Raw genomic sequence first — 111,879 nt, forward strand, 5'->3', positions numbered from 1 at the left:
CAGGTGGCGGCGACGGCGCGGGCCTCCGGGTCGGGGAACCCCGGTTCGCCGGGGAACCCGACCGTGACGTCGGCCAGCCCGACCCGGGACAGCACGGCCACGCCGTTCCACCGTCCGTCGCTGTGGCTGGCCACGGTGTAACCGAGTTCGCCCACCTCGGCGACGGGGAACGCGCCGTCGGGGCACTTGGTCTCCTGAAGGCAGACCACGTCCGGCCCGGTGCCGGCCAGCCAGTCCAGCAGTCGGGGCAGGCGGGCCTTCACCGAGTTGACGTTCCAGGTCGCCAGGCGCATGGTGCCAGCCTGCCGTATCCCGGCCCGGCCTGCCCGGTGTCGCCCGAGCCCGGCGGGTCGCGACGGGCGGTGTGCGGTGGCGATCTGTTAGGAGGGGACCCCTGCTATGCACGAGGCGTTAATAAGGTGCCCTTCCTTACACCTCCGGCGGGCGGGTCTGCTCGGCGAGGAAGCGTTCCAGTTCGGCGCCGAGTTCCTCCGCCGTGGGCAGCGGACCGTTCTCGGCGGCCAGCAGGTTCCGCTCACCCTTGCCCCGGGCGTACGCGTCGTACTGCTCCTCCAGGGCCTGCACCAACGCACTGGCCTCGTCGTTCTGCGCGACCTGCCGGTCGATCTCGACCCGGACCACCTCGGCGGCCGAGTGCAGCCCGTCGCGGGGCAGCAGCAGCCCGGTGCTGCGCGACACCGACGCCAGCAGCACCTCGGCGGCGGCCGGGTACTCGGCCTGTGCCACGTAGTGCGGCACGTGGGCGGCGAAGCCCAGCGCGTCGCGGCCCGCCTCACCGAGGCGGAACTCCAGCAGGTGCCCCACACTGCCGGGAACCTGCACCCGTTGCAGCCAGGGCTCGTAGCCGGCGATCAGGTCACGCCGGGTGGCGTGTGCGGTCACGCCGGTCGGACGGGTGTGCGGCACCGCCATCGGGATCGCGTTGAGACCGACGGTGAGCCGGACGTCCAGCCGCTCGCCCAGGCCCGCCACGGCGGCCACGAACCGCTCCCACTGCAGGTCCGGCTCGGGGCCGGTGAGCAGGAGGAACGGGGTCTCGTCGTCGTCGCGCAGCAGGTGCAGCTCCAACGCTGGGGCGTCGTAGCTCTCCCAGTGGTCCTCGACGAAGGTCATCACCGGGCGGCGGGAGCGGTAGTCGAACATCTGGTCGAGGTCGAACCGGGCGATCGGGCGGGCGTCCAGCGAGGTGAGCAACTGCTCGCGGGCCAGCCGGCTCGCGTTACCGGCGTCGACGAAGCCGGTGAGGGCCTGGATCAGGACCGGTTGACCGAGGTCGGGCAGATCGTCGGTGAGTTCGTAGAGCTCGTGTGGGTCGAGCACCGGTGCGGCCTCCCTGGTGTGCGCGTCACGGGTCGCCGGGTTGGCGGCGTCCCGATCGCCAGAACGTACCCGTCATCCTGATGCATTCCTGTTGCGGCGGGCCGCTCGGCCCGGCATCGGTGTAGCAACAACCGGCGGGGGTACCGCGTTGCCGTCACGAGGTACACATGGATGAAAGTCACCGAAGGGAGAGCGATGAGCGATTCCGTCCCCGCCGACGGTCAGCCCGTCACCCCGGCGCCAGCCGGGCCGGCGTCCGCGGGCGAGGCCGTCGAAGCCCCGCCGGCCACGCTCTGGGACCGCATGCGCCAGGATCCGCAGTACGCGCCGGAGCACCTCGCCATCGAGGCGGTGCGCCGGCTCGGGCCGGAGGCGGCGCGGTGGGCCCGGCAGGCCCGCGCCGACCATCCGCGCCTCACCGAGGAGGCCCTGGCAGAGAAGGCAGTACGCCGATTCGTCAACCGGGCGCGGCTCTCCGGTGCGGTCTCCGGCGCTGCCGGGCTGCCCGGCGCGGTGATCGACGTGGGGGTGCTGGCCTGGACCCAGGCGCGGATGGTGCTGCACATCGCCGCCGCGTACGGGGTGGACCCGACACATCCCGACCGTGCCGCCGACCTGCTGGTGCTGCAGAAGGTGCACAAGGTGGCGGCGAGTGCCCGGCTGGCACTGGGAGTGGCGGCCGGACGGGAACGGGCCGGTGCGTTGTTCGGCGGTGGTGGCGGGCAGCAGGCCCTGAGCCGGGTGATGCTGCGGCTGGGCGTACGGCTGGCCCAGATGGCCGGCGTACGTGCCGCGAAACGGCTCTTCGCCAAGGTGGTGCCCGGCGCTGCGGTCGTCCTCGGCACCTGGGCCAACTCCTCGGCCACCAAGGGGCTCGCCGAACGCTCGCGGGCCCTCTACCGCCGACCCGACGGCCCGCCCATCCCGGCACCCCGTATCTCTCCCGAGTAGTCCGGCGGGCGAGCCGCCGACGGTCAGTCCGCGTAGCCGGAGGAACGCCACGTCACCTCGGCGAGGCGGGACTGGCCGTCGGTGTCGGGGTGGAAGTAGTCCAACCGGTTGACCAGATCCAGGTCGAAGCGGACCCGGTGCACCGCCCCACCGTCGTGGCGGCACCGGGAGCCGTACGCCCGGCAGGCCGCGCGGAGTTGGCTGTTGTAGGCGTCGATCCGCTCCCGGAACTCCGCCCGGCGGGCCCGGTCGGCGGGGGCGTCCGAGGTCGCGTCGGCCAGCAGCGCCGGGCAGACACCCCGCCGCCAGGCGCGGGCCGCCCGTGAGTCGTCGTGGCCGACCTCCCAGAGGCGGTACAGGTCCGGGATGCTGACGACCAGCACCCGCGCTTTCGGGCGGCCCTCGCGCAGCACCCGCAGCCCCCGGTCCACCTCGGCCCGGAACTCGGTCACCGGGGTCATCGCGTCGATCGTGCCCCGGCAGGCGTCGTTGGCGCCGATCAGCACCGTCACGTAGTCGGCGCGGTCGCGTACCGCCCGCTCGGCCTGCCCGGCCAGTGCGGCGGCCCGGGCGCCCGGACGGGCGTGGTTGTGGCCGCGCAGCCCGGGGTTGCGGTCCACCAGCCTGCGGAAGTGGCTCTCCACCCGCAGGCCGTCCCCGGTCGACCAGGAGTTGCGCTCGCATGAGGTCAGGACCAGGCAGGAGCCGAACCCGGTGGTGATCGAGTCGCCGAGCGCCGCGACGACCTTGGGTGAACCGGCCCGGGGTGTGCCGTCGCTCGGGCGTGGTGTCGGTTCCGCGCCGCCCTCGCAGGCGAGCGCGACCAGTGCGAGCAGGCTGACCACGGCGGTGGTCCAGCGTTTAGGCATGAGTTCCCCAGCCTCACAGCACAGAGCGACAGCAGGGTGACTCTACGCGTGGGGCCGGTGGTGCTCCCGTGTCGGTGTCGGAGATGCGGCAGAGAACTGTCGTGGACGAGGGTCGCGTGCTATGCCCGCCACGGGGCGCGGTGGCCGTGCAGCCACCAGTGCAGCGCCCGGGTGATCCGGGGCAGCACCAGATAGGTCATCAGCGGGGTCAGGGTGAGCGTCATGACCAGCACCCGGGCCGCGACCGGAAGGTCCGGCAGGAGATGTCCGGTGAGCAGCGTCGCCGACAGGCTGAGCGGGAAGAACGCCAGCCAGATGGTGATCGCCTGCTTCCAGCGGGGCGGCGAGGCGGGCACCGTCGGCGCCGCGTCGAGCACCTCCACGGTCTCCTCGCGGGGCGGGTCGAACCAGCCCTCGATGCCGGTCCGCCGCTCGACCCGGGTGTGCTCGACGATGCCCTGCGCCGAGGTCAACCACCAGTGCCGCTGCGGCGACTCCTCCCAGCGGCTCAGCGTGTCCGGATCGGCGAAGCGATAGAGCATGTGCCACTCGCCCGAGCCGGGTGCGCTGCGCACCCAACCGGCGCCGAGGAAACCCGGGAACACCTCGGCCAGCGCCGTCCCGGCCCGCATCCACGCCACCATCTCGTCGGTGCGGGCGGGGTCGGCACGTCGGGCCACGGCGACGGTCACCGGCGCGGCAGGGATCACGGTCATGTCCTCCATGTTCCTCGCGCCGACCCGGACCGGCCCCTCGACGGGCGGTCGATGTAACGCAACGCACCACCGGGCCCCGGCGACGACGGTTAGCCCCGGCACCGCCGGGTAGGTGGGGGCGATGACCAGATCACAGCCCCGACGCGCCCGAGGCACGGTCGGCCACGCGAACAGCGCGCTGAACCTGAGGCTCGTACTGGCGGGCTTCGGGCTCGTCTCCATGGTCGTCTTCGCGGTGCTGGCGTTCCGTGCCGATGTGGCCTGGTTGGGTGTCGTCTGCGTCGTTCTCGCGGTGATCGCCGTCGTCGACCTGGCCGTCATCCAACGTCGTCGTGCCGCCCGCCGTCGCGAGGAGCCCGGCGTACGGCACTCGCTCTTCGAGTGACGGGAGAAGCCCTGATGTCCATCGCCACCACCGACCCCCGGACCGGACAGGTGCTCAAGACGTACGAGGCGATGTCCGACGCGCAGGTCGACGCGGCGATCGAGCGGACCGACCTGGCGTACCGGGACCTGCGGTCCACCACGATCGCGCAGCGCGGGCGGTGGCTGGAGGCCGCGGCCGACCTGCTGGAGGCGGAGCGCGACGAGATCGCCCGGCTGATGACCACCGAGATGGGCAAGACCTTCGCCTCGTCGAAGGCCGAGGTCACCAAGTGCGCCAGCGCCTGCCGGTTCTACGCCCGGCACGCCGCCGAGTTCCTGGCCGACCGCCCGGCCGACGCGTCGGCGGTCTCCGCGACCCGGGCGTTCGTCCGTTACCAGCCGATCGGGCCGGTGCTGGCGGTCATGCCGTGGAACTTCCCGCTCTGGCAGGTCGTCCGGTTCGCCGCACCGGCGTTGATGGCGGGCAACACCGGACTGCTCAAGCACGCCTCCAACGTGCCGCAGACCGCGCTGCTGCTGGAGAGCGTGTTCCGGCGGGCCGGTTTCCCCGAAGGAGCCTTCACCACACTGCTGGTCGGCTCCGACGCCGTCGACCGGATCCTGAGCGACCCCCGGGTCCGGGCCGCCACGCTCACCGGCAGCGAGCCCGCCGGCCGCTCGATCGCCCAGATCGCCGGCCGGGAACTCAAGAAGACCGTGCTCGAACTGGGTGGCAGTGACCCGTTCGTGGTGATGCCCTCGGCCGACGTGGAACTCGCCGCCGAGGTGGCCACCACCGCCCGCTGCCAGAACAACGGCCAGTCCTGCATCGCGGCCAAGCGGTTCATCGTGCACGCCGACGTGTACGACGCGTTCGCCGAGGCGTTCGCCCACCGGATGTCGGCCCTGCGGGTCGGCGACCCGATGGACGACGACACCGACGTCGGACCACTCGCCTCGGCACGGGGGCGCGACGAGGTCGACGCCCAGGTACGCGACGCCGTCGACAAGGGAGCCACCGTGCTCTGCGGCGGCGAGAAGCCGGCCGGTGACGGCTGGTTCTATCCGCCGACCGTGGTCACCGACCTGCGGCCGGACATGCGGATGTGGAGCGAGGAGGTGTTCGGGCCGGTCGCCGGGCTGTACCGGGTCGCGTCGTACGACGAGGCGATCGAGGTGGCCAACGGCACCGCGTACGGGCTCGGGTCGAACGCCTGGACCCGTGACCCGCAGGAGCAGGAGCGCTTCGCCACCGACCTGGAGGCGGGAGCCGTCTTCGTCAACGGCATGACCACGTCGTACCCGGAGTTGCCCTTCGGTGGGGTGAAGAACTCCGGCTACGGACGGGAGTTGTCGGCGCAGGGCATGCACGAGTTCTGCAACGTCAAGACCGTCTGGGTGGGCGAGGGCGCGGCCACCGCCGGTGCGGGCGCCCACGCCGAGTAGTCGCCGGGCTCGCCGGGATGTAAGCAGGGGTCCCCTGCTATGCACCAGGCGTTAGCAGGGGACCCCTGCTTACATCCCGGCGAGCGTGGGTAGGGAAGGCCGGCATGACGGCGATCGGCTTCCACGCCTCCCACGAGCAGATTCACCCGCGCGCGCTGCTGGAAGCGGTGATCCATGCCGAGCAGGTCGGCTTCGACGCGGCCATGTGCTCCGACCACTTCGCGCCGTGGAGCGAGCGGCAGGGCCACTCCGGGTTCGCCTGGTCCTGGCTCGGCTCCGCGCTCCAGGCCACCGACCTCTCCTTCGGGGTCGTCAACGCGCCCGGGCAGCGCTACCACCCGGCGATCATCGCCCAGGCGATCGGCACCCTCGGCGCGATGTACCCGGGGCGGTTCTGGGCCGCCCTCGGTTCCGGCGAGGCCGCCAACGAACACATCACCGGCGAGGTCTGGCCGCGCAAGGACGTGCGTAACGCCCGGCTGCGCGAGTGCGTCGACGTCATCCGCGCACTGCTCGCCGGTGAGGAGGTCAGCCACGACGGCCTGGTACGCGTCGACCGCGCCCGACTGTGGAGCCGTCCCGAGCAGCCGCCGGCCCTGGTCGGCGCGGCGGTCAGCGTGGAGACCGCCCGCTGGTGCGCCGAGTGGGCGGACGGGCTGATCACCGTCAACGCCGCGCCCGAGTACCTGCGTCGCATGGTCGACGCGTACCGGGAGGCCGGCGGGCGCGGGCCGGTGCATCTCCAGGTACACCTGAGCTGGGCGCCGGACCAGGCCGACGCCGAGGCGATCGCGTACGACCAGTGGCGCAGCAACGTCTTCGCGCCACCGGTCTGCTGGGACCTGGCCACCCCGGAACACTTCGACGTGGTCTCCGCCGAGGTGCCGATGAGCCGCCTCGCCGAGGTGGTCAACATCTCCGCCGACCTGGGTCGGCACGTGGGCTGGCTGGAGGAGTACATCGAGCTCGGGTTCGACCAGATCGCGCTGCACCACGTCGGGCAGGAGCAGCGTCCGTTCCTCGACGCGTTCGGTGAGCAGGTGCTGCCGAAGCTGCGCGGCCGGAGCGGCTGACCAGCACTGTCCGCAGCCGGTCGGCCGTGGGGCCCGACCGGGACCTGACCTGACCCGGTCCGGACCCCGGGGACCCCGGGCCCGGCGGCGGCTCAGTCGAGGCGGCGGGCCAGCACCTGTCCCGGCCACCGCGCGCCGTCCGGTCGGGGCACCGTGAACGGGTCGGTGGCGGTGAAACCCTGCCGCTCGTACCAGCGGACCAACGCGCCGTCGTCGCCCGCGTAGCAGTCCACCCGCAGCAGGTCCACGCCACGTTCCCGGGCCAGCTCGGCGGCGTGCGCCAGCAGCCGGCCACCGATCCCGGCCCCGGCGTACGCCCGGTCGGTGACCAGCAGGTTCACGTACAGCTCCGGCTCGGTGGCGGGTGGTACGTACTCGGTGGCGGCGCCCACCACCAGCGCGCCGACCGGTTGTCCGGTGATCTCGGCCAGCCACAGTCCGCCACTGCCGGCCCATCCGTCGGCCTGGGCGATCCGGCGCGGGTCGGACGAGGCCGGCGCGGTACCCCACTGCCCGGTACGCCCCCGTTCCGCCAACCACGCGATGGCCACGTCGAGCAGCCGCAACACGCTGTCCCGATCCGCCACCCCGCCCCGCCGCACCACGATCTCCGTCATACCGGCCATGCTGCCACGCGACGATCAAGAAGTTCGGGTCCCGATCCAGCGTGGATCGGGACCCGAACTTCTTGATCAACGAGGCGAGGCGGGCGAGGCGGGCGAGACGAGAGGGGGCCGGGTGGGGGGCCGGTCGCCGACGGCCCCCCACCCGGGGTTCAGGAGACGGTGCAGGGAGAGCCGTTGACGGTGACCAGGCCGGGGTTGGGGTTGGCCCCCGGGCCGGTGGTGGCGTTGAAGCCGAAGGTCACCGTGCCACCCGGGTTGATCCGGGCGTTGTACGACTCGTTCTTGGCGGTCACCGTGGCGCCGGCCTGCGTCACCTTCGCCGTCCAGGCCTCCCGGACCTTGGCGTCGCCGGTGAAGGCGAAGCGGGCGGTCCAGCCGTTCACCGCGCTGGTGCCGGTGTTGCGGATGGCCACCTGGCCGGTGAAGCCGGTGCCGCCCTGCCAGGAGCCGTAGTTGGTGTACGACACCGAGCACGTCGGCGCCGGTACGGCCGAGGCGTCACCCTGGTCGGCCAGGAACGAGGAGATCCAGGTCAGCGCCGAGTTCCAGTTGATGGCGACCTCGTTGGTGGAGTACGAGGCGATGTCGTCGACGAAGCAGAACATCGGCGCGCACCCGGCCAGCAGTTGCTCCACGAACGGGTCCTGGAGGGCGGCGTTCGGGCCGCCGGCCAGCGAACCGACCGGGGGCTTGGGCATGGACGGGTCCAACTGGTGGCCGAAGATGCGGCTGTGCTGGTTCTCCGCCGCGTGCTCGCCCCACCCGGTCACGTACGAGATGTTCAGCGCGTTGCGGCCGAAGATGTAGTCCATCGCCTGCACCGCACCGTCGCGGTACTTCGCCTCGCGGGTCAGGTCGAACGCGGTGGCCAGCACGACCGCGTTGTTGATCACGTTGCCGTTGCCGCCCCAGAAGTAGCTGCCGGCGTCACCGGGCATGGGCAGCCCGTACGCCTGCCGCTGGATCTCGGCGAGGTAGCCGTCGGCGGCGGTGGTGACCGAGGCGCGAACCCGGGCCAGGTCGGCGGCGGGCAGCCCGTTCGGCACGGTGGCCAGGTCGAGGCGACCCAGCGCGGCGACGCTCTGCCAGCCGAAGCCCCGGACGTCGAAGACGTCACCGGTGTGGTGCGCAGACGCGGTCAGGTCGGTCAGGTACGCCCGCTCGCCGGTGGTCAGGTACAGCTCGGCGGCGGCCCAGTAGAACTCGTCGGTGACGTTGCTGTCGTCGTACGCGCCGCCGCCGTTGCCGTCGGTCGGGCTGGCGTACCGGGTCGGGTTGGCCTTGGCCGCCGCGTACGCGGTCTTGGCGGCGGTGCCGCAGCGCTGGGCGAACGTCGCGTCGTACGGGGCGAACAGTCGGGCGCACTGCGCGGCCACGGCGGCCAGGTTGAGCGTGGCGGCGGTGGACGGCGGGTGCAGTTCACGCGGCTCCGGGTCGTCCTCGGGCTGCAACGGCAGGCCGGTCCAGTTCCGGTCGTGGATCTTGTGGTGGACCATCCCGGCCAGCGGCTTACCGGCCGGCACCTGCATCCGCAGCAGGAACTCCAGCTCCCAGCGGGCCTCGTCGAGGATGTCGGGCACCCCGTTGTCGCGCTCCGGCACCCGCAGCGTGCTGTCGCCGAGGGCGGCACCGAAACCGGCGGTGGCGGCGTTCTTGGTCCGCTCGAAGGTGCTGAGCAACTGGTAGGTGGCGATGCCGCCGTTCACGACGTACTTGCCGTGGTCACCGGCGTCGTACCAGCCGCCGCGCACGTCGAGCCGGTAGTCGCAGACACCGGCCTGACACGGCACGTCGGTGTCGCCCTGGTTCGGGGCGACGCCCAGGTGACCGGCCGGCCGGGCGTACTCCTCGCCGACCAGATCGCCGTCGATGGCGATGCCGCTGCGCTGGATGTAGAAGAACTGCAACGCGTCGGAGCGCAGTCGCTCGTAGAGCGCGCCGGAGATGTCGAACGGGTGGCTCACCTCGCCGTCCACGGCGAGCGTCAGGCCCTGCCCGGGGGTGCGGTAGCCGGAGAAGTCGACGGAGTGCACGTTCTGGTCCGACGCCGCGTCGACACCGCGCGGGGTGGTGGTGCCGCTGGCGACCACACTGCCGGAGGCGGCACGCAACTGCCAGGGCAGGGCCTCGGTGGCGTCGGTGACGACCGTGGCGTTCTTGGGGCCGCCGGGCAGGTAGCCGACCTGGTTGACGCGGACCCGGGGGCCGGTGTCCGGCACGTACGGCTCGGGCGGGTTGCCGCCGCGCAGCGAGACGTTGTCCAGGCAGACGGTCTGGCCCTCGGCGGCGCCGCCGACCTGGAAGATGAGCTGGGCGCGCTCGTCGTCCTCGGGCGCCACGAAGGTCCGCTCGACCCGCTGCTGGGTGGGGGTGGCGGCGGCGGTGACCGAGTAGTAGCCGGTGTAGGGGGCGTTGCCCAGTTGCAGCACGGCGGTCACGGCGCTGCCGGGGGTGGCGGTGACGTCGAAGCCGAGGGTGTACTCGGTGCCGGCGACCAGCGCCACCGCGTCCTGGCCGATGCCGGCGTCCCAGGGGTTGGCCAGCCCACCGGCGACGGTGGTGCAGAGTTGGCCGTCGGTCACGCCGAGCGGACCGGTGCCGAAGGAGAACCACGGCGACACGCCGGTGCTGAAATCGCCGTTCGTGATCTGTTCGGGGGCCTCGGCCGGGGGATCGGCGTGGGCGGTGCCGGCGCTCACAGCGGCCAGCGCCACGGTGGTCGCCGCGGCGAGCGCCGCGAGGCGACGTCGGGATGGCGTCACGGATATTCCTTCCGACGAACGGGACGGAATGGTGGTGTGCGTATGCGGGAAACCTGGGAGCGCTCCCAGGTATCGGGCATGTTTCCAGGGTGGACGGGGCGATGTCAATCGATCCTGTCCGATGGGCTCGGAGGTCGTCGGCCAGTGAGATTCGCCGCGCCACGCCCGGCCGTCCTGATCTCCTAGAGACAACGGAGGCCTTCTCCTGGCAGGCTGCGTCCCATGACCCTGAAGCTGCGTTCCGCGGGGGCGAGCGACCGTGGGCTGATCCGCAGCGGCAACCAGGACGCGTTGCACGCCGGGACCTGGCTGGTGGCCGTCGCCGACGGCATGGGCGGGATGGCTGCGGGCGACCTGGCCAGCGCCATCGCCATCGAGGCGGTGGCGCCGCTGGACGTGGAGATACCCGAGCACGCGCTCGTCGCCGCGTTGCAGGACGGCATCCAGTCGGCCACCACCCGGATCCGGCAGGCGGTGGCCGAGGACCCGCAACGGCAGGGGATGGGTACGACGCTGACCGCGCTGCTCTTCGCGCGTACCGGGAGCTGCCTGGCGCTGGCCCACGTGGGCGACTCCCGGGCGTACCTGTTCCGCGACGGCGTGCTCAAGCAGATCACCCGGGACGACACGTTCGTGCAGATGCTCGTCGACCAGGGGGTGATAACACCGGACCAGGCCGGCAGCCATCCCCGTCGGGCCGTGGTCACCCAGGCCCTGCAGGGCGACGAGGTCTCCCCGACCTACGCCACGATGCTGCCCCGACACGGCGACCGCTGGCTGCTGTGCAGCGACGGACTGTCCAACGTCGTCCGTGCCGAGACCCTGGCCGAGGTGCTCCCGGCCCACCCGGACCGGGAGGTGTGCGCCCGCAAGCTCATCGACCTGGCGTTGCGCGCCGGCGGCCCGGACAACATCACCGTGGTCATCGCGGACATCGTCGACGAGCCCTGACGCGCAGCCGCACCCCGACCCGTCGCCGCGTCCAGCCGACGGGTGGGCGCGGCGTTTGCCGGGTGGGCGCGGCGTTTGCCGGGTGTTAGGAAGGGTCCCCTGCTATGCACCAGGCGTTAGCAGGGGACCCTTCCTTTCACGTCAGCCGCGTCCGACGCGGCGGGTGGGTGCGGCCGTGGTCGGGTCCTCCGGCCAGGGATGCCGGGGATACCGCCCGCGCAGTTCGGCGCGCACCTGCCGGTAGCCGGTGCGCCAGAACGAGGCCAGGTCGGCGGTGACCGCCACCGGCCGGCCCGCCGGTGAGAGCAGGTGCAGCAGCACCGGCACCCGACCGCCGCCGACGCGAGGTGCCTGCGCCCAGCCGAAGGTCTCCTGGAGCCGGACCGCCAGCACCGGCGCGGCCGGGTCGGCGTAGTCCACCCGGATCCGGGAGCCGCTCGGCACGGCGATCCGCTCGGGTGCCAGCTCGTCCAACCGTCCCGCGAGTGACCAGGGCAGCAGCCGGCGCAGCGCACCGGCCACCTCGATCCGGGCCAGGTCGGCCCGGCGCCGGGCACCGGCCAGCTCGGGCCCCAGCCAGTTCGACGCGCCGGCCAGCAGCGCCTCGTCGGTGACGTCCGGCCACTCGTCGCCGAGCGCGTGTCGGCAGAACGCCATCCGGTCGCGCAGCGTCCGCGCCGCCGGCGTCCAGGTCAGCAGGTCGAGGCCGACGTCCCGCAACCCGGCCAGCAGGGCGGCGGCGACCTCCGCCGGTCCGGGCCGGGACAGCGGCCGGTCGACCAGCTCGATGGCGCCCAGGCGGACCACCTCCCGGGCCACCACGTCCCCGCCCGACCAGCCGACCTCCCGGTCGGTCCGCAGCAGCACCGCACCGACCTCGCGGGCGGTCGCCTCGTCCAGCACCGCCGCCCGCCGGATTCGCGCGGCCGGAGCACCGGGCGCCCGGTCCGCCACCGCGACGGCCAGCCAGCCGGCGCCGGCCAGCGACGACCCCGGTGCCAGCTCCGCCGCGGTCCCGCCACTCATCAGGTACGCCGAGCCGCCCGCCCGGCGTACCCGGCCCAACCGTTCCGGGTACGCCAACCCGACCAGCAACCCGGCGGCCAGATCGTCGGGCAGGGCCTTCCCGGCGGGGTCCTCGGCGGTGCCGGCCGGCAGGGCGGTACGCAGTCGGCGTACCTCGGTCCGCCAGCGGGCGGTGGCACCCGGCTCGACGCCGTCGCGCAGTCGACGCCAGGCGGCAGCGAGGTCGTCCCCGGCACCGGCGACGGACTCCTCGGCGAGCAGTGCGACCACCTCGGCGGCGCGCCGGGCGCCCACCCGGGCGGCACCGTCGAGCAGGGCCCGGGCCAGCCGGGGATGCGCCCCGGTGGCGGCGATCGCGCGTCCCCGCGCGGTGATCCGGCCGTCCGGGTCGAGGGCCCCGAGCGTGCCCAGCGTCTCCCGGGCCACCGTCATCGCCGCCACCGGGGGCGGATCCGGCAGCGCGAGTCCGGTGCCGTCCGGTGTGCCCCAGGCGGCCAGGTCGAGGGCGAAGCCGGTGAGGTCGGCGGTGGCGATCTCCGGTTCCGGTTGGGCCGCCAGCCGCTCGTGGGTCGCCGGTGACCAGCAGCGGTAGACGTGCCCCGGTGCCTCGCGACCGGCCCGTCCGGCCCGCTGGGTGGCCCCGGCCCGGGACACCGGCACGGTGACCAGCGCGCCCAGTCCCCGGGCCAGATCCAGCCGGGCGACCCGGGACAGGCCGGCGTCCACCACGGTCCGCACCCCCGGCACGGTCAGGCTGCTCTCGGCCACGGCGGTGGCCAGCACCACCCGTCGTCGCGGTCCCGGACGCAGCGCCGCGTCCTGTTCGGCGCCGTCCTGGCGGCCGTGCAACCGGAGCACGTCGACCTGGTCGCGCAGGGCGGCCAACCGGCCCGCGACGGCCGCTATCTCGCCCACACCGGGCAGGAAGACGAGCAGGTCGCCGTCCTGTTCGTCGAGTGCCCGCCGGACGGTGGCGGCGACGTGGTCGAGCAGCGCCCGGTCGACCGGCCCGGCGCCGGGCGGCGGTACCGGCCGGACCGGCGGCGCCCAGACCCGGGTCACCGGGTGCAGCGCCGAGGCGGCCCGCACCACCGGCGCGGGCGTGGCACCGCCGAGCAGGGCGGCGAAGCGGTCCGCCTCCGGCGTGGCCGACATCGCCAGCAGCCACAGGTCCGGTCGCAGCGCGGCCCGGGACTCCACGCTGAAGGCGAGCGCGAGATCGGCGTCGAGCTGTCGTTCGTGGACCTCGTCGAGCAGCACCGCACCGACGCCGGCCAGCTCCGGGTCGTGCTGCAACCGGCGGACCAGCAGCCCGGTGGTGACCACCTCGACCCGGGTCCGTGGACCGACGCGGCGGTCGCCGCGCACGGCGTAGCCGACCCGGTCGCCGACCCGCTCGCCGAGCAGCGTCGCCATCCGCCGGGCGGCAGCGCGGGCGGCCACCCGCCGGGGCTGGGCGACGATCACGCGGCCGGCGACCGCCTCGGCCACCGCGAGCGGGGCGAGCGTGGTCTTGCCGGTGCCCGGCGGGGCGACCAGGATCGCGGTCCCCGCCGCGCGCAGCGCCGACACCAGCGCCGGCAACGCCGGACGGACCGGCAGGTCGAGGGGTACGTCGGAGAGCACGGCCCAGTCTCGCACCGGCTCTCGGCCCATGGCCGACGTGTCTGTTCCGTGCTCGGCCGAAGGGGCGGTGGACTCAGCCGGTGCGGACCGCGTCGACGCCGGTGACGAAGGCGTGCCAGGCCGCCGACGGGAAGGTCAGCACGGGGCCGGGGCGGTCCTTGCTGTCCCGTACCGCCACCCGACCGTCGACGACGGCGACCTCGACGCAGTTGCCGTTTCCCACGCTGCGCGTACTGGTGCGCCAGTTAGCCCGGGACAGGTCGAGCGCGGTCATCGCGATCCCTTCGTCGATACCGACTGTGACCGCGCCGAACGGTCACGTAAAGTAACGAGAAGCTTCCTTCAGGCGCACCAAAGACGCCGCTGGATCAAGCGCCAGACGTCGCAGCCTCTCGTGCACAAGGCTATACGAGCGCACCTGCGCGACCTCTTCCAGTGCCAGGCCTGTCGAGAGGTTTTCCAGGTAAACCACGGCTGCGTCGGCCGCGTCGGCAAACGTGAGGATCACGTACGGCGAGTTCATCGCCGGGTGGCCGCCGGCCGCGAATGGAAGTACCTGGATGGTGACGTTCGGTAGCTGTGCGGTGGTTTCCAGGTGGGCGAGTTGCGCCGCCATCACGGCCCGTTCGCTCACGGGGCGTAGCAGTGCCGCCTCGTTCAGCACCACCGACAACTCGGCCGGCTCGTCGCTGCGCAGTACGTCCTGTCGGCGCAGTCGGGCGGCCACCTTGCGGTCGATGTCGTCCTCGCCCGCGGTGAGCCGATAGACCTCCCGGGCGTACGCCTCGGTCTGCAGTAGCCCCGGCACCGCCTCCGCCTCGTACGTGCGCAGGGTGGCCGCCTCGGCCTCCAGTCCGACGTAGAACTCGAACCACTCCGGCAGCACGTCGCTGTAGTGCTGCCACCAGCCCCGTTGCTGGGCGCCCCGGGCGATCTCGATGAGCGCCTCGGCGTCGTTCCCGGTCACCTGGTACAGCGCCAGTGCGGCCCGGACGTCTCGCGGCTTGATGCCGATCTGGGCGTTCTCGATGCGGGACAGGTTGCTCTTGGACATGTCCAGTTGCCGGGCGGCGACGTCCAGGGTCATGCCGGCGCGTTCGCGCAACTGGCGGAGTTCCCGGGCGATGCGGCGGCGGCGAACGGTGGGGCTCGCGGTCACCCTCCGAGTCTGTCACGGGAAAATTCGCAGGTCGCGCCAGCACGGAGTGCAACTGCCGAAAACGGGAGTTGCGTTGCAGTTGCGCTCGGTGCATTCTTGCCTGCGGTTAGCGATCACTATGGACGGCCGGCCAGGGGGGACGAGTGCTCATCGCCGACGAGTTCTTCCTGATCGCCCACAACGACACCCGGGGCAAGGCCAAGCTGCATCCGGCCGCCACCAGCCTCGGCCTGGCCGCCGGCCTGCTCGGCGAGTTGGTCCTCTATGGACACGTGACGGTCGCGGCCGGACAGGTCACCGTGGTCGACCGGCGTCCACCGGCCGACGCGCTGGCGCACACCGTGCTCGACCAGTTGATCGGCGAGCAACAGCACCAGGCGGTGCGGACCTGGCTCAGTTTCCTCGCCCAGACGGCGGTGACCTCGGTGGGGGAGCGGCTGGCGCGGGCCGGGGTGCTGCGCCGCCAGGAGACGCGTCGACTGCTGCGGACCAGCGTCACGTACGTGCCGACGGACCTCAACGTCGCGGCCTGGCCCGCCACCCGGCTGCGCGCCGCGCTGGAACGCGCGGACCCGCCCCACGTGCCCGACGCGCTGCTGCTCGGGCTGGTCGCGGCCGCCGGGCTGACCCGTGAGGTGTTGTGGAGCGCCGGTCCGCGCGCCCACCACCGGCTCAACCTGATCATTCCGGCCCTGCCGGCTCCGCTGAAGGAACTCGTCGGACAGACCGAGGCCGCCGTGGGTGCGGCCGTGCTGCGCGGTCTCCCCTGAGGCGGTAACACCCCTTCCCCTCCCTGACATCCGGAGCAGTCATGTCCTCGACAGTGACACCCCCACGATCGAGCAACGTCTCCGAGGCACTGGCCCGTGGCCGCCTCGGAGTGCCCTCGGTGATCTTCTTCGTGCTCTCCGCCGCGGCGCCGCTGACCGTGGTGGCCGGTGTGGTCACCACCGGCTACGGCGTCGTCGGGGTGCTCGGCATCCCGCTGGCCTTCCTGGCGGTCGCCGCCGTGCTGGCGCTCTTCTCCGCCGGCTACGTGGCGATGGCCCGCCGGACGGCCAACGCCGGCGCCTTCTACGCGTACGTGGCCCGGGGGCTGGGCCGACCGGCCGGGGTGGGCGCGGCCTGGGTGGCGCTGATCGCGTACAACGCCCTCCAGGTCGGGCTCTACGGCACCATCGGCGCGGCGGCGGCACCGGTGCTGGACCGGCTGTTCGGCGTGACGCCACAGTGGTGGATCGTGGCGCTGCTGGCCTGGGCGCTGGTCGGCCTGCTCGGGCTGCTGCGGGTGGACATCAACGGCATGGTGCTGGCCGCGCTGCTCTGCGCCGAGATCGCCGTCATCGTGCTGTTCGACCTCGGCCAGTTGGGCAACCCGGCGGGCGGCAGCGTCAGCTTCGCGGCGTTCTCGCCGGACAACTTCTTCGTACCCGGCCTGGGCGCGGTGCTGGTGCTGGCCATCCTCGGCTTCGTCGGCTTCGAGGCGGCGGTGGTGTTCAGCGAGGAGAGCAAGGACCCACAGCGGACCGTACCGATGGCCACCTACCTGTCGGTGGCGATCATCGCGGTCATCTACGCCCTCTCGTCGTGGAGCATGACGGTGGCCGTCGGCCCGGACCGGATCGTCGAGGAGGCCAACGCCCAGAGCGTCGAGCTGATCTTCAACCTGGCCGGCGCGCACCTGGGGGACACCGTCCTCACCATTGGCCAGGCACTCTTCCTGACCTCGGTGCTGGCCGCGATGATCTCGTTCCACAACACCACCGCGCGGTACGCCTTCGCGCTGGGCCGTGAGCGGGTGCTGCCGGCGGTGTTCGGGCGTACCTCGCCGACGACCGGCGCGCCGCAGGCCGCCTCGCTGGCGCAGAGCGCGCTCGGACTGGTGGTGATCCTGCTGTACGCGTTCAACGGCTGGGACCCGGTCCTGCAACTGTTCTTCTGGCTGGGCACCAGCGGCGGCTTCGGTGTGCTGCTGCTGATCGCGACCACCGCCGTCGCCATCATCGTCTACTTCGCCCGCAACGCCGAGCAGGAGACGCTCTGGCGGCGGCTGGTCGCACCCGGGATCGCGGCGATCGCGCTGACCGTCATCATCGTGCTGGCGGTGCAGAACTTCGCGAACCTGCTCGGCGTCGAGCCCGACTCCCCGCTGCGCTGGGCCTTCCCGGCGGTGTACCCGGTGGCCGCGCTGCTCGGCGCGCTGTGGGGGATGACGTTGCGCAGCAGCCGACCCGACACGTACGCCCGGATCGGCCTGGGCGCGGAGAGCGCCGCCGCGGTGGCGGTCCCGCCGTCGCGGGTCGAGGCGGAGGTGCGGCGATGAGCGTGACGACCGTCTCGCGCCTCGGGGAGGCCGACACCCGCTGGGTGGCCGAGCGCATCGCCGAGTCCTTCCTGGTCCTGGACGCCACCCGGTGGCTGGTCCCGGACGAGGCCAAGCGGGAGGCGGTGCTGGCCGGGAATTTCGAGATCATCGTGGCGCACGCCATGCGGCACGGGCTGGTGTTCGGCACGGCGGACCGCGCCGGTGTGGCGGTCTGGCTGCCGTCGGTCGGTGAGCCGCTGCCGCCGCCGGAGGACTACGACGCCCGGCTGGTCGCCGCCTGCGGGGAGTGGACGCCGCGCTTCGTGCACCTGGACGAGTTGTTCGCCACCCACCACCCGCATCGGGACCACCATCACCTGGCGCTGCTGGCCGTCCGGCCGGATCGCCAGGGACAGGGGGTGGGGTCGACGCTGCTGCGGCACCATCACGCGTGGCTGGACGCCAACGGGGTGCCGGCCTATCTGGAGGCGAGCAGCGAGATCGGCCGTGACCTCTATGCGCGGCACGGTTACCGGGTGTCGGAGCCGTTCCGGCTGCCCGACGAGACGCCGTTCTGGCCGATGTGGCGGGAGCCGTCCGTCACCTGAGTCGTCCGCCGCCACCGGATCGACGACGCGGGCGCCGGCCCGCGAGGGCCGACGGGCCGAGACGGTGGCGGCGGACACGACGGTGGCCGGGTCCTCGCAGGCCCGGCCACCGTCGCCACCCCCTCTTAGTACGTGCCGTCGAGCTGCCCCCGCAGCTTCGTCAGCGCCCGGGCCAGCAGCCGGGACACGTGCATCTGCGAGACGCCGATCTGCTCGGCGATCTGCGACTGGGTGAGGTTGCCGTAGAAGCGCAGCGTGAGGATCTTCTGCTCGCGCTCGTCCAGAGTGGCCAGCGCCGGCCCGAGGGCCACCCGCAGCTCGGCCAGCTCGAACTCGCTGTCCTCGCCGCCGAGCATGTCGCCCAGCTCGGTCGCCCGGTCGCCGTCACCGGTCGGGGTGGACAGCGACACCGCGTTGTAGGCGCGGGCACCCTCCAGGCCCTCCAGGACCTCTTCCTCGGTGAGCTTGAGGTGGCTGGCGATGTCGGCCACCGTCGGCGAGCGACCCAGGGTCTGCAACAGCGAGCTGTTGGCGTCGGAGATGGCCAGCCGCAGTTCCTGGAGCCGCCGGGGGACGCGGATGTCCCAGGTGCGGTCGCGGAAGTGCCGCTTGAGCTCGCCGATGATCGTGGGGATCGCGTAGCCGGCGAAGTCGACGCCCCGGGTCGGGTCGAACTTGTCGATGGCCTTGATGAGGCCGACGGCGGCGGTCTGGGCCAGGTCGTCGGTGGGCTCCCCGCGTCCGCTGTAGCGGTGCGCGAGGTGGTTCGCCAGCGGCAGCCAGGCCTCGATCGCCCGGTCGCGCAGCGCGGCCCGGGACGGGTGCCCGGCCGGCAGCGCGGCCATCGCGTTGAGTAGGTCGGTGGCGCTGTCGGAGAGCGAACGCGGGTCGAGCTTCGGTGCCGTGGGCGCCGGGGCAGTCGCCGTTTCGGTGAGCGCGGTCATGGTGGTCCTCCCTGCACCTCGTCCGCGGATAAAGACGTGACGCTTTGGTTTAGAGCTTGCTAGTCCGTTCGGGAGTCACCTTAGCCTGATGGTGCCGCAGAAATCTAGCCGAACGGACGATGTACTTAAGTTACTTCTAGCCATGAAACGGTCTCAACCGGCCATTCGTCTATGAAGTGCCACCGGATCCGAAGGCGATCCGTGATCTCGACCGGCCGGTTCGGCTGATCCCTGATCGGTCGTCCCCCGTCCCGGCATGAACGGGCGGAGGTCCGACGTCGCCGATCGGGGGAGACGCCGACGGGTCGGGCCGACGACTGTCGCCTATCCGTCCTTGTCCCGTCCGTGGGACCCGGCATAGCGTCGCGGGGGACTGTCGACCGGAGGTGTTGTGCTCGACCCCGCGGTGCCCCAACTCGTCGTGAACTGCCGGACGCTGTACTTCAGCTGGCTGCCGGCGGATCCGGGCGCGGTGGCGGCACTCGTCCCGACCGGGCTGCGACCGCATCCCGGTGGCCAGGTCTTCATGAACCAGTACGTGGTGGACGACGCGAGCCAGACCTCCGGCTTCGGCTCGTACTCGCTGACCTATCTCGGGGTGACCCTGGCCGGCGTGGACGCCCCCGACGGGGTGACCCCGGGTGGCTGGTGGACCCACTACGTGACCTCCAGCGAACTGGTCCGCCGGTACGCCCTCGGTCGGGGTGCTCCCGCGTCGGCCGGTGACACCTCCATCGCCGCGAACGGCCACGAACTGGTGACCGAGACCACCATCGACGGCGCGCCGGTGATCCGGGCCCGGGTGCGTGCCGGCGAGACCGGACACGCCGTGCACAACGGCCACCACCGGTACGTCACGTCACTGCACGGTCGGCTGGTCAGCAGCATCTATCCGGTCGTCGCCGAGCCCACCACCTCCTTCGAGATCGAGTCGGTGGAATTCCTGGACCCCGACCACCCGGTCTACGCGCTGCGGCCGGAGAACCCGCTCACCATCGGCTGGGGCTACTACTCCCCACGGGCGTCGTTCGCGTACCCGGGCGGTCTGACCGTGCTCGATGCTCCGGGGTCCGGGGTGACGGACGTGCCCCACGCGGAACGCCCCCTGCCCGCGCTCGGCTGAGCGTCCGTCGTGCCGTCCATCGGCTGAGAATCCGGGTCTTCTTCGGGTTTCCTCTGGTCCAGGTGGGTAAGCCAGTTGCGGGTCGGTACGCCCCGGTGCGCCGGGGAATCGTCGTGCGCGTCGACGTGCCGCCCGGAGGCCGTCCCGGCCTCACCATCCCGGATCGGGTTCGCTCCGCCGGCCGTCGGTGCCGCAGGCGTGCGCCCGGTCCCGGTCCGAGCAGCGAGGAGGCCGCACCATGTCCGGCGAGACGACGAACTCCGTGACCGAGCACCGTGAGCAGGCGGTGGAGAGCGAGCGGGGGGCGCTGGTGGCCGTGCTGGTGATGGTCCTGCTGGGCGTGGCCGGCATCTTCGCCGTCTCCTGACCCGGTCGGCGCGTCGCCCGCCGGAGCGGGATCAGTCGGTGGCGAGGCGGGCGTGCAGGTGCTCGTCGTGGCGGCGGCCGTCGCCGTAGCGGTGTGACTGGCGCAGCGTGCCCTCGAACGGATACCCGGCGCGTTCGGCGACCCGGCAGGAGGCCGGGTTGGCCACCGCGTGACACAGCTCGATGCGGTGCAGGCCCAGATCGCGGAAGGCCCACTCGGTGAGCCGGCTGACCGCCGCCGAGGCGAGGCCCCGCCGGCGGGCGGCGGCGACGGTCCAGTAGCCGATCGAGGCGTCACCGCCGTGGATGCGGTGCAGCGACACCGAACCCAGCATGATCTCCGGCCGGGTCGGGTCGGCCACCGCCAACGAGACGTGGGTGCCCTGCGACCAGTCCGCCCGCCATCGCACCCACTGGCGGGCGGCGTCGAGGTCGAACGCGTCGCCCTGCGGGTTCCACAGGGCGATCGCCGGGTCGTGCCACGCGGCCAGCACGGCGGGCGCGTCCGTGGTGTTCCAGGGGCGCAGCAGCAGGCCGGAGGCGGTCAGTTCCACGACGCGAAAGTCTCGCACAACCGCACGGGTCTGCCCCCACGATCTTGGACTTGTGGTAGCGATACAAGGCACACAAGCGCCCAAAAACCTCGCCACTACTCCATGATCGGCGAGGTCCTCCGCAGGGTCGATTCAAAACTTGACCACCTCTTCCGCCAGTGCGGCGTGATGCAAGTGGCGCTGCTCGGGCGTGATTGTTCAAATTTTGAGTACGTGCTACCGTGGCGCCATGACCGAGAGCCTGAGCGAGGTGCGACTCGTCGCCTGGCGGGCGTACATCGAGGCCAGTCAGCGGTTGTTCACCCGGCTGGAGGACGACCTGCGGGCCGCCAGCGAGCTGAGCTTCGCCGACTACCACGTGCTGGTGCTGCTCGCCGAGGCCCCGGGGCAGCGGCTGCGGATGGGCGAGCTCGCCGGTCGACTGGTCTTCTCGCCCAGCCGACTGACCTACCAGGTCTCGTCCATGCAGCGACGCGGCCTGGTCACCCGGCAACCCTGTCCGGACGACGGGCGCGGCAGCGAGGCGGTGCTCACCGCCGCCGGGCTGTTGGCGCTGCGCGAGGCCGCCCCGCACCACCTGCGCTCGGTCCGTACCCACCTGATGGACGACCTCGACGACGCCGAGATCGCCTGCCTGACCACGGTCTTCACCCGACTCGGCCAGCGGCTGCAGGGCACCGCCGGCGCCGCCCCCCGCGAGAGCTGAAGGAGCTTCCGATGCCCGCCATCACCGTCGACAACGTCCTCGTCCTGCCCCGCCTGCCGAAGCTCGACGAGTCCACCACCGTCATCCGACCGGTCCGCCGGCTGACCACCGCGCCCAGCGGCTTCGAGGGCGAGGGCTTCCCGGTGCGGCGGGCCTTCGCCGGGGTACCCACCACCGAGCTGGACCCGTTCCTTCACCTCGACCAGATGGGCGAGGTGGAGTACGCGCCGGGCGAGCCGAAGGGGACCAGTTGGCACCCGCACCGCGGCTTCGAGACCGTCACGTACATCATCGACGGGATCTTCGACCACCAGGACAGCCACGGTGGCGGCGGCACCATCACCAACGGCGACACCCAGTGGATGACGGCGGGCAGTGGCCTGCTGCACATCGAGGCGCCGCCGGAGCACCTGGTGGTCAGCGGTGGGCTGTTCCACGGCACGCAGCTCTGGGTCAACCTGCCCAAGGTGGCCAAGATGAGCCCACCGAAATACCAGGACATCCGGGGCAACCAGGCGGCACTGGTCACCACGCCGGACGGCGGCGCGCTGGTCCGGGTGATCGCCGGTGAGATCGCCGGGCACCAGGGGCCCGGGTCGACGTACACGCCGATCACCGTCGCCCACGTGACGGTGGAGCCCGGCGCGCAGGTCGACCTGCCCTGGCGGCCGGACTTCAACGCCCTGGTGTACGTCCTGGGCGGCCGGGGCACGGTCGGCGCGAACGGACGTGGCGTCCGCACCGGGCAACTCGCGGTGCACGGGCCGGGCGACGCGTTGCGGTTCAAGGCCAACGCCCGGCAGGACAGCCGCACCCCGACGCTGGACCTCTACATCATGGGCGGGCAGCCGATCCGGGAGCCGGTGGCCCAGTACGGCCCGTTCGTGATGAACAGCCGGGACGAGCTGATCCAGGCGTTCGAGGACTACCAGGCCGGTCGGCTCGGGGTCGTCCCGGCGGAGCGGGTGCCGCACACCGGCGGCCAGGGCGACCGGCCCTGACCAATCTGTACGGGCAGCGCCCGTCCCGGTCCGCGGCCGGGGAACGGCCGCGGACTCCGGGGCGGGCGGTCCTGTTCGGACCGCCGGCTGGACCTCGCCGCGACACCGCCAACGTTCCCGGGCATCGCACCAGGTGCGCGGTGGACCTGCTCCCGCAGCGTGGTCGGTTGGGCTTGCCACCACCGGAGACTCGGTCCGCCGCTTTCCCGCGTTCGAATCGCGGCCCGCTTTGCGCGGTATTGCTTGGCAGCGAGCAGGTGGGGAGATTTGTTGTCGCTCCAGCGACAACAAATCTCCCCACCTGCCGCCGATGCGTGCGGTCTTCGAGGCGTCCGCTCACTCGCGCGGCTGGTCCGCCGCTGTAGCGCGCCAGCAGGCGGATACAGAGTCTCGCGGATCAGGGGCTGGCCCACGGGCGGGAGAGTTCCCGCCCGTGGGCCACGTGCAGGTCAGGTCGCCGGCTGTGCCGCGCGACCGCCCAGGTGCAGCCGGCCCACGAGCTGTCGGGCCGGTTCGGCCATGTCCGCCTCGACGGTGACCGCGTACTGGTTGGCCCGCAGCGAGCTGGCCGAGGTGAAGTCTCGCTTGCCGCCGGTCATGGCATGCGCGACCCCACCGAACACGGCACCCCAGACGGCACCGATGACCAGGCCGACGAGGAGCACGGCCAGCCAGTTGCCGACCGTGAAGATGCCGAACAGCAGGCCGATGAAGAGCCCGAGCCAGGCGCCGGTGCCGGCGCCGATGAGCGCAGCCCGGGCCGTGGTCAGCCGGCCGAGCACCGTCTCCACCAGGGTGAGGTCGGTGCCGACGATGGCGGTCCGTTCGACCGGGAAGCGGTTGTCGGCCAGATAGTCCACGACGCGCTGTGCGGACGGATAGTCCGGATACGCGCCGAGCGTCACGGTCGGCGGGCCGGCCTGCGGGCCGTGCCCGTCGCCAGCGGGTGCCGCGGTGCGGCCTCCGGGACCGGAAGGGAGGGTGCCGCCGCCGGTCACGCCGGGTTGCCACGCCGAGGGGTTCGATCGTGTGGTCATGGGTCTCCTCCTTCGTCTCCGGTCGCGTTCCCGCCGGAGGCGAGCGGTAACGCCCGAGGCGGATCCGGTACCGACCGAGCCCGGGCAGGCGACCGGGCCCCCGGCCACCGCTGCTGCGGTGCTGGCCGGAGGCCCGGTGCTGGTGGTGGAGCCCGAAGGCCCGGTGCGGGTACGGGGGGCGCCCGATCAGGCGCAGGTGCCGCCGTTCAGGGTGAAGGGGCCGGGCGTCGGCAGGCTGCTGCCGCTGAAGGTGCCCTGGAAGCCCACGCTGATCGTGCCGCCGACGGGCACGTTGCCGTTGTACGCGACGTTGCGGACCTCGATGCGGTCACCGGACTGGCTCCAGGTGCCGTTCCAGCCGTTGCTCAGCCGTACGCCGGAGCCGGCGTTGAAGGCGAGCGTCCAGCCGGTGAGCGCCACGCTGCGGTTGGTGACCCGGATCTCGGCGGTGAAGCCGCCGGCCCACGTGTTCGGGGTGAACGTCACCGCGCAGCTGCCGGCGGGCGGGTTGGACGGGGGCGGCGTGGTCGGCGGCGTGGTGGTGGGGGGAGTGGTGGTCGGCGGGGTCGTCGTCGGCGGGGTGGTGGTCGGCGGGGGGCCGGCCGCGACCGCCAGGTCGTACGCCCGCTGGGGCACGAACTGTCCGGCGGCGGCGATACAGCCGTCGGCCTCGCCGGGCAGCTTCACCCAGAGGAAGGCGTCGATCGCCGAGTCGCCGGTGGCGGTGGTGCTCGGCGTGCCGATCGCCCGCCCCGGCGGGTCGCACCACTCCGAGCCGGCCGGGCCGTTGCCGTTGCGGCTGGTGTCGATGACCGCCTTGAGGCGGGAGTTGCCGGTGGCCTGGATGATCTGCTTGGCGTACGAGACCTCGTCGGCGGTGCGGCGGTAGTTCGACACGTTGACCGAGATGCCGTCGGCGCTGTTGGCGACGTCCGCCGCGTTCAGTCGAGCGGCTGCCTCGCTGGGCGCGAGCCATCCGCCGTGGCCGATGTCGAAGTAGACCTTCGCCGCTGACGAGCCGGCCTTGAGCGCCTTGCCGGCGTACGCCATGGAGGCCCGGACCTCGGCCTGCTGACTGGCGTTCATGCAGCTCGTCATGATCGGGAGCACGTCGGGCTCCAGGATGATCGTGGCGGGCCGACCGCCGAGCCCGGCGGCGACCTGGTCCACCCACTGCCGGTAGGCGGAGTGGTTGGGCGCGCCGCCGCCGCTGTGGTTGCTGCAGTCGCGGTTGGGGATGTTGTAGACCACCAGGATCGGGATCTTGCCGGCGTTGGCGGCGGCGTTGACGAAGGAGCTGACCTCCGCGCGTACGGTCGAGGTGTTGGTGGTGGTGTACCAGCGCGGCTGCGGGACGCTGGCGATCCGGTCCCGGATCACGGCGGCCTTGGAGTCGTTCGGGTTGGCGGCCACCCAGCGCGCGGCGCTGGTGTCCGGGTCGACGTAGAACACGGAGTCGGCGGCGGCTGCGGGCGCGGGACGCAATGCGCCCACGCCGACGGTGGCGACCACGGTCAGTGCCGTCGCGACGGCGCCGACCACGGCATACGTGCCTCTGGTTCTCATGTACTGCTCCTCGGATGCATCGAAGACAGTGCGTGGAAGCGCTCCCACATGTCCGCCAAGGTACGGGCCGGTTGCGAACTTGTGAAGACCTTCCGGAAGTATCGGGAGGATCGACGGGCACCGCTCGATAGCCGCCAGGAGGGCCGGCTCGCGAATACGATCACCGGATGGGTCTGGATCGTGCGGGTGTCGTGGTGGTCGGAGCGGGGATCGCGGGCGTCGCCTGCGCCGGGGAACTGGCGCGTGCCGGGGTGCCGGTGGAGATCCGCGAACGCGGTCGGGTGGCCGGCGGACGGATGGCCAGCAAACGCTTCGACGGCCGCCCCGCCGACCTGGGCGCCGCCTACCTGACGGTGAGTGATCCCGACTTCGCCGAGGTGGTCCGCGAGTGGGAGGACGCCGGCCTGGCCCGCGAGTGGACCGACACCTTCGTCTCCTACGACCGCACGGGTCGACGGCAGGTCACCGGGCCGCCGCGCTGGGCCGCCCCCCGGGGACTGCGGTCACTCGTCGAGCACCTGGCCCGCGACCTGCCCGTGGTGGTGAACCGGCTGGTGCTCGGCGTCGAGGCCGGTCCGTCCGTCGACGGCACCGCGTGCGCGGCGGTGGTCCTGGCGATGCCGGGCCCGCAGGCGGCGCTGCTGCTCGACCCGGCCCTGGCCGACGCCACCGAGGCCGCCGGACGACAGCGTTGGGCACCGACACTCTCCGCCGTGCTGCGCTTCCCGACCCGACGCTGGGCGGACTTCCGGGGCGCCTTCGTCAACGACCATCCGCTGCTCAGTCTGGTCTGCGACGACGGCGACCGGCGCGGTGACGGCGCGCCGGTGCTGGTGGCGCACACCACGCCGGAGTTCGCCGCCGGTCATCTCGCCCAACCCACCGGCGCCGCGTCGGCCGTCGAGGCGGCCGTCCGCGACCTGCTCGCGCTCTCCGACCGGGCCGAGCACGTGCACGTGCACCGCTGGACGTACGCCAAGCCCATCTCCGGGGCCGACGCCGGGTTCCACCTCGACGGCGACGGGATCGGGCTGGCCGGGGACGCCTTCGGCGAGTCCCGGGTGCAGACCGCCTGGCGTTCCGGCCGCGACCTCGGTCGCGCCCTGGTCCAGCGTCTGACCTGACGGGCAGGCCGGTGGGTCTGCCCCGGAGGGCGGGGCGGTCAGTCGGGCGGGAGGAGGATCTCGAACCAGACGGTCGAGCCGCGCACGGTGGGGTCGGTGCCCCAGGCGTCGGTCAGCTCCTCGATCAGGCCCAACCCCCGGCCACGGCTGCTCAGCGTGTCGGTGCGGGCCCGGGTCACCGTGCCCCGGGATCCGGAGTCGGCCACCGAGACGAGCAGGCGCTCCGGGCTGAGGTCGATCTCGACCAGGGCCTCGGTGCCGGCGTGCAGCAGGGCGTTGGTGGTCAGCTCGCTGGTGCAGAGCACCGCCGCGCCGATCACCGACTCGGCCACCCGCCACTCGGTGAGCAGCGCGGTCATCCAGTGCCGGACCCGGCTCGGCGCGGTCGGCTCGGCCGGCACCTCCATCCGCGCCGACCGGCTCGGCCGCAGCGCGTACTCGACGGCCAGGACGGCGACGTCGTCCTCGGTGGCACCGGGGACCGAGGCGGTGGCGGCGGCGCACAACGCCCTCGGGTCACCGCTGGGTGCGGCGGCCACCGACTCCGCCAGGCGGGCGAGACCGTGCGACAACCCCTGCCGTCGCCGTTCCACCACGCCATCGCTGAACAGCAGCAGGGTGTCGCCGGGGGAGAACGCGACGGTGCCGGTGGCGGGGCGGTAGCCGATGCCTAGCGGCGCGCCGGTCGGCACGTCCACGTAGACGGCCCGTGCCTTGCCCCCCGGCGCGCAGCGGCGCACCAGCGGTGCCGGGTGGCCGGCGCTGGCCAGGGTGAGCTGCTCCCGTGCCACGTCGATCACACCGAACGCCACGGTCACGAACAGCTCGTACGTGCCGGTCTCGGACCCGAGGCTGCTGACCAGGCGGTCGAGCCCGGCGAGCACCTGGTCCGGACGCGGGTCGTTGAGCGCCAGCGCCCGCAGCGCGGCGCGGACCTGCCCCATCCGGGCGGCGGCCTGCACGTCGTGCCCGGCCACGTCGCCGAGCACCACCCCCAGGTCGCCGGTGGGCAACACGAACGCGTCGTAGAAGTCGCCACCGGCGGCGTTGCCGTCGACGCCCGGGTCGTAGCGGGCGGCGATCCGCAGCAGCGGCAGGCTGGGCAGGTTCTCCGGCAACATGCTGCGCTGGAGTAGCTGGGCGGTGCCGTGCTGGGTCTCGAAGCGGCGGGCACGCTCGGTCGCCTGCCCGACCAGCTCGGCCGACGCGGCCAGCAACGCCTGTTCCGGCGCGGTCCAGGCGTGCGGGGTGCGGTAGCCGACGGTGAGCGCGCCGCGTACCCCGGACGCCCGCAGCGGTATCGCCGCCAGGGCACGGACCCGCTGGTCGTGCCGGTCGGCGGCGGTGTCGCGCAGCGGCTCGCCGTCGTCGACGAAGTGGGATTGGCCGGTACGCGCGCTGAGTGCCGCCGGTGCCGGCCAGTCCGCCGGTCCGCGCCGCCACAGCGGGGGCAGCCGTTCGTCCGCCTCGTCCACCAGCTCGCCCCGGACCCGGCGGACCAGCCGCCAGCCGCCTCCACCGCCCCCGTCGTCGACGGCGAACGAGACCCGGTCGGCGTCGAACGAGGCGAGCGCGTACCGCAGCGCGACCCGGGCCACGTCGTCGAGGGTCAGCGTGCCGGAGAGCGCCGCCGCGAACTCGCTGAGCCCCTGCAACTGGCGGGTCGCCGGGCTGGTCTCGGCAACCACCGACAGCACCCCGGCGATGCGGCCCCGGCTGTCGCGGACGGTCGAGCAGGCCCAGATGTAGACGGACGGGTCGAGTCCGTCGGAGCGCAGCGGGAGGGGTGCCTCCTTCTCCAGGAAGGGCTCACCGGTGCGGTAGGTGTGCTCGACGACGTCTCCGACACCGGGCAGCCGCCACACCTCGTCGAAGACCTCGGCCGCCGGCCGCCCCACGGCCTGCGGGTGCCGGTCGCCGATCAGCTCGGCGTACGCGTCGTTGTAGAGCAGCAGCAACTCGTCGCCGAGGTAGAGCGCCATCGGTGCGGGTGAGCCGAGCACCACCTCCACGGCGGCGCGGACCGCCGGGTCCCAGGACTCGCGGGTGCCCAGCACCGTGGCACCCCACTCGTGGTGGCCGACGACGGTCGCGGCGCGCGGCACCGGCGCGCGGGGCGCCTGGCCTGCTGGCGTGGGGACTCGCCCGACCGTTCCTGGCATGCCCGCAGCCTAGCCCGCCCCCTCGACCCGTGTTTCCGATCATGCGCCCGGTGCTTCGGGCCGGTACATCAGGGCAGGTCAGGGCCGTTCTGTCGGGATGTGTCGGGAAAAAGCAGGTGACCTGCCCGGCGTGCAGTCCCGACGTTGGGGTAAGCGCGCGGGGCAGTCCATGCGACAGGAGGGACATCATGCCGGAAACCCTGGCGGCCAGGCAGGTCAACATCGGTGACGCTGTGGCCGACATGTGGAGGTCGGTGCTGCTGTTCGTACCGAGGGCCATCGCGTTCATCGCGATCCTGGTGGTCGGATGGCTCATCGCCAGAGCCGTGCTCAAGATCGTTGATACGGTCCTGGAACGGGTGGGGTTCGATCGCGCGGTCGAACGGGGCGGTATCAAGCGCGCGCTCGAACGGACCAGGTACGACGCCAGTGACATCCTGGCCCGCCTGGCGTACTACGCCGTACTGCTGTTCACGCTTCAGTTCGCCTTCGGCGTCTGGGGTCCGAACGCGATCAGCAACCTGATCGGCGGTGTGGTGGCCTGGCTGCCCCGAGCCTTCGTGGCGATCGTGATCGTGGTGATCGCCGCGGCGATCGCGAACGCGGTACGGGACCTCGTCAGCGGGGCGCTGGGCGGTCTGTCGTACGGGCGGGTGCTGGCCGACCTGACGGCGGTCTTCATCATCGCGCTCGGCGTCATCGCGGCCCTGAACCAGGTGGGTATCGCCACCACCGTCACCACTCCGGTCCTGATCGCGGTGCTCGCCACGGTGGCCGGCATCCTGATCGTCGGCGTGGGCGGTGGTCTGGTCAAGCCCATGCAGAACCGCTGGGACGGCTGGCTCCACCGGATCGCGGAGGAGTCGCGGGCCGTCCGCGAACAGCGGCAGGGCGCCCAGGCCGGACGCAGCGACATGCAGCGGCAGATGGCCGACCGGTCGGGCCAGCGTACCCAGCCGACGTCGATGGGGCAGGAGTCGTCGATGTCCGGGGGACGGGGTACGTACCAGTCCGGGAACTCGGGTGACGAGACCCAGCAGTTCGGCCGGTGACCGTACGCGAAGGGTGACGGGTGTCCGCCGCACGGCGGGCACCCGTTCGCGTCACAGCGGGGGCGGCTGCGGTGCCGGGGTGTCCAGCGTGACGATCAGCGCGCAGACGGCGAGCAGTCGCACCAGCACCCAGTCCGCCTCGGCCCACTCCACCGGGGTGGCCGGCGGCTGCCAGCCGTGCTCGTCGGCGGCGGCGCGCAGCCCCTCCGCGTAGCCGGCCAGCGCGGCGGCGGTCAGCGGGGTGTCGTCGCCGTGCAGACTGTCCCGCACCGCGGCGGCGTGCTGGTCGACCACGGCGAGCAGACCGGGCAGGGCAGCGGCGGCGGCCAGCCCGTCGAGCCCCAGCGTGGTGGCGAGCGCCATCAGCGCCGACCGGTTTTCCTCGACGGTGGTATGGGTCCGAACCCGGTTCGACGGCACGCGCATGGGGAACGAATCTAGCCAACTCGGACCGGCGGTGACCTCGGCCGCTCGGCTGGTGCGGGGGTCGGCCGGTCGTCGTGCCTGACACCCGGACCCGACCGGTCGCCCGGTCAGACGGGCGGTGGCGGCAGCAGGGAGGCACGAATGGACACCACCGACAGGCCCGACGAGGGGCACCGGCGACCGGCCGGTGTGAGTGACGACACGGTGGCGGCGCTCGGCAAGCTCAGCGAGGCGCTGGAGTGCGTGGAGCGCGCCCGTGGCCAGCTCTACTCGATGCACCAGCTCATCGGTCACGCCGACCTGATGCTGGACGAGGCGGTGCGGATGTTCCGCTCGGCCGGGCACGGCACCATCGCCGACCGGATCGCCGACGAGTTGGTGGGTCGGAACGTGATCGCGGGTCGCTGGACGTTCCAGATCGTCGAGGACTTCGACGACGGGTACTACGCGCTCTTCCAGGACCTGGACCGGACGGCTCGCGACGAACTGGTCGGGGGCCGGCGGCACCTGTACGAGGCGGAGATGAAGGAGCGACGTCGTACCCGTGGTCGCGCGGGTCACGAGGCCCGCCCGCAGGAGGCCGGGTGAGGGCGGTCGGGCCACCGAGCCCGGGTGCGGGTGTGGTTACTCCGAGGAGCGGGCGTCCGCCGGACGGCGACGCGCGGTGTCGTCAGCGATGATCACCGTTGCCACCATCAGCGCGACGCAGAGGCTGAACAGCCAGGAGCTGTCCTCGGTGAAGCGTGCGGAGACGGGTGCCTGAGCGGCGGCGAGCAGAAAGCCGAGCCATGCCAGGCGGCGCTGACGCGGGTTGAGGAAGCCGGAGCCCTGATGCATTCCGAAAGTCTTGCGCGCTGTCGCGGCGTTGCCGTCAGCCGAACGGCCGAATCTGTCCGACCCGTCCGAATCCCGACCCGTCCGGCTGACCCAATCGCCGCCGATCATGGGCGTGTCGCCTGGGCGTGAGGCGCTGCACGCGTCTGTCCCCCGATGTGACGCCCCGATCGGCGGCGGCCGAGGGCTGGTGTCAGAGCGTGTCCGGGCCGGTGCGTCCGGTGGTGGAGGGGCGGTGCGCGCGGTCGGGGTCGGTCGGCTCGCGCCCGGTGCCGGGCACCTGGGAACCTCGGTCGGCGGCTTCCGGCCCATGGCCGAACGCGGCCTCCTCACCGGCGTCGTTGCCGGTCACGTCGTCGGACTGCCCGTCGAGCGTGGATCGGGCGACCGCCCGGTCCAACTCCTCCAACGGCAGCCGTTCCTCGTCACGCCACACCCTGTCGTCGCTCATACCCTCGCCCTACCCCCACCCGCACCCGCCAAACGGCACCCCCGGCGGCGCCCAGACCTGCGGCGCGGCCCGCCGACGCACGACGACCCGCGCCGACAACGGCGACGGCCGCCGGGGTGAGCGGCGGCCGTGGCGGGAGGTACGCGAGGGATCAGGGCTGGGGTCGGTCGACGCTGCCCCGCCAGGCGCCGGTCTCCTGCCCGCGTCGCTCGATGAACTGCTTGAAGCGTTGCAGGTCACCCTTTGCCCGGCGGTCCACGACGCCCAGCTTGTCGCCGGCCTGCTCGACGACACCCTGCGGGTCGAACTCCAGTTGGAGGGTGACCCGGCTGTTCTGCTCGTCGAGCCGGTGGAAGGTGACCACCCCGGCGTGCTTGGTGCCGCCGGTCGAGCGCCAGGCGACCCGCTCGTCGGGAAGCTGTTCGGTGATCTCGGCGTCGAACTCGCGCGTGACGCCGGCGATCTCCACGGTCCAGTGGGTGAGCGTGTCGGAGAGCTGTCGGACCTCCTCGACGCCCTCCATGAACTGGGGGAACTCCTCGAACTGTGTCCACTGGTCGTACGCCGTCCGGATCGGGACGGAGACGTCGACGTGCTCGGTTACACCACTCATCAGGATCCTCTCCTGCGCCGGTGCGGGGGGTGGCCGCAGAAGGCCATCCTCACCAGCGCGTCGTCTCGTTCTTGTGGCCGAGCGCGGCCCAGACCTCGGACACCGTCTGGTACCGGGTGCCCTCCGGCAGTCGCTCCAACTCGGCGAGCAGGTCGTCCGGCGCCTCGTTCTCCCGGGCGTTGGCGAGCAGGGCCGCCCGGTCCCCGGGCAGGGCGGTCATCGTGATGAACCGTCCCAACCGGCTGCGAGCCTCCACGTCCCCGGACGTCATGCCCTGCGGCGTGCCGCTGCGGGTCTCGCCGCCGACGACCGTGGTCGTCTCCGGCTGGTCCTCGCCCGCAGGCTCCGGCACCCGGGACTCGTCGACCCGTGAGCCACCGGTCCCCGGCCCCTGGACCAGGCCGCTGACCTCCTGCTCCATCTGTTCGTCGACTCTCGGTGCGTGCTTGCTGCTGCCGCGTTCCATGCCTTCTGCGCTACCCGGCCCGGTGGGCGGTAAACCGGCGCCGGGTCACGAGGGGGCCGGTGACCGGGGCGGCAATACCGGCTCCTCGGCGTCGCGCACGCCGGACTGGATCACCCGTCCCCGCTGCAACTCCGCGTTGATCTGCACGCCGAGCAGCAGGGCGGAGTTGGACAGGTAGAGCCAGACCAGGAACGCGATCACCGCGCCGAGGCTGCCGTACGTGGTGTCGTACGAGCCGAAGTTGGCCACGTAGAGGCCGAAGCCGAAGGAGCCCAACGCCCATGTGGCCAGCGCCACCGCCCCACCCGGGGTGAGCCACCGGAACCGGGGCTGGCGCACGTTCGGCGCCACCCAGAACAGCAGGGACATCAGCAGCATCGCGATCATCGCCAGCGCCGGCCACTTCACCACCGACCAGGCCGTACGGGCCGCACCTCCGGCGCCCACCAGGTTGCCGACCGCGTCCGCGACCGGCCCGCTGACGATCAGACCGGTGGCCACCACGGCGAGCAGCACCAGCGACACCGCCGCCAACCCGATCTGGATCGGCCGCAGCTTCCACACCGGCCGCCCCTCGGTCACCCCGTAGATGGTGTTCGAGGCGCGGGTGAACGAGGCGATGAAGTTCGACGCGGACCAGAGCGCGCCGAGCAGACCGAAGCTGAGCAGTACCCCGGCCGAACTGTTCTGCTCCACCACGCCCCGGACCACGCCGACGAAGCTCTCGTTGGCCACCACGGACCCCGCGCCGACGTCCCGGGCCAGGTCGAGCATGGTGTCGACGGTGCGTTCCCCGTCGGAGACCAGCCCCACCAGGGCGACCACCACGACGGTGGAGGGGAAGAGCGCGAGCACGCCGTAGTAGGTGAGCGCGGCGGCCCAGTCGGTGCAGTTGTCCTGGACGTAGTTGCGGCCGCTGCGGACCAGCACACCGCGCCACGTCGACCAGTGCAGCTGCCGGATCCGGCCGGGTAGCGCGGACACCGGCGGGTCGGCGGCCGGGGCGTCCGGGTTCGTCGTGGTCATCACCGCTCCCTGGTGGCGGCCGGCACCGGTTACGCCGGGTGGCCCGGCCGGTACCCCCGCACGCGCGACGGCAAACCGGTGCCGAGGTTTAGCGCCGCGTGGACCGGGAACGCCAGTCGGAATGACCCGACCACGGAGGAGGATCGAGATGCCCGGGCGCGAGGTACTGCCCAGCACGCTGCGGCGCTCCCCGGAGAAGGCACAGCGCACCTGGGAGAAGACGCACGATTCGGCCGTCGAGACGTACGGCGAGGGTGAGCGGGCGCACCGGACCGCCTTCGCCGCCGTGAAGCACCAGTTCGAGAAGGTGGGCGACCACTGGGAGCCCAAGGGTCGCAAGGGCCCGAGCGACCGGCAGGCCGCCGGGGGTGGTCCGGAGCGGCGGGCACCCACGGCCGGCGGGGTGGACGCGAACGCCCCCAAGGAGCACCTGATGGCGCGGGCCCGTGAACTGGACGTGCGGGGCCGGTCGAGCATGACCAAGCCGGAACTGGTCACGGCCATCCAGAAGGCCAACAACCGGCAGACCGCCAAGGCACGCGGCGACTGACCGTCGCGCCGAGGGCCCCGACCCGCCGTCACGCGCCGGGTCGGGGCCCTCGACGTGCGGGTACGCGGTCCTCACCAGTGCCCGCCGCCGGGAGCCTCGATGTGCACCGCCTTGGTGGCGGTGAACTCGTCGAGCAGTTCCGGCCCGTAGCCGAAACCCTGACCGCTGCCCCGACGCGGGTGGGCCGCCCCGGCCGGGGCACCGCCGAAGACCGCGTTCACCTTCACCGTGCCCACCGGCAGCTCCCGCCACGCCCGCTGGGCGTGGCTCATCGACCCGGTCAGTACGGTCGCGGCCAACCCGTACGGCGAGTCGGCGGCACACCGCAGCGCCTCGCTGAACGAGTCGACCACGACGACCGGTGCGACCGGCCCGAACGTCTCCTCCCGGACCAGCGCCATGTCGTGCCGACAGTTGTCCAGCACGGTGGCCGGGTAGAAGGCGCCCGGTCCCTCCGGCAGCGTCCCGCCGACACGGATCCGTGCCCCGTCGGCGACCGCCGCCGTCACCTGCCCGTGCACCTGGTCGCGGTGTCGCCGGTCGACGAGCGGACCCAGGTCGGTGGCGGGATCGCGGCCCGGCCCGACGCGCAGCGCCGCCGCCCGCTCCACCAGCGCGGCGACGAAGTCCTCGGCCACGTCGCGGTGCGCGTAGACGCGCTCCACCGCCACGCAGATCTGGCCCGCGTTGGCGAACGCGCCGGTCGCGGCCTGCCCGGCGGCCCAGACCGGGTCGACGTCCGCGTCCACGATCAGCGGATCGCTGCCGCCGTTCTCCAGCAGCACCTTGGCGCCGCTGCGGGCGGCTGCCGCGGCGACGGCCCGGCCGGTGGCGGTCGACCCGACGTGCGCCACCACGTCCACCTCGGCCCCGGCGAGCGCCGCCCCGGTCTCCGCGCCGCCGGTCAGCAGCGAGAGCACGCCGGCCGGGAGCGCCGAGTCGACGGCGCGGGCCAGCAGCCATCCGGTCGCCGCAGTGCGTTCGCTCGGCTTGTGCAGCACCACGTTGCCGGTGACGAGGGCGGCACCGAGCAGCCCGCACGACACCGCCACCGGGTCGTTCCACGGGGTGATCACGGCGACGACGCCGCGCGGCTGCGGTGTCATGAAGTCCAGGGCGTCGGGCGTGCCGTGCAGGGTCCGCCCACCCCGGGTCGGGGCGAGTTCGGCGTACTGCCGCAGGGTGGCGATGCCGGCCTCGACGCCGCCCCGCGCGTCGGCGAGCGGCTTGCCCATCTCGGTCGTGGTCGCCTCGGCCAGCTCGTCGGCGACGGCGGCCACCGCGTCGGCGGCCCGGTGCAGCGCGGCGGCCCGCTCGGCCGGGGGCGTCGCCGCCCACTCGGCCGCCACGCCGCGCGCCGCCGCGACGGCCTTGTCGACCTCGTCCGAGGTGGCGACCGGCGCGCCGGTCACCGGGGCACCGGTGGCCGGGTCGTGCACCACCAGGTCACCGGCCTCCCCGCCGGCCCCCCACACCCCACCGATGAGCTGCGCAACCGTGTACATGGCGCGCTGCATGCCCCGATGGTCGGCGGGCAAACGTTTCGCCCGGTTGAGCCCGGGTAGCGTCGGTGGATGACGTCGTCCGGTTCTCTCGGCGCCGAAACAGCCGACGCGGTGGTCGTCGGCGCCGGCCACAACGGTCTGGTCGCCGCGAACCTGCTCGCCGACGCGGGCTGGGACGTGCTGGTGCTGGAGGCGACCGGCGCGCCGGGTGGCGCGGTGCGCTCGGCCGAGGTGACCTCGCCCGGCTACCTCAGCGACCTCTACAGCTCCTTCTACCCGCTGGGCTACGCCTCGCCGGTGCTGCGCGGGCTCGACCTGACCCGGTACGGGCTGGCCTGGCGGCACGCCCCGGACGTGCTGGCCCACCTCTTCCCGGACGACCGCGCCGCGCTGCTCAACCGCGACCCCGACGTCACGGCGGCGTCGTTGGAGGAGTTCGCGCCCGGCGACGGTGAGCGCTGGCTGTCCGCGTACGCCGAGTGGCAGCGCATCGCCGACCCGATGCTGGACCTGATCACCACCCCTTTCCCGCCGGTACGTCCCGGGTGGGACATGCTGCGTCGGCTGCACACCGGCGGTGCGTTGCGGCTGGCCCGGCGGATGGTCCTGCCGGTGCGTCGCCTCGGCGAGGAGATGTTCCGCGGTGCCGGTGGACCGGCGCTGCTGGCGGGCTCGGCGCTGCACACCGACCTGTCCACCGAGGACGCCGGCTCCGGCGTGTACGGCTGGCTGCTGGTCATGCTCGGCCAGCAGGTCGGCTGGCCGGTGCCGACCGGCGGGGCGCAGAAGATCACCGACGCGCTGGTGGCCCGGCTGGCCGAGCGGGGCGGCCGGATCCACTACGACGCCGGGGTGGACCGGGTCCTGGTGGCCCGGGGGCGGGCGATGGGCGTCCGCACCGCCGACGGCGGGCGGTACCGGGCGCGTCGCGCGGTCCTGGCCGACGTGCCCGCGCCCGCGCTCTACCTGGACCTGGTCGGCGCGGCGGCGCTGCCGCCGAGGCTGGTGGCGGACCTGGAGCACTTCCGGTGGGACGGTTCGACGCTGAAGGTGGACTGGGCGCTGTCCGGGCCGGTGCCGTGGACCAACCGGCGGCTGGCCACCGTCGGCACCGTGCACCTCGGAGCGGATCTCGGCGGGTTGACCGGGTACGCCGCCACGCTCGCCCGAGGTGAGCTGCCCCTCGACCCGTTCCTGCTGGTCGGGCAGATGTCGGTGGCCGACCCCAGCCACTCCCCGCCGGGCACCGAGTCGCTCTGGTCGTACACGCACCTGCCGTTCCGCCGGCACTGGCGCGGCGAGGACGTGCTGGGTCACGTGGAGCGGATGGAGGCGGTGCTGGAGGCGGCCGCGCCCGGTTTCCGGAGCCTGGTGGTGGGGCGGCACGTGTTCGGGCCGGCCGATCTCGAGGAGGCCAACCCGAGCCTGGTCGGCGGTGCCATCGGTGGTGGCACCGCCGCGCCCTACCAGCAACTGTTCCTGCGCCCGGTGCCCGGACTGGGCCGCGCCGACACCCCGGTCGACCGGCTCTTCCTGGCCAGCGCGTCGGCGCATCCCGGTGGCGGGGTGCACGGCGCGCCGGGGGCGAACGCGGCCCGCGCCGCGCTGGCCCGGGACCGGACGCTCACCGGCGGTGCCTACCGCCGGGCCGTGGACACCGCCCACCGGGCCGTGTACCGCTGACGCGTCGCGGCGACCGGCCACCTCGACGCGGCCGGTCGCGTGTCGCGCGGTGGCTCAGCGCTCGATGCCGCGATGCCGGGTACGCAGCTTGAACGGCATCAACGCGCTCTCGATCTTGGTAGCGGTGGTCATCTTCGAGTCGCCGTCGCGCCGCTCCTCGAAGCGGATCGGCACCTCCAGGATGGTGTGCCCGAGCTTCGTGGCGAGGTAGTGCATCTCCACCTGGAAGCTGTAGCCGTTGGACTGCACCCGCTCCAGCCCGATGTCGCGCAGTGCGTCGGCCCGCCAGATCTTGAACCCGGCGGTCAGGTCCCGGATGCGGACCCGCAGCAGCGTGTGCACGTACAGGTTGGCCCAGCCGCTGAGCGCCCGGCGGTACAGCGGCCAGTTCTCGTCCAGCTCGCCACCGGGCACGTACCGGGAACCGATCACCACACCGGCCTGGGTGGAGAGCAGCGCGCCGAGCATTCCCGGCAGCGCCTCCGGCGGGTGTGACAGGTCGGCGTCCATCTGGGCCACGTACTCGGCCCCGCCGTCGAGGGCCCGGCTGATCCCGTCCACGTACGCCCGGCCGAGGCCCTCCTTGCCCGGCCGGTGCACGACCTCGATCCGATCGGGGTGCTCGATGGCCAGTTTGTCCGCCACCTCGCCGGTGCCGTCCGGGGAGTTGTCGTCCGCGACCAGCACCTTGAGGCCCGGCAACGGCAGGGCGAGCAGGCGCTCGACCAGCAGTGGCAGGTTGCCCGCCTCGTTGTAGGTAGGTACCACGACGGTCAGGAGCGCGTCCCCCCACGGCGTGGGTAACTGGACGGGTTCGATCATGGAGGACATCCTCGGTCTGCGGACAGGCTTCCCCGAGAGCGTAGCCACTTGTCCGTTCCAGGGGGAATCGGCTCCCCCTGGCCAGGTCAGTCCGGCGTCTTCTGCCGGCGGGCGATGTCCGCGAGCCGACTCAGCGTCTCCTTGTTGCGCTGGTGCAGCACCACGTCATTGACCTTGGTGCGCAGCCAGCGCAGCGGGCCGGCGGCGAAGTCCTCGCCGAGCAGCACCCGGGTGGTGTGCGGCCCGACCGGTTCCAGGGTGAAGACCACCACCCCCTCGCCGGCCGGCCAGAGCTTCACCCGCAGCACCAGCTTCCGTTCCGGCTCGCACTCCAGCACCTGGGAGGAGTCCTCCAGGGAGAAGGGCCAGGGGCCGGCCCGGTGGTGCAGCCGGGTCCCCACCCGGGGCCAGTCGTCGTCGACGTCCCGCATGTGCGCGGTGCCGACCACCCAGTCGCTGTAGGTCCACCCGTCCGCCAGCACCGCCCAGACCTGCCGTACCGGTGCCTCGATGTTCCGTTCCACGATCGCCACGAACAGGCCGTACCCAGGTGGGCGGCCCGGCTAACGGCACCACGGGTTAGCTTCTCGGGGGCCGTGGGTAAGGCCACCCGCGAGCGGCGGTGCGCTGGTCGGCGTGGAGTACCCGTCGACCACGTCCCGGGCGACGTTTACTCCTCGGGGCGCCGGGAACCCGCCGCCCGTGCGACAGGACCGTGGGGAGCCGGATCAGCGCAGGTCAGCCGGGGTGCTGACCGGCGTCGACCGGTCCGGTCCGGTCTTGTTCGACGCGGTGCTGCTGGACCGCGACGGCACCCTGGTCGAGGACGTGCCGTACAACGGCGACCCGGACAAGGTGCGTCCGATGCCCGGCGCGCGGGCCGCGCTGGACCGGTTGCGCGCCGCCGGCCTGCGGCTCGCCGTGGTCACCAACCAGTCCGGGCTGGCCCGGGGCCTGTTCACCGAGGCGGACCTGCACCGGGTGCACCGTCGCGTCGAGGACCTGCTCGGCCCCTTCGACTCGTGGCAGGTGTGCCCGCACGACGACGGGGACGGCTGTGCCTGCCGCAAGCCCGCCCCCGGGCTGGTGCACGCCGCCGCCCGGGCACTCGGCACCGTACCCGCGCGCTGCGTCATGATCGGCGACATCGGCCGGGACGTCACCGCGGCGCTGGCCGCCGGTGCGGCGGGCATCCTGGTGCCCACACCGGTCACCCGCGCCGAGGAGATCGCCGCCGCCGGGTGGCTCGCCGCCGACCTGCCGTCGGCCGTGGACGAGATCCTGCGCCGTCAGCAGGCGCTACGCCCGGCCACGCCACGGCCGACCGGTGCGGGACGGGGGCGGACGGTGCTGGTGGTGCGCGCCGACTCGGTCGGGGACGTGCTGGTCACCGGCCCCGGAATCCGGGCCGTGGCCGCCGGTGCGGACCGGGTGGTGCTGCTCTGCGGCCCGCGCGGCCGGGCCGCCGCCGAGATGCTGCCCGGCGTCGACGAGATCGTGGAGCACCGGCTGCCGTGGATCGACCCCGCGCCCGGTCCCGTCGACCCGGCCGAGATGGCCGCGCTGACCGCCCGGTTGGCTGCCGTCGCCGCCGACGAGGCGGTCGTCTTCACCTCGTTCCACCAGTCGCCGTTGCCGCTGGCCCTGCTGCTGCGGATGGCCGGTGTCCGGCGGATCGCCGCGATCAGCGACGACTATCCGGGAAGCCTGCTGGACGTCCGGCACCGGGTGCCGGCCGGTGTGCCGGAGGCCGAACGCGCCCTGTCGCTGGCGGCCGCCGCCGGGTACGCGCTGCCCGCCCACGACGAGCCGCGCCTGCGACTGCGTCCGGCGCTCGCCCCGCCGCCGGAGACCGGCGCACCGGGCTACGTGGTGCTGCATCCGGGTTCGGACGCGCCGGCCCGGGGCTGCCCGCCGGAACTGGCCGAGCGGATCGCCCGGGACCTCTCCGCCGCAGGCCACCGGGTGGTGGTCACCGGCGGTCCGCAGGAACGGGACCTGACCGCCCGGGTCGCCGGCCGGTACGCCCACGACCTCGGCGGCCGGACCGGGCTCGCCGAGCTGGCCGCCGTGGTGGCCGGTGCCGGCGCGCTCGTGGTCGGCAACACCGGCCCGGCGCACCTGGCCGCCGCCTCCGGGGTGCCGGTGGTCAGCCTCTTCGCCCCCACCGTCCCGTTCGGGCAGTGGGGTCCCTGGCGGGTGCCGACGGTACGCCTCGGCGACGCCGCCGCCGGATGCCGCGACACCCGCGCCGCACGCTGCCCGGTGCCCGGTCACCCCTGCCTCAGCGGGATCTCCCCGGGCGCGGTCGTCGAGGCGCTCCGGCTGCTGGGCGTACCGCCGGACCGGGTGCCCTCCCGCCCGGTGGTGTCCCGTGCGGCGGTATCCACCGGAGGCGGCCGATGAACATCCTGCTCTGGCACGTGCACGGTTCGTGGACCACGTCGTTCGTGCACGGCAAACACCGCTACCTGGTCCCGGCCACCCCGGACCGGGGGCCGTACGGGCTGGGCCGGGCACGGACGTACACCTGGCCGGAGAGCGCCGCCGAGGTGAGCCCGGAGCAGTTGCGCGACACCGAGGTCGACGTGGTCGTCCTGCAACGCCCCGAGGAACTGGAGCTGGCGCAGCGGTGGCTGGGTCGTCGGCCCGGCCGGGACGTGCCGGCGGTCTACGTCGAGCACAACACCCCGAAGGACGGGGACGTGCCGCACAGCCGCCACCCGATGGCCGACCGCGACGACCTGCTCGTCGCCCACGTGACCGCCTTCAACGAGCTGTTCTGGGACACCGGAACGACCCGGACCGCCGTCGTCGACCACGGCATCGTGCCGCCGACGGTGGAGTACACCGGGGAACTGGACCGGCTGGCCGTGGTGATCAACGAACCGGTGCGCCGGTGGCGGGTCACCGGCACCGACCTGCTGCCCCGGTTCGCCGAGATCGCCCCGCTGGACGTCTTCGGCATGAAGGTGGCCGGGCTCGCCGACCACCTGGGCCTGCCCGCCGACCGCCTCACCAGCCACGACGACGTCCCGCAGCACCGGATGCACGCCGAGTTGGCGCGCCGCCGGGCGTACCTGCACCTGTGCCGGTGGACCTCGCTCGGGCTGAGCCTGATCGAGGCGATGAGCATCGGCATGCCGGTGGTGGCACTGGCCAGCACCGAGGCGGTGATGGCCGTGCCGCCGGACGCCGGTGCCCTGGACACCCGCGTCGAGGAGCTGCTGGAGGCCGCCGGCCGGTTCGTCGCCGAGCCGCAGGTGGCCCGGCTCGCGGGACAGGCGGCCCGGACCGCCGCCCGGGAACGCTACGGCCTCGACCGTTTCCTCGCCGACTGGGACCGGCTGCTGGAGGAGGAAGTATGCGGATAGCGATGATCTCGGAGCACGCCAGCCCGCTCGCCATCCTGGGCGGGGAGGACGCCGGCGGCCAGAACACGCACGTCGCGGAACTCTCCGCCGCGCTCGCCGCGGCCGGGCACGACGTCCGCGTCTACACCCGGCGCGACGCGGTGGACCTGCCGGTGACCGTGCGCAGTCCGGACGGCTACGACGTGGTGCACGTACCCGCCGGGCCGGCCGAGCCGGTGGCCAAGGACGCGCTGCTGCCGCACATGCGCGCGTTCGGCGCCTGGCTGGTGGAGCGCTGGCGCGGCGACTGGACGCCCGAGGTGATCCACGCGCACTTCTGGATGAGCGGGCTGGCGGCGGTGCAGGCCGGTCGGCAGGTCGGGGTGCCGGTGGTGCAGACGTACCACGCACTCGGCACGGTCAAGCGCCGTCACCAGGGCGTCCAGGACACCAGCCCGGCCCGGCGGATCGGCTACGAACTCCAGCTCGGCCGCTCGGTGGACCGGGTGGTCGCGCAGTGCCGCGACGAGGTCGGCGAACTGGTCCGGATGGGGGTGCCCCGCTCGGCGATGACGGTCGTGCCGTCCGGGGTGAACCTGGGCACGTTCGCCCCGCTCGGCCCGGCCGCCGAGCGGGAGCCGGGACGGCCCCGGATCCTCACCGTCGGGCGGCTGGTGGAACGCAAGGGCTTCCAGACCGTGGTCCGCGCGATGGCGCACGTGCCGGACGCCGAGTGCGTGGTGGTGGGCGGCCCGCCCGCCGGGCTGCTGGAGACCGACCCGTACGCCCGGCGGCTGCGCGCGTTGGCCCGTAGCTGCGGGGTGGCCGACCGGGTCCGGCTGGTCGGCGCGGTGCCGAGGGAGGAGATGGGCCGCTGGTACCGGTCGGCGGACATCCTGGTCGCCGCCCCCTGGTACGAACCGTTCGGCCTGACCCCGCTGGAGGCGATGGCCTGCGGGGTGCCGGTGGTGGCGACCGCCGTGGGCGGGTTGCGGGACACCGTGGTCGACGGGGTGACCGGGGACCTGGTGCCGGCGCGGGACCCGAGGGCCCTGGGCGAGGCGCTGGCCGGGCTGCTGGACGACCGGATCCGCCGGTTCGCGTACGCGGGCGCGGCGCGGGCACGGGCCCGGCAGCACTACTCGTGGACGGTCACCGCGGAACGTCTCGCCGAGGTGTACGCCGAGGTGGCCGCCGTGCACCGGCCGACCCGGGTGGTGGCCTGATGCCGGGGCGCAACCCTCTGGAGACGCACCTGGCGCACCTGGCCGCCGCGCTGCCGCCGTACCGGCGGTGCGAGCCGCTGCTGGTCCGGTGGGGGGCCGCCCTGGCGCAGCACCTGACCGCCGGGGGCCGGTTGCTGGTGGCCGGTAACGGGGGCAGTGCCGCCGAGGCGCAGCACCTCACCGCCGAGCTGGTCGGCAAACTGCGCGAGGACCGGCAGCCGCTGTCCGCCATCGCCCTGCACGCCGAGACCTCGGCGTTGACCGCGATCGGCAACGACTACGGCTACGACGAGGTCTTCGCCCGGCAGGTCCGCGCGCACGGCCGCCCCGACGACGTCCTGCTGCTGCTCTCCACCAGCGGCGGCAGCACGAACCTGCTGGCCGCCGCGCGGGCGGGCCGCCAGGCCGGGCTGCGGTGCTGGGCGTTCACCGGACCGGCGCCCAACCCCCTCGCGGACGCGTGTCACGAGGCGCTCGCGGTGGACTGCCCGGACTCCCAGGTCGTGCAGGAACTGCACCTGGTCTCCAGTCACCTGCTCTGCGAGTACGTGGAGTTGGCGATGGCCGAGCGGCCGACGGTGGCGTACGTGGAGCCGGTGGTGCCGGCGGCGTCGGACGCACCGGCGGCCGGTCCGGTCCGCGCCGGGGTCGAGGTGGTGCTGGACGGTGGGGCCGGCCGACCGGTCGAAGCATGAGGAGGCAAGTGTGAGGGGACCCGTGGTGGTGGTCGGCGACACCCTGCTCGACCGGGACGTGGAGGGCGTGGTGAACCGCCTCTGTCCGGACTCGCCGGTCCCGGTGCTCGACGAGACCGCGCACGTCGACCGGCCCGGCGGGGCCGGGCTCGCCGCCGTCTTCGCCGCCGCGCAGGGCGCCGAGGTGGTGCTGGTCACCGCGCTGGCCGACGACGCCGGTGGAGCCCGGCTGGGAGTGCTGCTGGCCGCTGCCGGGGTGCAGGTGTACCCGTTGCGGCTGGCCGGTTCCACTCCGGAGAAGATCCGGTTGCGGGCCGGCGGACGGGTGCTGCTGCGCCATGACCGGGGCGGCGGCGCCCAGACGCCGGGCGAACCCGCCGAGGCGGTGCTGCGCGTCATCGAGCGGGCGTCGGTGGTGCTGGTCAGCGACTACGGCCGGGGGGTGGCACGGCAGCCCGCGCTGCGGGCGGCCCTGGCGGCGACCCGGGCCCCGGTGGTCTGGGATCCGCACCCCCGTGGCCCGGCGGCGGTGCCCGGGGTGCACCTGGTGACACCGAACGAGACGGAGGTGCAGGAGCTGGTGGAGGCGCCGGCCGCCGCCACCCGGCTGGCCACCGCCGCCGACGGTGCCGAGCGTCTGCGGCAACGCTGGCGGGCCGGTGCGGTGGCGGTGACGTTGGGCGCCGACGGCGCGTTGCTCAGCCACGCCGGGTCGACGCCGCTGGTGGTGCCGACGCCGATGGCCGCCGAGGGTGACACCTGCGGCGCGGGCGACCGGTTCGCGGTCGCCGCCGGCCTGGCCCTGGGCCGGGGTGCGCTGCTCTCCGAGGCGGTGCAGGAGGCGGTGACCGAGGCGTCGGCGTACGTGGCGGACGGGGGCGTGGCGACCGCGTTGCCGCCGCCGGTGCGGCGGGCGCCGCAGGCGGTGCACACGGCGGTGGGCGGTGACCGGGTCGGGGTGGCGGCAGCCGCCGCCGCGGTCGCCCGGGTCCGCGCCGCCGGGGGGACGGTCGTGGCGACCGGAGGCTGCTTCGACCTGCTGCACGCCGGTCACGTGGCGACCCTCCAGGCCGCCCGGCAACTCGGTGACTGCCTGGTGGTGTGCCTCAACTCCGACACCAGCGTCAGCGGCCTGAAGGGCCCGGACCGGCCGGTCGTGCGGCAGGACGACCGGAGCCGCCTGTTGGCGGCGCTGAGCTGCGTGGACGCGGTGATGATCTTCGACGAGTCGACCCCGGCGGCGGCCCTGTCCTGGCTGCGGCCGGACATCTGGGTCAAGGGCGGGGACTACGCCACCGGCGGCGGGGACGGTGACTGTCTGCCCGAGGCCGAGATCCTGCGCCGCTGGGGCGGCCACACCGTGGTGGTGCCGTACCTGGACGGCCGGTCCACCACCGAGATGATCGCCGCGACGGCCGCCCGTACCGGCGTGGGGGTGTCCCGATGAGCGCGCCCGGCACCGGCCGCACCGTGCTGGTCACCGGCGGATCCAGCGGGTTGGGCGCGGCCGTGGTGGCCGCGGTGGCCCGCTCCGGCGGGCGGCCCCTGGTGCTGGACCGGCAGGCGCCCGGCGACGGGGTCGCCTGGGTCGAGTGCGACCTGGCCGACACCCGGGCGGCGGAGGCCGCCACCCGGCAGCTCGCCGAGCGGGAGGGCGGTCTCGACGCGGTGGTCACCGCCGCCGGGGTGGACGTGCCCGGCCGGTTGGCCGACGTGCCCGGCGAGACCTGGGACCGGATCGTCGCGGTGGACCTGCTGGCCACGGCGGCGGTGATCCGGGCCGCGCTGCCGTTCCTGGAGGCCGCCCGGGGCAGCGTCGTCACGGTGGCGTCCACGCTCGGGGTGAAAGCGGTCAGCGACGCCACGGCGTACTGCGCGGCGAAGTTCGGCGTGGTCGGGTTCACCCGCGCGCTCGCCGCCGAGCTGGCCGGGTCGGTGAACGTGACGCTGCTGGTGCCGGGCGGCATGCGGACCGCCTTCTTCGACGACCGCGACGCGCAGTACCGGCCGGGGCCGGACGCGATCCTCAACGACCCGGCGCACACCGCCGCCGCCGTGATGTTCGCGCTCTCCCAGCCGGCCGGCTGCGCGGTCCGCGAGATGGTGGTCTGCGCCGAGCAGGAGACCTCGTACCCGTGATCCTGGCGCTGCGTGCCCTCGGCGTCGGTGACCTCGCCACGGCGGTCCCGGCGGTGCGGGCGTTGCGGGCGGCGTACCCGGACCGGGAACTGGTGCTCGCCGCGCCGGCCTGGCTCGGCCCGCTGGTCGAGCTGGTCGGCGGCGTGGACCGGCTGCTGCCCGCCGACGGTCTGGACCGGCTGGGGACTCCCGGCGGGCCGGTGGAGGTGGCGGTGAACCTGCACGGCCGGGGGCCGCGTTCGCACCGGCTGCTCGCCACCACCGGCCCGGACCGGTTGTTCGCCTTCGCCGACGCGCGGGCGGACCACGCCGACGGGCCCGGGTGGGACGAGGAGGAGCACGAGGTGGCGCGCTGGTGCCGGCTGCTGCGCTGGTACGGGATCCCGACCGACCCGACCGACCTGGACCTGCGACGGCCGGCGTCGGGGACGATGCCGACCGGCGTGACGGTGCTGCATCCGGGCTCCAAGGTGCCGGCCAAGCGCTGGCCTCCCGGGCGGTACGCGGCGGTGGCCCGGGAGCTGACCGGCCGGGGACACCGGGTGGTGCTGACCGGCGGTACCGGGGAGCGGGCCACCGCCGTACGGGTCGCGGACGAGGTCGGGTTGCCCGCCGACGCGGTGCTGGCCGGGCGGACCGACCTCGGGCAGCTCGCCGCCCTGGTCGCCGGTGCGCGGCTGGTGGTCAGCGGGGACACCGGAGTGGCGCACCTGGCCACCGGCTACCGCACCCCGTCGGTGGTGATCTTCGGTCCGGTCCCGCCCGCCCGATGGGGGCCGCCGCCGGAGCGACGACGACACCGGGTGCTCTGGGCCGGACCGGCGGCATCCCCGGGCGGGGACGGGGTAGACGGTCATCCGGCGGTCACCGCCGTCGGGGTCGACGCGGTGCTGGCCGCCGTCGAGGAGGTGGAACGGGTGGTGCGGGCGGATCGTGCGGTTGCGGCGTAGTGATCCGGGTCGGCCGGGATACGGCCGCCGGCGACGCGGTCCGGGCTGGTCGTTCGTCGACCCGCGCGGCGAGCCGGTGCGCGACCCGGACGACCTGGCCCGGCTGCGTGCCCTGGTCATCCCGCCGGCCTGGCGCCAGGTGTGGATCTCGCCGCACCCGAACGGGCACATCCAGGCCATCGGGACCGACGCCGCCGGCCGCAAGCAGTACCTCTACCACCCGATGTGGCGGCAGCGGCAGGACGAGGCCAAGTTCGAGCACGTGCTGGAGGTGGCCCGCCGGCTGCCGGTGCTGCGCGAACGGGTCGGCCACGACCTGACCGGGCGCGGGCTGCGCCGCGAGCGGGTGCTGGCCACCGTGACCCGGCTGCTCGACATGGGCACCTTCCGGGTCGGCAGCGACCAGTACGCGGCCGGGGACGACCCGACGTTCGGCGTCGCCACCCTCCGCCCCGAACACGCCCGGTCCCGCCAGGGCTGCGTGGTCTTCGAGTTCCCGGCGAAGGGCGGCATCGAGCAGGTGCGTCGGGTCTCCGACCCGGAGCTGTGCCGGGTGCTCACCCATCTGCGTCGCAGTCGCCGGGCGGCGGACCGGTTGTTCGGCTACTGGGACGGCCGGCAGTGGCGCGACGTGCGGGCCGACGAGGTCAACGACTACCTGCGCGACGCCAGCGGCGGCGAGATGACCGCCAAGGACTTCCGCACCTGGCACGCCACCGTCCGGGCGGCCACCGAACTGGCCGTCCTCGGGCAGCCGAGGTCGGTCACCGCCCGTCGGCGCGCGGTGGCCGGCGTGATGCGCGAGGTGGCGGAGCTGCTCGGCAACACCCCGACGGTGGCCCGGACGTCCTACGTGGACCCGAGGGTGGTCGACCTGTTCCACGACGGTGTGGTGGTGCCGGTCACCCGGGACACCGACCGCGAGCAGGCCGAGCGCGCCGTGCTCGACCTGCTGGACCGGTCCTGACCGGTCACCGGCCGCCCGCCGTACGCGTCCGGATCATCGCCTCGACTCCGTCGAGCACGCGGCCGAGCCCGAACCGCCACTCGGCGTCGACGTAGTCCTCGTCGTCGTCGCCCTCGGCGATCAGTTCGTGGATCGCCGGGTACGGCCCGTCGGCGGTGAGCCGGGCCAGGTGCCGCCAGTAGTGCAGGCCCACCTGTTCGGGGGTCTGCCCGCTGCGCACCGCCGCCTCCACCAGGTCGGCGGTGGTGGTGGCCCAACTCCGGGCGTACCCGCTGACCAGCATGATGGTGGAGACCCGCTCGGTGCCGCGCAGGCCGGTGCCGGCCAGGGCGACGAGCCCGTACTCCAGCCAGCGGACCTGGTTGGGGTTGATCGGCGGGCCGCTGATCGGCACGTGCCGCATCCATGGCTGTCGGCGTAACGCCTCCAGGTTCCCCTCGGCCCACCGGGTCAGCGCGGGACGCCACCCCTCGTCCGGGGCACGTGGGCGCGGGGGCGGTCCGTACGCGGTGTCGACCATGAGGTCGAGCAGGTCGTGCTTGGTCGGCACGTACCGGTAGAGCGACATCGTCGACGCGCCCAGCTCGCGGGCGACGCGGCCCATCGACACCGCGCCGAGCCCCTCCGACTGGGCGACCTGGATCCCGGCGGCGACCACCTGCTCCAGGCTGAGGCCACGCTTCGGGCCACGGCTCGGACGCTCGCGCAGCCCCCAGGCGAGCGCGACGTTCTCGGGCAGTTCGACCTCGGGGCCGTCGCTCACTTCCACCTCCACCGGACCGGCTTGACCCTCATCCTAACTTCTGCGTATGTTCTACGCAGATAAGCGTACGGCATACGCAGAAAGCGGAGGGTGACCCATGACGAACGGACCACCGGCGGTCGAGCTGGTCGAGCTGAGGAAGTCCTTCGGTGACCTTGTCGTCCTCGACGGGCTGACCATGCGGGTGCCGGCCGGCGGCGTACACGCGCTGCTCGGCCAGAACGGGGCCGGCAAGACCACCACCGTGCGGATCCTGGCCACGCTGACCCGGCCCGACGGGGGCAGCGCCCGGGTCGCCGGCCACGACGTGGTGCGCGACCGGCGGCGGGTCCGGCGGACGATCAGCCTCGCCGGCCAGCACGCCGCCCTGGACGACACCCAGACCGGCCTGGAGAACCTGACCATGCTGGCCCGGCTCACCGGGCGGTCCGGGTCGGCGGCCCGGAAGCGCGCCACCGACCTGCTGGAACGCTTCGCGCTGACCGACGCGGGCGGGCGGCAGGCGATCACCTACTCCGGGGGCATGCGCCGCCGCCTGGACCTCGCCGCCAGCCTGGTCGGGCAGCCGTCCGTGGTCTTCCTCGACGAGCCCACCACCGGCCTGGACGTGCGCAGCCGGCAGGGGCTCTGGGAGGTCGTCGGCGAACTCGCCCGCACCGGGGTGACCGTGCTGCTCACCACGCAGTACCTGGAGGAGGCCGACCGCCTGGCCGACCGGATCACCGTGTTGCACCAGGGCGCGATCGCCGCCGAGGGCACCGCCGACGACCTCAAGCGCCGCTTCGGCGCGCACCGGCTGGAGCTGACCTGGCACGAGGAGGCCGGCCTCCGCGCGGCGGCCGCGCTGTTGGGCGACCGGGTCACCGGCCGGGACCCCGAGCGGCTCGCCCTCTCGGTGGCCACCGACGGCAGTGCGGCACAGGTGCGCGCGCTGCTCGACGAGATCGATCCGGACCGTCACGGGGTGGCCCGGTTCACCGTCCGGGAGGCGACCCTCGACGACGTCTTCCTCACCCTCACCGGCACTCCGGTGCCCGCGAAACGGCAGGTGGCGCATGTCTGAGCTGGCGGTACGCGGATCGCAGACGGCGGTGATGATCGGCCGTTGCGTCCGGCTGTCCCGCCGCAACGTCGACGCGATGCTCACCTCGCTGCTGCTGCCGGTGATGCTGATGCTGGTCTTCGTCTACCTCTTCGGCGGGGCGATCGACACCGGCTCGGCGTACGTCACCTACGTGGTGCCCGGCGTGCTGCTGCTCTGCGCCGGGTTCGGTGCGGCGGGCACGGCGGTGAGCGTCACCACGGACATGACCAACGGCATGATCGAGCGGCTGCGCACCATGGACGTCGGCGCGACCTCGATCATCGGCGGTCACGTGGTGGCCAGCATCGCCCGCAACACGGTCTCCACCGTGCTGGTGCTGGCCGTCGCCGTCGCCATCGGGTTCCGGCCCGCCGTGGCACCGCTGCGGTGGCTGGCCGCCGCCGGGGTGCTGCTGTTGTTCCTGCTGGCGGTCTCCTGGCTGTCGGCGGCGTTCGGGCTGTTGGCCCGTACCCCCGAGGCGGCCGGCGGCTACACCTTCCTGGTGATGTTCCTGCCCTACCCGAGCAGTGCCTTCGTGCCGGTCGAGACGCTGCCCGGTTGGCTGCGCGGCTTCGCCGAACACCAACCCGTCACGCCGGTCATCGAGTCCCTGCGCGGGTTGCTGCTCGACCTGCCGGTCGGCACGGCGCCGGCCCGTGCGGCGGCCTGGTGCCTGGGTCTGCTGGCGGTCGCGGTGCTGCTCTCGGCGGTGCTGTTCCGTCGTCGGATCGCCTGATCCGCACGACGCGGGGGGCGACACCCGACGGGTGTCGCCCCCCGACCGTCACCGTCGGTCAGTCGTTGAGGACCTGGGCCAGCCGGTCCCGGAAGCGCCGCTCCGAGGGGCTGACCTGACTGCCGCCGAGCCCGAGGATGCCGCCGCTGGTGGCCGCCCCCACCACCTGGTCGGTGATCTCCACCAGCCAGTGCTGGTACGCGCCGGCCTCGCCCTCGTCGACCTTCTCCGCCAGCAGCGCCGCAGCGGCCTTGGCCCGGCCCAACACGTCCTCGGCGTACGCGCGCGGGTCGTCCGGCGCGATCACCGGCAACTCCTCACCGGCCTCCGGGTCGCCCACCCGGGTCACGATCTCCCCGGCCACGGCGGCCACCAACGGGCTGGCCGACTCCCGACCGGTGGAGATGGTCTCCAGCCCGGCCGCGCTCTCGGCCATCGTCGCCCGGGTGCTGTCGGACTCCGCGGCGCTCGCCGCGGTGAGCACCGCCTGCGGCAGGCCGACAAGCAACCCCCACTCCTCGTCGGAGAAACCGAAAGCGGTGTACGCCGGCTCTTCGATCACGACCGTGCCTCTCCCGTTCGTCGTCCGGATCCCGGTCACGCGCCATCCGTGCTGGCCGCGCCGGGCCCGGTATGTCCCCGCCGCCATCGCGGCGGGCTCAGGTTAGTCCAGCGTCAGCAGTCCCTGTTCGGACACCACGCTGACCGACAGCGTCTTGTACCCGACCTCCTCGAAGAGGACCGTCATCCGGTCGTCCTCGTAGCTGAGCACCAGGCCGCCGCCCCACTCCGGGTGCCGCACCTGGCTGTGCACCGGGAACGGACCCACCGCGCCGTCGTCGGCGGTGCTGGTGCCGGCGTGGCAGTTGTCGCAGTGCCCGCAGATCTGGGTCATCTGCTCGCCGAAGTAGGCCAGCAGGGTCTGCCCCCGGCAGCCCGTGGTCTCGGCGAAGGCCCGCATCATGTCGGTCCGTGAGCGGGTCAGGTTCTGCTGCCGCTCGGCCTCGGCCACGGCCGCCTCGGCGGCCTCCACCGGGGTCGGCGAGTAGCGCGGCGCGCCGATCCGCTGCCGGGCGCGCGGCTGCGCCGCACCGACCTGCTCCAGCAGGGCCAGGTACTGCCCGAGCTTGCGCGGCCCCAGCCCGGTCACCTCGCGCAGCTCCTTCTTGGTGGCCGGTCCCTGCCGCAGCAGGGCGGCCAGGTCCCGCAACTCGGTGGCGTCCGGCAGGCCACCGCTGAAGAAGCGTTGCAGGCCGACGTCCTCGGCCTGCCAGAGCAGCAGGACGCGGGCGGGCTGGCCGTCGCGCCCGGCCCGGCCGATCTCCTGGAAGTAGCTGTCCGGCGAGTCGGGCAGCGCCATGTGCACCACCCAGGCGATGTTCGGCTTGTCGATGCCCATGCCGAACGCCGACGTGGCGACCATGATCGGCACCTGGTCGGCGAGGAACGCCTCGTGCAGCCGGGCGCGGGCACTGGCGGACATTCCACCGTGGTAGAACTGCGCCGGGTAGTCGGCGTCGGTGATCCGGGCCGCGAGGTCCTCGGCGGCCCGCCGGGTGGGTACGTAGATGATGCCCGGCCGCTCCTCGTCGCGCAGCAGGGCGATCAGCCGCCGCCACCGGTAGTCCTCGGTCGGGCAGTGCGCCACCTCGAAGAAGAGGTTCGGTCGGTCCAGTCCGGACACCACGATCTCGGGATCACGCAGCCGCAGCCGGGCCACGATGTCGTCGCGTACCGGCGGCGAGGCGGTGGCGGTCAGTGCCACCACCGGCGGCCGCCCGATGCCCTCGATGAGCTGACCGAGTGCCAGGTAGTCCGGGCGGAAGTCGTGCCCCCAGGCCGAGATGCAGTGCGCCTCGTCGATCGCGACCAGCGCCGGCTTCAACGCGCGCACCTCGGCCAGCCGGTCCGGGTTGGCCAACTGCTCCGGGGTGATGAAGAGGAACTCGGCCCGGCCGTCGCGGATCTCGGCGATCGCCTCGGCCTGCTGGGCCGGCGACTCGTCCGAGCTGATCCGGACCGCCCGCAACTCGGCCCGTTGCCGCTCGTTGAGCGCGGCGATCTGGTCCTGTTGCAGGGCGAGCAGGGGGGAGATGACCACGGTCGGGCCGGGGATCAGGCTCGCCGGGATCTGATAGATCGCCGACTTGCCGGCGCCGGTGGGCAGCACCACCAACGCGTCGCGCCGCCGCATCACCGCGCGCATCGCGGCCAGTTGGTTGGGGCGCAGGGTGGACCAGCCGAACAGGCTGCGCGCCGCGCGGCGCAACGACATCGAGTGCGTGGTGAGCTTCATCGAGGGCCGCAGGTACCCGGCCGGACCAGCGCCGAAACACCGGTCCGGCCACGGGGGACCGCCAGGTGTGGCAACGGTCTCGCTACGTCACCGCTCAGGGCAGTCGGGGTAGCACGTCGCGCTGGTACAGGTCCATCAGCCCCTGCCAGTCCGGCCCGGTGTTGGCGACGTAGACCTCGTCGAAACCGGCCTTCGCGTACGCGTCGATCTTCGCCAGGTGTGCGTCGGCGTCGTTGCCGCAGACGAACGCCTCGCGCATCGCCTCCGGGTCGACCAGTCGGGCGGCCTGCTCGAAGTGCCGGGGCGAGGGCAGCACCTGCAACAGTTCACCCGGGATCGCCTCGGTCGGCCAGCGCTCGTACGCCAGCCGCATACCCTCCTCCACGGTCGGCGCGTACGCCGCCTTGAAACCCGCCTGGCACGGCTTCTCTCCGCCGCCGTTGTCCCGGAACCGGCTCACCAGCTCGGCGTCGGGCATGGTGTTGACGAAGCCGTCGCCGATCCGGGCGGCCAGGTCCACCGCCTTGGGGCCGAAGGCGGAGACGTAGATCGGCGGAGGCGTCTCGGGCAGCGTGTAGATCCGCGCGTGCTCCACCCGGTAGTGCTTGCCGTAGTGGTTGACGAAGCCCCCGTCCCACAGTTTCCGCATCACCTCGACCGCCTCCTCCAGCATCTCCAGCCGGACGCCGGCCTGCGGCCAGTGGTCGCCGAGGATGTGCTCGTTGAGTGCCTCGCCGGAGCCCACCCCGAGCACGAACCGCCCGGAGTGCAGCACCGCGCTGGTCGCCGCCGCCTGGGCCAGCACCGCCGGGTGGATGCGGACGGTGGGACACGTCACCGCCGTGGTGACCGGCAGGCGGCAGGTCTGGCTCAACGCGCCGATCATCGACCAGACGAACGGGGCCTGGCCCTGTGCGTCCGTCCAGGGGTGATAGTGGTCGGAGATCCAGAGCGCCTGGAAGCCGGCGCGTTCGGCGGCCTGCGCCTGCGCCAGCAACTGCTCCGGCGGATACTCCTCAGTGGACAGGAAGTAGCCGATCTTCATGGGTGCCCCCTCGCCGTGATGGTGTCCAGAGCCAGGCGGTACCCCGGCGGGGGCGGGTCACACCAGGCGGCGAGGTCAGCGCCGGAACATCGCCCGGATGGCCAGGAGCAGCAGCAGGCCGCCCACCACCAGGCCGAGCAGGCGTACGCCGGGGATGTCGGCCGGGCTCGTCGCGTCGGCGAGCAACAGCAGCGGGTCCATCTCCGCACTCTGCTGGCAGAGCGCTCCCAAGGCAACTGTAAGGTTTATTGACTATTCGGTGGCACGGTGTGACCATTGCTGCACCGCCGGGTGGCGGGGGGAGTCCGCGGCGGAGGATGACGGGGGTACGCGACCGCATGAGCGAGCGTCAGCGAGCGAATCATCGGTGCAGTGCGGTGGTGCCTCATGGCGGCCCGGAGCGTAGCGGAGGGCGGGCATGAGCGAGCGTCAGCGAGCGAATCTTCAGCGAGCGAACGGGAATCTGGCGGCGTTGGCCGCCGCGGTCCTGCAACCCGGGTTCGTCGGCACCGTACCGCCCGCGTGGGTCTGCCGCTGGCTCGGCGACGGCCTCGGCGCGGTGGTGTTGTTCAGCCGCAACGTCGTCGACCCGGAGCAGGTGGCGGCGCTCACCGCCGGGCTGCGGGCGGAGCGGCCGGACGTGATCGTGGCGATCGACGAGGAGGCGGGCGACGTCACCCGCATCGAGTCGGGTCGGGGCAGCACCCGGCCAGGCAACTTCGCTCTCGGCGTGGTGGACGACCCGGCCCTGACCGAGGAGGTCGCCCGCGACCTGGGTGTCGAACTCGCCGCGCTGGGCGTGACCCTGGACTACGCGCCGGACGCCGACGTCAACTCCAATCCGGACAATCCGGTGATCGGCGTCCGCTCGTTCGGTGCCGATCCGTCCGTGGTGGCCCGGCACACCACCGCCTGGGTGCACGGACTCCAGTCGGGCGGCGTGGCGGCCTGCGCCAAGCACTTCCCGGGGCACGGCGACACCCGGGTGGACTCCCATCACGACCTGCCCCGGATCAGCGGGGACCGGGATCGGCTGGACGCCGTCGAGCTGGCCCCGTTCCGGGCCGCCGTCGAAGCGGGCGTGCAGGCGGTGATGACCGGGCACCTGCTGGTGCCGGCGCTGGATCCGGAGCTGCCGGCGACGCTGAGCACCCGGATCCTGGGCGGCGTGCTCCGCGAGGAGATGGGCTTCAACGGCGTGGTGGTGACCGACGCGGTGGAGATGCAGGCGGTCGCCGGCCGGTACGGCCTCGCCGGTGCGGCGGTGCGGGCGTTGGCCGCCGGGGTGGACGCGATCTGTGTCGGCGGTGAGCACGCCGACGAGGAGACGGCCCGGCACCTGCGCGACGCCATCGTGGACGCGGTCGTGGCCGGGGACCTGCCGGAGGAGCGGCTGGCCGAGGCGGCGAAGCGGGTCGGTCAGCTCGCAGCCTGGACGGTGGCCGCCCGGACGGCCGGTGGACGTGTCCCGGTGCCGGCCGGCGGGTCGGGCGTCGGGCTGGTCGCCGCGCGGCGGGCGCTCCGGGTCACCCGTGCCGACGGGGGTGTCGCGCTGCCGTTGGCCGCCCCCGCGCACGTGGTCGAGTTCCAGCCGCCGCACAACATCGCGATCGGGGCCGAGACCCCGTGGGGAGTGGCCGCGCCGTTGACCGCGCTGGTGCCGGGCACCACCAGTGCCCGTTACGCGCGGGGCGAGGTGCCGGCCGACCCGGCCTTGGGCGCCGCCGGCCGACCGCTCGTCCTGGTGGTGCGCGACCTGCACCGGCACGACTGGATGCGGGCTGCCGTCGACCGGGTACTGGCGGACCGGCCCGACGCCGTGGTGGTGGAGTTGGGGGTGCCCGCACTGGTCACAGGCGCGGTGCACGTCGCCACGCACGGGGCCACCCGGGCCGCCGGTCGGGCCGTGGCCGAGCTGCTGGGTGGGACCGCCGTCACGCGGGGCTGGTGACCAGGTCCGCGTACTCGGGATGGCGCTCGATGTAGGCGTGCATGAACGGGCACTGCGGCACCACCCGCTGCCCCTGGGCGCGGACCTGGTCCAGGGTGCCGCGCATCAGTGCCGTGCCGACGCCCCTGTTCTGGAAGGCCGGGTCCACCTCGGTGTGCGTGAAGACCAGCGCCTCCCCCCGGGGAAGATATGTGGTGAACCCGGCCAGCGCGTCGTCGACCAGGATCTCGTAACGGTGCTTGGCGGCGTTCTCCTCGACCAGCATGCTCACCGACCCATTGTCCACCGCCGGTTCGGCACGCCGGGCCCGTTCGCCTACGTCTCGTACGCTGAGGCGGTGACGAACCGATCGCTCGCCGGCCACCGCCGGCGCACCCTCGCCTGGAGGGTCCCCACCCGCAAGTCGGCCGGTCTGCTGGCCGGACTCGCACTCGGTGCCGCCCTGCTCATGGGGTGCAGCTCCGAGGGTGCCCGCACCGACTGCGGGCTGGACGCCTGCACGGTGACCTTCGACCGGGGGGTGGACGCGCGCGCCAACATTCTCGGTGTCGAGGCCCGGCTCGTCGAGGCCCAGGACGACGTGGTGACCATCGAGGTCGCCGGTGAGCAACTGTCGCTGACCGTCGGCCAGCAGGCCGCCGATGTCGGCGGCCTGGCGGTCACCCTGGACAGCGTCACCGATGCCGAGGTCAAGGTACGCATCTCGCGCAATTCCGGCTGACGCCGACAGCCGTCCGATCCGTCCGTCCCGCCGTCGCTTCCCCGCGGCGGCGGGACACGTTTGGAAATCTTCGCGTCCGGAGATTGAGGCCCCATGTCTCTCACCCGGAACGCCGAAGCCACCGCCGCCCGTACGGCCGACAGCCGGTGGCTGGAACTCCTCGCCCGGGCCGGTTTCATCGGCTACGGGATCGTGCACCTGTTGTTCGGTTGGTTGGCGTTGCAGATCGCATTCGGCAACTCCTCCGACGACGGTGACCAGTCCGGCGCGCTGCGGACACTCGCCGCGCAGCCGATGGGCACATTCGTGGTCATCGCCATCGCCGTCGGCATGGTCGCCATGGCGATCTGGCAGGCCCTCGAAGCCGCCGTCGGGCACCAGACCGAGAGCGGCAACGACCGGATCAAGGAGCGGGTCTTCTCCGCCGCCCGCGCGGTCATCTACCTCTGGCTGGCCTGGACGGCCTGGAAGGTCTTCTCCAACGCCAACTCCGACAGCGCCTCCCAGCAGGAGGAGATGACGGCCCGTCTGATGGAGTCGACCGGCGGTCGGTGGCTGGTCGGTCTCGCCGGCCTGGTCCTCATCGGTGTCGGCGTCGGCATGTTCATCTACGGCGTCAAGAAGAAGTTCATGAAGCGGCTGAAGACCGGCGAGATGAACGCCAAGACCACCCAGCTCGCCCGGCGGCTCGGCATGGCCGGCTACACCGCCCGGGGCAGCGCGTTCGCGGTGACCGGAGTGCTGGTCGTGCTGGCCGCGGTCAACTACGACCCGGAGAAGGCCCGGGGCCTGGACGCCGCCCTGCGGACGCTGCGGGACCAGGCGTTCGGCACCATCCTGCTGTCGCTCGTCGGCCTGGGCATCGCCGCCTTCGGCCTGTACTGCTTCCTCCAGGCCCGCTACCGCAAGGTCTGAGGTACTCCGTCCCGACGCCGGCCATCGCAGCACCGCTGCGGTGGCCGGTTTCGACGGTCCGGGGCAGACTTGCCCCTTTGCGTGGATCTTGTTGTCGGTCCGGAAGGAGAACCACACGTGCACAGCTACCTCGTGACGGTCGTCGCCGCGCTCGCCGCGGCGGCGATCGCCATCGCCGTGGTCGAGGTGGTGCATCGCTCGATCCGGCGGTGGGGCCACCGGTCACGACTCCTGATGGAGTTGACCGAGCACGCCCACCGCTCGTTCCAGATCGCGGCCACCGTGCTGGCCGTGCAGTTCGCCGTCCGGTTCAGCACCGGCTACGCGGTCGGCACCGGGTGGCGGCAGGCGCTGCTGCACATGCTGGTGCTCGCGGTCATCGCGGCCACCGCCTGGCTGGTCACCTCGCTGCTGGTGGTAGTGGAGGACACCGCGCTGGCCCGGTTCCGGGTGGACGTGCCGGACAACCGGCACGCCCGCCGGGTCCGCACCCAGGTCGTCATGCTGCGCCGGGTGACCATCGTGGTGATCGTGGTGCTCACCGTCGGCGTGATGCTGATGACGTTCCCGGCCGTCCGCGGCATCGGTGCCGGTGTGCTGACCAGCGCCGGTGTGGTCGGTATCGTCGCCGCGCTGGCCGCGCAGAGCCTGCTCGGCAACGTCTTCGCGGGCCTGCAACTCGCCTTCAGCGACGCGGTCCGTCTGGACGACGTGGTCGTGGTCGAGGGGGAGTGGGGCCGGATCGAGGAGCTGACCCTCAGCTACGTGGTGGTGCAGATCTGGGACGACCGACGGTTGATCCTGCCCACCTCCTACTTCACCAGCACCCCGTTCCAGAACTGGACGCGGACCGAGGCGGCGGTGCTCGGCACGGCGGAGTTCGACGTCGACTGGTCGCTCCCGGTGCAGGCGATGCGGGAGGAGTTGCGTCGCCTGGTCGAGGGCACCGAGCTCTGGGACGGTCGGGTCTGCGTACTTCAGGTGACGGACGCGACCGGCGGCATGGTCAAGCTGCGGGCGTTGGTGAGCGCCGCCAGCGCCGGCGCGTTGTGGGACCTGCGCTGCCTGGTCCGCGAGCACATGGTGGCCTGGGTACGCGACCAGCGGCCCACCGCGTTGCCACGGCTGCGGACCGAGGTCGGTGACGGTGCCGGCTCGCTGCCGTGGCAGTGGGTGAACCCCAAGCGGCGGGTCCGCCGCTTCGAGGACGGGGAGGTCCCCGACGACGCCCGCCTCTTCGGCGGCAGCGACGACGGCGACGCCCGCAGCGAAGCCTTCGTCGGTCCCGACGAGCCCGTCGAGGCGCGTCGCTGACGCCGATCGGGTGCGGACGCCCGAACGGGACGGGCCGGGAAGGTTTGACGGAACGTGTACCGGGGACCTCGTGCGGGACGCCCTGCTCCTTCTTCGCAGACAGGATTGGCGGGCGGCTACTTCGGGCATACAGCGCGGTGACGACGAGAGGGGGACAGCATGGCTGACGTGGCTGACGTCCGTACATCCCACAACGGAAGCGAGCCCTCCACCGCCGAGCTGGTCCAGCGGGCGACGGAGCAGGTGTCTCGCCTGGTCCGGGACGAGCTCGCGCTGGCCCGTGCGGAGCTGACAGAGAAGGGCAAGCACGCGGGTATCGGCGTCGGCCTGCTGGCCGGCGGCGGCGCACTGGCCTTCCTGGGTCTCGGCGCGCTGATCACCGCCGCGATCCTGCTGCTGGCCCTGGTCCTACCGGCGTGGGCGGCCGCGCTCATCGTGGCGGCGGTCGTCTTCCTGATCGCCGGCGTCCTCGCGCTGCTCGGCAAGAAGCAGGTCAGCCAGGCGGTGCCGCCGGTGCCGCAGGCGACCGTGCAGAGCCTGCGGGCCGACGTGGACGTGGTCAGCGCGGCGGTGAAGGACAGGGGACGGGCATGACACACAACGGGACGCGCAACGGGCACGGCAACGGGACCGGTGACCCTGACGCGCTGCGGGCGGAGATCCGGCGGACCCGGGTCGAGCTGGGCGAGACGGTGGAGGCGCTGGCCGCCAAGGCCGACGTCAAGAAGCGGTTGAAGTCCTCGGCGGACCAGGCCCGCGAGCGGGTCCGGGAGCAGGCGGCGTTGACCGTCGCCCGGGTCCGTGGCCAGGCGGCGCTGACCCATCCGCCGGTGCGGGGACGGCACGGTCCGGCGCCGTTCGTCGCCCTCGCGGCGGGTGCGATCGTGACCGCCGTGGTGCTGATGATCATTCGAGGGAGGCGTGGGTGAGCAAGGGGTTGAGCAAGGTCGCCTACCGGCCGGTGGGCATCGTGGCCGGCATCGCCGCGGGTGCGCTCGCGGGTGCCATCTTCCGGCAGGTGTGGAAGATGACCGCCGGCGACGGTGACGCCCCCGATCCCGTCGACGAGGACCGCCACTGGGGCGAGATCCTCGCGGCGGCGGCGTTGCAGGGCGCCATCTTCTCCGTCGTCCGGGCGGCCGTGGACCGTGGCGGCGCGGTGGGCGTACGCCGGTTGACCGGCCGCTGGCCCGACTAGCTTCGCCGTGCCCGAGACCGACCCGGCCCCCTCGTCCGTAACCCGGTCGAGGGGGCCTTTTGCCCTACCTCGCGCATGCCGCACAGCGGATCTTTCGCATCCGTCAGGTCACATGTCGGAGAATTTCGTCGGGTAGGCTGTGCAGAGTTTTTGCGTACGTGGTTTGCTGTTCCACGCTGTTGAGAGATGGCGTGGGTTGAGAGAAGTCTCCTTCATTGGGGGCCGCCTCAGGCGCCGCTGCTCGAAAACGGCCAACCGGCCGCACGGCGTGCTCGGCCGCCAGTTTTAGAAGGAGATACACATGGCGCAGGGAACCGTGAAGTGGTTCAACGCTGACAAGGGCTTCGGCTTCATCACCGTCGACGGCGGGGGTGCTGACGTGTTCGTCCACTTCTCGGCCATCCAGTCCAGCGGCTACCGGTCGCTGGAGGAGAACCAGCGGGTGGAGTTCGAGATCGCCCAGGGCCAGAAGGGTCCGCAGGCCGAGCAGGTCCGCCCCCTCTGACGCACCGGTCGGCGACCGCCGGCCGCCAGATGGCGAGGCTGTCCCCGCCCAGGTGCAAAAGCCCCGCGTTCCGTACGGACGCGGGGCTTTCCGCATCCGTCGGTCAGCGCCGCGTCCGGGCCCGCATGCCCCACCAGAGCAGCGCCACACCAGCGAGGGCCAGCAGCGGACCGAGTACGGCCCAGATCCGCTGATCGGTCATCAGGCCGTCCTCGACGTACCCGAGGCCCTGCACCGTCCAGACCGCCCCGACCACCACGGCCAGCAGGCCGAGCGTGAGTCGGAACCAGCCGCTCATCCGCTCCGGCGGGGCCGGGTTCTGCGCCACCGGGCTTCCCGTGCCGCCGGCCACCTCCCCGGTCACCATCGCTGGTGCACCTGCGGACGGATCAGCTCGTCGTAGACGGCGGCGACGGCGGCCTGCTCGTCCGTCGACAGTGGCCGCTGACCGGCCACCACGGCGTTGCCCCGGGCCTGGTCCGCGTCGCGGGCGCCCGGGATGACCACGGTGACCCCGTGCTGGTCGAGCACCCACCGCAGGGCGAACTGGGCCATCGTCCGGTCGTCGCCGACCAGCGGGGCGAGTCGGCGTACCGCCTCCAGCCCGAGCGTGTAGTCGACGCCGGAGAACGTCTCGCCGACGTCGAACGCCTCCCCGTGCCGGTTGAAGGAGCGGTGGTCGTCGGCGGCGAAGGTGGTCCGCTCGTCGTACCGGCCGGAGAGCAGCCCGCTGGCCAGCGGTACGCGGGCGATGACGCCCACCCCGGCGGCCGAGGCGGCCGGCAGCACCTGCTCCAGCGGCTTGTGGCGCAACGCGTTCAGGATGATCTGGACGCTGGACACCCCCGGGCGGGCGATCGCGGTGAGCGCCTCGTCGCAGGTCTCCACGCTGACGCCGTACGCGGCGATGCGCTTCTCTGCGACGAGGGTGTCCAGGGCGTCGAAGACCGCGTCGGTGGCGAACACGGGCGTCGGCGGGCAGTGCAACTGCACCAGGTCCAGCGTGTCGACGCCGAGGTTGGCCCGCGAACGATCGGTCCAGTCACGGAAATTGTCCAGAATGTACGCATCGGGGGTCTGTGCCACCCGACGCCCCATCTTGGTGGCCACCGTCAGCCCGGCGTCCGGGTGGGCCGCCAGGTACCGCCCGATGAGCTGCTCGCTGCGGCCGTCGCCATAGACGTCGGCGGTGTCCAGGAAGGTGATGCCGGCGTCGACCGCGGCGTCCAGCACCGCCATGGCGTCGTCCTCGGTGACCGTGCCCCAGTCGGCGCCGAGCTGCCAGGCGCCGAGCCCGACCACGCCGACCTGTCGGCCCATCCGGGGGAAGGTGCGTTGCTCCATGCGACCGAGCCTAGTGACCCCTGGCGTCCGTGCCGAGGCCGGGCCGCGCGCCCGACCCGGCTGGACGTGCCGCCCCCTGATCGCGCCGACGGCCTGCAAGACTGCGCACGGACCGTCGTCGTCGCCGGTGTACCGGTGTCATCGCCCAGGAGAAAACGTGACCGATCTGCGTACCTTCATCGCCGGACTGCCCAAGGTCGAACTGCACGTGCACCACGTCGGTTCCGCCTCGCCCCGGATCGTCGCCGAGCTGGCCGCCCGCCACGAGGGGCGTACGCCGGTCCCCACCGACCCGCAACTGCTCGCCGACTACTTCGTCTTCCGCGACTTCGCGCACTTCGTCGAGCTGTACCTGAGCGTCGTCGACCTGGTTCGCGACCAGGAGGACGTCTGGATCCTCACCCACGAGGTGGCCCGGGAGTTGGCCCGCCAGCAGGTGCGCTACGCCGAGTTGACGGTGACGCCGTACTCGCACGTGAGCCGGGGCATCCCGGCACCGGCGTTCTGCGAGGCGATCGAGGACGCCCGCAAGCGGGCCGCCGCCGACTTCGGCATCGAGCTGCGCTGGTGCTTCGACATCCCCGGCGAGGCGGGCCTGCCGGCCGCCGAGGAGACGCTGCGGATCGCCCTCGACGAGCGCCCGGACGGGCTGGTCAGCTTCGGCCTGGGCGGCCCCGAGATCGGGGTGCCCCGGCCGCAGTTCAAGCCCTACTTCGACCAGGCCCGGGCGGCGGGGCTGCACTCGGTGCCGCACGCGGGGGAGACCACGGGCCCGCAGACCGTCTGGGACGCCCTGCGCGAGCTGGGCGCCGAGCGGATCGGTCACGGCATCTCCGCCGCACAGGACCCGGAACTGCTGGCGTACCTCGCCGAGCGGCAGATCGCCATGGAGGTCTGCCCGACCTCCAACGTCCGGACCCGGGCGGTGGCCGTCATCGAGGAGCACCCGTTGCCGACGCTGGTCGAGGCCGGGCTGCTGGTGACGATCAACTCCGACGACCCGCCGATGTTCGGCACCACCCTCGACGACGAGTACGCGGTGGCCGCCCGACTGCTCGACGCCGGCCCGGAGCAGGTGGCGGCGTTGGCCCGCAACGCGGTGGCCGCCTCGTTCCTCGACCCGGCGGGCAAACAGCGGATCATCGCGGAGATCGACGCCTACCTGGCCGCCGCGCGCGACTGACCGCGCGGTCCGTGGGGACGTCCCCGGTCCCGGCCGACCCCGGTCGGGACCGGCGGAGGCATCGAGGTGCGCGCGACGGGAGGAGGTGTGGGGGGACCGTGTCTCCCGCCGCGCGCACGGCTCCGCCGGCCGATGTGCGCTGGGAGCGGTAGGCCGGCGGAACTGCTGGTTTCGGACCTGATCCTGACACCCGTACCGGGCCAATGGGACGTCGTTAATTCGGATCTAAGGAAGACTTGTGCCGCCGCACAACCCGGCGGCTCGTGCCGTCGTCAGCCGTCGGTGGGCCGTTGCCTCGGCCAGCGCCGGCCGCTGCCCTTCTGCTCCCGCGCCTCCCGCGCCATCCGACCCACCAGGCCGAACCGGCTGACCTGCCGGGGCGTCGCCTCCGGGTCGGCGAGCAGCATCACCACGCTGGCGCCGCCGAGTCGGGCCCGGTCGATGCTCACCGAACCGTTGGCCTGCAACGCCACCCGCTTGGCGATGTCCAGCCCGAGGCCGGTGGAGCCCTGGTCGCTGGTGCCCCGGCGCAGCGCGCGATCCGGGTTGGCGATGCCCGGCCCGGCGTCGTCGATCCGGATGGCCACGTACCCGTCGCGGCGGGACACCGCCACCTCGAACGCGGTGCCCTGCGGGGTGTAGCGGAACACGTTGCCGATCACCGCGTCGAGCGCGGCGGCCAACTCGGCCCGGGGCACCGGCGCCGGGATCCGCAACTGGGCGCCGACCACCCGGTGCGGGCGGTTCTGGTCGCCGGCGAGGGCCGCCCAGAACACCATCCGGTCCCGGACCACCTCGCTCACGTCGCACATCGCCGGTGCCGCCTCGGTGGCCACCGCCTTGCGGGTGGTCTTGATCAGCACGTCGATCTCACCCTCCAGGGTGACGATCGCCTGCCGGATCCGCCGGATGCCGCGTCGGTGGTCCAGCTCCGCCTGGCTGAACGCGTCCACGCTGGTGTCGTCGGACTCCAGCGCCTCCGCGTCGAGCCGGAGCACGGTCAGCGGGGTCCGCAGCCGGTGGGACAGGTCCGCCACCAGCTCCCGCTCCTCGGTGCGGGCCGCGACGAACCGCTCCGCCATCCGGTTGAACGCGTGCCCGGCCTCGGCCAGCTCGCGCGGGCCGCTCGGCTCCACGCGTACGCCCAGGTCGCCGTCGCTGACCGCGCGGGCCGCCTTGACCAGCCCCCGGGTGGCGTCGACCGTACGGGCGGCGAGCCGGTCCACCACCAGCACGGCGGCACCCACCAGGGCGACGGCCACTCCGACCAGCAGCCACCAGCGGCCCGAACCGCCGAGCGCCTCGTCCGAGACGAAGACCTCCACCACGGCCGTCCGGTCGCCCAGCACCACCGGGTCCAGCCGCAGCACCCCGCCGTCGACGTCGACCACCAGTGAACGTCCCTCGGCGCGGGCCCGGTCGAGCTGGCCTGCGTCGGCGCGTCCGGCCCCGGCGTCCACGTCGTCGAGACCGTGCACCACCGGGCGGGTCGCCGGGTCGACGCCGCTCGCCTCGATCGCGCGCTCCACCAGCACCGGCTGGGTACTCACCGCGAGCGCGCCGGTGACCAGCGCGCTGCGCCGGGCCGCGTCGGCGATCGCCTCGTCGCGGGCCTGGCCGCCCAGGGTCAGGCCGAGCGGGATCAGGAAGGCCAGTGCCAGCAGGATGCCGGTGCCGCCGGTCAGCAGCGCCAGCGAGCGCCTCAGTCCGGCGCCACCAGCCGGAAGCCCACCCCCCGCACGGTGCGAAGGTAGCGGGGTTTCGCCGCGGACTCGCCCATTTTGCGGCGTAGCCAGTACAGGTGCACGTCGATTGTCTGGTCCTCGCCGACCGATGGCTGCCGCCATACCTCCTCCAAGAGTTCCCGCCGGGACACTACCCGGCCAGGTCGGGCGGCGAGATAGGCCAGCAGGTCGAATTCCTTACGTGTCAGCGCCAGCGCCTCACCGTCCAGGAGGGCGCTGCGTTCACCGACGTCGACCCGGAGCCCGCCGACGCTGTGCACGGCCGGTGCCACGCCGCGACTGGCGCGGCCGACCCGGCGCAGCACGGTGGTGATCCGCGCGTCCAGGTGCGCGCCGGTGAACGGTTTGACCATGTAGTCGTCGGCGCCGGCCCGCAGCAGCTTCACCACGGACTGCTCGTCGTCGCGGGCGGTGGCGATGATGATCGGTACGTCGGTGATGCCGCGCAGCATCCGCAGCGCGTCCGACCCGTCCAGGTCCGGCAGGCCCAGGTCGAGCACGACCAGATCGGGGGTCTCGGCGGCCACCCGGCGCAGCGCGTCCAGCGCGGTGCCGACCGCGTGCACAGCGTGGCCCCGGTCGGTGAGGGAACGAAGCATCGCGCCGCGTACGACGTGATCGTCTTCGACCAGCAGGACGGTGGCCACGCCAGAACGGTACTCGGAGTGGCGCGGTACGTCGTTGCGGCCCACCCGACAACGCGCCAAGCTGGTACGACGACGAGGCCGACCCTCAGCGGTTCGCGCCGGCCTCGACCACCTCGTCGTCGCGGCGCTGCGCCGGGTCCGCGTCGGCCGTCGGCTCGGCGGTGGGCTGCTCGTCGAGGACCGACCGGTCGATCTCCTCGGCGGTGCGGCGGCGGCGTCGACTGATCAGCCAGCCGATCACCGCGCCGCCGCCGAGACCGGCGACCAGGCCGGCGGCGAGCAGGCTGTTGGCGTTCGGGCCCTCGTCGGGCGTGGCGGCGGCCGGCGCGGGATCGCCCGGCGCGGCCCCGCCGGGGGCCGCGCCGTGAGCGCCGTGGGCGGCACCCGGGTACGCCGGGTCGCCCGGGGTGAGGGTCAGCGCGGGCAGCGGACGCTGGCCGGGACCGTTGCCCCAGTGCACCTGGAGGCCGTCGGCGTAGGTCTGGGTCAGCGCGAACTGCACCTGCTCGGTCTGCGGCAGCGGCGCCATCGAGAACACCAGCCGGGCCGGTCCCTGCGCCGCCGGCCCCGAGGCCCGGGTCCAGGTCAACGCGGCGGTCACCACGTCGGTCGCCGGGCCGTGCATGCCCGCGATCGGGACGTCCAGTTTGCGGGGAGTGATCGCGGGTGCCCAGCCCTCCACCGAGAGCGGATACACCTCGGCCACCGGCGTCTCCACCGGCATCCGGATCTCGATCCGTTCGGTCCGGACCCCGGGCCGCTCGTCGGGCACCACGAACTCGAGCTTGACCGAGTTGCCCTGCTGGGCCTCGGCCGGAGTGAACGTCACACCGTCGGCCCACGCCGTGCTCGCGGGCCAAAGCAGTACCCCGGCCGTGGCCAGGGCGGCCACCAGCGCGCCCCGGCGTCGACGGCTGCCGCCGCGCGTCATCGCCATGCTGGGTTCCCCTCCACATCGACGTGGCCGGAACCGGCTCCGGCCACACCTGGTAGTTCGGATCCCGGGCCGAAAAGGTTCAACGGTGGCGGGATTCGTCCCCTACGGTGTCGGGGACGGTGGCCACCACGCCGACCGATACCATCGCGGTGAGCCGTCACCGGCACCTTTCCGTCACATCTGCTGCGAGGAGTTCACCCGTGTCCGCACCCCGTACCCCCGCCGTGGCCGACCCCGTCGTCGTCGCCGCCGGGACCACGGCGGCCGACGCGGTGGCGGCGGCCGGGTTGCCCACCACCGGCCCGAAGGCGATCGTGGTGGTCCGCGACCCGCAGGGCACCCTGCGCGACCTGGACTGGCGTCCGGCCGAGGAGACCGCCGTCGAGCCGGTCGCGCTGGACTCGCCGGACGGGCTCGACGTGCTGCGGCACTCGACCGCCCACGTGCTGGCCCAGGCGGTGCAGGACGTCTTCCCCGAGGCCCGCCTCGGCATCGGTCCGCCGATCGAGAACGGCTTCTACTACGACTTCGCGGTGGAGAAGCCCTTCCAGCCGGACGACCTCGCCAAGGTCGAGAAGCGGATGCAGGAGATCGTCAAGTCCGGACAGCGGTTCCGGCGGCGGCGCTTCGACAGCCTCGACGAGGCCAAGGTCGAGCTGGCCGCCGAGCCGTTCAAGCTGGAGCTCATCGACGTCAAGGGCGAGGGGCTGGACTCCTCCGAGGTGATGGAGGTGGGCGGCGGCGAGCTGACCATCTACGACAACCTCGCCGCCGACTCCGACAAGGTCTGCTGGTCCGACCTGTGCCGGGGCCCGCACCTGCCCAACACCCGGCTGATCGGCGCGTTCAAGCTGATGCGCTCGGCCGCCGCGTACTGGCGGGGTAGCGAGAAGAACCCCCAGCTCCAGCGGGTGTACGGCACCGCGTGGCCGACCCGGGACGCGCTCAAGGCGTACCTGAAGCTGCTGGAGGAGGCGGCCCGGCGCGACCACCGCAAGCTCGGCGCGGACCTCGACCTGTTCAGCTTCCCCGACGAGCTCGGCTCCGGCCTGGCGGTCTTCCACCCCAAGGGCGGCATCATCCGCCGCGAGATGGAGAACTACTCGCGGATCAAGCACGAGCAGGCCGGGTACGACTTCGTCAACACCCCGCACATCACCAAGGGCCACCTCTACGAGGTCTCCGGGCACCTCGACTGGTACGCCGACGGCATGTTCCCGCCCATGGAGGTGGACGGCGCCAGCTACTACCTCAAGCCGATGAACTGCCCGATGCACGACCTGATCTTCCGGTCCCGTGGTCGCTCCTACCGCGAGTTGCCGCTGCGGATGTTCGAGTTCGGCACGGTCTACCGGTACGAGAAGTCCGGTGTGGTGCACGGCCTGACCCGGGTGCGCGGCATGACCCAGGACGACGCGCACATCTTCTGCTCCGAGGAGCAGATGGCGGGGGAGCTGAAGTCCCTGCTCGCCTTCGTGCTCGAACTCCTGCGCGACTACGGGCTGGACGACTTCTATCTGGAGCTGTCCACCCGCAACCCGGAGAAGTCGGTCGGCACCGACGAGAACTGGGAGCGGGCCACCGAGGCGCTGCGGTCGGCGGCCGAGGAGTCCGGCCTGGACCTGGTGCCCGACCCGGGTGGCGCGGCCTTCTACGGCCCCAAGATCTCCGTGCAGGCCAAGGACGCCATCGGCCGGACCTGGCAGATGTCCACCATCCAGGTCGACTTCAACCTGCCGGAGCGCTTCGGTCTGGAGTACCAGGCCGCCGACGGCACCCGGCAGCGGCCGGTCATGATCCACCGGGCGTTGTTCGGCTCGATCGAGCGGTTCTTCGGCGTGCTCACCGAGCACTACGCCGGGGCGTTCCCGGCCTGGCTGGCCCCGGTGCAGGTGGTCGGCATCCCGATCCGTGAGGACCACGCCGACTATCTGCACGGCTTCGTCGCCGCGCTGCGCGCCGAGGGCGTCCGCGCCCAGGTGGACGCCGGTGACGACCGGATGCAGAAGAAGATCCGCACCGCCCAGCAGCAGAAGATCCCGTTCATGGTGATCGCGGGGGACGACGACGTGGCCGCCGGCACCGTCTCGTTCCGCTACCGTGACGGCTCGCAGCGCAACGGGGTGCCGCTGGACGAGGCGGTCTCCCACGTACTCGACGTCGTCCGCACCCGCACCAACGTCGGCCCCTCCGCCCAGATGTAAGGAAGGGCACCTTATTAACGCCTGCGGTAGAGCAGGGGACCCTTCCTCACATCACAGCGCGTGCCGCTCCACTGATCACGACGCGTGCCGCTTCTGCGCTCACGACGGGTGCCGGGCCGAGGCTCGGCACCCGCCCGTCGGGGCCGTAGGATCGCCGGTGTGACTGGGGGAGCGGACGAGCACAGCGACAGGGACATGGCCGACGGGCTGGACCGGCTCTGGACGCCCCACCGGATGACCTACATCTCCGGCGAGGACCGACCCGAGGGCGGGTACGAGCAGCCCTCCGGTTGCCCGTTCTGCCTGGCGCCGGCCCGGTCGGCGGAGGAGAGCCTGGTCGTGGCGCGGGGCGAGCACGTCTTCGTGGTGCTCAACCTCTATCCGTACAACCCGGGGCATCTGCTGGTCTGCCCGTACCGCCACGTGGCCGACTACACCGACCTGGACGAGCCGGAGACGGTCGAGCTGGCGTCGTTCACCCAGGCCGCCATGCGGGTGATCCGCAAGGTCAGCAATGCGCACGGCTTCAACCTGGGGATGAACCAGGGCGGGGTGGCGGGCGCCGGCATCGCCGCCCACCTGCACCAGCACGTGGTGCCTCGTTGGGGCGGCGACGCCAACTTCATGCCGGTGATCGGGCAGACCAAGGTGTTGCCGCAACTGCTCGGCGACACCCGGGACCTGCTCGTACGCGCCTGGCCGACCTGACCTCACCCGCGCCTCTCGCGCCGCGCCTCCGGCACTCCTGGGCTCCGCGCCTCGCCTCCGCCCTGGGTCCGGCGAGGTGTGCGCCGACCGCTACCGCTGCGCCGCCTTTGCTCTGCTCCACCCCACGCAACGGTTACGCGCTGAAGTCGATGCGTATCGGTGAGCAGAGCAAAGGGGGCGGGGAGGGAAACCGGATCCGGGCCGATCCGCAGGTCGTCCGGGTGGGGCACGAAACGGGGCGGATCCGGGTCGATCAGGGGTGATCCGTGGGAGACGGTCCCCCGTACGGATGATCGTGCTGGATGTCTGTCAAACCCTGTCCGGAAGATGGCACGATGCGCCGGTGGCGGAGTCGACGCGGACGCTCGGGCGCAGCGGGATCGAGGTCAGCGCCCTCGGCATGGGCTGCTGGGCGATCGCTGGCCCCTGGTCCGAGGGACACACCCCGCTCGGCTGGGGGGCGGTCGACGACGAGGAGTCCGTCCGGGCGGTCCGCCGCGCCCTCGACCTCGGCGTGACCCTCTTCGACACCGCCGACTCGTACGGTGCCGGGCACGGTGAACGGCTCCTCGGCCGGGCCCTGGGCCGCCGGCGCGACGAGGCGGTGATCGCCACCAAGTGGGGGTACACGTTCGACGAGCGGTCCCGGCAGGCAACCGGCAGGGACGCGTCCCCGGCATACCTGCACCGGGCGGTACGGGACTCGCTGCGCCGTATCGGCACCGATCGGATCGACCTGTACCAACTGCACCTGGCCGACCTGCCGGTGGCCCCGGCGCAGGCGTTGATCGGCGTCCTGGAGGACCTGGTCACCGACGGGCTGGTGCGGGCGTACGGCTGGAGCACCGACCGGGTCGACCGGGCCGTCGCGCTCGGTCAGGACGCCCGGCACGGCGCGGTCGTCCAGCACAGCCTGTCGGTCCTCCGGGACGCCCCCGACCTGCTCGCGGTCTGCGACAAGTACGACCTGGCCAGCGTCAACCGGGGGCCGCTGGGGATGGGGCTGCTCACCGGCAAGTACCACCACTGTTCGACGCTGCCGCACGACGACGTCCGGGGGATGACCTCGGGATGGCTGGAGTGGTTCCGGGGTGGGCGGCCCGCGCCGGAGTGGCTGCGTCGGGTGCACGCCGTGCGGGCGGCGCTGACCGCCGACGGGCGCACCCTGGCGCAGGGCGCGCTGGGCTGGATCTGGGCCCGCAGCGACCGCACCATCCCGATTCCGGGGTGCCGTACGGTCGCCCAGGTCGAGGAGAACGCCGCCGCCCTGGCCCTCGGTCCGCTGCGCCCGGATCACTTCGCCGAGGTCGAACGCCGACTCGCCGCCCTGCGCTCGGCCGCCCTGCGTGAGGTGGACCGCCCCTACTGGCCCAGCCCCATGCTCCCCATCGCCCGTCCCTGACCACACCTCGCGCCGATCATGGAGTTGTGGCGCTCCCAAAAGGCCAAATTCGGACCAATGGACAGCCACAAGTCCATGATCGCGACGACGGCGGGCGTGCGGCGGCGTGCGTGCGGCGGCGGTGGTGGTGTCAGGGGGTGGGGTGGGAGTCGAAGCGGAGGAAGCGGCGGTGGAAGGTGCCGGTGCCGGCGGTCATCGCGCGCAGCTCCACCGCGTACCGGAGCAGACCCGTCGCGGGCACCTCGGCGCGTACCAGGGTGCGGCCCTCGGCGTCCGGGTCCGGTTCGGTGCCGAGCACCCGGCCGCGTCGACCGGAGAGGTCGCCCATCACCGCGCCCACGTTGCCGTCGGGGACCCGGACCGTCACCTCGTCGATCGGCTCCAGCACGACCGGTGCGCCCTGCTCGGCGGCGTCGCGCAGGGCCAGCGCCCCGGCGGTCTGGAACGCCGCGTCGGAGGAGTCGACGCTGTGTGCCTTGCCGTCGACCAGGGTCACCCGCAGGTCCACCACCGGGTGACCGGCGACCAGCCCGCGTTCCATCTGGGCGCGTACGCCCTTCTCGACCGAGGGGACGTAGTGGTGCGGTACGGCGCCGCCGACGACCCGGTCGACGAAATCGAAGCCGGCTCCGCGCGGCAGCGGTTCCACCTCGATGTCGCAGACCGCGTACTGGCCGTGCCCGCCGGACTGTTTGACGTGCCGGCCGTGTCCACGGGCCGGTGCGGTCAGGGTCTCCCGCATCGGCACCCGCACCGGTTCGGTGTCCACCTCGACCCCGCCGGCGCGCAACCGGTCCAGGACCACGTCGGCGTGTGCCTCGCCCATGCACCAGAGCACCACCTGGTGGGTCTCCGGGTTGCGTTCCAGCCGCATCGTCGGGTCACCCGCCACCAACCGGGCCAGGTTGCGGGCCAACGCGTCCTCGTCCGAGCGGGTCTTCGCGACCACGGCCACCGGCAGCAGCGGCTCGGGCATCTCCCATGGGGCGATCAGCAGCGGGTCGTCCTTGGCCGAGATGGTGTCGCCGGTCTCCGCGCTGCCGGACTTGGTGATCGCGCAGATGTCACCGGCCACCGCGACACCGACCTCGCGCAGTGTGGCGCCCAGCGGGCTGTAGAGGTGGGCGACGCGCTCGTCGGCGTCGTGGTCCGGGTGACCGCGTTCGGCCAGGCCGTGTCCGGCGATGTGCACGGTACGGTCCGGAGTCAGCGTGCCGGAGAAGACGCGTACCACGCAGACCCGCCCGACGTGCCGGTCCACGGTCGTCTTGACCACCTCGGCGACCAGGGGACCGTCCGGGTCGCAGGTCAGCGGCGGGCGGGGCGAGCCGTCGACGCCGGTGACCGGCGGCAGGTCGTGCTCGGGCGGGGACGGGAATCCGGCGGTGAGCACCTCCAGCAGGACGTCCAGCCCGACGCCGGTGGCCGCGCAGACCGGCACGACCGGATAGAAGTGACCTCGGGCGACGGCCTTCTCCAGGTCCTCGACCAGCAGGGCGGGATCGATCTCCTCGCCGCCGAGGTACCGGTCCATCAGGGTCTCGTCCTCGCTCTCCGCGATGATCCCCTCGATCAGCTCGTCGCGGGACTCCGCGATCGCCGGCAGGTGCTCCGGGTCGGGTTCGCGGACCTGCGCGGGCAGGCCGGCGGTGTAGTCGAAGACCCGTCGGGTGATCAGCCCGAGCAGGCCGGCGGTGGACTCGCCGTCGTCACCGAGCATCGGCAGGTAGAGCGGGACCACGTTGTCGCCGAAGACGCGCTGGCACAGCGCCACCGCCTCGTCGAAGTCGGCGCGCGGGTGGTCCAGGCGGGCGACGGCCACCGCACGGGGCATGTCGACGGCGGCGCACTCCTCCCAGAGCGCGGCGGTGGCGGCGTCCATGCCGTCGACGGCGGAGACCACGAACAGGGCGGCGTCGGCGGCCCGCAGTCCGGCCCGCAACTCGCCGACGAAGTCGGCGTAGCCGGGCGTGTCCAGCAGGTTGACCTTGATCCCGTCGTGGTGCAGCGGCGCGCAGGAGAGCGCCACCGAGCGCTGCTGGCGTACGGCGGCGGGGTCGTGGTCGCAGACGGTCGTCCCGTCGGCGATCGAACCCGGCCGGTCGATCGTGCCGCTGGCGGCGAGCAACGCCTCGACAAGCGTCGTCTTGCCCGCCCCGGAGTGCCCGACGAGCACCACGTTGCGGATCCTGGCGGGGTCGGTCACCGCCGGCACACCGCCGGCGGCCCCCTTGTCGTGACTCTTCTGCGCCATCGGGGCGCACCTCCCTCAACCGGTGGTGGTAGGTGGCGACCGCCGCGCGCGACGGAGACGCGGCCCGGGCGGGTACTGCGGCGATATCTTCCGGGGGACCGCTCCGCAGCGTGCAGTCAACGGGTGGTCGGGTGAGCCGCGTCACCTTACTGCTCGATCTCACACCCGCAGGCGGACCGACACAAGCCTTGCCACGCGGACCGGCGGTGTCGTCGGCCAGGGAGCCGACCGTTATCGTGGGACCGCCATGGCGAAGATCTTCCAAGTGTCGGCCCGCGCGGGGATGACCCGCGTCGTCGAGCCGATCGCCCGCAGCCTGCTGCGCGCGGGCGTGTCCCCCAACGCGGTCACCGTCGCGGGCACCGTCGGAGTGCTCATCGGCGCACTCGGCTTCGGTGCACGCGGCCATCTGGTCGCCGGTGCGCTGATCGTGACGGTCTTCGCGCTCACCGACCTGCTCGACGGAACGATGGCCCGGATGAGCGGCGGGTCCACCAAGTTCGGCGCGTTCCTCGACTCCAGCATGGACCGGGTCGCCGACAGTGCCGTCTTCGGCGCGGTCGCCTTCTATCTGGCCGGGGAGGGGGACCGCGGGGGCATGGCCGCCGCGTTGATCTGCCTGGCCGCCGGGGGTCTCGTCTCGTACGTCAAGGCCCGCGCCGAGGGGCTCGGGATGAGCGGCGACGTGGGCATCGCGGAGCGTACGGAGCGGCTGCTGATCGTCGGCGTCGGCGGCGTGCTCGCCGCGCTGGTCCACCCGGCGGCGCTGCCGATCGCGCTCTGGCTGCTGGCGGCGGTGTCGCTGTTCACCGTCGGCCAGCGGATGCGGTACGTCTACCGGCAGGCCCAGCTCAGGTGAACCTCACCGAACTCGGGTTCGTCGCCGGCTGGCGGCTGGTCCGGGTGCTGCCCCGGCCGGTGGCGGCGGCGGCGTTCGACGCGGTGGCGGACCGGGCCCACCGCCGTCGGGGCAGGGGTGCCAGCCGGCTGCGCGCCAACCTGCGCCGGGTGGTCGGTCCGGAGCTGCCCGACCAGGAGCTGGACGAGCTGGTCCGGGCGGGCCTGCGGTCGTACTCCCGCTACTGGATGGAGGTGTTCCGGCTGCCGTCGCTGAGCCGGGAGCAGGTGCTCGCCGGTTTCCGGCTGGACGGCACCGAGATGCTCGCCGCCGACGTGGCGGCCGGGCGGGGCGCGGTGGTCGCGCTGCCGCACGCCGGTAACTGGGACCTGGCCGGTGCCTGGGTGGCGGCCAACGGGTGGCCGCTCTCCACCGTCGCCGAGCGGCTCAAGCCGGAGGGGGTCTTCGAGCGGTTCGTGGCCTTCCGGGAGGGCCTGGGCATGGAGATCCTGCCCACCACCGGGGGAGACCGTCAGCCCATCGACGTGCTGACCGACCGGCTCCAGGCCGGTGCGGTGGTGCCGCTGCTGGCCGACCGCGACCTCTCCGCCCGGGGCGTGGAGGTGGACTTCTTCGGCGGCCGGAGTCGGATGCCGGCCGGTCCGGCGCTGCTGGCGCTGCGCACCGGTGCCCCGCTGTACGTGGCGTCGCTGTGGTACGAAGCGGATACGGCGTGCGCCTCGATCGAGGGGCCGTTGCCGCTGCCGGGGCCGGCGGAGGGCTCGCTGGACGAGCGGGTCCGTACGCTGACCCAGCGGATCGCCGACGGTCTCGCGTCGGGCATCGCCCGGCATCCGCAAGACTGGCACATGTTGCAGCGGATGTGGCTGGACTGAGGGGGCGGGACGCAATGCGGATCGGCATCGTCTCCCCGTACTCCTTCGACGTGCCGGGCGGGGTGCAGAACCATGTCATGGATCTCGCCGAGGCGCTGATCGGGCTCGGCCACGAGGTGAGCGTGCTGGCTCCGGCGGACGAGGACTCGCCGCTGCCGCCGTACGTGGTGCCGGCCGGCCGGTCGGTGCCGCTGCCGTACAACGGCTCGGTGGCCCGGATCGCGTTCGGCCCGGTGTCCACCGCCCGGGTGCGCCGGTGGATCACCCGGGGCGACTTCGACGTGCTGCACGTGCACGAGCCGCTGACGTTGAGCCTCTCCATGCTCGCCGTGCTCTCCGCGCGGGGGCCGGTGGTGGCCACCTTCCACACCGCGATGACCCGCTCCCGGGTGCTCTCGGTCGCCCAGGGCGTCCTGCAGATCGTGCTGGAACGCATCACCGCGCGGATCGCGGTCAGCGCGCTGGCCCGCAAGGTGCAGGTCGAGCACCTGGACGGCGGTGCGGTGGAGATCCCCAACGGGGTGGCGGTGGCCAAGTTCGCCGGGGTGGCGCCGCTGCCGGGCTGGCCGGGCGAGTACGCGCCGGGCGACGGCGGGACGCTGGGCTTCCTGGGCCGGTTCACCGAGCCCCGCAAGGGGTTCCCGATCCTGCGCGACGCGTTCGTGGAGTTGGCCCGGCAACGCCCCGGGTTGCGTCTGTTGGTCGCCGGACCGGGGGACCGGGACGACCTGTTCGACCAGTTTCCGCCCGATCTTCGGGATCGGGTGACCTTCCTCGGGCTGGTCTCCGAGGAGGAGAAGGCCCGGATGCTGCGTAGTGTGCACCTGTACGTGGCGCCGAACACCGGCGGCGAGTCCTTCGGCATGATCCTCACCGAGGCGCTGGCCGCCGGCACCACGGTCGTCGCCAGCGATCTGGACGCCTTCCGCCGGGTGCTCGACGGCGGGCGGGCCGGGCGGCTGTTCCCCACCGGTGACGCGGTGACGTTGCGCGGGCGCCTGGCCGAGCTGCTGGACGATCCCGCCCAGCGGGCCGAGCTGACCGCCTGCGGGCACCAGGTGGTGGCGAATTTCGACTGGCCCGTGGTTGCCCGGCGCGTTCTGGAGGTATACGCAGCGGCGATCGAGGCGACCGACGGGCGGGTGATCGACCAGGAGTGGGTGGGGCCGGACTGACCGGGAGGAACGGGAGCAGCACTACGATGCCGGGCATGTGGTGGGTGGTGGGCGCGACGGTGGTCGTCGCCCTGGTGGCGGCGTACCTGATCTGGACCGCCGGCCGGGTCGAGCGGCTCCAGTCCCGTGCGCAGCTCGCCGCGCGGGCCCTGGACGCCCATCTGCTGCGCCGGGCCGCTGCGGCGGCCGTGCTGGCGGAGCGGCGGTACGGCGTCGAGCTGTACGCGGCGGCGCGGATCGCGCTCGACGCCGGCCCGGACGAGCGGGAGGCGGCCGAGAACGACCTGACCCGGCAGTTGCGTGCGGTCGAACTCGATCCCGCCGACCCGGACTGCGACGCGGTGATCGCGGCCAGCCGGCGACTCGCGTTGGCCCGGCAGGTGCACACCGACCTGGTCCGGGACGCCCGTTCGGCGCGCGGACGGCCGCTGGTGCGGCTGTTGCGGATGGGGCGGCGCCACACCTGGCCGCGCTACTTCGACATCGACGACCCGACGCTGACCGTGCCCGCCGTCGACGTGCGTACCCGCTGATCTGCTCTCTGCGCCGGTCTCCCGGCAGGCGGGTGACCGGTGCCACAGAGCAGGCCACCACGCCTGGAATTGGCTGTCGGAGGGGCGTCGCGCCGCGCGTAGCATCTGCGCTGCCCCCGCCCCGAGCCGCCTGAGGAGCCTGTCCCAGATGACTTCCCCGACCAGCAGTGCCACCCCGGTCGTCGGCACCGGCCGCGTCAAGCGCGGCATGGCCGAGATGCTCAAGGGTGGCGTGATCATGGACGTGGTCACCCCCGAGCAGGCCAAGATCGCCGAGGACGCCGGAGCGGTCGCGGTGATGGCGCTGGAGCGGGTCCCCGCCGACATCCGCGCCCAGGGCGGGGTCTCCCGGATGAGCGACCCCGACATGATCGACGGCATCATCCAGGCGGTCTCCATCCCGGTGATGGCCAAGGCCCGGATCGGGCACTTCGTGGAGGCGCAGATCCTCCAGGCGCTCGGCGTGGACTACGTCGACGAGTCCGAGGTGCTGACCCCGGCCGACTACGCCAACCACATCGACAAGTGGGCGTTCACCGTCCCGTTCGTCTGCGGGGCGACCAACCTGGGCGAGGCGCTGCGTCGGATCACCGAGGGCGCGGCCATGATCCGCTCCAAGGGCGAGGCCGGCACCGGTGACGTCTCCAACGCCACCACCCACATGCGCAAGATCCGCCAGGAGATCCGGCGGCTCTCCACCCTGCCGACCGACGAGCTGTTCGTCGCGGCGAAGGAGTTGCAGGCGCCGTACGAGCTGGTCAAGGAGGTCGCCGAGAGCGGCAAGCTGCCGGTGGTGCTGTTCACCGCCGGTGGCATCGCCACCCCCGCCGACGCGGCGATGATGATGCAGCTCGGTGCCGAGGGCGTCTTCGTCGGCTCCGGCATCTTCAAGGCCGGCAACCCGGCGCAGCGGGCCGCCGCCATCGTCAAGGCGACGACGTTCCACGACGACCCGGACGTGCTGGCCAAGGTCTCCCGGGGGCTCGGTGAGGCGATGGTCGGCATCAACGTCGACGACATCCCGGTCCCGCACCGCCTCGCCGACCGCGGCTGGTGACGTGAAAGGAAGGGCCCCCTGCTAACGCCTCGTGCATAGCAGGGGACCCCTGCTAACACCTCGGAAGGAACGCCTGTGACGGCACCCGTGATCGGTGTGCTCGCCCTGCAGGGCGACGTCCGCGAGCACGTCGCCGCCCTGACCGGGGCGGGCGCGCAGGCCCGACCGGTACGCCGGCCGGCGGAGCTGGACGCGGTCGACGGCCTGGTCATCCCCGGCGGGGAGTCCACCACGATCAGCAAGCTGGTGGACATCTTCGAGTTGCGCGAGCCGATCGACAAGCGCATCGCCGCCGGCCTGCCGGTCTACGGCTCCTGCGCCGGCATGATCATGCTGGCCACCGAGGTCCTCGACGGCCGCCCGGACCAGCGGGGCTTCGACGGCATCTCGATGACCGTCCGGCGCAACGCGTTCGGCCGCCAGGTCGACTCGTTCGAGGCACCGGTGGAGATCGCCGGGGTCGAGGGCGGCCCGCTGCACGCCGTCTTCATCCGCGCCCCGTGGGTCGAGCGGGTCGGCGACGACGTCGAGGTGCTCGGCACGGTCACCGCCGGCCCGGCCGCCGGGCGGATCGTGGCCGTACGCCAGGACAACCTGCTCGCCACCTCGTTCCACCCGGAACTCACCGGCGACGCGCGGCTGCACGCCTACTTCGTGGACCTGGTCCGCGCGGCGGGCTGACCGCACTACGGGGACGCGCTCGCGCCGTCGGATCGAGCAGGCCACCGGCGTGGCCGCGCGCGCGGGCGGGTCGACCACGCACCCGGGGGGCCGCCTTCGCGCGGAGTGCGCGACCTCCACCACGGGTGTGGCCACGCTCGCGCGGACGGCTCGACCGCGCCGCGCGGACGGCTCGACCACCTCCCGGGCGTACGCCTCACCCGGGCGGTGGTGGGGTGCCGTGTCGGGGGTTGGCGCGGGCCCAGCCGCGCAGCACCGGGTCGGTGAGGTGGTTGAAGCGTTCCATCTTCGTGGGCCATTCGTTCTTGAACGCGATGACCTGCTCGTCCGGGGCGAGTTGCAGCAGTTCACCGACGCTGCACCCGATCCGCAGCGACAGGGCGGTGGCGGCACCGAAGTTCGCCGGGCTGAACACCTGGAGCACGCCCGAGTTGTTGATCATGGTCTCGGCGGCGACGCCGTAGAGGTTGGACAACTGCGCGAGGTCCTGCCAGAAGGTCCAGGTGCGCAGCCCGTACCCGCGCAGCAGCGTGATCGCCTCCTGGAGCAGCGAGAACCGGCCGAGCTGAGCCGCCTCGTCGATGAGGAACAGCAGCCGGGACTGGTTGATCGACCGGCTGTTCATCACGTAGTACAGCAGGCATCCCACCCAGGCCCGCAGCAGGCGTTGGTGGGTCCGCAGCTTGTGCGGCGGGATGACCACGTAGATGGAGATCCGGCGCTCGGGGTCGGTCAGGTCGCTCAGGGCGAAGCTCGTCCGGGCGGTGGCGTCCACGGTGCGTCGGGAGCTGAAGGCGGCCAGCTGCTGGGCGGCGGTCACCACGATCCCGCTGAAGGTCTTCTCCGCGTCCGCGATGCTGAGCAGCATCTCGAACTCCTGCCGGGTGCCCGGCGGCATCGACGTCGACCGCGTGTCGAGCGCCACCGCGAGCCGGTAGCGCAGCTCCGACTCGAAGAGCTGGGTACGCAGCTCCTGCAGGGTGTCGGGCCGGTCCGGCTGGCCGGTCATCAGGTCGGTGGCGAGCGCGGCGATCAGTAGTTGCGCCATCTCGTCCCAGAACGGGTCGGACAGCGACGGGATGCCGCCCATCAGGATGTCGGAGAGCAACCGGCCGAAGTCCTCGGGCTCCTCGGCGGCGGCGTCGTCGCGTCGCAGCGCGCCGAACACGTCGAACGGGTTCAGCGAACCCCGCTCGTCGCTGCCGCCGTGGCTGGCACCGAACGGGTCGAGCAGCACGATCTCGTTGCCCAGCACGGTCCGGCGGTGCTCGTGCGTGACGTCGTAGTTCTCGCCCTTCGGGTCGATGACCACCACCGAACCCTCGTAGGTGAGCAGGTTCGGGATGATCACGTCCCGGCCCTTGCCGGCTCCGGTGGGCGCGATCGTCATCAGGTGGCTGTCGTCGTCCGAGGCGACCACCGGGCCCAGTTCGGCGTCGTCGACGATGTGTTCCTCGCCGAGGCCGAGGCGGGCGCGTACGCCGGTGTCGCTGGGTCGCCGTTGGGCGAACTGGCTCTTGGACAGCGGCTCGGGTTCCAGGTGACGCACGACTGCCCGGCCGAGAATGAGCTTGGACATCCGCGACTGCCTCTCTAGGGGTTCCGGCTGATGCGGGCCGGACGGACTCCGGCCATGGCGCCGCTGCCGGTGCCGGAGACGACCGTCAACGGAAGCGGCTGCTGGTAGTGGTTGCCCAGCACGTCGAAGTACTCGATCTCGACGAGCACCAGACTCGGCTGCGCGATCTGCGGTGGGTCGACGAACCGGAGCCGCTGCTCGACGTCCGTGGTGGGCATGACGACGTCCGCCTTCGGGGCGCTCAGGGCCTCGAACGCCAGGCTGGTGCGGTCGATCCGGATGCCGGCGATCTGGATGCCGAGGATCGGCCCGGCACCGACGTTGCGGAGCCGGACGGAGAGCACCACCAGGGTCTGCCCGCGCCAGGTCAGCCGGGAGTCCTGGATCATCGGGACGGGGATGATCGAGGCACGTAGCTGTTCGGCGGCGACCCGCACCTCCCGGTCCGAGGAGCGGTTGTTCTGCCAGGACAGGAAGAGTGCGGCGATGCTGCAGACGAAGGTGGCCACCAGCCCCGCGAACTGGATGACGTTGAGCGTCTCCTGCGTCACGGCATGGTCCCGACGGCGCAGGAGAACTCGCAGTCCTTGAAGAAGTCGGCGAGGAAGCCCTTGACGACGCGGTCCCGGAAGAAGTCGCGGTACGGGACCGTGTACTGCTCCAGCAGGAACTCGGGCCGTGGGGCGATGCGCGACTCCAGAGCCGGGTCACCGTCGCCGACGGTCTCGGAGATGCAGTAGAAGTCCAGCCAGATGCCGCGGTAGCCCTGGTTCGAGGGGGCCTGGATGTCGTAGATCTCGCGGACGTGCACGTCGGGGGCGACCTCCCGGAAGTTGGAGATCTCCACGTCGAGCCGGCCGGTGCGCAGCGGCCCGGCCGCACCACCGCTGGGTACGGAGAGGAATCGGCCGTCCTCGCCGGGGCGGTGCGACAGCAGGTTGCCGATCAGTTGGTGGCTGCTGACCGGACGGGGTGCGCGTACCGGAATGAAATCGTAGGTGAGCAGGGAGAAGAGGTAACTGGTCCGGATCGGTTGCAGGTCGAAATCGGAATGGAGGATGTCGGACAGGTCGATGGCGATTCGCGACACCAGTCCCTGGATGTAGGGCATGAACACCCGGTACCAATTGTGGAAGAGGCGCAGCGACGATCCGGGCCGTTCGAGGATGATGCGCAGGTCGCGCCGGATCGCCATCCGGAAGCCGAATGACGAGTCGTCGTAGACGATCCCGATGTTGCCGTCGGACCAGTCCAGCCGCAGGTGCTGCACCGAGTACAGTTCGGCGGCCTCCAAGACCTCGGCGACACTGCGGTACAGCCGGGCCCCCACGGCGCGTTTGTGCTCGGGCGGAAGGTCGAGATCCTGCGCGTATGGCAGTTCCACCATGAGCGAGAACTTGTTGAGCGCGCTGACGCCGCCCTTGCCGATCATCGGCAGATCGCGGCCGAATTCCTCGAATTCCTCCAGCACGTATCGCCTCCCGGGGTCGGTGTGCTGCTCACGACAGCGACAGTGTGTGGCAGCCGGGCCAGTCGGAAGAAGCGTGCCCGGGGGCCGGAAGAATGCCCGTTTGGCGGATCCTCGGCAATTGCCGGATGTGCCGGGGAGGATCGTCGGGCGGTTTTAGGGGAATTGCGATGCGCGCCGTCGGCGACCTCTGCGTCATCTGTCGGGAAGCCGCCAAGAAGGCGACTCCGTCGACCCGACGGCACCGGGACGGATCGCGCCCGCCGCCGCGCGCGCCGAGGCGCTCACCGCGCTGCTCACCGAGATCGAGGCGGCGGTCGTCGAGCGCCGCACCGACCCGGACCGGGCCGAGCAGGCGGTGCTCGGCGACGCGGCGGGTGTGCGATCCAGTGGCTTTTGTCTGATCTGTGAAGCTCGGGAGAGATCGGGCCGGCGGCCGACGTGCGGCGGGTGACGACCACCTGCCGCACGTCGGTAGGATTGTCGAGATTCGGCAGGGCCATCTGGCCGCCAGGCTTCCACCAGAGCTGACCGGCACCACCGCGTGCGCGGGTGCGGAGCAGGGCGTGCGCGGTGCGGTCGATGCAGACGGCGGGTAGCAACGGAGGTAACAGATGTCCGGCCACTCAAAGTGGGCGACGACCAAGCACAAGAAAGCGGTCATCGACGCCAAGCGCGGCAAGATGTTCGCCAAGCTGATCAAGAACGTCGAGGTCGCGGCGCGGACCGGCGGCGGTGACCCGGCCGGCAACCCGACCCTCTTCGACGCGATCCAGAAGGCCAAGAAGAGCTCGGTCCCGAACGACAACATCGACCGGGCGGTCAAGCGCGGCTCCGGCCTGGAGGCCGGCGGCGCCGACTACCAGACGATCATGTATGAGGGGTACGGCCCGAACGGCGTCGCGCTGCTCATCGAGTGCCTGACCGACAACCGCAACCGCGCCGCCACCGAGGTGCGCACCGCGCTGACCCGCAACGGCGGCTCGTTCGCCGACGCCGGCTCGGTGTCGTACATGTTCTCCCGCAAGGGCGTGGTGATCGTGCCGAAGGCGGGCACCACCGAGGACGACGTGATGCTGGCCGTCCTCGACGCGGGCGCCGAGGAGGTCAACGACCTGGGTGAGGCGTTCGAGGTGGTCTCCGAGCCGGGTGACCTGATCGCCGTACGCACCGCACTCCAGGACGCCGGCATCGAGTACGAGTCGGCCGAGTCCTCGCTCATTCCCAGCGTCACCGTGCCGCTGGACGAGGAGGGCGCCCGCAAGATCTTCAAGCTGATCGACGTCCTGGAGGACAGCGACGACGTGCAGAACGTCTTCGCGAACTTCGACGTCTCGGACGAGGTGATGGAGGCGGTCGGCTGATCCGCCGCACCGCCGACGCATCCGTGGACGGCCCGGCCCCGGTCATCGGGTGCCGGGCCGTCCGCTGTCCGTCAGGCCACCGGCCGCAGCGGGAACAGGGTCGGCAGCGACTCCTGGGCGATCCAACGGCTCACGTATCCGGGAGTGGGTGGGCACTTGCTAGAGATATCTTTCTAAAGCATCCTCTAGTAATGACCGAAGAGGTGCCCCGACGATCGATCACAGTCACCGACCCCCGTGCTCTGCGGGCGTACGCGCACCCGTTGCGGATGCGTCTGATCGGGCTGCTGCGCGGCGAAGGGCCGATGACCGCGACGCAGGCGGCGGCCCGGCTGGACGACAACGTGCCGAACTGCTCGTTCCACCTGCGGCAGCTCGCCAAGTACGGGTTCGCCGAACGGGTTCCCGGGGCGGACGGCCGGGAACGGCCCTGGCGGGCCACCACCCAGTACACGTCCTGGGACGACGACTCCGACGACCCGGCGATGCGAGCCGCCACGGACGAGATCAACAGTGCGATGGTCGACATCTATCTGCAACGTGCCCGGGACTACCTCGCGATCCGTGCCGACGAGCCCACCGAGTGGCGGGCCGCCGCCGGTTTCGGTGACGCGTTGCTGCACGTCACCACCGCCGAGCTCCGCGAGATCACGGAGACGGTCGACGCGCTGCTGGCCCGGTACGACGAACGGATCGGCGATCCGGCGAAACGCCCGCCCGGATCCCGCCCGGTGACGTTCGTCCAGATGGCGCTGCCCCGTGGGGCCGCCCCGGCGCAGGAACCGGCGGGCGGAGAAGGGCCGTGACGGAGACTCCCGTCCTGGCCGACGCCGCACCGCCGCCTCGGTCGCGTCGGCCGCGCCTCCCAGGGCTGCTCCGGCGGACGGCGTTTCGCCGTTACTGGTCCGCGCAGACCGTCTCACTCTTCGGCGACCAGATCACCATGCTCGCCGTACCGTTGCTGGCCCTGCTCGCGGTCGGCGCCGGACCTGCCGAGATGGGCTACCTGACCGCCGCCTCGCTGCTGCCGAATCTCTTTTTCTCCCTGCCGGCCGGCGCCTGGGTGGACCGGTACCCGTACCGACGCCAGGTCATGATCGTCACCGACCTCGGCCGGGCGGTCCTGCTGCTGGCCGTGCCGGTGCTGTGGTGGGCGGACGTGCTGAGCCTGCTGCTGCTCTGCGCCATGGTCTTCCTGGTCGGGACGCTCTCGGTCTTCTTCGAGGTGGCGCACCAGAGCCTGTTCGCCGCACTGGTCCGGCGAGCGGACTACGTGGACGCCAACAGTCTGGTCAACGGCAGCCGGGCCATGGCGCACGTGGCCGGTCCGAGCCTCGGTGGGGTGCTGGTGCAGGTGCTCACCGCCCCGTTCGCGCTCCTCTCCGGCGTCGTCACGTACCTGGTGTCGGCAGTCTTTCTGAGCCGGACGGAGGTCACCGAGCACTCCGTCCGCAGCGACTCCGCCCGGGGGATGGCCGCCGGTGTCCGGTACGTGGCCCGCTCCGAGGTGCTCCGGGCGACTCTGCTCGGCACCACCACGCTCAACCTGTTCAACTTCATGTTCGCCGCGCTGTTCGTGTTGTACGTGACCACCGAGCTGGGTGTCTCACCGGGCATGCTGGGCCTGGTCATCGGGGCCGGCGCGGTCGGCGGACTGCTCGGCGCGACGGTCACCGGACCGGTCAGCCGCCGGATCGGGATCGGCCCCGCAGTGCTCCTCGGTTTCGTCGTGTTCCCGGCCCCGCTGCTGCTCGTGCCGTTGGCCACGGGACCGCAGCCGCTGGTGCTCGCGTTGCTGTTCGCCGCCGAGTTCGTGTCCGCGCTGGGCGTCATGATTCTCGACATCGCGGTCGGTTCGGTGCAGATCGCGGCCACTCCGGTGGCGATGCTCGCCGTGGTCTCCGGCTTCCGGCGCACCGTCAATCACGGCATCCGGCCGATCGGCGCCCTGGTCGGCGGGGCACTCGGCGCGACGCTGGGGGTACGTCCCGCCCTCTGGATCGCCGCCCTCGGCGCCCTGCTCGGGGTGCTCTGGGTCGTCTTCTCCCCGCTGCGCACCATGCAGACACTGCCCGAGACCTGAGCTTCCGCTGCTCTTGCCGGGGGCTGAGCCTCCGCCGCCCGTGCCGATCCGCGCGTCCGGCGTCGCCATCTCGGAGATCTTGGACAGTTGCCGTCTCGCGAGGACGGTAACTGTCCAAGATCTATGGTTGGCGGTCGGCGAACAGGCCGGTGGGTGGGGGGAAGCTGCCCTCCTTGGCGTGCGAGTAGTCGCGGGACTCGGCGACCAGACCGTCGGCGTCGAAACGGACCACCGTGCAGCCGGAGAGGGTGACCGGCTGGTCGTACGGGTAGGTGATCGCCCAGTATTCGACGGTCGCGGTGTCGCCGTCGACTCGGGGAACGCCGAACCAGACCTCGGCCGGTCGGGCCTCCTCGCCGAAGCACTCCTCGACGTAGGCGCGCAGCCCGACGCGGCCCCGGCACGGGCGGAACATCGACGCCCAGTGGTCGCCCTGCTCGGCCTGCAACTCGACGATGCGTTCCCCGTCCTGGGCGGGCCAGCCCGTGGCCCAGGCGTCGGCCCATCGTTGGGCCGCGTCGCGTACGTCCATGATCGTGCTCCTCAGGTCGGCGGGTGCTGGACTTCTACCAGCCACGGGTGACATTCCGGCCGGGTCAGGTGGCTGTCGCCGGGGCGGTGGCTGCCGCCCGAGCTCCGGCGTTTGCCCGGCCTGTGGCTGCCGCCAGGACTGTGGTGCTCGCCGGGACTATGGTGCTCGCCAGGACTGTGGGGTCGCCCAGGCCAGGAAGCGGTTGTACAACTCGCCGGGTGTCGGCAGCGGGCCCTCGGTGAGCCGCAGCAGGTCGCCGGTGGCGTCGAACAACTGGCCGGCGAGATAGACGGAGAGACCGACCCGATCGAGGTCGTACTCGACCCGCAGCAGCATCCGGGCCGCCGGACACGGCCAGTCCCGTGAGCAGGCTCGACACGTCCAGCGGGGCCGGTCGGGCAGGTGCTGGTACACGGGATGCAGCCGACCCAGCGGCTCACGTCGAGCAGGCGGCGGGTGGGGCGTGCGCATACTCCCATGCTGTCGCTAGCTATTGCCTGTGTCAATAGGCTCCGTAGTTGTCGGTGTCGAGAGTGATCGTCGCTGTCATTGTCAACCTATGGAGCTGGTCGGCGTGTCGGAGATCCGCGAGATGTTGGGGAATGTCTCCCGGCAGCGCGCGTCGGTCATCGCCAACCAGCGCAACTTCCCGGAGCCGCTTGCCGTGCTCGCCATGGGCAAGGTCTGGCGGAAGTCGGATGTGCAGGCGTGGATCAGGGAGCATCGGCCGGAGCTGGCGGGGGACTGACCAGCACACACGCTGGAGGAGCGGTGACGGAGACGGGACGCTTCCATCCCGGTGACGTGGTCGTCCGCCGGGAGATCCTGCGCTTCGAGGTGCCGCGAACGGCGTCACGGCCTGCTCGATCCGGGATCGAGTGGTCTCGGGGTGCGGGCGAAGGCACTCGATCCCCGATCGAGCGTGATCAAGGCCGTGACCAAGAGTGTGATCAAGGCCGTGAGCAAGAGCGTGAGCAAGGCCGTGACCAAGAGCGTGGTCAAGAGCAGGGCCGTGAGGTCTGGTTCGCCGTGCCGACGATCTGCGTCGAGGACTCCGCCGACCTGCTGGCGCTCTATCTGCCGACGGGTGCCGAGTTCGGGTTTCCCGACGAGGGCACCTTCCCGTGCGGACGGCACCCGTGGCAGGCGGCCGGGCACACCGCCTGGACCGGACACGGCAAGCTGATGCTCCAGCGCCCCGGTGAGGCGCACTCGGTCGACGTGTTCTGGTCCGGCCCGCAGCGCGACTTCGCCGGGTGGTACTTCAACCTCCAGGACCCGTTCCGGCGTACCCCCATCGGGGTCGACACCCTCGACCACGAGCTGGACCTGTGGTGGGCGGCGGACGCCGACCGGTACGTCTTCAAGGATGTGGAGATCTTCGCCCAGCGGCTGGTGGAGGGGCGCTACCCGGGGATGGGGGAGGCGATCCGCGCCGAAGGCGACCGGATCGCGGCCCTACTCGATGCCGGTGAGCGCTGGTGGGACGAGTCCTGGGCGGCCTGGCGGCCCGACCCGGGCTGGCCGACGCCGCGCCTGCCCGCCGGTTGGTCCACCGTCCCCTGCTGACCTCGACGGCGGTCCCGGCGGCACCGAATTGCCTCGACAGCCCGGCCGGGGTCCTGCGAGGGTGCCCGGATGACGGATCTCGGTCTGCACGAGCTGCGGTTGATGCAGGGGTTGGCCCAGCAGGTGATGGAGCTGCGGCCGGAGCTGGTCAACGGCGAGGCGACCGTCGGTGAGCTGGCCTGGGGCTGGGCCAAGGACCACGACGCCCTGCACCGGTACTGGCGGCACCGGCTGTGGTTCGTCGACGACCGGCTGGCCGCGTGGGGGTGGGCGTACCTGCCGCACCGGGTGGCGCGCAGCGACGGGACGTTCCGCGAGGTCACCCGGGCCAACCTGATCTGGCAGGCGCATCCGGACCGGCCGGAGCTGCTGGCCGAGGTCCTCGACTGGTACGACGAGGTGGCCGGCGACGTCGACCGCGCACTGACCGTGCAGGTCGGGGACGCGGCGTCGCGGGCCGCCGTGGTCGCCCACGGGTACGTGTTCGACGCCGAGACCGCCTCCGACACCGGCTCCTGGGTGCAGTTCAACGCGCGGGAGCTGGTCGACGTGCCGGAGCCGGTGCTGCCCGAGGGTTTCCGGCTGCGTACCGCCGAGCACCTGTCGGCGGTGGCCCTGGCCCGGGCGCACTGGGACGCCTGGCCCCGGTCCAGTTTCACCGACACCGCCTGCGCGCGGGTGCAGCGGACCTGGCCCTACCGTGCCGACCTGCACGTGCTGGTCGAGGCGCCGGAGGGCACGCTCGCCGCGACCGCGATCGTCTGGCTCGACGAGGCCACGCGGACCGCCGAGTTCGAACCCGTCGGCACTCACCGGGACTTCCGGCGGCGGGGGTTGGGCACCGCCTTGCAGCTCTACGGGATGCAGCTCGCCCGCGCCGCCGGGGCACGCCGCATGCTGGTCGCCTGCCTCGGCGCTCCGGGCCACCCGGCCGCCCGGGGCCTGTACCTCGGTGTCGGCTTCCGCGAGTTCACCCGCGACCTGCCGCACCTCAAGCTCGCCCGAGGGCGTTGACGGCACGACCTGCCGTAACTCGCCCTCGCCCGAGCGCGCTGACAGCGACGCGCTGACGGCGACGCGCCGACGACCCCGTGCGGGGCCGCCGGCGCGTGGCGCGGGTCGGACGGTCAGCCGATCGTCTCGCGCTCCCGCCAGGCGGTCCGCAGCGAGGTGCGGCCGTTGGTCCGCAGCAGCGACCCCTCGTAGACGCGGGCCCCGGCCAGCAGGAATCCGGCCGCCGCCACCAGCAGCAGCGCCAGCGAGGCGAACAGCTCCCAGAGCGCCGCGTCCCCGGCGAACAGCCGCAGCGGCATCGCCGTCGGCGACGAGAACGGCAGGTAGGAGAGCACCGTCATGGCGGTGGGGTTGTCGTTGAGGAAGACCACCCCGAAGAAGGGCAGCATCACCGCGAGCTGCACCGGCGTCGACACCCCACCGATGTCCTCCAGCCGGTTGACCAGCGCACCGGCCGCCGCCCACATCGCCGCGATCAGCACGAAGCCGAGCAGGAAGAACGGGATGAACCAGCCGATCGCCGGGCCGAGCAGGGTTATCATGTCGGTACTGCCGCTGAACGCCATGCCGGCCACCGCGACCAGGGCCACCAGGGCTATCTGACCGAGCGCGAGGATCGTGCCGGCGAGCATCTTGCCGGCCAGCAACGCCTTGACCGGTACGGCCGCGACGAGGATCTCCACGATCCGGGTCTGCTTCTCCTCGATGATGCTCTGCGCGATCTGCACGCCGAAGGTCTGCGAGGTGATGAAGAAGATGAACGCGAACGCGAACGGCACCAGGAACGCCAGCAGCGGGTCGATCGCGTCCGGGTTCAGCAACTCGACCGGAGGCCGGGTGCTCAACGCGTTGACCACGTCGTTGGGGGCGTCGTTCATGGCCAGCACCCTCGGGCCGGCGACGACTGCGGCGTCCGTGTCACCGTCGCGGACGGCCTGCTCGGCGGCGGCGTCGTCGGGGACGACGCGTACCTCCAGACCGGCCGCGCGCAGCGGAGCCGCCGCCGCCTCGGTCGCCGCCACGGTGGACGGCCCGCCGGAGAACAGCGGCGGCAGGATGGTCGCCGCCGCGGCGATCAGCAGGAAGACGACCGTGCTGATCAGGAAGGTGCGGTCGCGCAGCTTGACCCGGATCTCGCGGGCGGCGACCAGTCGGGTGGCCTGCATGGTGTTCACTGGGCGACCTCTCGGAAGATCTCGGCGAGGGAGGGCGTGACCGGACGGAACGTGCGGACCGCGCCGCGCTCCAGCGCGGCGCGCAGCACGACCTGCTCGTCCGCGCCGGGCGTCAGGTCGACGACGGCCCGGGCGCCGTCCAGGTCGACCAGGGTCACCCCGGGCTGGTCCCGCAGCCAACCGGCGTCGGTCTCCACCACCAGCTCGTAGCGGGGCGTGGTGTACGCGGCCCGCAGCTCGTCACGGCTGCCGGCGGCCCGGATCGACCCGTCGGCGATGATCACGAGGTCGTCGCAGAGCCGCTCGACGACATCCAACTGGTGGCTGGAGAAGAGCACCGGGGCACCGGCGGCGGCGCGCTCGCGCAGCACGGCCACGACGGTGTCCACGGCCATCGGGTCCAACCCGGAGAACGGCTCGTCGAGCACCAGCACCTCGGGGTCGTGCACCAGGGCGGCGGCGATCTGGGCACGCTGCTGGTTGCCCAGCGACAGCGTCTCCAGCAGGTCGTCGCCGCGCTCGCCGAGCCCGACCCGCTCCAGCAGGTCGTCGGTGGCGCGCCGGGCGCCCTCGGCGGTCAGCCCGTGCAGCCGGCCCAGGTAGACCACCTGCTCACGGACGCTCATCTTGGGATAGAGGCCGCGCTCCTCGGGCATGTAGCCGAACCGTCCCCGGATCTCGCGGCTCAGCGGCGCGTCCCGCCACGTCACCCGGCCCGAGTCGGCGGCGAGAACACCGAGGATGATCCGCATGGTGGTGGTCTTGCCGGCGCCGTTGCCGCCGACGAAGCCGGTCATCCGCCCGGCGACGACATCGAAGGACACATTCTTGAGCACCTGGCGGTCGCCGAAGCTGCGGTCGACGCCGTCGAGGCGGAGTACAGGGGTCACGTCCTCCACGCTAGGAGTTCGGTCCTCGACTGCCCTCCGTCCGTCGACGGAAATCCGGGCTCCTCCTCCGGGTGGAGATCACCCGCCGGGCCGGACCACCCCCTGTTCGTACGCGAAGACCACCGCCTGCACCCGGTCACGCAGACCCAACTTGGCCAGCACCCGGCTGACGTGCGACTTCACGGTGGCCTCGCCCAGGTGCAGGGCGGTGGCGATCTCGGCGTTGCTGGCTCCGCCGGCCACCAGGACCAGCACTTCCCGCTCCCGGGGGGTCAGGTCGCTCAGTGCCTCCTCCGGGGTGGGACCGCCGACGGTCCCGGTCGCGCCGCCCGGCCGGGCGAACGTGGCGATCACCCGGCGGGTGAGTTCCGGGGCGAGCAGACCGTCTCCCCGGGCCACCACCCGGATCGCGTCGACCAACGACTCCGGCGTGCCGTTCTTGAGCAGGAACCCGCTCGCCCCGGCGCGCAGCGCGGCGAACAGGTAGTCGTCCCGGTCGAACGTGGTGAGCATGAGTACGGCGGGGCCGCCCGGCTCGTCCGTCTCGGTGCTGATCCGGCGGGTGGCCTCCAACCCGTCCACGCCGGGCATCTCGACGTCCATCAGCACCACGTCCGGACGCAGCGCCCGCGCCATGGCGACCGCCCGTTCCCCGTCGGCGGCCTCGCCGACCACCTCGATGTCGTCCTCGATCTCCAGGATCACCCGGAAACCGGTCCGCACCAGGTGATGATCGTCGGCGAGCAGCACCCGGACCGGCGGCGTCGCCCCGGTCACGGCGTGCTCCCGGCCGCCAGCGGCAGCGGGAACCGGACCCGCACCCGCCACCCACCACCGGTACGCGGGCCCACCTCCAGCTCGCCGTCGTGGGTGGCGACCCGTTCCCGCATCCCGACCAGCCCCAACCCGTCGTCGTTCGCCGGGCGGGTGGCCCGTCCGTCGTCAGTCACCTCGACCTCCATCTCCTGGGCCAGATAACGGACCCGGACGTCGAGCAGGGTCGCCCCGCTCGCGTGTTTCAACACGTTGGTCACCGCCTCCTGCACCACCCGGTACGCGGCCTGGGACACCGACTCGGGCAGCGGCGTCGGGTCGCCGTACACGCCCAACGTGGCGTGCAGCCCGGCCTCCCGTGCCCGGTCGACCACGGTGGCGATCCGGTCGACCCCGGCGGGCTGCCCGGTGCCCTCCGGGCCGTTGTCCCGGGCACGCAGCACCCCGAGCATCCGGCGCAGCTCGTCCACCGCCGTCCGGGCCGACTCCTCGATCGAGGTGAGCGCGGTCCGTGCCTTGGCCGGATCCTTGTCGAAGACCCGACGGCACGCCGCCGCCTGCACACCCATCACCGACACGTGGTGGGCGACCACGTCGTGCAGCTCCCGGGCGATCCGGACCCGCTCGCCGACCACCGCGTGCTGCCGGGCCTCCGCCTGCGACCGGCGCAGCCGCTCGGCCTGCTCGGCCAGCTCGTGCTGCCGGCGGGCGGCGATCCAGGCGGTCTCGCCGAAGAAGTACGCGAACCCGAAGAACAACACGTTGATCAGCAGACCGGTGACGATCGCCGCGAGCACCGGCGGCACCGGCCCGAGCGCGTTCTCGAAGGAGTCCGGGGTGATCTCGTCGAGGCTGATCGAGTACGCGATGGCGAGCCAGGCGAACATGGCGGCGATGATGCCGATCCGCAGCCGCCGGGACATCCGGTGGTTCGGCCCCCAGGCGCCGAGCGTGAAGATGGCGGCGAACAGCGCCCACTGGGAGAGCTGCCACTCGGGGACGGCCCGGACCTGCGCACCGATGAACGCGGCGGACACGGCCAGCGTGGTCACGACCGGGTACCGGCGTCGCCAGATCAGCGGCAGCGGCACCGCGACGGTCCAGAGGATCTGTTCGAGCCAGGACGGCGGAGGCCCGAGCAGGAACGTGCCGGTGCTGCGGGCCAGCGTGAGGCTGAACAGGGCGATGACCGTCGCGGCCAGCCCGGCGTAGAGGTCCAGGCGCCGTTGCTCAGGCGTGGGGCCCGGCCGCCGCCAGTCGTCGCTGCTCTCGGTGGTCACCTGCTGAGAATGCCATCCCGCCGCATGGTGGGGCGGCGGGCACCTCCGGCGGCCGGATGAGGGATGTGCCACGCCGGTTACGCTGCCCCAGTGTTGACGCCTGACCTGCCGATCGAGACCGAGCGACTGCACCTGCGGCCCTTCCAGCCGTCCGATCTGACCGGCCTGCACGCCTACTTCGCCGACCCGGCCGCCCACCGCTACCTCTACAGCGAGGCACCCCTCGACCTCGACGGCACCCGCGAGGTGCTGGCGCGGCGGCAGCAGCGGACCGCGCTGCGGGAACAGGGCGACGCGATCCAGTTGGCGGTGGTGCTGCGGGAGACCGGGCAACTCGTCGGCGACGTGCTGTTGTGCTGGACCAGCGCGGAACACCGGCAGGGCGAGATCGGCTACCTGCTGCACCCGGACCACCGGGGACGCGGTTACGCGACCGAGGCGGCCCAGGCCATGCTGGCGCTGGCTTTCGACCGGTGCGACCTGCACCGGGTCGTCGGTCGGTTGGACGCCCGCAACACCGCCTCCGCCCAGGTTCTGACCCGGCTCGGTATGCGGCGCGAGGCGCACCTGCGGGAGAACGAGTACGTCAAGGGGGAGTGGGCCGACGAGGTCATCTACGCGATGCTGGCCCGCGAGTGGCAGGACCGCCGTCCGGTCGCCGCGCCGGTCGCGCCCTGACGGGCCCGACCGGCGGGTGGTGCGGCGGTCAGCCGATGCCGTCGCCGGCCATCGGCGGCAGCGGGCAGTGCAGCAGGCCGCAGATCGTCCGCAGCAGCTCGATCTCCGGCACGGTCATCATCCCGTCGTGGCTGATCACCGCCACCACGGCGGCGACCAGCCGCTCCTTGTCGCCCGGACGTAGTCCGTCCAGCACCGGCCAGGCGGTCTCCAACGCGTGTACGCCGTTCTCCGGCGGCGCGTACGGCAGGGAGGTGCCGGGCAGCAGCGTGGCGACACCGGCCTGGAACGCCTGCTCGGCGGCGGCCCGGTCACCGTGCCCGACCTGGGCCAGGAGGGCGAGCAGGTGGGCCGCCGCGGAACGGGAGTCGGTGAGCGTACGCCGGTCGGTGCGCCACCGGGAGTCCGGCTTGAGTGACTCCTGGATCTCGGCCAGCAGCAGTCGGGAGAGGCAGTACTCGGACACGTTGATCGCGCCGTCGGCGTGGATCAGCGTGAACACGGCCGCCATCAGCGACTCCAGTTCCCCGTTCGTACGGGCGCGCAGGGCCGGGAACGCCAGTTCGGCCAGGGGCAGCCGGAGCATCGGGTGCAGTCCGGCCACCTCGTCGGCCTCCCGCAGGGCGGCGTCGGCCAGCGCCTGACCGTGCTGCCGGGCGATCGCGTCGTACTGGTGCCGCCGTACGTCCGGCTCGGCCGCGAGCAGCAGCCCGAGCACCAGTGGCGCGGCCGAGTCCCGGTTGCGGGCCCGGTCCAGCAGCGGTTGCGGGATGCGGTCGAGGATCGCTGCGGCGTGCGTGTACGCCGTCTCGGTGGGTGCGGCCACCCGGCCCAGCATCTCGGCCGGCGCGACGCGTACCCGGGTGCCCTCCACCGGCAGCGCCGCTGCGGCCGGGCGGGCGGAGTCACGACGGCCCGGCGCGGTGCCGGGACCGCTCGGGGCCAGGCCGAGGGCGATGTCCTCCTGCCGTCCCGACGGCGGTGCGGCGGCCCAGCGCTGGGCGAGCTGCCGCAGCTCGTTCGGGTCGAACGAGGGCTCCAACGCCTGGATCCGCTTGGCCAGCGGCGGGTGGGTGGCGAGCCAGGACGCCCGGCCCGCCTCGCCGAAGAGCATGTGCCCCACCTCGTCGCGCTTGGGCGTGCGCAGCTCGGAGCCGTCGGAGAGGCCACCGATCTTCTTGAGTGCCCCGGCGATGCCGCTGGTCTGCCGGGTGAACTGCACGGCCGAGGCGTCGGCGAGGTACTCCCGCTGCCGGGACACCGACGCCTGGATGAGCCGGCCGGCGAGCACGCCGATGTACCCGGCCACCAGCAACGCCAGCCCGACCAGCATGAACGGCAGGGCACCACCGTTGTTGTTGCTGCGGCTCCGTCCGCCGCCGAGGGCGCCGGCCCGGGCCAGGCCCCGACCGACCACGGTCAGGAACAGGATGCCGAAGAGCAGGCCCATCAGCCGGATGTTGAGCCGCATGTCGCCGTTGACCACGTGGCTGAACTCGTGGGCGATGACGCCCTGGAGTTCGTCGCGGTTGAGCCGTTGCAACGCGCCCCGGGTGACCGCGACGGCCGCGTCGGAGGGGCTCCACCCCGCCGCGAAGGCGTTGATCGCCGTCTCCTCCGGGAGCACGTAGACCTCGGGCACGGGTACGCCGGAGGCCAGCGCCATCTCCTCGACGACGTTGCGCAGCCGCCGCATCTCCGGGTCGGTGGTGTCCGCCGGAACCGGGACCCCGCCCAGCTCACGGGCCACCTTCCCGCCACCGCCGCGAAGCGTGAGCGTCCGCAGCGTCGCGGCCAGCCCGATCGCGGCGACGGTGGCCACGGTGACCATGACAATCATCCCGGCGAGCTGGGGCGGGTTGCTGGTGCCGACGTTGAAGGCGAACACCACCGCGAGGTTCACCACCACCACGATGCCGATGACGGCCAGCACGAACAGCAGGACCAGGCGGGTCGACAGCCGGCGTACCTTGCGCTGTCGTTCGAAGAAGTTCATCGGTGCCTCAGAACGACACCTGCGGGGCGTTGCGCTGCGTCGGGTCGTCCGGCTGGAACAGCGCCGCCGGACCGAACGAGAACATCCCGGCCAGCATGCTCGCGGGGAACACCTCGCGCTTGTTGTTGTAGGCCATCACCGAGTCGTTGTACGCCTGCCGGGCGAAGGCGACCCGGTTCTCCGTGGAGGTCAGCTCCTCCGACAGTTGCATCATGTTCTGGTTGGCCTTGAGGTCCGGGTACGCCTCGGAGAGCGCGAACAGTCGGCCCAGCGTGGCGCTCAGCGCGTTCTCCGCGCCGCTGAGCTGCTGCATCGCCGCCGGGTCGCCGGGCGCGGCCGACGCGGCGGTCTGCGCGTTGACGGCGTTGTTGCGCGCCGAGATGACCGCCTCCAGCGTCTCCCGCTCGTGCTTGAGGTATCCCTTGGCGGTCTCCACCAGGTTGGGGATCAGGTCGTGCCGGCGGACCAGCTGCACGTCGATCTGCGCGAAGGCGTTGCGGTACGCGTTGCGGGCCCGGACCAGCCCGTTGTAGATCGACACGCCGAAGCCGAGCACCGCTACGACGATCACCACCAGACACAGCAATCCGATGATCAGTTCCATGGCCGCTCCCTCGGTTGCACGTCGGTTCCAGCGCTCATGATCGTACGGGCGACGGTCCAGAGCTGCCCGTTCTCCCCTGAGGTGTACGCCCGGTGAGGGCGGGACCGCTATGCGTCCCGCCCTCACCCGACTGTCGGATCAGCGTCCGGCCCGGTACGCCTTGACCGCGCTGTCGGCGACGTCCCAGATGGCGATCACGACGATCACCACGATGCTGATCCGGCTGACCGTGGCGAGGCCGCCGTCGCGCAGCCAGGCGAAACGGTCGACGAACTCCGGGTTGAGCAGCCGCTCGTCCTGGAGCAGCCAGATCGCCGGCACCGCGAAGCCCAGGTTGAGCAGGACGTTGACGCCGACCAGCGGCCAGGTCCACCGGCGGGCCCGGTACTTGGCGAACTCCAGACCGATGCTGGCGACCAGGACCACGAGGAACACCGGCAGCCAGAACGTCCAGAGCGCCGGGTCGAGGATCGGCAGCCGGTCGCCGTCACCGATCACCCGCTGGAACTGCTGCCACGGCAGGAAGGCGATGAACAGGACCAGGAACACGATCGAGGCCACCACGTCGGTGAGGCTGACGTCCCGCTCGACGGGTTCCTCGGGTAGTTGGTCGACGGTCCATTCCGGCAGGTGCAGCGGGGTGCCGAACCGTTCCATCGCCGCGAAGACAAGCGTCACCCAGAAGCCGATGTGCACCGCGACGTTGAACGCCGCCCCGATGCCCTCGCCGACCGCGCCGGCCGGGTTCTCGGCGGTGGTGGCCTCCAGCACGCCCATCAGCACGCCGACGACGGCGGGCACGGTGCTCAGCAGCACGATCATCAGGCGTTGCCAGGCCGGGTAGTACTCCGGGCCGATGAGCTGGAGTCTCCGGTCGCTGTAGCGAGCGGCCAACTGTGCCGGGTTGCCCAGCTCGGTGAGGACCTCGCGCTCGGCGGTGGTGGCGTCGAGCCCGGCGGCGGTCCGGCCGTCGACCATGTCGGCGATCGAGGCGCGCAACTCGTCGGCGATCTCCGCACGCCGTCCGGTCGGCACGGAACGCAGCGTGGCGGCGAGATACCGGTCGGTCAGGGAGGTCGTCATCTCCGGGCTCCTTCGATCAGGTCGGTCAGGGAGGTCTGTACGGCGGAGAGGTCGTCCAGCAGCCGGCGCAGCACCTGCTCGCCGGACTCGCTGGTGCGGTAGAACTTGCGCGGCCGGCTCTCCTCGGTGTTCCACTCGCTGCTCAGCAGCCCCTGCTCCTCCAGCCGGCGCAGCAGTGGATAGAGCGTGTTGGCGTCCACCGGGAAGCCGTGCCCGGTGAGCCGTTGCAGGAGTGCGTAGCCGTAGTCGGGTCGACGCAGCGCGACCAGGCTGGCCACCACCACCGTTCCCCGGCGTAGCTCCTGGAGGTGTGTCCGTAGGACGTCGTCGCTGACCATGCGTCACACGATAGTGTGTGCCACACAGCATTGTCCAGCGCGCAATAGTGTCCGCCACGCGACATGGTGTCAGCGCGAGGCGTTCCTCGCCACAAACGAGACCCCGCCCCCGCCCCGCCCCGCCCCCCCGGCCCCCCGCCCCCGCCCCCCGCTCTGCCCCTGCCCCGTGGGGCTGGCCCCAGTTGATCAAGAAGTTTTGATCACGGAAGGAGGGTGTCGAGGGCGCAAACTCCTTGGTCATCTGCTGCGCCCGCCCACTCTCGGCACAGCGCGCTCTGGTGCAGACGGTCCAGCGGGGAGCTGGCCGTGCCGACCTGACTTCCCGTCGCCAGGCTCTGTGGTTCCGCAGCTCATCGATCATGGAGTCGAGGTCGCGGATATGTACTGGTATGCGCGTTATGGAACTGCCACAACTCCATGATCGGCGGGGCGAGTGGCGGAGTGGTGGGCGGCGGAGTGGTGGGCGGCGGGTGGTGGGAGGTCGGGTGGTGGTGGGCGGGCGGTTGGTCGTACACGGTGATGGGCCTGGTCGACGGGGGCGCGGCCGCTACCTCGTCGGGTCGGTGGGGTCGGCCGCGCGTATCGGGCCAGCATGATCCGCGACACCTCGGCGGACCGGGGGTGCGCGGCGCGCTGGAACGGCCTCCGGCGGCAGGGTTAGGGTTAGCCCCGACCGTCTCGATCATCCGACCCGGGGGGCTCCGTGGGCGATTCGTTCGCGCATCTGCACGTGCACACGGAGTACTCGATGCTCGACGGTGCGGCCCGCCTCAAGGACCTGTTCGCCGAGGTCAAGCGGCAGGGGATGCCGGCCGTGGCGATGACCGACCACGGCAACATGCACGGCGCGAACGACTTCTACAAGCAGGCCATGGCCGCCGGGGTCACCCCGATCCTGGGCATCGAGGCGTACGTGGCGCCGGAGTCGCGGTTCCACAAGAAGCGGGTGCGCTGGGGTCGCCCGGAGCAGAAGAGCGACGACGTCTCCGGCAGTGGCGGTTACACGCACAAGACGATCTGGGCGCGCAACAAGACCGGCCTGCACAACCTCTTCACGCTGACCAGCAAGGCGTACACCGAGGGCTACTTCGTCAAGTGGCCCCGGATGGACGCCGAGCTGCTGGCCGAGTGCGCCGACGGGCTGATGGCGACCACCGGCTGCCCCTCCGGCGAGGTGCAGACCCGGCTGCGGCTCGGCCACGACGCGCAGGCCCTGGAGGCCGCCGCGAAGTACCAGGACATCTTCGGCAAGGAGAACTACTTCCTGGAGCTGATGGACCACGGCCTGGACATCGAGAAGAGGGTCCGGGACGGGCTGGTCGAGATCGGTCGCAAGCTGGGCATCCCGCCGGTGGTCACCAACGACTCGCACTACACGCACGAGGCGCAGTCCGAGGCGCACGACGTGCTGCTCTGCGTGCAGACCGGCAGCAACGTCGCCGACCCGAACCGGTTCAAGTTCGGCGGCAGCGGCTACTACATCAAGTCCGCCGACGAGATGCGCGGTGTGGACGGCTCCGACGTCTGGCTGGAGGGCTGCCGCAACACGCTGCTGGTGGCCGAGCGGGTCGACCCGACCGGGATGTTCGAGTTCCACAACCTGATGCCGCGCTTCCCGGTGCCCGAGGGCGAGACCGAGGAGTCCTGGTTCCGCAAGGAGACCTTCGTCGGCCTGGCCCGCCGCTACCCGCAGGGCATCCCCGAGGGCCACGTCGTGCAGGCCGAGTACGAGCTGGGCGTCATCATCCAGATGGGTTTCCCGTCGTACTTCCTCGTGGTCGCCGACTTCATCCAGTGGGCCAAGAACCAGGGCATCGCGGTCGGCCCCGGCCGGGGTTCGGCGGCCGGTTCGCTGGTCGCGTACGCGCTGGGCATCACCGACCTGGACCCGATCCCGCACGGGCTGATCTTCGAGCGGTTCCTCAACCCCGAGCGCGTCTCCATGCCGGATGTCGACATCGACTTCGACGAGCGTCGGCGCGGTGAGGTGATCAAGTACGTCACCGACAAGTGGGGCGAGGACAAGGTGGCGCAGATCGCCACCTTCGGCACGATCAAGGCGAAGGCCGCGATCAAGGACTCGGCGCGGGTGCTCGGCTACCCGTACGCGGTCGGCGACCGGATCACCAAGGCCATGCCGCCGGCCGTGATGGGCAAGGACATCCCGCTCGAAGGCATCTTCGACCCGAAGCACCCCCGGTATGCCGAGGCCGGCGAGATCCGGGGCATGTACGAGTCCGAGGCCGACGTCAAGAAGGTCATCGACACCGCCCGGGGCATCGAGGGGCTGATCCGGCAGACCGGTGTGCACGCCGCCGGTGTGATCATGTCGGCCGAGCCGATCATCGAGCACATCCCGCTGATGCGTCGGGACTCCGACGGGGTCATCATCACCCAGTTCGACTACCCGACGTGCGAGTCGCTCGGGCTGTTGAAGATGGACTTCCTCGGCCTGCGCAACCTCACCATCATCGACGACGCGGTCAAGAACATCCAGCTCAACCACGGCAAGGAACTCGACCTGCTGGGCCTGCCGCTGGACGACAAGCCCGCGTACGAGCTGCTGGCCCGGGGCGACACCCTGGGCGTGTTCCAACTCGACGGCGGGCCGATGCGGTCGCTGCTGCGGATGATGAAGCCGGACAACTTCGAGGACATCTCCGCCGTGCTGGCGCTGTACCGCCCCGGCCCGATGGGCGTCGACTCGCACACCAACTACGCGCTGCGCAAGAACGGCCTCCAGGAGATCACCCCGATCCACCCGGAGCTGGAGGAGCCGCTGCGGGAGATCCTCGCCCCCACCTACGGCCTGATCGTCTATCAGGAGCAGGTGCAGCGCGCCGCGCAGATCCTCGCCGGCTACACGCTCGGCCAGGCCGACCTGCTGCGTCGGGCGATGGGCAAGAAGAAGAAGGAGATCCTCGACAAGGAGTTCGGCCCGTTCCGGGACGGCTGCCGCGAACACGGCTACTCCGACGAGGCCGTCCAGAAGGTCTGGGACGTGCTGGTCCCGTTCGCCGGGTACGCCTTCAACAAGGCGCACTCGGCCGCGTACGGGCTGGTGTCGTACTGGACGGCGTACCTGAAGGCGCACTACCCGGCCGAGTACATGGCGGCGCTGCTGACCTCCGTCGGCGACGACAAGGACAAGATGGCCATGTACCTGTCGGAGTGCCGCCGGATGGGCATCCAGGTGCTGCCGCCGGACGTGAACACCTCCGCCGGGCCGTTCACCCCGGTCGGCAAGGAGATCCGCTTCGGCCTCGGCGCGATCCGCAACGTCGGCGCCAACGTGGTGGCGGCGATCATGCGGTGCCGCGACGAGAAGGGCGAGTACGCGGACTTCTACGACTTCCTGTCCAAGGTGGACGCGGTGGTCTGCAACAAGAAGACCATCGAATCGCTGATCAAGGCCGGGGCGTTCGACTCGCTCAAGCATTCGCGCAAGGCGCTGCTCACCGTGCACGCCGACGCCATCGACGCGTACGCCGACGTGAAGCGCAAGGAGGCCGTCGGCCAGTACGACCTCTTCGGTTCGGGCTTCGGCGACACCGAGACGGCGACCACCACCACGGTCATGCCCGTCATCAGCGACGGCGAGTGGGACAAGCGCGACAAGCTCGCGTTCGAACGCGAGATGCTCGGCCTGTACGTCTCCGACCACCCGCTGTTCGGTCTGGAACACGTGCTGAACGCGGCGGCCGACTGCACCATCGCCACCCTGTCCGAGGAGGGCACCGTGCCCGACGGCGCGGTGGTCACCCTCGCCGGCATCCTCTCCGGCGTGCAGCGTCGGGTCACCAAACAGGGCCGAGCGTGGGCCTCGGCGACCCTGGAGGACCTGGCCGGTGGGGTGGAGGCGCTGTTCTTCCCGAACACCTACGAGGTGATCGGACAGTACATCGCCGAGGACGCCATCGTGGTGGTCAAGGGCCGGATCGACCGGCGCGACGACACCCCCCGCATCATGGCGATGGACATGCAGTTGCCGGACGTCAGCAGCAACCCGGCGAGCAAACCGGTCACCCTGACGATTCCGGTCAACCGGCTCACGCCACCGCTCGCCGACCGGCTCAAGGAGACCCTGCTGCTGCATCCCGGCGACACCGAGGTGCACGTGAAGCTGCACCGCAGCGGGCGCGTCGAGACCTGGCGACTCGGCCTGTTCCGGGTCGCCGCCACCACCGCCCTGATGGGTGACCTCAAGAGCGTCCTCGGCCCCGCCAACGTGAGCTGACCCTGCTCGGCCTGCACGACACGGGTGCCGGAACGGTTCTCGGAACGCAGGCCCTTAGCGCGGGTCGGGAGCCAGGGCGCGCGGATTGGCGCTGGGGCGCGGGCGTGACCAGGGCTAACGTCGGGGCGTGGAACTGGAACAGGCACAGAAGCTGTGGCAACCACAGCCCGGATGGCTGAACACCGCCAGTTACGGGCTGCCGCCGGACCCGGCGTGGGAGGCGTTGCAGGACGCGCTCGCGGCGTGGCGAGCCGGACGCGGCTCGTGGGAGGGCTGGAGCGAGACGACCGACCGGTCCCGGGCCGCGTTCGCCCAGCTGGTCGGGGTGCCGGTGGCAGACGTGTCGGTCGGCGCCGTCGTCTCCCAGATGCTGGCCCCGGTCGCCGCCGCACTGCCCGCCGGGGCGCGGGTGGTCGTTCCCGAGGTCGAGTTCACCTCCAACCTCTTCCCGTGGCTGGTGCAGGAGGAACGGGGCGTGCAGGTTCGCACCGTACCGCTGGACGGGCTGGTCGACGCGATCGACGACAGCACCGACCTGGTGGCGTTCAGCCTGGTGCAGTCCGCCGACGGGACGGTGGCCGCGTACGACGAGATCGTCGCGGCGGCCCGAGCGCACGGCGCGCTCGTCGTGGTGGACGCCACCCAGGCGTGCGGCTGGCTGCCGTTCGACGCGAGCCGGGCCGACGTGGTCGTGGCCGGCGGCTACAAGTGGCTGATGGGACCGCGGGGCACCGCGTTCGCGTACCTCGATCCGGCCCTGCGGGAGCGGCTGCGGCCCGACGCCGCCGGCTGGTACGCGGGCCGAGACCCGCACGCCTCCTACTACGGGCCGCCGCTGCGGCTCGCCGACGACGCCCGCCGCTTCGACATCTCGCCGTCCTGGTTCAACTGGGTCGGCGCGGCCCCGGCGCTGGAACTGCTGCTGGAGATCGGGGTGCCGGCCGTGTACGCGCACGACGTGGCGCTGGCCAACCGGTTCCTCACCGGCTTGGGGCGACCGCCCGGCGACAGCGCGATCGTCACCGTGGAGGTGCCCGACGCGCAGCACAAGCTGGAACGGGCCGGGGTACGCGCAGCCGTCCGGGCCGGCCGGGTCCGCGCCTCCTTCCACCTCTACACCACCCCCGAGGACGTAGACCTGGCCCTCGACGCCCTGCTGTCCTGATGTAAGGAAGGGCCCCCTGTTACCGCCTGGTGTATAGCAGGGGACCCTTCCTAACGTCGTGGATCCGTCGACGGCCGGCACCCTGTTGGGGGTGCCGGCCGTCGTGGTGGTGTGGGTCAGCTGTTCCAGTGTGCGGCGACGAGGTCGGCGGCCTGTTGTTCCCACTGGGCGTAGTGGTCGGGGAATGCGGAGACCTGGACGGTCTGGGCGGCGACGGTCAAGGGCATGTCCTGCCAGCCGTCGACCTGCTTGAGGCCCTTGAGGAAGGCGAGGGTGGAGTATTCGGGGTCGGTGATCTGTTCGACGGTGCCCCAACCGGAGGAGGGGCGCTGCTGGAACAGTCCCTGGGAGTCGTGGTCGTTGCGGGCGCCGAGGTGGCCGAGGTTCTGCAGCTTGGACTCCTGGAATGCGGTGCCGATGGCGATGACGGCGGCGCGTTCGTTCATGTCGGCCTTCTTCGTCGCGGCGATGATGGCCTTGGCGTTGGCGATCTGCTCGTTGTCGAGGTCGATGTGGGACTGGGTGCCCTGCACGCCGTGCGGGATGAGGGTGGTGGTGTCGGGCTTGTCGGCCTGGATGGCGGCGGTGATGGGGTTGGTCGGTGTGGTGTCGGTGGTGCTGTGGTTGAGGGGTCCGGCGGCGAGGCCGCCGGCGACGGTGAGTCCGGCGATGGCGAGGACGCTCGTCGTGGTGGTGTGGGTCAGCTGTTCCAGTGTGCGGCGACGAGGTCGGCGGCCTGTTGTTCCCACTGGGCGTAGTGGTCGGGGAATGCGGAGACCTGGACGGTCTGGGCGGCGACGGTCAAGGGCATGTCCTGCCAGCCGTCGACCTGCTTGAGGCCCTTGAGGAAGGCGAGGGTGGAGTATTCGGGGTCGGTGATCTGTTCGACGGTGCCCCAACCGGAGGAGGGGCGCTGCTGGAACAGTCCCTGGGAGTCGTGGTCGTTGCGGGCGCCGAGGTGGCCGAGGTTCTGCAGCTTGGACTCCTGGAATGCGGTGCCGATGGCGATGACGGCGGCGCGTTCGTTCATGTCGGCCTTCTTCGTCGCGGCGATGATGGCCTTGGCGTTGGCGATCTGCTCGTTGTCGAGGTCGATGTGGGACTGGGTGCCCTGCACGCCGTGCGGGATGAGGGTGGTGGTGTCGGGCTTGTCGGCCTGGATGGCGGCGGTGATGGGGTTGGTCGGTGTGGTGTCGGTGGTGCTGTGGTTGAGGGGTCCGGCGGCGAGGCCGCCGGCGACGGTGAGTCCGGCGATGGCGAGGACGCTGTTGCGCAGCATGGTGTTCATGGGGGTAGCTCCATTCGGGGGTGGGACACCGCAGGGGGGTGGCGGTGCCGACGCCGTCAGGCGCTGGTGGCTTTGTTGGGGGTGGCCCTGGCTGGCGGGGCGTGGTGGCCGCTCGCGGTGCCGGGTCCAGGTGTAACGACTGGCGGAGGCGGGCCATTCCCGTGGGGATCCGGCGTAGCCGTACTCGGGCGTTGGCCCTGCGTGCCCAGTCCCCGATTACAACGTCCTCCGCCCGCCACGAATTCCGCCGCCCTGATGCCAGGAGCCGACAAAAGCCTCATAAGCGGCGCCTGGTCAGGCATGCCCACCGGAGGTGGGTTGATTTGTTGTCGCTATGGCAGCAACAAATCAACCCACCTCCTCGCTTCTCCCGTGCCCACGCGCCGAGGCGTTAAGAGGGGACCCTTCCTTGCGTCGGGGGTCCAGCGGGGTGGGGGTGGGTGCAAGGAGGGGTCCCCTGCTAACGCCTGGTGTATAGGAAGGGTCCCTTCCTTGCATCCGGCCCGGCGGGGGTTGCGGAGTGCGGGGGGAGGGGGTGATCGGGGTCACAGTGAATACGGATCGGTTCCGTATCGAAATTGGGGGGCCTAGGCTCGGGGGGGATTACGGTACTTGGCCGTATCGAAATGTGAAGGGTGTCGGGGGATGCAGCCGAACGAGAACACCGGGCACCCGAGGCGGTGGGCGATCCTGGCAGTGCTGGTGATCAGCCTGCTCGTCGTCGTCCTGGACAACACGATCCTCAACGTCGCCCTGCGTACGCTGGCCGACCCGGTGCACGGGCTCGGGGCCACCCAGGGTGAACTGGAGTGGTCCATCAACTCGTACACGCTGGTTTTCGCCGGGTTGCTGTTCACCTTCGGCGTGTGGGGTGACCGGGCCGGGCGGCGGCGGATGCTGCTGATCGGGCTGGTCCTCTTCGGACTGGCCTCGCTGCTCTCCGCGTACGCGCAGAGCCCGACCCAGCTGATCGCGGCCCGCGCACTGATGGGGGTCGGCGGCGCGGCGATCATGCCGGCGACCCTGTCGATCATCTCGAACGTCTTCGACCCGAGGGAGCGGGGACGGGCCATCGGTATCTGGGCCGGCGCGGTGGGGCTGGCGGTGGCGATCGGCCCGGTGCTCGGCGGACTGCTGCTGGAGCACTTCTGGTGGGGCTCGGTCTTCCTGATCAACGTGCCGGTGACGGCGCTCGGCGTGGTCCTGGTAGCGCTGTTGGTGCCCGAGTCGCGGGACCCCGCGCCGGGGCGCGTCGACGTGGTCGGTGTGCTGCTCTCGGTCGTCGGTCTGGTGACCCTGACGTTCGGCATCATCGACGGCGGCGAGCACGGCTTCGGTCGCCCGCTGGTCTGGGCCACGATTCTCGGCGGCCTGGCGGTGCTGGCCTGGTTCGTCGCGTACGAGCGGCGCAGCAGCCACCCGTCGCTGGACGTACGACTGTTCCGGGTGCCGCGTTTCGCCGCGCCGGTGGCGATGATCGGGCTGGTCTTCTTCGCCGCCATGGGCGTGATGTTCTTCAGCTCGTTCTATCTGCAACTGGTACGCGGCTACAGCCCGTTGCAGACCGGCCTGCTCTTCCTGCCGTTCGCGGTGGCCCAACTGGTCTTCGCGCCCCGTAGCGCCACCATGGTCCGCCGGTACGGTGCACGGGCGGTCTCGGCGGTGGGACTGCTGTTGACCACGGTGTCGTTGGGCGCGTTCGCCTTCGTCGACGCCACCACGCCGATCTGGGTGGTGCTGGTCGTCTTCTTCCTGCAGGGGACCGGGATGGCGAACATCATGCCGCCCGCCACGGAGTCGATCATGTCGGCGCTGCCCCGGGAGAAGGCGGGCGTCGGTTCCGCCGTCAGCAACACCATCCGCCAGGTGGCCGCCGCGCTCGGTGTCGCGGTGATCGGCTCGGTGCTGGCCGCCGGGTACCGCACCGGCATCGCCCCGACCGTGGCGGACCTGCCGGCCGAGGCACGGGCGGCGGCCGGGGAGTCGATCTCCGGCGCGTACGGCGTGGCCGGTCAGCTCGGACCGGCGGCGCCGCAGGTGATCGCGGCGGCCGACGACGCGTTCGTCTCGGCCATGCACCTGTCTGCGGTACTCGCCGCGCTGGTCGCGGCGGCCGGTGTCGCGGTGGCGCTGCGCTGGATGCCGGGGCGGGCCGCCGCCGCAGCGCCGACGCCGGTCGGCGAGCCCGAGTTGGCCGGTACGCCCTGATGTCAGGAACAATGCCGGCATGACGAGCAGCGCGGACGCCCCGCGACCGCCCGGTCGGCCGCGGAGCGTCCGCGCGGACGAGGCCATCGTCGAGGCGACCCTGGATCTGCTGGCGGAGGGCAGCACGATCGAGGCGATCTCGGTGGAGGCGATCGCCGCCCGGGCCGGAGTCGGCAAGGCCACCATCTACCGACGATGGCCGGGCAAGAACGCGCTGCTGAGCGACGCGTTGCGGACGCTCAAGGGCGACCCGCCGCAGCCGACTGGTCGGTCCGTCCGCGAGGACCTGATCACCCTGGTCAGCGCCATCGGGCATCACATCGACCCGCGCGCGGCGAAGATCATGCCGTGTCTGGTGCCGGTGGTGAAACGAGACCCCGAGCAGTACGCGCTCTACCAGAACATCATCGAGCCGCGCCGCGCGGTGATGCGGGAGGTGCTGCGACGCGGCGTACGCGACGGTGAACTCCGCGCCGACCTCGACGTCGAGGTCACCATGGCCATGCTCACCGGCCCGATGCTCATCCAGCGGGTGATGAACTGGAACCCGGACCTCGACACGACGACCCTCCCGGAGAAGGTCGTCGACCAAGTGCTGGAGGGCATCACCGCCCGCTGACCACAAGCCGGAACCTCGCCCGGACCACGGCACGGCCCCGACCACGGGCCGGTCCGGAAGTACGGCACGGTCCGCAGTGCGGCGCGGCGGGACGCGTTGGTACGAGAGGACGGCTCACGACCCGCCGCAACGCCCGTGACCTGCGCGGATCGGTGTGAGCTGATGTCGGGCACCGGGGCGATCGAAGGCGGCCTAGACTACGGGCGTCCCGCGGCGGTCGGGACGAATGCCGCGGTCTTCGGAGGTCTCCGTGTCGACGCCCATCACCACCACCCTGGCTCTCGGCCCGGACTGGCTCGATCCGGAGTGGTTGATCTCGACCTTCGGGTTGATCGGCATCCTGGTGATCGTCTTCGCCGAGTCGGGCCTGCTGATCGGGTTCTTCCTGCCGGGTGACTCGTTGCTGTTCACCACCGGCCTGCTGGTCGCCGACGGCCAGTACCTCAAGTATCCGCTGTGGCTGGTGTGCCTGCTCATCACCATCGCCGCCATCGCCGGGGACCAGGTGGGATACCTGTTCGGCCGCAAGGTCGGGCCGGCGCTGTTCCGGCGCCCGAACTCGCGACTGTTCAAGCAGGAGAACCTGCTCAAGGCCCATGACTTCTTCGAGAAGTACGGTGCCCGGTCGATCGTGCTGGCGCGCTTCGTGCCGATCGTCCGGACGTTCACCCCGATCGTGGCCGGGGTGAGCCGGATGAACTACCGCACCTTCGTCATCTACAACGTGGTGGGCGGCATCCTCTGGGGCACCGGCGTGACGGTGCTCGGCTACTTCCTGGGCCAGATCCCGTTCGTCAAGACGAACATCGAGTTCATCCTGATCGCCATCGTGGGGCTGTCCGTGCTGCCGATCGTGTTCGAGCTGCTGCGGGCGCGGATGGCCGCCAAGCGGGGCGCCACGCCGCAGGAGCGCGCGGCGGCCGAGGAGGCGATCCGCGAGACCCGGGAGCACTACGGCAAGCACTGAGCGTCGCCACGGTGACCCGGGCGCCGTCGTCCGGGTCACACCGGCCACCGGAGATGGTGGTCCCGGTGGTGCCGCCCCATAAGGTGCGATCATGCAGACGCCGGCGGCCGAGATCGATCAACCCCGCCGGGACGTCGGGCGCCTGGTGGACCTGTTCCTGTGGGGTGCGACCGCACTCGGTGCGATGCTCGCGGCCCTGGCCCATCTCAGCGGCGCGGCGCCGGTGCTGCGGTTCTTCGTCGTGTTGGCCGCGATCACCCTCGCCTCGGCGGTGCTCGGGCGGTCGCTGGACCAGCTCGGTGGCCGGATGCGTCCGGCCGCCATCGGCACGTTCCAGGCCGTGGTCGGCAACCTGCCCGAGCTGATCATCTGCATCTTCGCGCTCCGCGCCGGCCTGGTGGCCGTGGTGCAGGCCGCGCTGATCGGGTCGGTGCTCAACCTGCTGCTGCTGGGCAACGGAATGTCCTACCTGGCCGGCGGGCTGCGCAACGGCACGATGAGCATCGACGGTCGGCACGCCAAGGTCACCCGGGTCATGCTCGTGCTCCTGATGGCCACCCTGATCACCCCGGCGATCGCGGTGAACCTCGGCACCCCCGCCGCCGAACACACCACCGCGGTCTCCTACGTGGTGGCGATCGCCCTGCTCACCGTCTTCGTGGTGTCGCTGCCGTTCCGGCTCGGCAAGGACGCCGACGCGCCGCCGCCGGTGCACAACGGGGCCGGTGAGGCCAAGGTGGGCACGTGGCCGCTGCCGCGCGTACTGGTGCTGGTGACCGTGGCCGGTCTGCTCATCGCGTTCGAGGCGGACTGGCTGATGGACGCCCTGCTGCCGGCGACCGAGGCGATGAACCTCAACGCCGCCTTCGTCGGTCTCTTCCTGGTGGCCACCGTCGGCAACCTGTCGCAGCTCGCCCCGGCGGTGCAGCTCAGCCTGCGGGGCGACGCCGACACCGCCACCGCGATCACCATGGAGGGCGCGCTCCAGGTCGCGTTGATGCTGGCCCCGGTGCTCATGCTGATCGCCCCGCTGCTCGGCGCCGGCGAGTTCACGCTGATCTTCCCGCCGTTGCAGATCGTCGCGGTCATCGTGGCCGCCCTGCTCGTCGTCTTCGTGACCATCGACGGCACGGTCAATCACCTCGAAGGTCTGGCGCTGGTGGCGCTCTACACCGTGCTCGGTTCGCTGTTCTGGTGGGGATGAGACCGGGTCGGGCCACACGGCGACTCCGGTGGCGTGGTGCGACGGTGCCGGGCGTGTCCCGGAGCGTGGCTCGCGGACGGCATCGGTAGGGTGTCGAACACACGTACTGGCCGGTGGCCGGGGGAGGAGGCGGCGTGCGGGTGCTCGGCGTCGACCCGGGGCTGACCCGGTGTGGGGTCGGCGTGGTCGAGGGGGTCCCCGGGAAGCCCTGCACGTTGATCGCCTACTACGTCGTCTACACCGATCCCGGTGACGAGCTGCCGGCCCGCCTGCTGCATCTGGACCGTTCGCTGACCGAGCTGGTCGCCGAGCACCGGCCGGACAGTGTGGCCGTGGAGCGGGTGTTCAGCCAGCACAACGTGCGTACGGTGATGGGCACCGCGCAGGCCAGCGGGATCGCCGTACTCGCCGGGGCGCGCGCCGGGCTGCCGGTGCAGACGTACACGCCGAGCGAGGTGAAGGCGGCGGTGACCGGCTCCGGGAAGGCGGACAAGGCGCAGATCACGGCGATGGTCACCCGGCTGCTGCGGCTGCCCGAGCCGCCGCGCCCGGCCGACGCCGCGGACGCCCTCGCGCTGGCCATCTGCCACGTGTGGCGCGGCGGCACCCGGTCCAAGCTGGCCGTCGCGGCGGACCGGGCGAGACGAGGAGGAGCGAGATGATCGCCAGTGTGCGCGGCGTGGTGACCGCGACCGGCCCGGCCCATGCGGTGATCGAGGTGGGTGGCGTCGGCCTCGCCGTGCAGTGCGCCCCCGGCACCATCGCCGACCTGCGGGTGGGTCAGTCGGCACGGCTGGCCACCAGCCTGGTGGTGCGGGAGGACTCGCTCACCCTCTACGGCTTCGCCGACGACGACGCGAGGGCGCTGTTCGAGCTGCTCCAGACCGCGAGCGGGGTGGGGCCCCGGTTGGCCCAGGCGGTGCTCGCGGTGCACACCCCGGACGCGGTACGCAAGGCGATCGCCAACGCCGACACGGGCGCGCTGACCCGCGTACCCGGGATCGGCAAGAAGGGCGCCGAGCGTCTGGTGCTGGAGCTGCGTGACCGGATCGGCCCGGTGGCCGTCGGCGCCGACGGCGCGGCCGGGGTCACCGGTGGGGCCTGGCCGGAGCAGGTCCGCCAGGCGCTGATCGGGCTCGGCTGGACGGCCGGTCAGGCCGACCAGGCGGTCACCGCCGTCGCGGAGACCGTGGACGGTCCCACGCCGCCGGTGCCGGTGCTGCTCAAGCAGGCCATCCGGCTGCTGGGTCGGTCCCGGTGACCGCGCCCGACGGCGGGCTGGTCTCGGCGTACGTCAGCGAGGCGGAGCGCGACGCGGAGGTCAGTGTCCGGCCGAAGCGGCTGGACGAGTTCATCGCCCAGCACCGCGTCCGCGACCAGCTCGACCTGCTGTTGCAGGGCGCGATGCGGCGCGGCTCGCCACCGGACCACATCCTGCTCTCCGGGCCGCCCGGCCTCGGCAAGACCACCCTGGCCAACATCGTCGCCGCGGAGCTGGGCACCGGTATCCGGGTGACCAGCGGCCCGGCGATCGAGCGTTCCGGCGACCTGGCCGCGATCCTGACCAGTCTCGCCGAGGGCGACGTGCTCTTCATCGACGAGGTGCACCGGATCGCGCGGCCGGCCGAGGAACTGCTCTACAGCGCGATGGAGGACTTCCGGGTCGACGTGGTGGTCGGCAAGGGGCCGGGCGCCACCGCCATCCCGCTCGACGTCGAGCCGTTCACGCTGGTCGGGGCGACCACCCGGGCCGGTCTGCTGACCAGTCCGATGCGGGACCGCTTCGGGTTCGTCGCCCACCTCGACTTCTACGCCCCCGCCGAACTGGAGCTGCTGCTGCACCGCTCGGCCCGGATCCTCGGCGTGCCGATCACCGACGACGGGGCGGTGGAGATCGCCGGCCGGTCGCGGGGCACCCCCCGGATCGCCAACCGCCTGCTGCGCCGCGTCCGCGACTTCGCCGAGGTACGCGCCGACGGGGTGGTCACCGTCGAGACGGCCCGCGCGGCGTTGACCGTGTACGACGTGGACGCGCTCGGCCTGGACCGGCTCGACCGGGCGGTGCTGACCGCCCTGGTGGACTCGTTCCGGGGTGGCCCGGTCGGCCTGTCGACCCTGGCCGTGGCCGTCGGGGAGCAGCCGGACACGGTGGAGGAGGTCTGCGAGCCGTTCCTGGTGCGGGCCGGGCTGCTGGCCCGTACGCCGCGCGGCCGGGTGGCGACCGATGCCGCCTGGCACCACCTGGGACGTACACCCCCGAATGGTACATTTGGGGCCGAGGCTGCCGCTGTGCCCGATCTGTTCTCCGTGGACAGCGACCAGCCGTGATCTGTTCGTGATCTGTGCCGCATTCGGCGTTCCCAGATAGAGCGACTAGACTCGCCGCGGTCCGCACAGGATGTGAAAATCCGCCTCCGCTCGGTGTCAGCACCGTGACGGAGGCCAATGGGAAGGTCTACAACCGTGCACTACGCAGCAGAAGGCGGAGGAGCGGCGGGCTTCACGCCGATCCTCATGATCGCGCTGCTCTTCGGCGTCATGTACTTCATGATGATCCGCCCGCAGCAGAAGCGCCGCCGCGAGGCCGAGGCGATGCAGACCGGCCTCTCCGTCGGCGACGAGGTGGTCACCATCGGCGGGCTCTACGGCACGGTCACCGGCGTGGAGGACGACAGCGTCCTGCTCGAGATCGCTCCCGGAGTGCAGACCCGCTACGCCCGTCCGGCGATCGCCCGGGTGGTCACCAAGGCGGAGCGACCGGTCGAGTCGCCCGTCGAGGAGAGCGACACCGTCAAGGACTGAGCACCGACCACCCGGTCGACCGTCGCGCGGCGGTCATGCCCGGATGGAGCCGCCCGCACGCGTCCCCGAGCGGGTGGTCGCCGCACGCGGCGCGCGTGTGACAACTGGATAGATGGCCGACGCCGGGCGTCGGTGCTCCGGCTCGACCGGTCCACGCGCCCGCGTCGACCACCCGAGGCGGCGGCGCCGGCCCGGGCGCCGTCGGAAGGCAGACCGTGGGCCGGGCAGCCGGCCGACCCGCCGCCGCGCCCGCGGCGGCGCGACCGTACAGGGAGACAGGACAGCCGTGGCACCACCTCAGGGACAGATGCGCCCGGGACGGCAGTTGGCCGTACTCGGGGCCATCTTCATCGTCCTCTACCTTTTGGTGTTCTTCTCGGCCGGCGCCAGCGGGGGCTGGAAGGACCGGCTCGAGCCTCGTCTCGGTCTTGACCTGGTCGGTGGTACCCGGCTGACGCTGGAGGCCACCAACACCCTCGACGGCCGGGCCCCGACGGCGGAGAACCTCGAACAGGCCCGCCAGATCATCGAGAGCCGGGTCAACGCGTACGGCGTGGCCGAGGCCGAGGTGATCACCGAGGGCGACCGCAACATCGTCATCTCCCTGCCCGGCGAGAACCGCGACCTCACCGAGGTCGGCAGCGCCGCCGAGCTGCGCTTCCGCAAGGTGCTGAAGATCGCCGACGGCAGCGGCACGGTCCAGGCCCCGGCGCCGACCCCGAGCGGGGCCGTCGAGCCGACGCCGTCCGGCGACGCCGCCGCGAACCCGTCGCCCACCCCCGAGGCCGAGCTCACCCCCTCGCCGTCGGCCGGTGGCCAGGGCGGTGGCGCGCCGACCCCGACGCCCACCGAGTCGCCCGACGCGACCCCCTCGCCCTCGCCGAGCGCGGAGGAGGACGTGCCGCAGAGCGTCGAGGAGCAGCGCCGGGCCGTCGAGCAGAAGGTCGGCGCCGAGGCGTGGGCCGCCGCCACCGGCCTCCAGGCCCCGGCGGACCTGGCGGCCGACCCGTCGCTGGCCGAGAAGCTCGCGCCCTTCGCCGAGCTGTCCGGCCGCGAGGTCGCGGTGCTGCCGACGCAGATGCAGTTCAACGTGCCGACCATCAGCTGCCTCCAGCTCGACGACCGGCCGCCGGCCTCGATCTCCGACCCGGAGCAGCAGGCGGTCTCCTGCGAGGCCGGTTCCATCAAGAACCTGCTGGACGTGGCGAAGGTGCTCGGCACCGACGTCAGCAGCGCCACCGCGGTGCGCGACCAGACCAGCCAGTGGGTGGTCAGCCTGGACTTCACCCGCAGCGGCGGGGAGAAGTGGACCGCGCTGACCCGCGAGGCGTTCAACAACGAGGGCCAGGCCTGCGATGCCTCCGCGCTCGGTGACGAGGGGCGCTGCCGGGTCGCGGTGGTGCTGGACAACCAGATCATCTCGTCGCCGCAGATCCAGGGCGTGCTCGTCGGCAGCTCGCAGATCACCGGCAACTTCACCAACGCCGAGGCCAGCGAACTGGCCGGCTACCTCAGCTACGGCGCGCTGCCGGTCACCTTCGAGGCGCAGGAGCAGCAGAACGTCACCGCCACGCTGGGCGCCAGCCACCTGCGGGCCGGTCTGCTCGCGGCCGGCATCGGCATGCTGCTGGTCATCATCTACTCGTTCTTCTACTACCGCCTGC

At 72.3% G+C, this 111,879-nt stretch carries 113 protein-coding genes (2 of these 113 running past the window's edge); 63 read left to right on the top strand and 50 right to left on the bottom strand.

All coding sequences use genetic code 11. The features are described 5' to 3' along the window. Both HUT12_RS10255 and HUT12_RS10260 read right to left on the bottom strand, forming a co-directional pair. Positions 1-293: the 5' portion of an exodeoxyribonuclease III gene (locus HUT12_RS10255; protein WP_176093229.1), read on the bottom strand. 505 nt of this gene lie to the left of the window's left edge; the window shows 293 of its 798 coding nt (coding positions 1-293); the start codon lies at positions 291-293; its stop codon lies beyond the left edge, outside the window. A 136-nt stretch (positions 294-429) separates the two neighbouring features. After that, the gene (locus HUT12_RS10260) at positions 430-1,341 is read right to left on the bottom strand and encodes a proteasome assembly chaperone family protein (protein ID WP_131056328.1); all 912 of its coding nucleotides are present in this window, start codon (positions 1,339-1,341) and stop codon (positions 430-432) included. Between the two features lie 195 nt (positions 1,342-1,536). Here HUT12_RS10260 and HUT12_RS10265 point away from each other — a divergent pair, with 195 nt between their 5' ends. Beyond that, positions 1,537-2,292 carry an EcsC family protein gene (locus HUT12_RS10265; RefSeq protein ID WP_131056330.1) on the top strand — a complete coding sequence of 252 codons (756 nt, stop codon included), beginning with the start codon at positions 1,537-1,539 and terminating at the stop codon, positions 2,290-2,292. Positions 2,293-2,315: 23 nt separating this feature from the next. Here HUT12_RS10265 and HUT12_RS10270 read toward each other — a convergent pair whose 3' ends face one another. Further along, positions 2,316-3,161 carry a GDSL-type esterase/lipase family protein gene (locus HUT12_RS10270; RefSeq protein ID WP_176093230.1) on the bottom strand — a complete coding sequence of 282 codons (846 nt, stop codon included), beginning with the start codon at positions 3,159-3,161 and terminating at the stop codon, positions 2,316-2,318. A 119-nt stretch (positions 3,162-3,280) separates the two neighbouring features. Next, a complete protein-coding gene (locus HUT12_RS10275; protein ID WP_131054577.1) occupies positions 3,281-3,877 on the bottom strand; it encodes an antibiotic biosynthesis monooxygenase in 597 nt (198 codons plus the stop codon). Between the two features lie 121 nt (positions 3,878-3,998). Between HUT12_RS10275 and HUT12_RS10280 the strand changes: the two genes are divergently transcribed. The 3 genes from HUT12_RS10280 (at position 3,999) to HUT12_RS10290 (ending at position 6,762) form a co-directional block, all read left to right on the top strand. After that, positions 3,999-4,262 carry a DUF6343 family protein gene (locus HUT12_RS10280; protein WP_131054576.1) on the top strand — a complete coding sequence of 88 codons (264 nt, stop codon included), beginning with the start codon at positions 3,999-4,001 and terminating at the stop codon, positions 4,260-4,262. A gap of 14 nt (positions 4,263-4,276) precedes the next feature. Further along, a complete protein-coding gene (locus tag HUT12_RS10285; protein ID WP_131054575.1) occupies positions 4,277-5,689 on the top strand; it encodes an NADP-dependent succinic semialdehyde dehydrogenase in 1,413 nt (470 codons plus the stop codon). Between the two features lie 104 nt (positions 5,690-5,793). Beyond that, entirely contained in the window at positions 5,794-6,762 is a 969-nt protein-coding gene (locus HUT12_RS10290) for a TIGR03885 family FMN-dependent LLM class oxidoreductase (RefSeq protein ID WP_176093231.1), read from the top strand. Positions 6,763-6,854: 92 nt separating this feature from the next. On the opposite strand, the gene HUT12_RS10295 is transcribed toward HUT12_RS10290, so the two are convergent. Then, a complete protein-coding gene (locus HUT12_RS10295) occupies positions 6,855-7,379 on the bottom strand; it encodes a GNAT family N-acetyltransferase (protein WP_176093232.1) in 525 nt (174 codons plus the stop codon). A 158-nt stretch (positions 7,380-7,537) separates the two neighbouring features. Continuing rightward, on the bottom strand, positions 7,538-10,150 hold the full coding sequence (locus tag HUT12_RS10300) for a glycoside hydrolase family 9 protein (RefSeq protein WP_176093233.1): 2,613 nt from the start codon (positions 10,148-10,150) through the stop codon (positions 7,538-7,540). Between the two features lie 222 nt (positions 10,151-10,372). Here HUT12_RS10300 and HUT12_RS10305 point away from each other — a divergent pair, with 222 nt between their 5' ends. After that, a complete protein-coding gene (locus HUT12_RS10305; protein WP_131054571.1) occupies positions 10,373-11,101 on the top strand; it encodes a PP2C family serine/threonine-protein phosphatase in 729 nt (242 codons plus the stop codon). Between the two features lie 141 nt (positions 11,102-11,242). Here HUT12_RS10305 and hrpB read toward each other — a convergent pair whose 3' ends face one another. From hrpB to HUT12_RS10320, 3 genes are all read right to left on the bottom strand, one after another. Beyond that, entirely contained in the window at positions 11,243-13,753 is a 2,511-nt protein-coding gene (hrpB, locus tag HUT12_RS10310) for an ATP-dependent helicase HrpB (RefSeq protein ID WP_176095722.1), read from the bottom strand. 73 nt (positions 13,754-13,826) lie between these two features. Further along, positions 13,827-14,027, bottom strand: a complete 201-nt coding sequence (locus HUT12_RS10315) for a DUF397 domain-containing protein (RefSeq protein WP_176093234.1) — start codon at positions 14,025-14,027, stop codon at positions 13,827-13,829. Positions 14,028-14,069: 42 nt separating this feature from the next. Continuing rightward, positions 14,070-14,912 (bottom strand): helix-turn-helix transcriptional regulator, encoded by an 843-nt coding sequence (locus tag HUT12_RS10320; RefSeq protein WP_131052410.1) that lies wholly within the window; start codon positions 14,910-14,912, stop codon positions 14,070-14,072. 143 nt (positions 14,913-15,055) lie between these two features. Between HUT12_RS10320 and HUT12_RS10325 the strand changes: the two genes are divergently transcribed. The 3 genes from HUT12_RS10325 to HUT12_RS10335 are packed head-to-tail and all read left to right on the top strand — an operon-like array spanning position 15,056 to position 17,825. Beyond that, positions 15,056-15,682 (top strand): GPP34 family phosphoprotein, encoded by a 627-nt coding sequence (locus HUT12_RS10325; RefSeq protein WP_131052409.1) that lies wholly within the window; start codon positions 15,056-15,058, stop codon positions 15,680-15,682. A gap of 41 nt (positions 15,683-15,723) precedes the next feature. Then, on the top strand, positions 15,724-17,235 hold the full coding sequence (locus HUT12_RS10330; RefSeq protein ID WP_131052408.1) for an APC family permease: 1,512 nt from the start codon (positions 15,724-15,726) through the stop codon (positions 17,233-17,235). Then, the gene (locus HUT12_RS10335) at positions 17,232-17,825 is read left to right on the top strand and encodes an N-acetyltransferase (RefSeq protein WP_131052407.1); all 594 of its coding nucleotides are present in this window, start codon (positions 17,232-17,234) and stop codon (positions 17,823-17,825) included. The genes HUT12_RS10330 and HUT12_RS10335 overlap by 4 nt, the downstream gene beginning before the upstream one ends. A 125-nt stretch (positions 17,826-17,950) precedes the next feature. Here the strand turns inward: HUT12_RS10335 and HUT12_RS10340 are convergent, their stop codons facing one another. Continuing rightward, positions 17,951-18,769: a SigB/SigF/SigG family RNA polymerase sigma factor gene (locus HUT12_RS10340; protein WP_131052406.1), complete on the bottom strand. Its 819-nt coding sequence runs from the start codon at positions 18,767-18,769 to the stop codon at positions 17,951-17,953. Positions 18,770-19,160: 391 nt separating this feature from the next. Between HUT12_RS10340 and HUT12_RS10345 the strand changes: the two genes are divergently transcribed. Then, positions 19,161-19,892, top strand: coding sequence for a hypothetical protein (locus tag HUT12_RS10345; RefSeq protein WP_176093235.1), 732 nt, complete (start codon positions 19,161-19,163; stop codon positions 19,890-19,892). A 238-nt stretch (positions 19,893-20,130) separates the two neighbouring features. Beyond that, positions 20,131-20,259, top strand: coding sequence for a hypothetical protein (locus tag HUT12_RS33165; RefSeq protein ID WP_255446600.1), 129 nt, complete (start codon positions 20,131-20,133; stop codon positions 20,257-20,259). Positions 20,260-20,290: 31 nt separating this feature from the next. On the opposite strand, the gene HUT12_RS10350 is transcribed toward HUT12_RS33165, so the two are convergent. Then, positions 20,291-20,812 carry a GNAT family N-acetyltransferase gene (locus HUT12_RS10350; protein ID WP_254876770.1) on the bottom strand — a complete coding sequence of 174 codons (522 nt, stop codon included), beginning with the start codon at positions 20,810-20,812 and terminating at the stop codon, positions 20,291-20,293. A gap of 229 nt (positions 20,813-21,041) precedes the next feature. Here HUT12_RS10350 and HUT12_RS10355 point away from each other — a divergent pair, with 229 nt between their 5' ends. Both HUT12_RS10355 and HUT12_RS10360 read left to right on the top strand, forming a co-directional pair. Then, on the top strand, positions 21,042-21,518 hold the full coding sequence (locus HUT12_RS10355) for a MarR family winged helix-turn-helix transcriptional regulator (protein ID WP_176093237.1): 477 nt from the start codon (positions 21,042-21,044) through the stop codon (positions 21,516-21,518). 11 nt (positions 21,519-21,529) lie between these two features. Then, a complete protein-coding gene (locus HUT12_RS10360) occupies positions 21,530-22,519 on the top strand; it encodes a pirin family protein (protein ID WP_131052402.1) in 990 nt (329 codons plus the stop codon). Positions 22,520-22,968: 449 nt separating this feature from the next. Here HUT12_RS10360 and HUT12_RS10365 read toward each other — a convergent pair whose 3' ends face one another. Together HUT12_RS10365 and HUT12_RS10370 are read right to left on the bottom strand one after the other, a co-directional pair. Further along, on the bottom strand, positions 22,969-23,556 hold the full coding sequence (locus HUT12_RS10365; protein WP_176093238.1) for a general stress protein: 588 nt from the start codon (positions 23,554-23,556) through the stop codon (positions 22,969-22,971). A 186-nt stretch (positions 23,557-23,742) separates the two neighbouring features. Continuing rightward, on the bottom strand, positions 23,743-25,122 hold the full coding sequence (locus tag HUT12_RS10370) for a glycoside hydrolase family 6 protein (protein WP_131052400.1): 1,380 nt from the start codon (positions 25,120-25,122) through the stop codon (positions 23,743-23,745). A gap of 167 nt (positions 25,123-25,289) precedes the next feature. Here HUT12_RS10370 and HUT12_RS10375 point away from each other — a divergent pair, with 167 nt between their 5' ends. Next, on the top strand, positions 25,290-26,246 hold the full coding sequence (locus HUT12_RS10375; protein WP_176093239.1) for an NAD(P)/FAD-dependent oxidoreductase: 957 nt from the start codon (positions 25,290-25,292) through the stop codon (positions 26,244-26,246). A 38-nt stretch (positions 26,247-26,284) separates the two neighbouring features. Here the strand turns inward: HUT12_RS10375 and HUT12_RS10380 are convergent, their stop codons facing one another. Further along, positions 26,285-28,408 (bottom strand): SpoIIE family protein phosphatase, encoded by a 2,124-nt coding sequence (locus tag HUT12_RS10380; protein ID WP_131052398.1) that lies wholly within the window; start codon positions 28,406-28,408, stop codon positions 26,285-26,287. 188 nt (positions 28,409-28,596) lie between these two features. Here HUT12_RS10380 and HUT12_RS10385 point away from each other — a divergent pair, with 188 nt between their 5' ends. Next, positions 28,597-29,460 (top strand): hypothetical protein, encoded by an 864-nt coding sequence (locus tag HUT12_RS10385; protein WP_176093240.1) that lies wholly within the window; start codon positions 28,597-28,599, stop codon positions 29,458-29,460. A gap of 51 nt (positions 29,461-29,511) precedes the next feature. On the opposite strand, the gene HUT12_RS10390 is transcribed toward HUT12_RS10385, so the two are convergent. After that, a complete protein-coding gene (locus tag HUT12_RS10390) occupies positions 29,512-29,886 on the bottom strand; it encodes a DUF6401 family natural product biosynthesis protein (RefSeq protein ID WP_131052396.1) in 375 nt (124 codons plus the stop codon). Positions 29,887-30,027: 141 nt separating this feature from the next. Between HUT12_RS10390 and HUT12_RS10395 the strand changes: the two genes are divergently transcribed. Continuing rightward, positions 30,028-30,474: a hypothetical protein gene (locus HUT12_RS10395; RefSeq protein WP_176093241.1), complete on the top strand. Its 447-nt coding sequence runs from the start codon at positions 30,028-30,030 to the stop codon at positions 30,472-30,474. A gap of 36 nt (positions 30,475-30,510) precedes the next feature. Here HUT12_RS10395 and HUT12_RS10400 read toward each other — a convergent pair whose 3' ends face one another. The 5 genes from HUT12_RS10400 to HUT12_RS10420 form a co-directional block, all read right to left on the bottom strand. Further along, the gene (locus HUT12_RS10400; RefSeq protein ID WP_131052394.1) at positions 30,511-30,723 is read right to left on the bottom strand and encodes a hypothetical protein; all 213 of its coding nucleotides are present in this window, start codon (positions 30,721-30,723) and stop codon (positions 30,511-30,513) included. 190 nt (positions 30,724-30,913) lie between these two features. Next, positions 30,914-31,171, bottom strand: coding sequence for a hypothetical protein (locus tag HUT12_RS10405; protein WP_131052393.1), 258 nt, complete (start codon positions 31,169-31,171; stop codon positions 30,914-30,916). Between the two features lie 151 nt (positions 31,172-31,322). Next, on the bottom strand, positions 31,323-31,784 hold the full coding sequence (locus HUT12_RS10410) for an SRPBCC family protein (protein WP_176093242.1): 462 nt from the start codon (positions 31,782-31,784) through the stop codon (positions 31,323-31,325). 49 nt (positions 31,785-31,833) lie between these two features. Next, positions 31,834-32,250: a DUF2795 domain-containing protein gene (locus tag HUT12_RS10415; RefSeq protein ID WP_176093243.1), complete on the bottom strand. Its 417-nt coding sequence runs from the start codon at positions 32,248-32,250 to the stop codon at positions 31,834-31,836. A 45-nt stretch (positions 32,251-32,295) separates the two neighbouring features. Continuing rightward, positions 32,296-33,276, bottom strand: coding sequence for a YihY/virulence factor BrkB family protein (locus HUT12_RS10420; protein WP_176093244.1), 981 nt, complete (start codon positions 33,274-33,276; stop codon positions 32,296-32,298). A gap of 148 nt (positions 33,277-33,424) precedes the next feature. Between HUT12_RS10420 and HUT12_RS10425 the strand changes: the two genes are divergently transcribed. Beyond that, positions 33,425-33,826 carry a ChaB family protein gene (locus HUT12_RS10425; protein WP_131052389.1) on the top strand — a complete coding sequence of 134 codons (402 nt, stop codon included), beginning with the start codon at positions 33,425-33,427 and terminating at the stop codon, positions 33,824-33,826. A 71-nt stretch (positions 33,827-33,897) separates the two neighbouring features. Here the strand turns inward: HUT12_RS10425 and HUT12_RS10430 are convergent, their stop codons facing one another. Continuing rightward, positions 33,898-35,331: an aldehyde dehydrogenase gene (locus HUT12_RS10430; protein WP_176095723.1), complete on the bottom strand. Its 1,434-nt coding sequence runs from the start codon at positions 35,329-35,331 to the stop codon at positions 33,898-33,900. 69 nt (positions 35,332-35,400) lie between these two features. On the opposite strand from HUT12_RS10430, the gene HUT12_RS10435 reads away from it, so the two are divergent. Continuing rightward, on the top strand, positions 35,401-37,014 hold the full coding sequence (locus HUT12_RS10435) for an NAD(P)/FAD-dependent oxidoreductase (RefSeq protein ID WP_176093245.1): 1,614 nt from the start codon (positions 35,401-35,403) through the stop codon (positions 37,012-37,014). A gap of 54 nt (positions 37,015-37,068) precedes the next feature. On the opposite strand, the gene HUT12_RS10440 is transcribed toward HUT12_RS10435, so the two are convergent. Next, entirely contained in the window at positions 37,069-37,836 is a 768-nt protein-coding gene (locus tag HUT12_RS10440) for a polyprenol monophosphomannose synthase (protein ID WP_176093246.1), read from the bottom strand. Positions 37,837-37,922: 86 nt separating this feature from the next. After that, positions 37,923-38,369: an SRPBCC family protein gene (locus HUT12_RS10445; protein ID WP_176093247.1), complete on the bottom strand. Its 447-nt coding sequence runs from the start codon at positions 38,367-38,369 to the stop codon at positions 37,923-37,925. 214 nt (positions 38,370-38,583) lie between these two features. Between HUT12_RS10445 and HUT12_RS10450 the strand changes: the two genes are divergently transcribed. From HUT12_RS10450 to HUT12_RS10485, 8 genes are read left to right on the top strand one after another with little or no spacing between them, the layout of a single operon-like run. Beyond that, on the top strand, positions 38,584-40,242 hold the full coding sequence (locus HUT12_RS10450) for an HAD-IIIA family hydrolase (RefSeq protein WP_254877042.1): 1,659 nt from the start codon (positions 38,584-38,586) through the stop codon (positions 40,240-40,242). Next, positions 40,239-41,210 (top strand): glycosyltransferase, encoded by a 972-nt coding sequence (locus tag HUT12_RS10455; RefSeq protein WP_176093249.1) that lies wholly within the window; start codon positions 40,239-40,241, stop codon positions 41,208-41,210. The genes HUT12_RS10450 and HUT12_RS10455 overlap by 4 nt, the downstream gene beginning before the upstream one ends. Next, positions 41,201-42,415 carry a glycosyltransferase gene (locus HUT12_RS10460; RefSeq protein WP_131056821.1) on the top strand — a complete coding sequence of 405 codons (1,215 nt, stop codon included), beginning with the start codon at positions 41,201-41,203 and terminating at the stop codon, positions 42,413-42,415. Before HUT12_RS10455 ends, HUT12_RS10460 begins: the two co-directional genes overlap by 10 nt. Then, entirely contained in the window at positions 42,412-43,110 is a 699-nt protein-coding gene (locus tag HUT12_RS10465; protein ID WP_176095724.1) for an SIS domain-containing protein, read from the top strand. Before HUT12_RS10460 ends, HUT12_RS10465 begins: the two co-directional genes overlap by 4 nt. 10 nt (positions 43,111-43,120) lie before the next feature. Further along, positions 43,121-44,557, top strand: coding sequence for a PfkB family carbohydrate kinase (locus HUT12_RS10470; protein WP_176093250.1), 1,437 nt, complete (start codon positions 43,121-43,123; stop codon positions 44,555-44,557). Next, positions 44,554-45,249 (top strand): SDR family oxidoreductase, encoded by a 696-nt coding sequence (locus tag HUT12_RS10475; protein ID WP_176093251.1) that lies wholly within the window; start codon positions 44,554-44,556, stop codon positions 45,247-45,249. The genes HUT12_RS10470 and HUT12_RS10475 overlap by 4 nt, the downstream gene beginning before the upstream one ends. After that, positions 45,246-46,199 (top strand): glycosyltransferase family 9 protein, encoded by a 954-nt coding sequence (locus tag HUT12_RS10480; protein ID WP_176093252.1) that lies wholly within the window; start codon positions 45,246-45,248, stop codon positions 46,197-46,199. The genes HUT12_RS10475 and HUT12_RS10480 overlap by 4 nt, the downstream gene beginning before the upstream one ends. After that, positions 46,183-47,166: a DNA topoisomerase IB gene (locus HUT12_RS10485; protein WP_131055891.1), complete on the top strand. Its 984-nt coding sequence runs from the start codon at positions 46,183-46,185 to the stop codon at positions 47,164-47,166. The genes HUT12_RS10480 and HUT12_RS10485 overlap by 17 nt, the downstream gene beginning before the upstream one ends. Before the next feature lie 4 nt (positions 47,167-47,170). Here HUT12_RS10485 and HUT12_RS10490 read toward each other — a convergent pair whose 3' ends face one another. Further along, positions 47,171-47,929, bottom strand: coding sequence for a TetR/AcrR family transcriptional regulator (locus HUT12_RS10490; RefSeq protein WP_254876771.1), 759 nt, complete (start codon positions 47,927-47,929; stop codon positions 47,171-47,173). A 97-nt stretch (positions 47,930-48,026) separates the two neighbouring features. On the opposite strand from HUT12_RS10490, the gene HUT12_RS10495 reads away from it, so the two are divergent. Continuing rightward, positions 48,027-48,992, top strand: a complete 966-nt coding sequence (locus HUT12_RS10495; protein WP_176093253.1) for an ATP-binding cassette domain-containing protein — start codon at positions 48,027-48,029, stop codon at positions 48,990-48,992. Beyond that, positions 48,985-49,749: an ABC transporter permease gene (locus HUT12_RS10500; RefSeq protein ID WP_176093254.1), complete on the top strand. Its 765-nt coding sequence runs from the start codon at positions 48,985-48,987 to the stop codon at positions 49,747-49,749. Before HUT12_RS10495 ends, HUT12_RS10500 begins: the two co-directional genes overlap by 8 nt. 58 nt (positions 49,750-49,807) lie before the next feature. Here the strand turns inward: HUT12_RS10500 and HUT12_RS10505 are convergent, their stop codons facing one another. From HUT12_RS10505 to HUT12_RS33170, 4 genes are all read right to left on the bottom strand, one after another. Further along, the gene (locus HUT12_RS10505) at positions 49,808-50,311 is read right to left on the bottom strand and encodes a hypothetical protein (protein WP_176093255.1); all 504 of its coding nucleotides are present in this window, start codon (positions 50,309-50,311) and stop codon (positions 49,808-49,810) included. A gap of 102 nt (positions 50,312-50,413) precedes the next feature. Then, positions 50,414-52,045, bottom strand: a complete 1,632-nt coding sequence (locus tag HUT12_RS10510; protein WP_176093256.1) for a RecQ family ATP-dependent DNA helicase — start codon at positions 52,043-52,045, stop codon at positions 50,414-50,416. A 94-nt stretch (positions 52,046-52,139) separates the two neighbouring features. Then, complete coding sequence (locus HUT12_RS10515) at positions 52,140-53,090, bottom strand: TIGR03557 family F420-dependent LLM class oxidoreductase (RefSeq protein WP_176093257.1); 951 nt, start codon at positions 53,088-53,090, stop codon at positions 52,140-52,142. A 75-nt stretch (positions 53,091-53,165) separates the two neighbouring features. After that, positions 53,166-53,291, bottom strand: coding sequence for a hypothetical protein (locus tag HUT12_RS33170; RefSeq protein ID WP_255446669.1), 126 nt, complete (start codon positions 53,289-53,291; stop codon positions 53,166-53,168). A 217-nt stretch (positions 53,292-53,508) separates the two neighbouring features. On the opposite strand from HUT12_RS33170, the gene HUT12_RS10520 reads away from it, so the two are divergent. Then, positions 53,509-55,041 carry a glycoside hydrolase family 3 protein gene (locus HUT12_RS10520; protein WP_176093258.1) on the top strand — a complete coding sequence of 511 codons (1,533 nt, stop codon included), beginning with the start codon at positions 53,509-53,511 and terminating at the stop codon, positions 55,039-55,041. On the opposite strand, the gene HUT12_RS10525 is transcribed toward HUT12_RS10520, so the two are convergent. Then, on the bottom strand, positions 55,025-55,306 hold the full coding sequence (locus HUT12_RS10525) for a GNAT family N-acetyltransferase (RefSeq protein ID WP_254877043.1): 282 nt from the start codon (positions 55,304-55,306) through the stop codon (positions 55,025-55,027). The two genes, HUT12_RS10520 and HUT12_RS10525, sit on opposite strands and share 17 nt — an antisense overlap. Before the next feature lie 72 nt (positions 55,307-55,378). Between HUT12_RS10525 and HUT12_RS10530 the strand changes: the two genes are divergently transcribed. The 7 genes from HUT12_RS10530 to HUT12_RS10560 all read left to right on the top strand — a co-directional run bounded on the left by HUT12_RS10530 (position 55,379) and on the right by HUT12_RS10560 (position 59,694). Next, positions 55,379-55,762 (top strand): hypothetical protein, encoded by a 384-nt coding sequence (locus tag HUT12_RS10530; RefSeq protein WP_131054354.1) that lies wholly within the window; start codon positions 55,379-55,381, stop codon positions 55,760-55,762. A 93-nt stretch (positions 55,763-55,855) separates the two neighbouring features. Further along, positions 55,856-56,677, top strand: a complete 822-nt coding sequence (locus HUT12_RS10535; RefSeq protein ID WP_131054353.1) for a DUF1206 domain-containing protein — start codon at positions 55,856-55,858, stop codon at positions 56,675-56,677. 117 nt (positions 56,678-56,794) lie between these two features. Beyond that, entirely contained in the window at positions 56,795-57,991 is a 1,197-nt protein-coding gene (locus tag HUT12_RS10540) for a mechanosensitive ion channel family protein (protein ID WP_176093260.1), read from the top strand. A 159-nt stretch (positions 57,992-58,150) separates the two neighbouring features. Beyond that, complete coding sequence (locus HUT12_RS10545; protein ID WP_131054351.1) at positions 58,151-58,585, top strand: phage holin family protein; 435 nt, start codon at positions 58,151-58,153, stop codon at positions 58,583-58,585. Beyond that, complete coding sequence (locus tag HUT12_RS10550; protein ID WP_131054350.1) at positions 58,582-58,920, top strand: DUF3618 domain-containing protein; 339 nt, start codon at positions 58,582-58,584, stop codon at positions 58,918-58,920. The genes HUT12_RS10545 and HUT12_RS10550 overlap by 4 nt, the downstream gene beginning before the upstream one ends. Then, entirely contained in the window at positions 58,917-59,189 is a 273-nt protein-coding gene (locus HUT12_RS10555) for a DUF4235 domain-containing protein (RefSeq protein ID WP_176093261.1), read from the top strand. Before HUT12_RS10550 ends, HUT12_RS10555 begins: the two co-directional genes overlap by 4 nt. A 301-nt stretch (positions 59,190-59,490) precedes the next feature. Further along, on the top strand, positions 59,491-59,694 hold the full coding sequence (locus HUT12_RS10560) for a cold-shock protein (RefSeq protein ID WP_067306996.1): 204 nt from the start codon (positions 59,491-59,493) through the stop codon (positions 59,692-59,694). Between the two features lie 103 nt (positions 59,695-59,797). On the opposite strand, the gene HUT12_RS10565 is transcribed toward HUT12_RS10560, so the two are convergent. Next, the gene (locus HUT12_RS10565; protein WP_176095726.1) at positions 59,798-59,992 is read right to left on the bottom strand and encodes a hypothetical protein; all 195 of its coding nucleotides are present in this window, start codon (positions 59,990-59,992) and stop codon (positions 59,798-59,800) included. A 62-nt stretch (positions 59,993-60,054) separates the two neighbouring features. After that, entirely contained in the window at positions 60,055-61,038 is a 984-nt protein-coding gene (locus tag HUT12_RS10570) for an aldo/keto reductase (RefSeq protein ID WP_131054348.1), read from the bottom strand. 157 nt (positions 61,039-61,195) lie between these two features. Here HUT12_RS10570 and HUT12_RS10575 point away from each other — a divergent pair, with 157 nt between their 5' ends. Beyond that, a complete protein-coding gene (locus HUT12_RS10575; protein ID WP_131054347.1) occupies positions 61,196-62,221 on the top strand; it encodes an adenosine deaminase in 1,026 nt (341 codons plus the stop codon). A 272-nt stretch (positions 62,222-62,493) separates the two neighbouring features. Here HUT12_RS10575 and HUT12_RS10580 read toward each other — a convergent pair whose 3' ends face one another. From HUT12_RS10580 to HUT12_RS10590, 3 genes are all read right to left on the bottom strand, one after another. After that, on the bottom strand, positions 62,494-63,888 hold the full coding sequence (locus HUT12_RS10580) for a HAMP domain-containing sensor histidine kinase (RefSeq protein WP_176095727.1): 1,395 nt from the start codon (positions 63,886-63,888) through the stop codon (positions 62,494-62,496). Positions 63,889-63,923: 35 nt separating this feature from the next. Next, on the bottom strand, positions 63,924-64,613 hold the full coding sequence (locus HUT12_RS10585) for a response regulator transcription factor (protein WP_131054346.1): 690 nt from the start codon (positions 64,611-64,613) through the stop codon (positions 63,924-63,926). 85 nt (positions 64,614-64,698) lie between these two features. Continuing rightward, complete coding sequence (locus HUT12_RS10590) at positions 64,699-65,550, bottom strand: DUF1775 domain-containing protein (RefSeq protein ID WP_176093262.1); 852 nt, start codon at positions 65,548-65,550, stop codon at positions 64,699-64,701. Positions 65,551-65,750: 200 nt separating this feature from the next. Between HUT12_RS10590 and thrS the strand changes: the two genes are divergently transcribed. The 3 genes from thrS to HUT12_RS10605 all read left to right on the top strand — a co-directional run bounded on the left by thrS (position 65,751) and on the right by HUT12_RS10605 (position 69,864). Then, positions 65,751-67,754 (top strand): threonine--tRNA ligase, encoded by a 2,004-nt coding sequence (gene thrS / locus HUT12_RS10595; RefSeq protein WP_131054803.1) that lies wholly within the window; start codon positions 65,751-65,753, stop codon positions 67,752-67,754. Positions 67,755-67,949: 195 nt separating this feature from the next. Then, on the top strand, positions 67,950-68,462 hold the full coding sequence (locus HUT12_RS10600) for an HIT domain-containing protein (protein WP_131054805.1): 513 nt from the start codon (positions 67,950-67,952) through the stop codon (positions 68,460-68,462). 343 nt (positions 68,463-68,805) lie between these two features. After that, positions 68,806-69,864: an aldo/keto reductase gene (locus tag HUT12_RS10605; protein ID WP_176093263.1), complete on the top strand. Its 1,059-nt coding sequence runs from the start codon at positions 68,806-68,808 to the stop codon at positions 69,862-69,864. A gap of 130 nt (positions 69,865-69,994) precedes the next feature. Here the strand turns inward: HUT12_RS10605 and HUT12_RS10610 are convergent, their stop codons facing one another. Further along, a complete protein-coding gene (locus HUT12_RS10610; protein ID WP_176093264.1) occupies positions 69,995-72,118 on the bottom strand; it encodes an elongation factor G-like protein EF-G2 in 2,124 nt (707 codons plus the stop codon). Between the two features lie 247 nt (positions 72,119-72,365). Between HUT12_RS10610 and pgsA the strand changes: the two genes are divergently transcribed. From pgsA to pdxT, 6 genes are all read left to right on the top strand, one after another. Then, entirely contained in the window at positions 72,366-72,977 is a 612-nt protein-coding gene (gene pgsA, locus HUT12_RS10615; protein ID WP_131054800.1) for a phosphatidylinositol phosphate synthase, read from the top strand. Beyond that, positions 72,974-73,852 (top strand): phosphatidylinositol mannoside acyltransferase, encoded by an 879-nt coding sequence (locus HUT12_RS10620; RefSeq protein ID WP_176093265.1) that lies wholly within the window; start codon positions 72,974-72,976, stop codon positions 73,850-73,852. The genes pgsA and HUT12_RS10620 overlap by 4 nt, the downstream gene beginning before the upstream one ends. A 14-nt stretch (positions 73,853-73,866) precedes the next feature. After that, positions 73,867-75,027 (top strand): glycosyltransferase family 4 protein, encoded by a 1,161-nt coding sequence (locus tag HUT12_RS10625; RefSeq protein WP_131053935.1) that lies wholly within the window; start codon positions 73,867-73,869, stop codon positions 75,025-75,027. Between the two features lie 26 nt (positions 75,028-75,053). Beyond that, entirely contained in the window at positions 75,054-75,560 is a 507-nt protein-coding gene (locus tag HUT12_RS10630; RefSeq protein WP_131053936.1) for a hypothetical protein, read from the top strand. Positions 75,561-75,708: 148 nt separating this feature from the next. Further along, positions 75,709-76,617 carry a pyridoxal 5'-phosphate synthase lyase subunit PdxS gene (gene pdxS, locus HUT12_RS10635; RefSeq protein ID WP_131053937.1) on the top strand — a complete coding sequence of 303 codons (909 nt, stop codon included), beginning with the start codon at positions 75,709-75,711 and terminating at the stop codon, positions 76,615-76,617. A 75-nt stretch (positions 76,618-76,692) separates the two neighbouring features. Further along, positions 76,693-77,298 carry a pyridoxal 5'-phosphate synthase glutaminase subunit PdxT gene (pdxT, locus tag HUT12_RS10640; protein ID WP_176093266.1) on the top strand — a complete coding sequence of 202 codons (606 nt, stop codon included), beginning with the start codon at positions 76,693-76,695 and terminating at the stop codon, positions 77,296-77,298. A 196-nt stretch (positions 77,299-77,494) separates the two neighbouring features. On the opposite strand, the gene HUT12_RS10645 is transcribed toward pdxT, so the two are convergent. Genes HUT12_RS10645 through HUT12_RS10655 form a run of 3 tightly spaced genes read right to left on the bottom strand, consistent with a single transcriptional unit; the run spans position 77,495 to position 80,348 of the window. Continuing rightward, complete coding sequence (locus HUT12_RS10645) at positions 77,495-78,877, bottom strand: type IV secretory system conjugative DNA transfer family protein (protein WP_176093267.1); 1,383 nt, start codon at positions 78,875-78,877, stop codon at positions 77,495-77,497. 14 nt (positions 78,878-78,891) lie between these two features. Continuing rightward, the gene (locus tag HUT12_RS10650) at positions 78,892-79,428 is read right to left on the bottom strand and encodes a hypothetical protein (RefSeq protein WP_131053940.1); all 537 of its coding nucleotides are present in this window, start codon (positions 79,426-79,428) and stop codon (positions 78,892-78,894) included. Next, positions 79,425-80,348 carry a hypothetical protein gene (locus HUT12_RS10655; RefSeq protein WP_131053941.1) on the bottom strand — a complete coding sequence of 308 codons (924 nt, stop codon included), beginning with the start codon at positions 80,346-80,348 and terminating at the stop codon, positions 79,425-79,427. The genes HUT12_RS10650 and HUT12_RS10655 overlap by 4 nt, the downstream gene beginning before the upstream one ends. Positions 80,349-80,959: 611 nt before the next feature. Here HUT12_RS10655 and HUT12_RS10660 point away from each other — a divergent pair. The 3 genes from HUT12_RS10660 (at position 80,960) to HUT12_RS10670 (ending at position 83,792) form a co-directional block, all read left to right on the top strand. Further along, entirely contained in the window at positions 80,960-81,709 is a 750-nt protein-coding gene (locus tag HUT12_RS10660) for a YebC/PmpR family DNA-binding transcriptional regulator (protein WP_131053942.1), read from the top strand. Between the two features lie 191 nt (positions 81,710-81,900). Beyond that, entirely contained in the window at positions 81,901-82,515 is a 615-nt protein-coding gene (locus tag HUT12_RS10665) for a helix-turn-helix domain-containing protein (protein WP_176093268.1), read from the top strand. Continuing rightward, positions 82,512-83,792: an MFS transporter gene (locus HUT12_RS10670; protein WP_176093269.1), complete on the top strand. Its 1,281-nt coding sequence runs from the start codon at positions 82,512-82,514 to the stop codon at positions 83,790-83,792. The genes HUT12_RS10665 and HUT12_RS10670 overlap by 4 nt, the downstream gene beginning before the upstream one ends. 121 nt (positions 83,793-83,913) lie before the next feature. Here HUT12_RS10670 and HUT12_RS10675 read toward each other — a convergent pair whose 3' ends face one another. Together HUT12_RS10675 and HUT12_RS10680 are read right to left on the bottom strand one after the other, a co-directional pair. Then, positions 83,914-84,324, bottom strand: coding sequence for a nuclear transport factor 2 family protein (locus tag HUT12_RS10675; RefSeq protein ID WP_176093270.1), 411 nt, complete (start codon positions 84,322-84,324; stop codon positions 83,914-83,916). 156 nt (positions 84,325-84,480) lie between these two features. Further along, positions 84,481-84,795, bottom strand: a complete 315-nt coding sequence (locus tag HUT12_RS10680; protein ID WP_176093271.1) for a hypothetical protein — start codon at positions 84,793-84,795, stop codon at positions 84,481-84,483. A gap of 88 nt (positions 84,796-84,883) precedes the next feature. Here HUT12_RS10680 and HUT12_RS10685 point away from each other — a divergent pair, with 88 nt between their 5' ends. The 3 genes from HUT12_RS10685 to HUT12_RS10695 all read left to right on the top strand — a co-directional run bounded on the left by HUT12_RS10685 (position 84,884) and on the right by HUT12_RS10695 (position 86,907). Continuing rightward, entirely contained in the window at positions 84,884-85,072 is a 189-nt protein-coding gene (locus HUT12_RS10685) for a hypothetical protein (protein WP_131053944.1), read from the top strand. 281 nt (positions 85,073-85,353) lie between these two features. Further along, positions 85,354-85,893 (top strand): DUF402 domain-containing protein, encoded by a 540-nt coding sequence (locus tag HUT12_RS10690; protein WP_254876772.1) that lies wholly within the window; start codon positions 85,354-85,356, stop codon positions 85,891-85,893. A 69-nt stretch (positions 85,894-85,962) separates the two neighbouring features. Next, positions 85,963-86,907: a GNAT family N-acetyltransferase gene (locus HUT12_RS10695; protein ID WP_176093272.1), complete on the top strand. Its 945-nt coding sequence runs from the start codon at positions 85,963-85,965 to the stop codon at positions 86,905-86,907. Between the two features lie 113 nt (positions 86,908-87,020). Here the strand turns inward: HUT12_RS10695 and HUT12_RS10700 are convergent, their stop codons facing one another. From HUT12_RS10700 to HUT12_RS10715, 4 genes are all read right to left on the bottom strand, one after another. Next, complete coding sequence (locus HUT12_RS10700) at positions 87,021-88,082, bottom strand: ABC transporter permease (protein WP_131053744.1); 1,062 nt, start codon at positions 88,080-88,082, stop codon at positions 87,021-87,023. Further along, the gene (locus tag HUT12_RS10705; protein ID WP_131053743.1) at positions 88,079-88,972 is read right to left on the bottom strand and encodes an ABC transporter ATP-binding protein; all 894 of its coding nucleotides are present in this window, start codon (positions 88,970-88,972) and stop codon (positions 88,079-88,081) included. Before HUT12_RS10705 ends, HUT12_RS10700 begins: the two co-directional genes overlap by 4 nt. Before the next feature lie 78 nt (positions 88,973-89,050). Continuing rightward, positions 89,051-89,749: a response regulator transcription factor gene (locus HUT12_RS10710; RefSeq protein WP_131053742.1), complete on the bottom strand. Its 699-nt coding sequence runs from the start codon at positions 89,747-89,749 to the stop codon at positions 89,051-89,053. After that, the gene (locus tag HUT12_RS10715) at positions 89,746-91,026 is read right to left on the bottom strand and encodes a sensor histidine kinase (RefSeq protein WP_176093273.1); all 1,281 of its coding nucleotides are present in this window, start codon (positions 91,024-91,026) and stop codon (positions 89,746-89,748) included. Before HUT12_RS10715 ends, HUT12_RS10710 begins: the two co-directional genes overlap by 4 nt. Positions 91,027-91,116: 90 nt before the next feature. Here HUT12_RS10715 and HUT12_RS10720 point away from each other — a divergent pair, with 90 nt between their 5' ends. After that, the gene (locus tag HUT12_RS10720; protein WP_176093274.1) at positions 91,117-91,704 is read left to right on the top strand and encodes a GNAT family N-acetyltransferase; all 588 of its coding nucleotides are present in this window, start codon (positions 91,117-91,119) and stop codon (positions 91,702-91,704) included. A 28-nt stretch (positions 91,705-91,732) separates the two neighbouring features. Here the strand turns inward: HUT12_RS10720 and HUT12_RS10725 are convergent, their stop codons facing one another. The 4 genes from HUT12_RS10725 to HUT12_RS10740 form a co-directional block, all read right to left on the bottom strand. Beyond that, positions 91,733-93,700, bottom strand: a complete 1,968-nt coding sequence (locus tag HUT12_RS10725; RefSeq protein WP_176093275.1) for a M48 family metallopeptidase — start codon at positions 93,698-93,700, stop codon at positions 91,733-91,735. Positions 93,701-93,707: 7 nt separating this feature from the next. Further along, positions 93,708-94,304, bottom strand: coding sequence for a LemA family protein (locus HUT12_RS10730; protein WP_176093276.1), 597 nt, complete (start codon positions 94,302-94,304; stop codon positions 93,708-93,710). A gap of 138 nt (positions 94,305-94,442) precedes the next feature. Continuing rightward, positions 94,443-95,387, bottom strand: a complete 945-nt coding sequence (locus HUT12_RS10735) for a permease prefix domain 1-containing protein (protein ID WP_176093277.1) — start codon at positions 95,385-95,387, stop codon at positions 94,443-94,445. After that, the gene (locus tag HUT12_RS10740; RefSeq protein ID WP_131053736.1) at positions 95,384-95,725 is read right to left on the bottom strand and encodes a PadR family transcriptional regulator; all 342 of its coding nucleotides are present in this window, start codon (positions 95,723-95,725) and stop codon (positions 95,384-95,386) included. The genes HUT12_RS10735 and HUT12_RS10740 overlap by 4 nt, the downstream gene beginning before the upstream one ends. Before the next feature lie 703 nt (positions 95,726-96,428). Here HUT12_RS10740 and dnaE point away from each other — a divergent pair. Beyond that, positions 96,429-99,962, top strand: a complete 3,534-nt coding sequence (gene dnaE, locus HUT12_RS10745) for a DNA polymerase III subunit alpha (protein ID WP_176093278.1) — start codon at positions 96,429-96,431, stop codon at positions 99,960-99,962. A gap of 127 nt (positions 99,963-100,089) precedes the next feature. Beyond that, positions 100,090-101,127: an aminotransferase class V-fold PLP-dependent enzyme gene (locus HUT12_RS10750; RefSeq protein ID WP_176093279.1), complete on the top strand. Its 1,038-nt coding sequence runs from the start codon at positions 100,090-100,092 to the stop codon at positions 101,125-101,127. A 116-nt stretch (positions 101,128-101,243) separates the two neighbouring features. On the opposite strand, the gene HUT12_RS10755 is transcribed toward HUT12_RS10750, so the two are convergent. Both HUT12_RS10755 and HUT12_RS10760 read right to left on the bottom strand, forming a co-directional pair. Beyond that, positions 101,244-101,831 carry a hypothetical protein gene (locus HUT12_RS10755; protein WP_176095729.1) on the bottom strand — a complete coding sequence of 196 codons (588 nt, stop codon included), beginning with the start codon at positions 101,829-101,831 and terminating at the stop codon, positions 101,244-101,246. Beyond that, complete coding sequence (locus tag HUT12_RS10760) at positions 101,828-102,415, bottom strand: hypothetical protein (RefSeq protein WP_176093280.1); 588 nt, start codon at positions 102,413-102,415, stop codon at positions 101,828-101,830. The genes HUT12_RS10755 and HUT12_RS10760 overlap by 4 nt, the downstream gene beginning before the upstream one ends. 645 nt (positions 102,416-103,060) lie before the next feature. On the opposite strand from HUT12_RS10760, the gene HUT12_RS10765 reads away from it, so the two are divergent. The 9 genes from HUT12_RS10765 to secD all read left to right on the top strand — a co-directional run. Beyond that, positions 103,061-104,623, top strand: coding sequence for an MFS transporter (locus tag HUT12_RS10765; protein ID WP_176093281.1), 1,563 nt, complete (start codon positions 103,061-103,063; stop codon positions 104,621-104,623). A gap of 19 nt (positions 104,624-104,642) precedes the next feature. Next, positions 104,643-105,242 (top strand): TetR/AcrR family transcriptional regulator, encoded by a 600-nt coding sequence (locus tag HUT12_RS10770; protein ID WP_176093282.1) that lies wholly within the window; start codon positions 104,643-104,645, stop codon positions 105,240-105,242. A 250-nt stretch (positions 105,243-105,492) separates the two neighbouring features. Then, the gene (locus HUT12_RS10775) at positions 105,493-106,209 is read left to right on the top strand and encodes a DedA family protein (protein ID WP_176093283.1); all 717 of its coding nucleotides are present in this window, start codon (positions 105,493-105,495) and stop codon (positions 106,207-106,209) included. Positions 106,210-106,300: 91 nt separating this feature from the next. Next, the gene (locus HUT12_RS10780) at positions 106,301-107,413 is read left to right on the top strand and encodes a sodium:proton exchanger (RefSeq protein WP_176093284.1); all 1,113 of its coding nucleotides are present in this window, start codon (positions 106,301-106,303) and stop codon (positions 107,411-107,413) included. Between the two features lie 134 nt (positions 107,414-107,547). Beyond that, positions 107,548-108,075 (top strand): crossover junction endodeoxyribonuclease RuvC, encoded by a 528-nt coding sequence (gene ruvC, locus HUT12_RS10785; RefSeq protein ID WP_176093285.1) that lies wholly within the window; start codon positions 107,548-107,550, stop codon positions 108,073-108,075. Continuing rightward, a complete protein-coding gene (gene ruvA, locus HUT12_RS10790) occupies positions 108,072-108,674 on the top strand; it encodes a Holliday junction branch migration protein RuvA (protein WP_131057678.1) in 603 nt (200 codons plus the stop codon). The genes ruvC and ruvA overlap by 4 nt, the downstream gene beginning before the upstream one ends. Beyond that, a complete protein-coding gene (gene ruvB / locus HUT12_RS10795; protein ID WP_176093286.1) occupies positions 108,671-109,741 on the top strand; it encodes a Holliday junction branch migration DNA helicase RuvB in 1,071 nt (356 codons plus the stop codon). The genes ruvA and ruvB overlap by 4 nt, the downstream gene beginning before the upstream one ends. A gap of 135 nt (positions 109,742-109,876) precedes the next feature. Beyond that, positions 109,877-110,215: a preprotein translocase subunit YajC gene (gene yajC / locus HUT12_RS10800; RefSeq protein ID WP_131057677.1), complete on the top strand. Its 339-nt coding sequence runs from the start codon at positions 109,877-109,879 to the stop codon at positions 110,213-110,215. A 286-nt stretch (positions 110,216-110,501) separates the two neighbouring features. Next, positions 110,502-111,879, top strand: partial view of a protein translocase subunit SecD gene (secD, locus tag HUT12_RS10805; RefSeq protein WP_176093287.1) — the 5' portion only. It continues 506 nt past the right edge of the window; only the first 1,378 of its 1,884 coding nucleotides appear in the window; its start codon is at positions 110,502-110,504; the stop codon falls past the right edge of the window.

It is taken from the genome of Verrucosispora sp. NA02020, from assembly GCF_013364215.1.
Taxonomy (GTDB): domain Bacteria; phylum Actinomycetota; class Actinomycetes; order Mycobacteriales; family Micromonosporaceae; genus Micromonospora.

Bases quoted from the DNA above. Each gene is read 5' to 3' on its own strand.
- HUT12_RS10500 (WP_176093254.1), top strand. From the start codon at position 48,985: ATGTCTGAGCTGGCGGTACGCGGATCGCAGACGGCGGTGATGATCGGC.
- HUT12_RS10630 (WP_131053936.1), top strand. From the start codon at position 75,054: ATGCCGGGCATGTGGTGGGTGGTGGGCGCGACGGTGGTCGTCGCCCTG.
- HUT12_RS10590 (WP_176093262.1), bottom strand. From the start codon at position 65,550: ATGGCGATGACGCGCGGCGGCAGCCGTCGACGCCGGGGCGCGCTGGTG.
- HUT12_RS10385 (WP_176093240.1), top strand. From the start codon at position 28,597: ATGCCGGAAACCCTGGCGGCCAGGCAGGTCAACATCGGTGACGCTGTG.
- HUT12_RS10430 (WP_176095723.1), bottom strand. From the start codon at position 35,331: ATGTACACGGTTGCGCAGCTCATCGGTGGGGTGTGGGGGGCCGGCGGG.
- HUT12_RS10355 (WP_176093237.1), top strand. From the start codon at position 21,042: ATGACCGAGAGCCTGAGCGAGGTGCGACTCGTCGCCTGGCGGGCGTAC.
- HUT12_RS10360 (WP_131052402.1), top strand. From the start codon at position 21,530: ATGCCCGCCATCACCGTCGACAACGTCCTCGTCCTGCCCCGCCTGCCG.
- HUT12_RS10560 (WP_067306996.1), top strand. From the start codon at position 59,491: ATGGCGCAGGGAACCGTGAAGTGGTTCAACGCTGACAAGGGCTTCGGC.
- HUT12_RS10570 (WP_131054348.1), bottom strand. From the start codon at position 61,038: ATGGAGCAACGCACCTTCCCCCGGATGGGCCGACAGGTCGGCGTGGTC.
- HUT12_RS33165 (WP_255446600.1), top strand. From the start codon at position 20,131: ATGTCCGGCGAGACGACGAACTCCGTGACCGAGCACCGTGAGCAGGCG.
- HUT12_RS10740 (WP_131053736.1), bottom strand. From the start codon at position 95,725: ATGGTCAGCGACGACGTCCTACGGACACACCTCCAGGAGCTACGCCGG.
- pdxS (WP_131053937.1), top strand. From the start codon at position 75,709: ATGACTTCCCCGACCAGCAGTGCCACCCCGGTCGTCGGCACCGGCCGC.
- HUT12_RS10440 (WP_176093246.1), bottom strand. From the start codon at position 37,836: ATGATCGAACCCGTCCAGTTACCCACGCCGTGGGGGGACGCGCTCCTG.
- HUT12_RS10600 (WP_131054805.1), top strand. From the start codon at position 67,950: ATGGCCGACGGGCTGGACCGGCTCTGGACGCCCCACCGGATGACCTAC.
- HUT12_RS10435 (WP_176093245.1), top strand. From the start codon at position 35,401: ATGACGTCGTCCGGTTCTCTCGGCGCCGAAACAGCCGACGCGGTGGTC.
- HUT12_RS10665 (WP_176093268.1), top strand. From the start codon at position 81,901: ATGACCGAAGAGGTGCCCCGACGATCGATCACAGTCACCGACCCCCGT.
- HUT12_RS10425 (WP_131052389.1), top strand. From the start codon at position 33,425: ATGCCCGGGCGCGAGGTACTGCCCAGCACGCTGCGGCGCTCCCCGGAG.
- pgsA (WP_131054800.1), top strand. From the start codon at position 72,366: ATGGCGAAGATCTTCCAAGTGTCGGCCCGCGCGGGGATGACCCGCGTC.
- HUT12_RS10770 (WP_176093282.1), top strand. From the start codon at position 104,643: ATGACGAGCAGCGCGGACGCCCCGCGACCGCCCGGTCGGCCGCGGAGC.
- HUT12_RS10610 (WP_176093264.1), bottom strand. From the start codon at position 72,118: ATGGCGCAGAAGAGTCACGACAAGGGGGCCGCCGGCGGTGTGCCGGCG.
- HUT12_RS10735 (WP_176093277.1), bottom strand. From the start codon at position 95,387: ATGACGACCTCCCTGACCGACCGGTATCTCGCCGCCACGCTGCGTTCC.
- HUT12_RS10695 (WP_176093272.1), top strand. From the start codon at position 85,963: ATGACGGATCTCGGTCTGCACGAGCTGCGGTTGATGCAGGGGTTGGCC.
- HUT12_RS10330 (WP_131052408.1), top strand. From the start codon at position 15,724: ATGTCCTCGACAGTGACACCCCCACGATCGAGCAACGTCTCCGAGGCA.
- HUT12_RS10375 (WP_176093239.1), top strand. From the start codon at position 25,290: ATGGGTCTGGATCGTGCGGGTGTCGTGGTGGTCGGAGCGGGGATCGCG.
- HUT12_RS10565 (WP_176095726.1), bottom strand. From the start codon at position 59,992: ATGAGCGGCTGGTTCCGACTCACGCTCGGCCTGCTGGCCGTGGTGGTC.
- HUT12_RS10265 (WP_131056330.1), top strand. From the start codon at position 1,537: ATGAGCGATTCCGTCCCCGCCGACGGTCAGCCCGTCACCCCGGCGCCA.
- HUT12_RS10680 (WP_176093271.1), bottom strand. From the start codon at position 84,795: ATGCGCACGCCCCACCCGCCGCCTGCTCGACGTGAGCCGCTGGGTCGG.
- HUT12_RS10725 (WP_176093275.1), bottom strand. From the start codon at position 93,700: ATGAACTTCTTCGAACGACAGCGCAAGGTACGCCGGCTGTCGACCCGC.
- HUT12_RS10340 (WP_131052406.1), bottom strand. From the start codon at position 18,769: ATGACCGCGCTCACCGAAACGGCGACTGCCCCGGCGCCCACGGCACCG.
- HUT12_RS10405 (WP_131052393.1), bottom strand. From the start codon at position 31,171: ATGAGCGACGACAGGGTGTGGCGTGACGAGGAACGGCTGCCGTTGGAG.
- HUT12_RS10410 (WP_176093242.1), bottom strand. From the start codon at position 31,784: ATGAGTGGTGTAACCGAGCACGTCGACGTCTCCGTCCCGATCCGGACG.
- HUT12_RS10645 (WP_176093267.1), bottom strand. From the start codon at position 78,877: ATGTCCAAGCTCATTCTCGGCCGGGCAGTCGTGCGTCACCTGGAACCC.
- HUT12_RS10765 (WP_176093281.1), top strand. From the start codon at position 103,061: ATGCAGCCGAACGAGAACACCGGGCACCCGAGGCGGTGGGCGATCCTG.
- HUT12_RS10495 (WP_176093253.1), top strand. From the start codon at position 48,027: ATGACGAACGGACCACCGGCGGTCGAGCTGGTCGAGCTGAGGAAGTCC.
- HUT12_RS10365 (WP_176093238.1), bottom strand. From the start codon at position 23,556: ATGACCACACGATCGAACCCCTCGGCGTGGCAACCCGGCGTGACCGGC.
- HUT12_RS10380 (WP_131052398.1), bottom strand. From the start codon at position 28,408: ATGCCAGGAACGGTCGGGCGAGTCCCCACGCCAGCAGGCCAGGCGCCC.
- HUT12_RS10395 (WP_176093241.1), top strand. From the start codon at position 30,028: ATGGACACCACCGACAGGCCCGACGAGGGGCACCGGCGACCGGCCGGT.
- HUT12_RS10475 (WP_176093251.1), top strand. From the start codon at position 44,554: ATGAGCGCGCCCGGCACCGGCCGCACCGTGCTGGTCACCGGCGGATCC.
- HUT12_RS10285 (WP_131054575.1), top strand. From the start codon at position 4,277: ATGTCCATCGCCACCACCGACCCCCGGACCGGACAGGTGCTCAAGACG.
- HUT12_RS10550 (WP_131054350.1), top strand. From the start codon at position 58,582: ATGACACACAACGGGACGCGCAACGGGCACGGCAACGGGACCGGTGAC.
- HUT12_RS10675 (WP_176093270.1), bottom strand. From the start codon at position 84,324: ATGGACGTACGCGACGCGGCCCAACGATGGGCCGACGCCTGGGCCACG.
- HUT12_RS10625 (WP_131053935.1), top strand. From the start codon at position 73,867: ATGCGGATCGGCATCGTCTCCCCGTACTCCTTCGACGTGCCGGGCGGG.
- HUT12_RS33170 (WP_255446669.1), bottom strand. From the start codon at position 53,291: ATGGACCCGCTGCTGTTGCTCGCCGACGCGACGAGCCCGGCCGACATC.
- HUT12_RS10525 (WP_254877043.1), bottom strand. From the start codon at position 55,306: ATGCTGGTCGAGGAGAACGCCGCCAAGCACCGTTACGAGATCCTGGTC.
- HUT12_RS10415 (WP_176093243.1), bottom strand. From the start codon at position 32,250: ATGGAACGCGGCAGCAGCAAGCACGCACCGAGAGTCGACGAACAGATG.
- HUT12_RS10335 (WP_131052407.1), top strand. From the start codon at position 17,232: ATGAGCGTGACGACCGTCTCGCGCCTCGGGGAGGCCGACACCCGCTGG.
- HUT12_RS10315 (WP_176093234.1), bottom strand. From the start codon at position 14,027: ATGACCGCGCTCGACCTGTCCCGGGCTAACTGGCGCACCAGTACGCGC.
- HUT12_RS10545 (WP_131054351.1), top strand. From the start codon at position 58,151: ATGGCTGACGTGGCTGACGTCCGTACATCCCACAACGGAAGCGAGCCC.
- HUT12_RS10660 (WP_131053942.1), top strand. From the start codon at position 80,960: ATGTCCGGCCACTCAAAGTGGGCGACGACCAAGCACAAGAAAGCGGTC.
- HUT12_RS10270 (WP_176093230.1), bottom strand. From the start codon at position 3,161: ATGCCTAAACGCTGGACCACCGCCGTGGTCAGCCTGCTCGCACTGGTC.
- HUT12_RS10460 (WP_131056821.1), top strand. From the start codon at position 41,201: ATGCGGATAGCGATGATCTCGGAGCACGCCAGCCCGCTCGCCATCCTG.
- HUT12_RS10290 (WP_176093231.1), top strand. From the start codon at position 5,794: ATGACGGCGATCGGCTTCCACGCCTCCCACGAGCAGATTCACCCGCGC.
- HUT12_RS10515 (WP_176093257.1), bottom strand. From the start codon at position 53,090: ATGAAGATCGGCTACTTCCTGTCCACTGAGGAGTATCCGCCGGAGCAG.
- HUT12_RS10780 (WP_176093284.1), top strand. From the start codon at position 106,301: ATGCAGACGCCGGCGGCCGAGATCGATCAACCCCGCCGGGACGTCGGG.
- HUT12_RS10455 (WP_176093249.1), top strand. From the start codon at position 40,239: ATGAACATCCTGCTCTGGCACGTGCACGGTTCGTGGACCACGTCGTTC.
- HUT12_RS10280 (WP_131054576.1), top strand. From the start codon at position 3,999: ATGACCAGATCACAGCCCCGACGCGCCCGAGGCACGGTCGGCCACGCG.
- HUT12_RS10370 (WP_131052400.1), bottom strand. From the start codon at position 25,122: ATGAGAACCAGAGGCACGTATGCCGTGGTCGGCGCCGTCGCGACGGCA.
- HUT12_RS10685 (WP_131053944.1), top strand. From the start codon at position 84,884: ATGGAGCTGGTCGGCGTGTCGGAGATCCGCGAGATGTTGGGGAATGTC.
- HUT12_RS10400 (WP_131052394.1), bottom strand. From the start codon at position 30,723: ATGCATCAGGGCTCCGGCTTCCTCAACCCGCGTCAGCGCCGCCTGGCA.
- ruvA (WP_131057678.1), top strand. From the start codon at position 108,072: ATGATCGCCAGTGTGCGCGGCGTGGTGACCGCGACCGGCCCGGCCCAT.
- HUT12_RS10295 (WP_176093232.1), bottom strand. From the start codon at position 7,379: ATGACGGAGATCGTGGTGCGGCGGGGCGGGGTGGCGGATCGGGACAGC.
- HUT12_RS10510 (WP_176093256.1), bottom strand. From the start codon at position 52,045: ATGAAGCTCACCACGCACTCGATGTCGTTGCGCCGCGCGGCGCGCAGC.
- HUT12_RS10305 (WP_131054571.1), top strand. From the start codon at position 10,373: ATGACCCTGAAGCTGCGTTCCGCGGGGGCGAGCGACCGTGGGCTGATC.
- HUT12_RS10730 (WP_176093276.1), bottom strand. From the start codon at position 94,304: ATGGAACTGATCATCGGATTGCTGTGTCTGGTGGTGATCGTCGTAGCG.
- HUT12_RS10535 (WP_131054353.1), top strand. From the start codon at position 55,856: ATGTCTCTCACCCGGAACGCCGAAGCCACCGCCGCCCGTACGGCCGAC.
- HUT12_RS10760 (WP_176093280.1), bottom strand. From the start codon at position 102,415: ATGAACACCATGCTGCGCAACAGCGTCCTCGCCATCGCCGGACTCACC.
- HUT12_RS10420 (WP_176093244.1), bottom strand. From the start codon at position 33,276: ATGACCACGACGAACCCGGACGCCCCGGCCGCCGACCCGCCGGTGTCC.
- HUT12_RS10275 (WP_131054577.1), bottom strand. From the start codon at position 3,877: ATGACCGTGATCCCTGCCGCGCCGGTGACCGTCGCCGTGGCCCGACGT.
- HUT12_RS10520 (WP_176093258.1), top strand. From the start codon at position 53,509: ATGAGCGAGCGTCAGCGAGCGAATCTTCAGCGAGCGAACGGGAATCTG.
- HUT12_RS10390 (WP_131052396.1), bottom strand. From the start codon at position 29,886: ATGCGCGTGCCGTCGAACCGGGTTCGGACCCATACCACCGTCGAGGAA.